This is a genomic window from Acetanaerobacterium sp. MSJ-12 (assembly GCF_018917875.1).
GTDB classification, from domain to species: Bacteria; Bacillota; Clostridia; order Oscillospirales; family Ruminococcaceae; genus Bittarella; species Bittarella massiliensis.
This window is the reverse complement of sequence record NZ_JAHLPK010000003.1, coordinates 170028-282728: the sequence shown is the minus strand read 5'-3', so window position 1 is coordinate 282728 and position 112701 is coordinate 170028. Positions and strand designations below refer to the sequence as shown.

Sequence of the window (112701 nt, the reverse complement as noted above, 5' to 3'; positions counted from 1 at the left end):
GGGATGATCTTCAACGTCCTCTCCATGGTCATCAACGCCGCCCAGCGGGGCTGTGGCAACACCAAGATCGCCATGCGCACCAACCTGGTCTCCAACGGGGTGAACATCGTCCTCAACTACCTCCTCATCGGGGGGAACCTGGGCTTCCCCAAGCTGGGGGTACAGGGGGCGGCCATCGCCACGGTGGCCGGCACCATCTGCGCCTGTGTCATGAGCTTTGTCTCGGTGATGCACCCCGGTCAGTTCCTCAGCATTCAGGACTTCTTCAGCCTCAAGTTCGATCGGCACAACCTCTCGGCCATCGTCAACATCGGCTCCAGCACCCTGGCCGAACAGGTGTTTCTGCGCATCGGCTTTCTGGTCTACGCGGTGCTGGTGGCCAAATTGGGCACCACCGCCTTTGCCGCCCACCAAATCGGGATGAACATCATGAACATCTCCTTCTCCTTTGGCGACGGGCTCTCGGTGGCGGCCATCGCCCTGGTGGGGCGCAGCCTGGGCGAAAACCGGCGGGACATGGCCAAGATCTACGGCGGGGTCTGCCAGCGGATGGGGGTCCTCTTTTCGGCCGCCATCTCGGTGGTCTGTATCGCCCTGGGCACCCCCATCTTCATGCTCTTTTCGCGGGAGGAGGAGATCCTCCGCTACGGCGAGATGATCATGGTCATCATGGCTGTCATCACCTTTATGCAGGTGGCCCAGGTGGTCTTTTCCGGCTGCCTGCGGGGGGCGGGGGACACCAAGTTCACCGCCGTGGTCTCCCTCATCAGCGTCACCTTCATCCGCCCGGGGCTGGGCTACCTCTTCTGCTACCCCCTGAACATGGGCCTCTTCGGCGCCTGGCTGGGGCTGGCGGTGGATCAGCTGGCCCGGTTCCTGCTGACCTACATGCGCTTTCACAGCGGCAAGTGGATGCACTTTAAAATCTGACCGGCTCTCCCTATAAAGTGAGAAAAGCGGCCCTCTCGGCGAGGGCCGCTTTTTTGGCGGGAGAAGGGGGGGCCCGGCAGGCAGGGGAGGGCCGCCTTTGCACAGGTGGGAAGCCGCCCCTCTGCCTTGGTGGGGGGAGGGACAAATAGTCTTTACCCGCTTTTTTCCAGCGGGCGCAGCAGCGGCAATGAGGGTTGCCCGCGCGTTGCCACCCTGTTTCTCCCCAAAAGAGCCCCCCGCCCATCCTTTGGGCGGGGGGCTCTCTCTTCTTTAGATGGGGCGGACCCTTACAGGGCCAGGCGGTAGATGGCGGCGATGTCCTCCTCGTTCAGGCGGGCAAAGTGGCCGGCATAGGGGCGGCCGTCCAGGGCGCGCCGGGCCATCTCGGGGATGCGGTCGGCGGGGATCTTCAAGTCGGCAAAGGAGGTGGGCATCCCCAGGGAGCGGAAGAAGGCCTCCAGCCGGCGAATGCCCTCCAGGGCGATCGCCTCGGGCTGGTCAAAGGCCAGATCCACGTCCATCACCCGCACGGCGAACTGCACGAAGCGGGGGAGGTTTTGCTTGTAGACGTACTTCATCCAGGCGGGGGTGATGACGGTGAGCCCCGCGCCGTGGGTCACGTCGTAGAGGGCCGAGAGCTCGTGCTCGATGTCGTGGCAGGCCCAGTCCTCCTCCCGGCCCATCCCCAGCAGGTCGTTGTGGGCCACGTTGCCCACGAACATCACCTCGGCCCGGTAGTCGTAGTTGTCCGGCTCGGCCAGGACGCGGGGGGCGGTCACCAGCATGGTGCGCAGGGCCCCCTCCAGCAGCCGGTCGGTGAAGTCCACGTGCTCGGTCTGGGTGAAGTAGCGCTCCATCAGGTGGGACATGATGTCGCAGCAGCCCGCCGCCGTCTGGTAGGCGGGGAGGGTGTAGGTGGTCTCGGGGTCGAGGATGGCGAATTTGGGGAGGATGTGGGGGGAGGAGCACATCCGCTTCTGGCTGCCCTCATCCTTGGTGATGATGCAGGCCTTGCTGGATTCCGAGCCGGAGGCGGGGATGGTCAGCACCACCCCGATGGGCAGGGCCTTTTGTACCTGGGCCTTGCCGGTGAAGCAGTCCCACACGTCGCCGTCCATGCAGGCGCCGGCGGCAATGGCCTTGGAGGAGTCGATGGCGCTGCCCCCGCCGATGGCCAGCACAAAGTCCAGCTGGTTCTCCCGGCAGAGGCGGATGCCCTCTTTCACGGTGGAGAGGCGGGGGTTGGGGACCACCCCGTCGTACTCGACAAACTCGATGCCGGCGGCGCTCAGAGAGGCCTCGATGCGCTCGAGAAGCCCGTTTTTGCGCAGGTAGTCGCCGCCGAAGTGGACCAGGGCGCGGCTGCCGTACTCTCTGGCGACGGCGCCGACCTCGTCCTCCCGGCCCTTGCCGAAGAGGATGCGGGTGGGGTTGTGAAATGTAAAGTTCTGCATGATTTGCGTCACCTGTTCTTTCTCGCTCTCGGGAGAGAGGCGTTTTGTCGCTGTTCTTTCCCTCCCATTATACGGCGGGGGGCGTGGTTCGTAAATGAACGCTTTGCATCAATTTCCCGGGAAAATGTCCATCCCCCTTTATGATTTGAGGGCAGTTGCAGGGTTTTGCAAGGCATTTTGGGCCGGTTTGACAGCTCCCCCTATTTTTCCGCCGAAGGGGGGACGAACCGCTGGGTCTTCTTGCGGCCGGGGCCCCGCACCGTGTAGCCAAAGCTGCCCAGCTTCTCCCCCTGGGCAAAGTACTCGCCGTGGGTGTAGTGGATGAGTTCGGCCCGGTCCAAACAGAGTTTCCCGCTCCCGTCCAGAAGGGACTCCTCCACGTCCACCGCCACGATTTCGGCCAGAAACATGTGGTGGCTGCCCAGCTCCAGCACCTGGGTGACCCGGCACTCCAGGTTCACCGGGCTCTCGGCCACCAGGGGGGCGGCGATCTTGCTGGCCGGGGCGCGGGTGAGCCCGGCGGCGGCAAATTTGTCCCCGTCCCTGCCGGAGCGGACGCCGCACCAGTCGCAGGCGCGCAGCAGGGGGCGGCTCACCAGGTTGATGGCGAACTCGCCCCTCTCGCGGATCAGGGGGTAGGAGTGGCGCTCCGGCCGCACCGAGATGTAGGTCATGGCCGGCTTGGTGCAGACGGTGCCGGTCCAGGCGACGGTGAGGAGGTTGGAGCGCTCCCCCTCGCCGCAGCTGACCAGCACCGCCGGCACCGGCGCCAGCAGCGCCCCCGGTTTCCAACACTGTTTTGCCATAAAAAATACCTCCTGTCTCTCTTCTCTTGCCCCACCAGGATAGCACAATTGGGGCAAAATTCCCAGCCCGGGGCGGGCATTCGGTTGCAAGGGGCGGGGGAAAGGGGTAAACTAAGGGCAGATGGGGCGGCGGCCCCGCTGTTTGAAAAAGAGGAGGGAGTGCCGATGGAAGAACAGGGTTTGGGCGAACAGATCTTGCAGGTCTGTGCAGAGGTGCGGCGGCTGGCGCGGCCGGAGAAGGTGATTCTCTTCAACCGCAAGCTGACGCTGTCGGGCAAGACCGCCAGCTTCAAGCTGGTGGTGGTGGCCGACACCGCGGACAAGCGGCGGCTGGAGAAGGAGCTCTACTTGGCCATCGACAGCCCGGTGCCCTTTGACGTGGTCCTCTACACCCCCGGGGAGTGGGCGCAGCTGGCCGGGGAACGGGGCTCTTTTGCCGCCAAGGTGCGGCGGCTGGGGAAGGTGCTCTATGAGGCGTAGACACAACACCGGGGACAGCCGCCGCTACTACGACTGGATGGACAGGGCCGAGGAGGACATGGAGACGGTGGAGCTGCTGCGGCGGGAGGACCGCTGCTATTTCAGCTGTGCCTTCCACTGCCAGCAGGCCATCGAAAAGGCCCTAAAGGCCTATATCCTGGTCAAGACCGGGAACCTGGTGGACGGGCACAACCTCTCCTGGCTCTGCAAACAGGCCGTCAAGCACGACGAAGAATTCACACAGTGGCTGGACGAGAGCGCGGCCCTCAACCACTGCTACATCGAGACCCGGTACCCCACCGACGTCCCCTACGAGATGGGGCGGGGCCAGGTGCGGCGGTTTGCCGACATGGCGCGGGAGATGTTCACCTTTATCTGCGAGCAGGTGGAGGAGGAGCTGGACGCCAGCGAGCCGCCCTCCGCCGAGCCGGAGGCAGCCGGGGAGTAGCCGTCTGAAAGGCGCGGGGCAGAGAGCGGGCCCCGCGCCCTTTTTGCGCCCGTTTGGGGGTGCAACCGGCGGGGAGATGTGCTATACTAAACAACAGTTCTTTTTTGAAAAGGGTGGAGGGATCGGTTTTGGAGATGGCGATTTTGCTGGTGTTGGCCGCGGTGTTGGCCCTGCAGGCGGCGGTGCTGATTTTGCTGCTGCGGCGCAGGGGGGATGCCGGCGGGGAGGAGCTGAAGGAGGCCCTGCGGCAGGAGGCCCAGGCCGCCCGGGCGGACACCCTGCAGACGGTGCAGGCCTCGGTCACCGGGCTGGGGGAGGTGCTGGCCCAGTCCCAGCGGCAGTTCACCGCCGTCCTCAACGAGCGGCTGGGGGACCTGAACACCCAGCTGACCCTGCGGCAGGAGAGCTTGCAGCAGTCGGTGGACCGCTCGGTGCGGGGCACCGACGCCCGGATGGCCGAGTTCACCCGCCAGAGCGCCGAGCAGATGGAGCAGATGCGCGCCACCCTGCAAAACCGGGTCAGCGCCATGCAGGAGGACAACGCCCGCCAGCTGGACCGGATCCGCCTGACGGTGGACGAAAAGCTGCAAAAGACCCTGGACGAGCGGCTGGGCCAGTCCTTCAAGGTGGTCAGCGAGCGGTTGGAGCAGGTCTACAAAGGCCTGGGGGAGATGCAGACCCTGGCCGTGGGGGTGGGGGATCTGAAAAAGGTCCTCTCCAACGTCAAGACCCGGGGCATCCTGGGCGAGATCCAGCTGGGGGCCATCCTGGAGCAGATCCTCGCCCCCGAGCAGTACGGCCAGAACGTCTGCACCAAACCGGGGAGCAAGAACGTGGTGGAGTTTGCCGTCAAGCTGCCGGGGGACGGGGAGGAGCCGGTCTGGCTGCCCGTTGACGCCAAATTCCCGGCCGACGCCTACGCCCAGCTGATGGACGCCTACGACCGGGGCGACCCCGCCGAGATCGAGCAGTTGGGCACCGCATTGGAGCGGCGGGTCAAGCAGTTTGCCAAGGACATCCGCGACAAGTACATCGCCCCGCCCCACACCACCGATTTCGGCATCCTCTTCCTGCCGGTGGAGGGGCTCTACGCCGAGGTGGTCCGCCGGGGGCTGGTGGAGACGCTGCAAAACGAGTACAAGATCAGCCTGGCCGGGCCCACCACCATGGCGGCCATGCTCAACAGCCTGCAGATGGGCTTTCGCACCCTGGCCATCCAAAAGCGCTCGGGCGAGGTGTGGCAGGTGCTGGGGGCGGTCAAGACCGAGTTCGGCAAGTTCGAAGGGGCCCTCTCGGCCGCCCAACAGCGGCTGGAACAGGCGGGCAGCGAGCTGGACCGGCTGGTGGGGGTGCGCACCCGCCAGATCCAGCGCCGCCTAAAAGAGGTGAGCCAGCTGCCCGAGGAAGAGGCGGGCGAGGTGCTGGGCCTGCCCGAGGCGTAGGGGCGCAGAGAGACACCCCCGGAGCATAGACTGGCTCCGGGGGTGTTTTGAAGATGGAATACAAGGGCTTTGCCGCGATGCTGGAGCTGTCGGCCGCGGCCTACGGCGACAACCTGCCGGTAAAAAAGGGGCGGGAAGTGCGCTTTATCGACAGCGGGAAGACGGGCATCCAGCTCTATATGGAGTGCGTGGGTAAAACCGTCTACATCGCCTTTCGGGGAACCGATTCGGCCAGGGACTGGGCCACCGATTTCCGCTTTTGCAAAAAGAAGATCCCCTACGACAACGCCGCTTCCAAAATTCGGGTGCACGGAGGCTTTATCGACATGTACAAAAACCCCGAAGTGCGCGACGCCATCCGCTATTTTCTCCCCAAAGAGGCGGAGAAGGTGCGGGTCACCGGCCACTCCTACGGGGCGGCTCTGGCGGTTTTGTGCGCGGTGGATCTACAGTACAACTTTCCCGAGAAGGACTTTGAGGTGGTGCTCTTCGGCTGCCCGCGGGTGGGCAACCGGGCCTTTGCCCAGTCCTTCAACCGGCGGGTGTTCAAGACCTTTCGGGTGGAAAACGGCAACGACATCGTCACCAAGGTGCCCTTTGCCTGGATGGGGTTTCGCCATGTGGGCATCCGGGTCGCCGTCGGCCCCCCGCGGCTGCCGGGCGCCATCTCCTTTGAGGCCCACCGGCCGCAAAACTACTACCGGGGGCTGCTCCGCTCCCAGGGGCTGTGACGGCCTGCTAGCGCAAAAACCCCTTCATGGTCTCGATGTTTTGCTGCTCGGTCTCCAGCAGTTTTTGGGCCAGGGCGCGCACCTCGTCGCTGGCGCAGGTGTACTCCTTGAGCCGCTTGGTCATGTCCACCACCCCCATGGTGCTGCCCTGAATGAGCATCTCGGCGATGTGGGAGGGGGAGTTGTCGGCCAGGGTCTTGAGCTCCAGCATCATATAGGCCGAGAATTTGGCCATGGCGCCGGTCTTTTCCAGCTCCACTCCGGCCAGCTGTTTGGCCTCGGCGAAGATTTTGTGGTACTCCTCCTTTTGGGTGAGGAGGGCGACCTTGAAGTGGTCGTCCTCGGCGATCCCCACCAGCCGGTCGAGGGTGGAGAGCCCCATTTCGGTGTTTTTGTAGATGAAGTCGAGCATTTCCGTGTTCTGGTCCATGATTCGTTTTCCCCCTATTTTGGTTTTGCAGATAGTGTGGGCACAAAGAGACAAATTATTTGCGAAAATGAAAAAAAGGGGGTTGATTTTTTGGAAACCCATGGGTATAATAAATGAGCGCCCTGCGATATGCGGAAAGATGGCTGAGCTGGTCGAAGGCGCACGACTGGAAATCGTGTAGGCGGTGATACCGTCTCGAGGGTTCGAATCCCTCTCTTTCCGCCACGAGAAGCAACCGATTTGGTTGCTTCTTTTTTTGTTTTGCGAGAACAGAAAATCCCCCCCGGCAAAGAGAGGGGGGGCCGGCGCTTTGCCACACCTGTACAGACGGGGGCGGCGGCAGGGGCACCTTCCCTTTTTCCCGACTTTAGGCGGGTTCGACCCCCGCGGGGGAGGGGCTTTGGGGAGATGGAAAGCCGCTTGCCGCTGCGAACACATATTACAAAAAGGCGGCTGTTTTTCCAGCCGCCTTTTGTCCGTCTATGAGGGTTTCTTTACCAAAAATTCCATCTCCATCTGCAAAGAGCTCTCGGGCTGCCCCATGTAAAAGCGACAGAGGACATCGGAGGTCTCGTCGTAGAAATAGATCCAGTCGCAGATGACCTCAAAGGAGTCGATCCCCTGCAATCGGGGGATCTCCTCCACCGTCTCCCAGCGCAGGCGGTAGACCCTTTTCTCCGAATTGGCGCCGTCCATAAAATAGATCCACTGGCTGTCGTAGGTGATGAAGATGGGAAAGGTCGCGCGGCTGACGGTGAGGTGCATCCGGCTTCCGCCAAAGGGGGCCCGGTAGATGCCGTTGTCCGCGTAGTAGACGCCCTCTGGGGTGACCAGGTGGGAGCCGTTGCGCTCGCTGGGCAGGGAGAGGGGGGATGCCAGCTCGCCCTTCTCGGTCGAGAGGAGGGCGACGTTCAGGGAGAGGAGGTCTTTCTCATCCACCCACTCCCGGTAGGCGACACCGGCGGAACCGCTGAGAACGCCGCTGTAAAAGTGGGGGTAGCTGGCCCCCTCGTCGGCGGGCACCTGCTCCTCCAGGGTCGGGGCGAGGGGATTTTGCAGCCGGTAGAGCAGCCGATCGCCGCCGTCGGGGGTGGTGACATAGAGGGCGTCTTTGAGGAGGGAGACGTCCCCCGCCTCGATCCCCAGGGGGTGGACGGCGCGGGTCTGCAGATCCAGGGCAAAGAGGGCGCTGTCTTGCAGGTAGTAGAGGTATTTCTGGTAGCGGATGAGGGACTGCGCCCGGGAGGACAGGGGGAGGATCAATTCGCCGCTGGCTGTTCCCCTGCCGATTTGGTAGATGCCCCGCCTGCCTGCGGCATAGATGTAGTTTTCGTCTCCGGCGGTGAGACGGCCCTGGTCCCTGCAGTCCATGTCGATCCCCAGATCGGCTGCGCTGACAGGAGAGGAGAGGGGGACGTCGTCTTGGGAGAAGGCGGCGCAGCCGCCCAACAAAAGGGAGGCGGCCGCCAGGCAGGCGACCAGGCGCAGGGTGGGAACGCGCTGTCTTTGCAAGGTGGTTTCGCCCCCTTTCCTGCTCAAATTTCTAAAAAAACAGGTTCATCAGAATGCCTTTTAAAGACAGTATACAAAAAAAGTGCCCTCCTGACAATCCCACCGCGGAGACGGATTGCCGGGGGCGCGCAAAAACACCCCCTCCAAAGAGGGGGTGTTGCCGGCTTTTGGAGGGGGCGGCTACTGGGGGAAGGCGAGGTCTTCCAGGGCCTGGGCGTCCAGGCGAAAGACCGTCCAGTCGTCCAGCGGGCGGGCGCCCATCTTTTTGTAAAAGGCGATGGAAGGGGCGTTCCAGTCCAGGCAGAACCACTCCATCCGGCCGCAGTCCTCCTCCCGCGCCAGGTTGGCCAGGTATTGCAGCAGGAGCTTGCCCAGCCCCAGCCCGCGGTGGGCTGGGCGGACGAACAGGTCCTCCAGATAGAGGCCGGGTTTGCCGACAAAGGTGGAGAAGTTGTAGAAGTAGAGGGCAAACCCCACCGGCTCCCCCTCCAGCTCGCCGATGACGCAGCGGGCGGCCCCCCGCTCAAAGAGGGAGTGGCGCAGGGTCTCGGCGGTGGCTTCCACCAAGTCGCCCATCTTCTCGTACTCGGCCAGCTCCTTGATAAAGGAGAGGATGAGCGGGCAGTCCTCTTCCCCTGTGGGGCGGATGACAAACTCGCCCCCTGGGGTGACAAAGCGGTTTTTCACAGAAGTTCTCCTTTCTCGATACGGTTCGATTTCCCTTCTTTTCAAACGCTCTCCATTATGCCCCATCCACCCTTTTTTTGCAACCTTCAAAAAAGAGGAGAAATAGGGTTGACAAATGATACTATGTACAATATAGTATTGTGTGTAAGGAGGGATGAGCCATCGACGTACAGATGAAAAAGGGATTGCTGGAGGCATGCGTCCTCACCGCCCTGAAAAAGGAAGACTCATACGGGTACAAAATCATAGGCGATCTCTCGGAATATGTAGAGATATCGGAGTCGACTCTCTATCCGATCCTCAAGCGCCTGGAGGGGAGCGGTTGTCTCACCACCTATTCGCAGGCGCACAACGGCCGCCTGCGCAAATACTACAAGATCACCGAAGAGGGGATCCGCCGCCTGGGCGAGTTCGCCGGGGACTGGCCGCAGCTGAAGAGGATCTACTGCTATATTTTGGGGGAGGATGCACTGTGAGACGGGACGAATTTATGAACGCCCTGCGCCAGAAGATCGCGCCGCTGTCAGAGGGTGAGCGGGACATGGCCATGGACTACTACAACGAGATGATCGCCGACAAGCTGGAGGCGGGGCTGGACGAGGAGGAGGTCATCGCCCAGTTTGGCCCGGTGGAGGAGATCGCCGACAAGCTGATTGCCGAGAGCGAGGGCGGCGCCAAGAAGGAGCCCGCCGCGCCCCCGCCGCAGACGCCTCCGACCGGCGACCCGCGGCCGCAGATGGGGGGACAAGCGCCTTTCACCGCCCCCCGTCCGCCCTACGGCGCCCCCCTGGTGGGAAACTACGGCGCACCGCCTTACGGGCAGCCCTACGCGCCCCCACCGCCCCGCCAGAGAGAGGACAGCCAGGTGCTGAAAATCGTGCTGCTGGCGGTGACCAGCCCCATCTGGGCGAGTTTGGCGCTGGCGGTCGGCATGGTCGCCCTGGCCCTGCTCCTCGTCGGGTGGATGCTGGTGCTCTCCCTGTTTGTCATGTCCTTTGCCTTTTTGGCGTCGGGATTCATCTACTTAGTGCCCTCCTTTGCGCTGCTGGCGCAAAACACCGTGATCGGGGCCTTTCAAATCGGGATCTGCCTGCTGTTTGCGGGGTTTGCCATCCTCTCCTTCCTGGGGGGATGGGGGCTGGCAAAGGTCATGATGAAGGGCTGCAGCGCCCTCTTTGGCTGGCTGGGCAGCATTGGGAAAAAGAGAAAGGGGGCTGCTGTCAATGAAGCACATTAGGGGTTGGCTGATCGCCGCCGCGGCGCTCTGTGTCGCCGGGGCCCTGCTGGCGGGCGGCGCCTTTGCCATGGTCGGCTTCGACGTCTGGCAGTTGGATGCCACCAGCGGCGAAATCGAGGAGAAGAGTTACAGTGCCCCGGCCGAGGGGGTGGAGGAGATCCGCCTGGAGCTGGGCAACCGGCGGGTGGAGATCCTCCCTGCCGAGGGGACGGAGATCGCCCTCGAGTACACCGAGACCAAGTACTGCAAGTTTGAAATATCCAACGAGAACGGGGTGCTGCGGGTGCGCAGCGTCAACACCGAGCGGCACTACAACTGGCTGCGTCGGGTCTGGTCGGGGATGTTCAGCGGCCTGAACGAGGCCCGCACCCGCTGTGTCCTGCGGGTGCCGCAGGACTACCAGAAACTGCTCTCGGTGCGCACCACCAACGGCAAGATCAGCTGTAACGGGATGGAGCGGTTGGAGGGCCTGTCGCTGGACACCTCCAATGCCGCCATCGAGGTGGAGAGCTGCACCCTGCCCCAGTTGAAGGCCAGCACCACCAACGCCCGCATCGAGTTGGAGGACCTGTCGGTGGCGGGGACGACCACCCTCTCGACCACCAACGGCTCGCTGCACCTCACCCAGGTCAAGGCAAACCGGCTGGAGATGAAGACCACCAACTCCTCCATCGACCTGGACAGTGTCTCCGCCAGCGGCGAACTGGAGGCAGAGACCAAAAACGGCACCATCAAAGGGCGGGCCCTGGACGTGGGAAACACCCTCTGGCTCAAGACCACCAACGGCGCCCTCACCCTGGAGGATTCCCAGGCGGGGGTGGCCACGGTGGAGACCACCAACGCCGCTGTGCGGCTCGAGCGCATCTCCTGCGTCAAGACCTTTGCCGCCACCTCCAAAAACGGCCGGGTCGAGTTTGAGCGGCTAGAGGCCATCACCGCCAACTTCAAGACCACCAATGCCTCCATCAAGGGCAGCTTTGTGGGCAGCCAGGGAGATTACAACTACCGCTGCACCACCACCAACGGCAAGTCCAACCTGGGCGAGAGCGGCGGGACGGGCGCACAGAAGCAGTTTTACTGCGCCACCACCAACGGCAACATCGACATCTCCTTCACCCAGTCTTAAACAGATTTCCACTGACTTTGAGAAAAGCGGCGCCACCCATTATGGGTGGCGCCGCTTTTTACCGGTGGGGGTCAGCGGATGTCCAGCTGTTTTTTCTTGAGGACCTCGTTTGTCTTTTTGGAGGTGAGGGTGTAGAGGACCGAGCAGGCGGGGACGCCGATGATGACCCCGGGGATGCCGGCGATGCCGCCGCCGACGATGAGGGCCGCCATCACCCAAAAGCCGGTGAGGCCGATGGAGGAGCCCACGATGCGGGGGTAGATGAGACTGCCCTCCAACTGCTGCAGGCAGACGATGAAGATGACGAACCACAGGGCCTTGATGGGGCTCTCGATGAGGATGAGGAAGGCGCTGGGGATGGCCCCCAGATAGGCGCCCAGGATGGGGATGAGGGCAGTGACCCCCACGATGACGCTGATGAGGGGGGCATAGGGGAAGCGGAAGATGCTCATCCCCAAAAAGCAGAGGCCGCCGAGGACAAAGGCCTCGGTGAGCTGGCCGGTGAAGTAGCCGTTGAAGGTGTTGTTGGTGAGGGCGGCCACGTCGTGCACCTTGCGGAAGATGTTCTCGGGGAGGAGGGCGGCGGCGAGCTTTTTCACCCCGCGCACCATCTTCTCCTTGTTAAAGAGCATGTAGAGGGCGAAGACGAAGCCCATGAACACGTTGATGAGGCTGGAGGCAAACCCCACCACCCCGCCGATGAGTTTGGGCACAAAGTCGGTGAGGAAGTTGAGCAGCCACTGCAGGGCGTCGTTAAAATAGGTGGTGAGTTTGGTGGCCACCTCGGCGGGCAGCTCGACGTTTTGCGAGATGTCGGTCACCCACTTCTGCACCTCGTTCATGTAGCCTGGCATCTGCCGGCCCAGCAGCATCACGCTGTCGGTGAGCTGGGGGCCCACGTAGCGGATGATGACGGTGAAGAGGAGGATCACCACCAGCAGCGTCAGCAGGATGGAGACGGTGCGGCGCAGGGAGGGCAGCTCCTTGCGGATGAGGAAGCGGTCGACTAGCCCCCGCTCGATGGCCCGCATGGGGATGTTGAGGATAAAGGCGATGAAAAAGCCGATGACAATGGGGGAGAGGAGCCCCATCATCCCGTCCGCCAGGTTAAAGAGGCGGCCGATGTTTTGCAGCAAAAAGAAGAGCAGAATGCCGTAGGTGATGGGCCAGACCCACCGCTTGAAGTTGAAGTCTTGTGTCGGTTTCAAAAAATCACATCCTTATAAATACCGATTATAGTATACCCGGAAAAAAGATGGAAGGTTTTCTGCGAATTTTCACAATCTTCACAACCGGAACTTGAAGCAAAGGGACAAAAATGGTATGATAAAACGCGAATGGACAAATTAGGAGGAACACCTTTGAAGAGCCAAACAAACCCGCCTTCCCCCCGCTTTTCCAGCGCGGGGATCGAGGCCGCCAGGCAGCAGTGCCTCGCCCTCTACGGGGCCCGGCGGCCCCTGGCCCACATCCACTCCTACGGCTGCCAGCAAAACGTCAGCGACGGGGAGAAGATCAAGGGGATGCTCGCCGAGATCGGCTACGACTTCACCGAGCGCCGGGAGGAGGCCGACCTGGTCATCTACAACACCTGCGCCGTGCGGGAGCACGCCGAGCAAAAGCTCTACGGCAACGTGGGGGCCCTCAAGGGCTACAAGGCCAAAAACCCCGGCATGGTCATCGGCCTGTGCGGCTGCATGATGCAGCAAAAGCCGGTACAGGAGCGCATCCGCCGCAGCTATCCCTTTGTGGATCTGGTCTTTGGCACCCACGCCCTGCAAAATTTCCCCCAAAACCTCTGCGAGGTGCTGCGGGGGCGGCAGGGCAGCCCCGCCCGGGTCTTTGATGCCGAGGAGGGGGAGAACGTGATCGTCGAGGGGATGCCGGTGCGCCGGGACGGCTCTGTCAAGGCCTGGGTCCCCATCATGTACGGCTGCGACAACTTCTGCTCCTACTGCGTGGTGCCCCTGGTGCGCGGCCGCGAGGTCAGCCGCCGCCCCGAGGACGTGGTGGCCGAGGTGCGCGGCCTGGTGGAGGCCGGGTACAAAGAGATCACCCTGCTGGGGCAAAATGTCAACAGCTACGGCAAGGGGCTGGACGAGCCCTGCGACTTTGCCGACCTGCTCGAGCGCATCTGCCGCATCCCCGGCGACTTCTGGGTGCGGTTCATGACCTCCCACCCCAAGGACATCACCCACAAGCTCCTGGACCTCATCGCCAGGGAGGAGAAGCTCTGCAGCCATATCCACCTGCCGGTGCAGTCGGGCAGCGACCGGGTGCTGCGGGAGATGAACCGCCACTACGACCGGGCCGGCTATCTGGAAAAGATCGCCTATGCCAAGGCGGTCATCCCCGGCGTCACCTTTACCAGCGACATCATTGTCGGCTTCCCCGGCGAGAGCGAAGAGGAGTTTTTGCAGACGGTGGACCTGGTGCGGGAGGTGGGCTACGCCAGCCTCTTCATCTTCATCTTCTCCCCCCGGCCGGGCACCCGCGCCGCGGGGATGGAAGACCCCGTCCCCGCGGCCGAGAAGAGCCGCTGGTTTGCCCAGCTGCAGGAGGTGCAGCGCGCCATCGGCAGCGCCCGCTTTGCCGGTCTGGTGGGCCAGACCCTGCGGGTGCTGGTGGACGGCCCCGGCAAACAGCCCGGGCAGATGACCGGGCGGGACGAGCACGGGACCGTGGTCGCCTTTGCCGGGGACGAGGGCCTTGGCGGGCAGTTTGTCCGGGTCAAGATCACCGAGGCGCAAAACTGGGCGGTGGCGGGCGAGCTGGTTTAAATTCTTGCCCCTTGCCCTTGCCCCCCAAAAAGAGAAATCAATAAATTTGTCCCCCCAAAGCCCGCCAAAGGGCGCGGGGGAGAGTGTGGAGGATTTGAGAATGGATATTATCGCACAGGCCAGAGAACTGGCCAAGGAGATCCAGAAGGACGAGCGCTACCTGGCCCTGCAGTTGGCCCAGCAGCAAAACGACGAGGACAAGGAGCTGGGGGCTGCCATCGGCAAGTTCAACCTGGTGCGGATGAACCTCAACGCCGAGATGAGCAAGAGCGAGAAGGACAAAGCCCGCATCGACCAGCTCAACGCCGAGATGCGCACCCTCTACGCAGAAATCATGAAAAACCCCCACATGCTGGCCTTTAGCGCCGCCAAGGACGAGGTGGACAAGCTGGCCAACCAGATCAACACCATCTTGATGATGGCCATCAACGGCGAGGACCCCGACGAGATCGACGTGAGCGCCGCCGGCTGTGGCGGCAACTGCTCCTCCTGCTCCGGCTGCGGGCAGTAAGTGGGGCGCGGCGGGCGGCCTCTCTCCGGCGGGAGAGGCCGCGCCGCCCCTTTTTCTTTCGCACACTTTGATTGGATGGAGAGGTAAAAAATGGCACCACTGTCACCGATGATGCAGCAGTACATGGACATCAAGGAGCAGCACAAGGACGAGATCCTCTTTTTTCGCCTGGGCGACTTCTACGAGATGTTCTTTGACGACGCCATCAAGGTCTCCAAAGAGCTGGAACTGACCCTCACCGGCCGCGACTGCGGCCAGGAGGAGCGCGCCCCCATGTGCGGCGTGCCCTACCACAGCTGCGAGGCCTACATTCAGCGGCTGCTGAAAAAGGGGTACAACGTGGCCGTCTGCGAGCAGATGAGCGAGCCCACCAAGGGCCCCAATCTGGTGGAGCGGGAGGTCATTCGCATCTACACCCCCGGCACCCTGCTGGAGGGCGGGATGCTGGAAGAGGGAAAGAACAACTACCTCTGCGCCGTGGCCACCGGGAAAAACCGCTGCGGGGTCTGCTTTGCCGACGTCTCCACCGGCGAGTGTCTGGTGACCGAACTGCGGGGGCGGGACGTCCGCCAGAAGCTGGTGGACCAGCTGGGGAAATTCTCCCCCAGCGAGATCCTCCTCTGCCAAAACTCCCTCCAGCTGAAATACCACCTGGAGGCCGTGAAGGAGGCCATCGGCTGCCGGGCGGTCAAGCTGGTGGGCGACCAGTTCGGCAGAGAGGAAAACGAGGCCCGCATCCTCGCCCAGTTTGACGCCATCGCCCTCTCCGACTTGCAGCTCGAGGGCAGGGAGGAGTGCGTCCTGGCCCTCTCCATCCTGCTGCACTACCTGGACCACACCCAGCAAAAAGGGGTCTCCCGCATCCGGGAGCTGGACTTTTACCGCTGTGAGCAGTACATGAACCTGGACATCAACACCCGCCGCAACCTGGAACTCACCGAGACCATGCGCCGGGGGGAGAAGAAGGGCAGCCTGCTCTGGGTGCTCGACCGCACCCACACCGCCATGGGCAAGCGCCTCATCCGCAGCTACCTGGAACAGCCGCTGCAAAACATCGTCCACATCGAGAAGCGGCTGGACGCGGTGGAGGAGCTGGTGGACCAGCCCTCGGCGCGCGCCGACATCGCCGAGCACCTCTCCCACATCGCCGATGTGGAGCGGCTGATGTCCCGCATCGTCTACGGAAGCGCCTCCCCCAAAGAGGTAAAGGCGCTCTCCTTTACAGCGCAGCAACTCCCCCCTGTCCGGGACCTGCTGGCCGAACTGCACAGCAGCGCCCTGGTGGAGTGCCACCTGCAAATCAGCGAACTGCCCGAAATCAAGGAGCTGGTGGACCGGGCCATCGAAGACGACCCGCCGGTGACCCTCAAGGACGGCCGGGTCATCAAGCGGGGCTACAACGCCGAGGTGGACGAGCTGCGGGACCTAATCGAAAACAGCAAGGACATCCTCATGCAGATGGAGGCCCGCCTGAAAGAGGAGACCGGCATCCGCAACCTGAAAATCGGCTTCAACAAGGTGTTTGGCTACTTCATCGAGGTCAGCAAGTCCCAGACCGAACTGGTGCCGGACGGCTTTATCCGCAAGCAGACCCTGGTCAACTGCGAGCGCTATATCACCCAGGAGCTCAAGGAGCTGGAAAACCGCATCCTGGGCGCAAACGACAGCATCATCGCCCTGGAGCGCACCCTCTACGACGGCGTCTGCAAGGAGATCGCCGCCCGCATCGAGGAGGTGGAGACCACCGCCAAGGCCCTGGCCCGGCTGGACGTCTTCTGCTCCTTTGCCGAGGTGTCCGCCCGCAACGGCTACTGCCGGCCCCAGATGACCGGCGGCAGCCGCATCCAAATCAAGGACGGCCGCCACCCGGTGGTGGAGCAGCTGCAAAAAGACGTGCCCTTTGTCCCCAACGACACCCTGCTCGACGGGCGGGAAAACCTGGTGGCCATCATCACCGGCCCCAACATGGCCGGCAAGTCCACCTACATGCGGCAGGTGGCCCTCATCACCCTCATGGCCCAGGTGGGCTGCTTTGTCCCCGCCTCGGCGGCGGAGATCGGCGTCGTGGACGCGGTCTTCACCCGGGTGGGCGCCTCCGACGACCTGTCGGCGGGCAAGTCCACCTTCATGGTGGAGATGAGCGAGGTGGCCTACATACTGGACAACGCCACCAAGCAGAGCCTCTTGATTTTGGACGAAATCGGCCGCGGCACCTCCACCTTTGACGGGATGAGCATTGCCCGGGCGGTGATCGAGTACATCGCCGACCCCAAAAAGCTGGGGGCCAAGACCCTCTTTGCCACCCACTACCACGAACTCACCGAGGTGGAGAAGGCCCTGCCCAACGTGAAAAACTACAACATCGCCGTGAAGAAGCGGGGGGACGACATCACCTTCCTGCGGCGGATCATCCCCGGCGGGGCCGACGAGAGCTACGGCATCGAAGTGGCCAAGCTGGCGGGGGTGACCGGCGCAGTGGTGGAGCGGGCCAAGGAGATCTTGGCCTCGCTGGAGGCACAGGCCCCCCAGGCCGCTGTACCGGCCGCCCCGCGGGAGGAGGCGGTGCCCGACCTCTTCTCCTCGGCGGTGGAGAGCGCCCTGGTGCAGAAGGTCCGGGAAATCGACCCCAACGCCTACACTCCCATCGAGGCCCTCAACTTCCTGTACGAGCTGGTCAAGATCGCCAGGGAGTAGGGGCCGCTGGGAAGAGGATTTTAAAGAGAAGAGGAGGGAGGGCCTGTGGGCCAGAAGATCAACCTGTTGCAGGGCCACGTGGCAGAGCTCATCGCCGCCGGGGAGGTGGTGGAGCGCCCGTCGTCCATTGTCAAAGAGCTCATCGAAAACGCCATTGACGCCGGGGCAAACGCCATCACGGTGGAAATCGGGGAGGGGGGCATCCGCCTCATCCGCATCACCGACAACGGCGGCGGCATCGGCAGGGAGGATGTGCCCACCGCCTTCCTCCGCCACGCCACCAGCAAAATCGCCTGCGAGGAGGACCTGAGCCACATCGGCACCCTGGGCTTCCGGGGCGAGGCGCTGGCCGCCATCGCCGCGGTCTGCCGGGTGGAGCTCTTGACCCGCACCCCCGACAGCCAACTGGGCACCCGCTACTGCATCGAGGGCGGGGAGGGGGGCGAGTGTGAAGACGCCGGCTGCCCCCAGGGCACCACCATCATCGCCCGGGACATCTTCTACAACACCCCGGCGCGGATGAAGTTTTTAAAGAGGAACGTCACCGAGGGCAACGCGGTGGAGTCGGTGGTGCAGAAGACCGCCCTCTCCCACCCGCAGATCTCCTTCCGCTTCATCCGCGACGGGGTGGACAAGCTGCACACCCCCGGCACCGGCCGGCTGAAGGACGCCGTCCGCGAACTCTTCGGCAGGTCGGTGGCGGACAACCTCATCGAGGTGAGCCACGAGGCCCCACCCTACCGGGTGAGCGGCTACATCTCCAAGCCCCAGTACGCCAAGTCCAACCGCACCCTGCAGCACTTCTACGTCAACGGCCGCTTTGTCAAGACCAAGACCGGGATGGCCGCCCTGGAGCAGGGCTATAAAAACGTGCTGATGGCGGGCAAGTTCCCCGCCTGCTTCCTCTTTATCGAGATGCCGAACGAGCTGGTGGACGTCAACGTCCACCCGGCCAAGATCGAGGTGCGCTTCGCCGCTGAAAACGACGTCTTCCGCGCCGTCTATACCGCCGCCAAGAGCGCCATCCTCAACTTTTCCGATCAGACGGCGGCCCTTTCGCCAGCCCAGGCCAAGGCCGCGGCGGAACAGCCGCTGCCGCTGGAAAAGGGGGCCGGCGGCTGGCGCCCTGCGACCCCTTCCACCGGGGGGAGCGCCGTGCGGGGCACGGGGGAGCTGCACAGCCCCACCGCCGCCCCCCGCACCCCGGACGGCCGCTACGGCATCGGGGTGAGCGGCGCTGCCGCCGACCTGCTGCGCCGCAGCGCCGCCCTGCGCGCCGAAGCGCAGAGTGCGCGCCCCACCCCGGCTGCGGAGAGGCCTGTGCCCAAAGCGGTCTCGCAGCAGCCCCCCCGCCCGAGCGGCGTTTTCTCTGCCGGTTCGGAGCGCCGCCCCGGACCCGCCCCCCATCGGACGGCGTCGCCCTGCCCCGCCGCCCCCGCCGAACCCGCGGCGGCGGAGGACGGACAGCTGCAGTGGGCGGCCCCCTCGGCGGGCGGGGTCGAGGGGGAGGTGCCCACCGTGGTGGGGGAGCTCTTTCACACCTACATCCTCGCCTGCACCGAGGACCGCTTCTTCCTCGTGGACAAGCACGCCGCCCACGAGCGCATCCTCTTTGAGCGGCTCAAGCGGGAGTACCGGCAGATCGCCCGCCAGATCCTCTTGGAGCCGGTGGCCGTGACTCTGGCGCCGGAGGAGATCAGCGCCGTGCTCGAGCACCGGGAGCTGCTGCAAAACGCCGGCTTCATCGCCGAGGAGTTGGGGGTCAGCGCCATGGTGGTGCGGGAGATCCCCTCCTTCCTCCAAAACTGCGACATCGCCGGCATCTTTGAGGAGGTGGCCTCCAACCTGGCCAAAGGCGAGCAGGAGGTCAGCGCCTCCCACATCGACTGGCTCTTCAACTCCATCGCCTGCCGGGCTGCCATCAAGGGGGGCAACCGCTCCACCCAGTATGAGCTGCAGCAGCTGATGGAGGACATCTACCGCTACGACATCGTCAAGTACTGCCCCCACGGCAGGCCGATCGTCATCGAGCAGACCAAGAAGGACATCGAGAAATTATTTGGAAGGCTGTGATTTGAGTTGGAGAAGCCGCTGAAGATTTTGGCCGTGGTGGGGCCGACGGCGTCGGGCAAATCGGCGCTGGCGGTCAAACTGGCCAAAGCCCTCGACGGGGAGATCGTCTCTGCTGATTCCATGCAGATATACACCGGGATGGACATCGCCACCGCCAAGCCCACCCCGGAGGAGATGGAGGGGGTGCCCCACCACCTCATCGACTTTGTTCCCCCCACCCGCCGCTACAGCGTGGCCGACTACGTGGTGGACGCCAAGCGGATCATCGCCGGCATCGCCGAGCGGGGCCGCCTGCCCATCGTGGCCGGGGGGACCGGCCTCTACGTGGACGCCCTGGTGGGCAACCTCTGCTTTGACGACGCGAAGGTGGACGAGGAGGTGCGGGCCCGGCTGCAAAAGGAACTGGCCTGTCAGGGGCCGGAGGAGATGTACCGCAAGCTGGCCGCCCTGGACCCGGAGCTGGCCGAAAAGCTCCACCAGAACAACACCGGCCGGGTGCTGAGGGCCCTGGAGACTATGGAGGTCACCGGCCAGAAGATGAGCGAACTGCAAAAGCGGGCCGCCGCCGCGCCCAAGCTCTACGACGCCTGCTACCTGGGTATCGAGTACAGCGACCGGGAGCTGCTCTACAACCGCATCAACCGGCGGGTGGACCGGATGGTGGAACAGGGCCTCATCTCCGAGGCGCTGGCCTTTTACACCGAGCGGCGAGAGTACCAGACGGCCCAGCAGGCCATTGGCTACAAGGAGCTGGCCGACTATTTCGAGGGCAACTGCACCCTGGAAGAGGGGCTGGAGAACCTGAAAAAGCGCACCCGCAACTACGCCAAACGGCAGCTGACCTGGTTTCGGCGAAACCGGTCCATTCACTGGATCGACGCGGGGGAGCAGACCACCGACGAAGAGATATTTCAGCGGGCGCTGGAGATCGCCCGCCGCCACCTGGAGGACTGACCGGGGGAGAAAGGGAGGGGCAATGCATTGAAAAGGGTACTCAAATGGCTGGGGGTCGCCGGCCTCTGTCTGCTGCTCATCCTCTACGTGGGGGTGCAGGCCTTTCAGATCTACTTCAACCGCAACAAGACCGAGGTGGCCGTCAGCTATGTGATGAGCTCGTCCGCCACCACCAAGGGGCTGGCCATCCGGGACGCGCAGGTCCTCCGCGCCAGCCAGGAGGGCTACTTCAACTACTCCCTCACCGACGGCTCCAAGGTCTCGGGGGGGGAGCTGATCTCCGAGGTCTACGCCAGCGAGAGCGATTCGGCCCTGGTGAGCAAGGCGCGCGCCCTGCAAAGGGAGCTGGACATGCTCAAGGAGTCCAGCGCCCTCTCCACCTCGGTGACCGACCCCTCGGCCCTGGGCACCCAGATCGGCAAGACCATCGCCCAGATGGAGGGGGAGTTTCAGAGCGGCAGCTACGCCAAGAGCGCCGACTACAAAAACCAGCTGCTGGCCCAAATCAGCCGCCGGCAGGCGGCCACCGGCCAGGCGGTGGACTACACCGCCCAGATGAGCGCCCTGCAGGGCCAGATCGACAGCCTCAACAGCCAGTTGGGGGGCAAGGTCTCCTACGAGTACGCCCCCGCCTCCGGCTATTTTTCCAGCGCGGTGGACGGGTACGAAGAGGTGCTCACCCCCCAGGCCCTGGAGGGGATGACCGCCGCCCAGGTACAGGACATCCTTGACGGCAAGAGCCAGCCGGCCGCCGTGGAGGGCAACCCCCTGGGCAAGCTGGTCAAGGACTTTGACTGGTACGTGGCCTGCATCCTCCCCGACGAAAAGCTGCGCTGGGTCAAGGAGGGGGCCACCCTCTACGTGGAGTTTCTGGGCGCCTACAACGAGGAGGTGCCGGTGGTGGTGGAGCGCATCACCTCCGGCGAGGGGGGAAAGAGCCTGGTGGTGCTGCGCTGCGACTACATCACCAAGGACTTGGTCAACCTGCGCATCCAGAACATCCGCTTAAGCAACAAGCAGCTTGGCGGCCTGCGGGTGCCCGCCCGGGCCCTGCGGGTGGAAAACGGGGTCAAGGGCGTCTACGTGAAGGACGGCGGCACCGTTCGCTTCAAACAGGTCAACGTGTTGGTGGAAGAGGGGGACTACCTGCTGGTAGAGCAGGTCGCCACCCCCGAGGAGACGGTCAAAAACGAGGAGACAGGGGAGGAGACCACCGTCCGCTACCTGGAACTCTACGACGAAGTGTTTGTGGAAGGGAAGGACCTTTACGATGGAAAATATCTCTGATGCCGGGCGCATCCTGCGGGACATTCGCGGCCGCATCGACCGGGCAGCCCAGGCTGCCGGGCGCAGCGGCCGCGAGGTGGCGCTGATGGCCGTCACCAAGACGGTGCCGGCCGAGCGGGTCAACCAGTTCATCGACAGCGGCGTCTCCCTCATCGGCGAAAACCGGGTGCAGGAGTTTTTGGACAAGTACGACAGCTACCACAAAGAGGGGCTGAAGATCGCCTTCATCGGCCACCTGCAGCGCAACAAGGTCAAGTACATCGCCGACAAGGTGGACCGCATCGAGAGCGTGGACTCCCTGGCCCTGGCCGAGGAGATCAGCCGCCGCTGCGCCGCCATCGGCCGGCGGATGGACATCCTGCTGGAGGTCAACATCGGCGGCGAGGCCAGCAAGTCCGGCTTTGCCAAAGAGGAGCTGGAAGGGGTCCTGCCCCAAATCGCCGCCCTGCCGGGGGTGCGCATCGCCGGGCTGATGGCCATCCCCCCCGCCGCTGAGGGAGAGGGCGCCGCCCCCTATTTTCGGGAGATGGAGAAACTATTTATTGACATAAAGCACAAAAAATTAGATAATGTCTTTATGGAAACTCTTTCGCTGGGCATGTCTGGCGATTTTGAAACGGCCGTCTCCTGCGGGAGCACCCAGGTGCGCCTGGGCAGCATCCTCTTCGGAGAGCGGAAATCGCAAGTTTAGGAGGAAACAGGACAATGGGTTTGGTCGACAAGTTTAAAGACTTCATGGGGATGGACTCCGATGAAGAGGGATATGAGGACGATTTTGAGGGCACCGGCGAGGTGGATTTCCTGAGCGGTACCCCCTCTGCCAAGAAACAGGAGGAGACGACGGTCGTGGGATACGATGAAGTGGCGTCCAAGCGCAACAAGGTAGTAAACATCAACACCACCGCCCAGCTGCAGGTGGTTTTGGTCAAGCCCGAGAAGTTTGAAGACGCCTCCGCCGTGGCCGACCACCTCAACGCCAAGCGGACGGTGGTCCTCAACCTGGAGGGGACCAACAAGGACATCTCCCGCCGGCTGGTGGACTTTCTCAGCGGGGTGGCCTACGCCAACAACGGCCAGATCCAGCGGGTCGCCAACAGCACCTTCATCATCACCCCCTACAATGTGGATCTGGTGGGCGATTTGATGGACGAGCTGGAAAACAACGGCATCTTCTTCTAAAAAGGTGCGCGCTGTTTTGCCCGCGGACGAGGGCGAACGCCTCTTTCTGCGGGGCATTGAAGAGATGATGGAGAGCTGCTACAGCCGCAGCGCCTGCAAGAGCACCTACTTTCTCGACGAGCGGCAGCGGCTGCTCTGTTCCCCTATGCTCGCCGCCCACACCGAGGTGGAGCACCGCTTTTTTGGCGGCCACCCGGAATGCCGCCGGGCGGTGCTGGCAATCAGCGGCGGCCCGCCCATCGGGGAGGGGTGCTTTCCCATCCGCCCCCTGCGCTTTCTCTACCGCAAACAGGATGTACTCACCCACCGGGACTTTTTGGGCGCCCTTCTCTCGCTGGAGATCGAGCGCCGGCTGGTGGGGGACATCTTTGTGGGCGAGGGCGAAGCGGTGGCTTTTTTGCACCAAAACGCCGCTCCCCTGGCCCTGGAAATCAAAAAGGTGGGGCGCGTCGGGGTGCGCGTGGAAGAGGGTGGCCTGGACCGGGTGCCCCCCCAGCGCTTTGAGGAGATCGGGGGGACGGTGGCCTCCCTGCGGCTGGACGGGGTGCTCGGCGTTCTGTTGCGCCAGAGCCGGGGCCGCTGCACCCAGCTGGTGCAGGCCGGCCAGGTGCAGCTCAACCACCGGGAGGTGCTCTCCCCCTCCGAACCGCTGGAAGAGGGGGATGTCCTCTCTGTCCGCGGGGCGGGGAGATTTGTATTGACCGCCGTGGGCGGGCTCACCAAAAAGGGCCGCCTCGGCATCACCGCACAGAAGTATTTGTAGGAGGATAGAGGATGCTGACACTGGAGCAAATCAAGAACGCGACCTTTGAGCGCTCGGGGATGAAGGGCTACAAGGCCGATTCGGTGGACGATTTCATCGACGAGGTCATTGCCACCGTCGAGAAGTTGGAGGCGGAAAAGGCGGATCTGGAGCAGAAGCTGGAACTGCTGGCCGACAAGTTGGAGGACTACCGCAAGGACGAGGACAGCCTGCGGGCGGCCCTGTTGGGCGCCCAGAAGCTGGGTGCCTCGGTGATTGCCGAGGCGCGCCAGAAGGCCGACATCATCATGCGCGACGCCACCATCAAGTCCGAGAGTATGCTCTCCAAGTCGGAAGACAAGATCCACTTCTACCAGGACGAGCTGGCGCGAATGAAGGCCGAGGTGTCCTCCTTCAAGGGGGCGCTGCTCTCCCTCTACCGCAACCACATCGAGGTCATCTCCCAGATCCCGGCGGAAGAGCCCGCCGAGGAAGAGCCGGCCCAGGAGGCCGAGCCCCAGGCGGAGACTGCCTCTGAGCAGCCCGTCGCCTCCGAGCCCACTGCCGCCCCGGCAGAGGAAGAGGGCTTTTCGGTCAAGGCGGGGGAAATCAACCCCGAACTCTTTGACACCGGTTTCGACCTGAATTTTGAGATGGGGGAGCGGGGCGTCTCTGAGAAGTAAGAGCGCCTGTCGCCCCCACTTGTAACGCGGACACTGTTTTTGGCAGAGGGGCAGCTGGGAGAGATCGCCTGCGGGCGCCCGTTCTTCCGGCGGCCCCTTTTGCCGGCCCAGACGATACACAGGAGGAGTAGACCCCATGGGAATGTTGACGATATTGGCCACCTGCCTGGCGCTGGTGGCGGCGGACCAACTGCTGAAGATGGCGGCGGTCATCTTTTTACAGCAGTCTGGCCCGATCGAGGTGATCCCCAATGTGCTGGGGCTCACCTATGTGGAAAACCGGGGCGCTGCCTTCGGGATGATGGAGGGGAGCACCACCCTCCTCATCGCCGTCACCACGGTGATTTTGGTCTTTGGCTGCTTTGTGCTCACCAAGAACATCCTGCAAAACAGGGTGCTCAACGGCTGCGTGCTGGTGGTGATGGCGGGCGGCCTGGGAAATTTGATCGACCGTATCTTCCGGGGCTGCGTTATCGACTACCTGCAGTTTCAATTCATCGACTTCCCGGTCTTTAACTTTGCCGATTGCCTAGTGGTCTGCGGCATTGTGGTGATGGTGGTGGACATCCTCTTCTTTGACAAGACCTTTTTCCCCCAGAAAAAGGAGAAAAAGGCCGCTGCGGTGACCGAAGTGCCGGCCCAAGAGGTGGCGACCGCCCCCGTTCGCCCGGCCGAACCCATTGACGCCGACGCCGAACTGGTGTTCCCCTTGGCTGTCGAGGCGCAAGGGGAAGGGGAGCCCACCGCCAGCGCCGAAGAAGCCGACTTGACGGCAGAGGAACCCACACCCGCGGCAGAAGAGGGGGGCCTTTCTTCGGAGGAGTCTGCCGCCGGGGAGGGAATCGCCGACGCCGAAGTGGTGACTGCCGAAGAAGGGGACGTTCGGACGGAAGAGACCGCTGTTGAGGAGGACATCCCCCAACCGGAGGGGGCTGTTTCCGAAGAGGGGGCGGCCGCCCCACAGGAAAAAGAGAGTGCCTCCGGGGCAGAAAAGCCCGCTGGGGCAGAAGGGGAGACCGCCGCGCCCACCGGGGCCGACCAAGGGCCCTCTGCCAGTCCGGCAGGGGCCCCGCAGGAAGAGGCCGCTCCGTCCGATAAAGGGGAGACGGGCGATGGCGAGACACCGCCCAAAGAGGAGCGCGTCTGAGGGAGAACGGCATGGAGTTTTTCTACACGGTACAGGCGGCGGATCTGGGGGAACGGGTGGACCTGCTCCTCAGCCGCCGGTCTGGGCTCTCCCGCTCCCAGGTGAAACGGGCCCTGGAAACGGGGCAGGTCGATTGCAACGGCAGGCCTCTCTCCAAAAAGCAGAAGCTGCAGGAGGGAGACCTGCTTGTTTTGCGCCGGCAGGAGGAAGCGCCCTTTGCCCTTCGCCCCAACCCCATTCCGCTGGAAATCCTCTATGAGGACGACTGTCTGGCGGTGGTCAACAAACCCAAGGGGATGGTGGTCCACCCCGGCGCCGGTCAGGAGGAGGACAGTTTGGCGTCCGCCCTGCTGGCCCGCTATGGGTGGGAGGGGCTCTCCGACATGGGAGACCCCCTTCGCCCCGGCATCCTCCACCGGCTGGACCGAGACACCAGCGGTCTGCTGCTGGTGGCAAAGACCAACAGGGCCCACCAAATACTGGCCGAGCAGATTCGGGCGCACAGTTTTCTGCGCCGCTATGAGGCGGTGCTGCACGGGGGGATCAAAGGACCCCATCTGGTGCTGGAAAACCAGCTGGGCCGCCACCCCGTCGAGCGCAAGAAGATGGCGGTGGTGGCCCAGGGCGGGCGGATAGCCCGAACCGAGCTCTGGGTGCTGGGGCGATATGGGCCCTACACACATGTAAAGCTAGAACTCTTTACAGGTAGGACCCACCAGATCCGGGTGCAGACAGCCCAGATCGGCCACCCGGTCTGCGGCGACCCCCTCTACGGTCCCAAGCACCCGGAAAAGGGGCTGCAGGGCCAGTGTCTGCACGCCCGCACCATCGGCTTTCTCCACCCGGAGAGCGGCCGCTACCTGGAATTTACCAGCGACCTGCCCCCCTATTTCACCGCCTTTTTGCAGGCCCTGACAACCCGCTACGGAGGTATTTATGAGTAAGCAGATCAGCGATTTTTTGGTGGTTTCCGACATGGATGGGACCCTGCTGCGGGCGGGCATCGGCCTGCCCCAGCAAAATGTCGATGCAGTCCGCGCCTTTTCCGAGGCGGGGGGCCACTTTACCGTCGCCACCGGCCGGCACAAGGACTCGGCCCGGCGCTACCTCGACCGCATCCAGCTCTCGGCCCCGGCCATCCTCTGCAACGGGGCCCTCATCTACGACTACCAGAGCGGCCGCGCCATCCGCGAGCGCTGTCTGCCCCACGCCCTGGGGGTGGAGCTGGTGCGGGCCGCCTGCGCCGCCTTCCCCGATTTAGGAGCGGAGATCATGTGCCCGGATGCAATTTATGTCGCGAAAAATAACCACTTTGCCCATAGACATACCAGCACAGATAGATTAGAATATATAGTGACGGATGTGGACAGCGTCCCCCAAGCGTGGTATAAAGTCCTCTTTTGTATCGACCCGGCTGAGATGGCGCGGTTGGAGGCCTTTCTCCGATCCCAGCATCACCCGGGCGTCTACTTTGTCAAGACGGCCCCCCAGTTTTTAGAGGTGATGGCCGACGGGGTCAACAAGGGGGAGGCGCTCCACTTTCTGGCCGACTACCTGGGTTTGCCCCAGGACGCAACCGCCGCCATCGGCGACTACTACAACGACCTCGAGCTGCTGCGGGCCGCGCACTTCTCCGCCACCCTGGCAGACGCGCCGCAGGACATCAAGGTGCACGCCGACATGGTCTGCGCCAGCTGCCTAGAGGGGGGCGTCGCCGAGTTTTTGGGCTACCTGCGGCAAAATTGCGGCCGCCTGTAGACCCGCTTTCTCTCAAATGCCATCGCCGCGTCAAACCGGCGTTTGCAGCTGGGCCCGGCTGGGCCCAGAATACGGGGAGAACTCTCCCCAGTGATAAAATACTTAGGAGGTACCGTTATGGACCAGGCAACAAAAAAGCAACTTGCCGCGCAGGCTTGCAAAGTTCGCATGGGCGCTGTTGAGGCCGTTTACAACGCAAAATCGGGTCATCCGGGTGGCTCTCTCTCCATCGCCGACACGATGACTTATCTGTATTTCAAGGAGATGAACATCGACCCGAAAGACCCGAAGAAGGCCGATCGGGACCGCCTGGTGCTGTCCAAGGGCCATACCGCCCCGGCGCTGTACGCCACGTTGTCTGAGCGCGGGTACTTCCCCCACGAAGAGCTGCTGAAGCTGCGCAAGCCCCACGCCATGCTGCAGGGCCACCCCGACATGAAGGGGACCCCCGGCGTGGACATGTCCTCCGGCTCCCTGGGCCAGGGGCTCTCGGTCGCCTGCGGCATGGCCCTGTCGGCCAAGCTCTCCGGCGAGAGCTACCGGGTGTACGCCATCTGCGGCGACGGCGAGATCCAGGAGGGCCAGATCTGGGAGGCCGCTATGTTTGCCGGCGCCAAAGGGCTGACCAACCTCACCGTGGTGGTGGACAACAACAACCTGCAGATCGACGGCACCGTGGAAGAGGTCTGCTCCCCCTATCCCATCGGCGCGAAGTTCGCCGCCTTCAACTGGCATGTCATCGAGATCGACGGCCACGACTTTGACCAGATCGAGGCGGCCTTCAAAGAGGCCAGAGAGGTGACCGACAAACCGGTCGCCATCATCCAGAAGAGCGTAAAGGGCAAAGGCGTCTCCTTCATGGAGAACAACGTGTCTTGGCACGGCGCCGCCCCCAACGCAGAGCAGTTTGAGATTGCAATGAACGAGCTGAAGGCGACTTTGGCGGAAGTGGAGGCGTAGGAAGATGGCAGATGTAGTGAAAAAGGCAACTCGTGAGAGCTACGGCGAGGCGCTGCGCGACCTGGCCGAGAAATACCCCGAGGTAGTGGTCCTGGACGCCGACCTGGCGGCCGCGACCAAGACCGGCACCTTTAAAAAGGCCTACCCCGAGCGCTTTATCGACTGTGGCATCGCCGAGGCCAACATGGTGGGCATCGCCGCCGGCCTGGCCACCACCGGCAAGATCCCCTTTGCCAGCACCTTTGCCATGTTCGCCGCCGGCCGGGCCTACGAGCAGGTCCGCAACGCCGTTGGCTACCCCCACCTGAACGTGAAGATCGGCGCCACCCACGCCGGCATCACCGTAGGCGAAGACGGCGCCACCCACCAGTGCAACGAGGACATCGCCCTGATGCGCACCATCCCCGGCATGGTGGTCATCAACCCTGCCGACGACGTGGAGGCCAAGGCCGCTGTGGAGGCCGCCATCAACTACTACGGCCCGGTCTACCTGCGCTTTGGGCGCCTGGCCGTGCCGGTGGTCAACACCGACCCCAACTACAAGTTTGAGCTGGGCAAGGGCGTACAGTTGAGAGACGGCAGCGATTTGACCATCGTCGCCACCGGCCTGGAAGTGTCCGAGGCCCTGCAGGCTGCCGAGATGCTGGCCGCCGAGGGGATCAGCGCCCGGGTCATCAACATCCACACCATCAAGCCCATCGACCGCGACATCATCGTCAAGGCCGCCTGCGAGACCGGCTGCATCGTCACCGCCGAGGAGCACAGCGTCATCGGCGGCCTGGGCTCCGCCGTGGCCGAGGTGGTCACCGAGGAGTGCCCGGTGCCGGTGGTGAAACTGGGCATCTACGACCGCTTTGGCATGTCCGGCCCCGCCGCCGAGCTGCTCGACATCTTCGAGCTGCGCGCCAAAGACATCGTCGTCAAGGCCAAAGAGGCCCTTGCCAAAAAGAAATAGGGACATCCCCATTCGGCCGAGAGGGCTGGGCGTGCTGCGCGCCCAGCCCTCTTTTTTGTGTAGAGAACACCCCCGGCAGGGGGCAGGTACACCGGCGGGAAGAGAAGGGGTGTCCGTTCCCAGAGGTCGCCGGCGTGGGAGAGGAAGAGCAGGGCGTCACCGCAGACGCCATGTCATCAGCGGCGGCCGACTGTCCAAGTGGCAGCGCCGGGTGAACCTCTCCCGACATGTGGGGAAGGGCAATCGGTGAAATGGTCCCGGTTGCCGGGTGCGATGCCCCTGTACAAGGCCTGTAAAAACGGCTGTACAAGATTCTTGTGCGGGACTTTGGCCGCTGGAAATCTGGCCGCCAGTGGCGAAGTGTGCTATAATGGCCCCAGAAGAACAGGGCGGGAGTGCGCCCAAAGGGAGAGAGCCGATGGAAGACAGCAAATTCATCCCCTCCGGCGGGTTTGTGCCGGGAAAGAAGCCCCGCAGAGGGGCCCAGGACGAGCTGGACATGCTCTCCTATTACAGCCAGGAGGGCTGGATTCTGGAGCAGTTTACCAGCATGGGCTTCCTCCTCAAGAAAAAAGAGCCACAGACCACCGCCTACCTCTACGACTGCGCCGAACACACCCGGGCGGAGATGCCCGCCTATATCGCGCGCTTTGCCGGTCAGGGGTGGGAGTACATCACCTCCTGCGGAGAGGGCTGCCACTTTTTTAAGGCCCCCGCGGGCACCCCTCGGCCGGAGACGGCCGGGGAGGAGGGGGAGTCTCCCATCACTCCGCTGCCGGGCCAACCCGCCCCGCCGCCGCCCACCCCGGTGACCCGGCAGAGCGTGCAGAGCTGCCTGCGGATGAGCGTCCTCTTCTGGCTGCTGGGGGTGGCGGCGCTTGTCCTCTCCGCCGTGGGCAGGGTCGGCGGCATCGCGGTGTTGCAGATGGCGGCCTTGGCCCTGGCGGTGCTCTTTTTGTTTGTGGGGAGCACCTACTTCCTCAACTTCCTCTTCACCCGCAGCCAGTTGAAGTCGGCGGGCGGGGGAGAGGACGACCCAAAATGACCATTGTGTAGAGTCGACCGAGCGGATGATCGGCTGTTCCGGCGACAATCTTCACGATATCGACCACTTTTTAAGGTCTATGCCCTCACCGAGACCATTGGCGAGCGGGAGGGGCTGGACGGGGAGCCGCAGACGGCGTTGGAGGCGGCTGCCGTCCTTCACGACATCGCCTGTCCCCTCTGCCGGGAGCGGTACGGAAACACAGACAGCAAGCGCCAGGAGCGGGAGGGCGTCCCGCTGGCGGCTGCCTTTTTAGAGGGCAGCCGCTGGTCCCAAGCACGCATCGACTGGGTGGTCTACCTCACCACACCTCCAAAGGGGTGGTGGGACTTGACCACCAGATTTTGCTGGAGGCGGATCACCTGGTCAACGCCGGGGAGAGCGGCGATTCGGAAGAGGCGATTTACAGGATGCGGGAGGTCCTCTTTCGCACCCCCACCGGCACCGCCCTGCTCGACCAAATCGATCTGGCGCGCTGATTGCGGCCCCTGTATGGCGGGGGCGGAAGGAGCGCATCCTTTTATCCGAAAAGATTTTTCCCCGGGAGGGGGAGGTGAGCCGCCCCGAGCGAGGCGGCCTGTGCAAAAAAGAAGGAGGGCTTTTTCATGCCGAAACCGGTCAAGATGATGATTTTAGAGGACTGTCCATACTGCCGTCAGGCCTTTGCCATGGAGAAGGAGCTGATTGCCGCCCACCCCGAGTACGGCCGGGTGAACATCGAGGTGATCGAGGAAAACCGCGAGCCGGAAAAGACCGAGGGCTATGACTACTGGTATGTGCCCACCTATTTTGTCGGCGACAAAAAGGTCCACGAAGGGGTCCCCACCTTGGAAAAGGTGGAACAGGTGTTCAGGGAAGCCCTGCAGGGCGAGTGAGAGCAGAGAAAAGAGGGCGGGCCTTTTGGCCCGCCCTCTTTTGTCGCCGTCAGCCCTCGATCACCTTGACGTAGAAGGTGCGGCGGCGGGGGCCGTCGAATTCGCAGAAGTAGATGTCCTGCCAGGTGCCGAGGATGGGTCTCCCCTCGCTGATGATGAGGGAGAGGGAGGGGGCCATCAGGCTGGATTTCATGTGCGCGTCGGAATTGCCCTCAAAGTGGCAGTATTCCCGCAGAGGGGGGAAGGTCTTGTCCAGCCCCGCCGAGAGGTCGCGCAGCACGTCGGGGTCGGCGTTTTCGTTGATGGTGATGGCGGCGGTGGTGTGGGGGGTAAAGACGACGGCGATCCCGTCGCGCACCCCGGTCTCGCGGATGTACTCGCGCACCTGGCTGGTGATGTCGTGAAAGCTGTGCTCGCCGGTGGAGAGCTGAAAACTCTTGCAGTGGGCCATAAAAGTGACGCTCCTTTTTGCCGAATTTGCCCCGCTGGGCCCCGCGCTGTGCTACAATACAGAAAAGGGGGCGGAAAATGGTGAGCGAGGGCAGGCAGATTCGCATTTTTTTGTCTCTGTTTCTCATTATAGTGGCGGGACTGCTGTTCTGGCAAGGGGGCAAGGTGGGAAAAGACCTGGGCCCCCTCTACGACGGGCAAAACCGAGTCAATGTCAACCTGGCCGACCGAGAGACCCTGGCCGCCGCCGAGTACGTGGACAGCCAACTCGCCGGCGACATTGTGCGCGTCCGGGAGGAGCGGGGCGCCTTTGCCAGCGACGAAGATCTGATGCGGGTGCCGGGGATCGACGAGTACAGCCTGCCGGTGCTCAAAGAGGTGCTCTTTTACTAGGGGCATCTCCCTGCGCCTTTTCTCCTTAAAAAAATTGGAGGAATTGCTAAAATACAGCAGAAAACGCGCGGCATAAACCAGCGACCTTCCAAATTGGCCGGGTGGTATTGACAGCTCCCGGGCGGGGAGACTATAATGGCTGCAATGACAAAGACGGAGAGAGTCCGATGCAATGCGCCTTTCCAGAGAGCCGGCGGATGGTGGAAGTCCGGCAGAGGTTGCGCAGCGGCTAGTCACTCCTGAGTTGAAGGGCAGAAAACCGCCAGGGCGGCCAGTAAGTTCTTCCGCATGGGCTGCGTTAACCGGTCCGGGGTTTGTTGGAACCCTGCAAAGCGGCACAGATCGTGCAATCTGGGTGGTACCGCGGGCTACTTGTACACACAAGGCTCGTCCCTTTTATGGGGACGGGTCTTTTTTATTTGAGTTTTGAAACGGAGGACTGAAAAATGGACAGCAAAATTGCAGAGATCGCAGTGAGGATCGGCGTCATGCGGGAGATTTTGGGGATCAGTGCGGAGGAAATGGCTGCCCAGGTAAACGTCCCTCTGGAGGAATATATCCGCCTGGAGGGGGGCGAGAGCGACTTCCCCATCACCTTTTTGCAAAAGTGTGCCGCCGTCTTTGGGGTGGACATGATCGAGCTGCTCACCGGCGAGCGGCCCAAGCTGAACATCTACACCGTGGTGAGAAAGGGCAAGGGGCTGCCGGTGGAGCGCCGCCAGGGGCTGGCCTACCTGCACAAGGCCCACCTCTTTCGCAACAAGATGTGCGAGCCCCTCTACGTGACCGCCCCCTACCTGGAGGGCAACGAGGACCGGCCGATGATGATGAACAACCACAGGGGGCAGGAGTTTGACTACATCCTCGAGGGGAGCCTGCGCATGGAGGTGGACGGCCACACCGTGACCCTGGAGGCGGGGGACAGCATCTACTACGACTCCACCTACCCCCACGGGATGGCGGCTGTCGGCGGCAAGGACTGCACCTTTTTGGCCATCGTCATCCACGGCGGAGACGAGGGAAAGGGGGAATAGGCGATGTTGGAACTCTACAAGGACTACCTGCAGGAGGAGTGGGCCGCGGACGGCTCGCTGAAATCGGTGCAGCTGCGCGCACCGGACGACTTCAACTTCGGCTACGACATCATCGACCGCATCGCCCTGGCGGAGCCCGAGCGGCGGGCCATGGTCTGGTGTGACGACTACGGTTGGGAGGAGACCTTCACCTTTGCCGACATGATGCGCCGCAGCAACCAGACGGCCAACCTGCTGCTCTCCCTGGGGATCAAAAAGGGGGACGCGGTCCTCCTTCTCCTCCGCCGGCACTACGAGTACTGGTTTTGCATCCTGGCCCTGCACAAGATCGGGGCCATCGCCATCCCGGCCACCGACCAGCTCACGGCCAAGGACATCGCCTACCGCATCGACGCGGCGGGGGTGAGCGCGGTCATCTGCACCGCCGAGGGGGAGGCGGCCGCCTCGGTGGACGCCGCGGCCGAGAAGTGCCCGACCCTGCGCACCAAGATCTTGGCCCGGGGCGAGCGGGAGGGCTGGCTCTCCTACCACCGGGAGCTGGAGCGGCAGAGCGACCAGCTGGAGCGCATCCCCAACCGCGCGAGCGACCCCATGCTGCTGTTCTTCACCTCCGGCACCACCGGGATGCCCAAGATGGTGCTCCACGACTACCTCTACCCCCTGGGGCATATCGTCACCGCCAAGGAGTGGCACCAGGTGGTGCCCGACGGGCTGCACCTCTCGGTGGCGGACACCGGCTGGGCCAAGGCCTCTTGGGGCAAAATCTACGGCCAGTGGATCATGGAGGCGGGCATCTTCGTCTACGACTACATCCGCTTTGCCCCGAAAGACCTGCTCCACCTGATTGAAAAGTACAAAATCACCACTTTCTGCGCGCCCCCCACCATCTTTCGCTTCTTTATTAAAGAGGGGATCGAAAACTACGACCTCTCCTCCCTGCGGCACGTGACCACGGCGGGGGAGGCCCTCAACCCCGAGGTGTTCGACCGGTTCAAGGAGTACACCGGCCTCAACCTCACCGAGGGCTTTGGCCAGAGCGAGACCAGCCTGCTCATCGCCAACCTGCCGGGGACGGAGATCCGCCTGGGCTCCATGGGCAAAATCAACCCCCAGTACCAAATTGCCCTGCTGGGGGAGGACGGTGAGATCGTCGACCCCGGCGAGGAGGGGGAAATCTGCATCCGCACCGAGGAGGGCAAGCCCTGCGGCCTCTTCTGCGGCTACTACTTGGACGAGGAGAAGACCGCCGAGATCTGGCACGACGGGTACTACCACACCCGGGACATCGCCTGGCAGGACGAGGACGGCTACCTCTGGTACGTGGGGCGGACCGACGACGTCATCAAGGCCTCGGGCTACCGCATCGGCCCCTTTGAGATCGAGAGCGTGCTGATGGAGCACCCGGCGGTGCTGGAGTGTGCGGTCACCGGCGCCCCCGACCCCATCCGCGGCCAGGTAGTCAAGGCTACCATCACCCTCACCCGCGGCTACGCCCCCAGCGAGGAGCTGGTCAAGGAGATCCAGACCTTTGTCAAGCACCAGACCGCCCCCTACAAGTACCCGCGGATCGTGGAGTTCGTGGACGAACTGCCCAAGACCATCAGCGGCAAAATCAAGCGAAACGAGTTGAGGAACCGGTAAATCCCCCTTCGAGAACCACTGTAATGGCAAGTGCCTTTATAGCGGTTCTCGAAATTTTTTTGCCGCTTTTTCCCCTGGAAGAGGAAAATCACAAGAGAAGGGGCAAATTCGGCCAATTCGTCAAAAAAGGGGGAAACAGCGCCGATTTTGACTATAAAGGGAGATGCCATTACACTTCTTTGTGGACAGGGCAAAAGGGCCTACAAATGGCTTTGCAAAGCCGTTTCTGCACTGACTGCCCTTGCCATTCGCCGCCCTTTTATTGTATGATGACTCTGGATATACCCGCTGCTGCCAGTGTGGAGGCAACGGGAGAGACGCGAGACAGCGAAGCGCAGGTATCGGCCCCGCCACTTGGCGCCGGGGCGTTTGCATAGAGGAGAGACGAGATGGGAAAGAAACTTTTGGGAGCTGCCATGGCGCTGGCCATCTTTTCGGCGGCGCTGCTTCTGCCCGGCTGGGAGTGGGTCCGGGGGAAAGAGAAGGGCGACCAGCCCCTGGACGGCACCTCCCTGACGGCAACTGATCAGGAGGGGACAGCGGAGGAGCCGTCCGACGGCGAGCAGATTTTTTCCCGCCCGGACGAGATGAAGGCGGTCACCCTCACCCCCGGCGTCGACTATGCCGCAGGGGAAGAGCTGGACGCCGACGGGGTTGCTGACGAGATCGACAGCCTGTTGGACAGCGCCCAGGAGATGGGGATGAACACGGTGCTCCTCCCCCTGCTGCGGGGGGAGAGGTCCATCCACCCCTCCCTCTACTTCGACGCCCTCCTGCCGGACACCGACCTGCTGGCCTATCTGCTGCAGGGCTGTGCCGAGCGGGGCCTTTATGCTTACCCGGTGGTGGACCTGGGGGTGCGGGCGGAGGGGGCCTCGGCCCTCCCTACCAGCGCCGAGGAGATCGCCTACATGGCCGGTCGGGCGGGGGAGATCGCCCGGGGCTACCAGTTTGCCGGGCTGCTTCTCTCGGGCTACGAGAATGCCGCCAGTGCCGCCAGCTACCAGGCCTACCGCCAGTCCGGCGGGGGCGAGGGGTTGGAGGACTGGTTGCGCCAGGGCTCGTCCTCGGCGGTGCAGGCGGCGGCCCGGCGGGTCAAGACCGACAGCCCGCAGGTGCAGTTGGGGCTGCTGGTAGGGCCAGTCTGGGCCCATGCCTCCCAGTTGGAGGGGGGCTCGGAGACGGGCCGGGTGCCCACCGCCTATTTCGACAGCTGCGCGGACACCCGGCAGATGGCGACCAGCGGGCTCTTTGACTTTTTGGCGGTGGACATGCCCTATGCCACCACCGATCCGGACGCCCCCTTCGGGGTGCTGGCCGCCTGGTGGAAGGGGGCCCTGACCGCCGACGAGGGGGCCGTCAACCCGCCCATCTACGCCCTGCTGCACAACGAGAAGGTGCTGGGGAAGGAGAGCGGCTGGGGCGCCCCCGACCAGTTGATCCGCCAGGTGATGGCCGCGCGGGAGAACCAGTTGGCGGGCTGCGCCTTCGGCTCCCTTCAGACCCTGCGGGAAAATCCCGGCAAAACCACCGACAAGCTGCTGCAGTACTACCGGGACGAACTCAACCCCAACACCATTCTCAAGGAGCTGTCGGTGGACAACCCCCGCTCCGCCGATTCGGTCACCTATGAGCCGGTACTCACCCTCTACGGCGGGGGCGACCCCAATTTCGATTTGACCATCAACGGCGAGACCGTCCCCCTCAACGACAAGGGACTTTTCTCGGTGGAGCGGGAGCTGAAGGTGGGGGCCAACACCTTCACCTTTGAGCACAAGGGAAAGACCGCCACCTATACCGTCACTCGCAAGGTGAAGGTGTTGCAGTCGGTCTCCCCCTCGGGCAGTGTGCGGGTGCCCGGCGGCACCTCCATCAAGGTGACGGCGGTGGCCTACGCCGGCTCTACCGTGACGGCCAGCCTGGGCGGCAGCTCGGTGCGACTTAAGGAGGTGGAGGCGATCGACGACAGCGGGGAGGGAACGGTGGACTCCTACAAGACCTTTGAGGGGGTCCTCCCCACCTCCGCCTCCGCCGGCGATCAGAAGCTGGGGAACATCTCGGTGAGTGCCAGCTGGAGCGGCTATTCAGAAAAGATGAGCGGCGGCTCGGTGACGGTCACCGGGGCGGGAGAGGCCCCGCCGGCGGTGGTGCCCGGGGGCGGCGACTCGTCCTCCTCTTCCTCGGGGGGCAGCTCTTCGAGCGGCGGTTCTTCCAGCTCGGGGGACGCCTCCTCGCCCCCCTCGGAAAACCTGCCCAAAATCAGCGGCAATCTGGCGGTCATCACCGCCTCCGGCGGCGAGGCGGAGGGGTACTCCCCCTCGGTCAACTCCAACTACTCCGACCCCAGCTGTTTCCCCCTGGCCAAAGGGGCGCAGGTCTTTGTCAAGGGCGAAAAGGTCACCTGTTCGGACGCGGGCTACACCGACAGCTACTACAATCTGGGCTCCGGCACCCGGGTGGAGGCGCGGGACATCCAAATCAAGGGGCAGGCCACCGTCGACGCCAACGTGGTGCGGGGGGTCAGCTTTGCCAATACCGGCGGCGTCTTTCGGATGACCGTCTCCCAGGACTGGGCGGCCCCCACCCGCATCACCCTGGAGGGCAATACCCTCACCGTCCGCCTCTACTACAAGACCGGCTATCGGCCCCGCCTCGACCTGCCTGCCAACTCCGTCTTCTCCGCCGCCCAGTGGGTCACAGCCGAAGACGGGGCGGACGCCATCCGCTTCACCCTCAAGAGCGGGCAGTTCCGGGGACTGCGCCAGAGTTACCAGGCAAACGGCGACCTGGTGGTCGACTTCAACAACGTCCTCACCTCCCTGTCGGGGATGCGGGTCTACGTGGACCCCGGCCACGGCGGCAGCGGGGACCCGGGCGCGGTCAACGGCCCCCTGCAGGAGGCGGCCATCAACAAGGCCATCGCCGACAAGCTGGTGGCCGAACTGCAGGGCCGGGGAGCGGTGGTCAAACTGGGCAGCCGCGCCAAGGACTTGAGTGCCCGGGTGCGGGAGGCGAACAGCTTTGGCGCAGACCTCCTGGTGAGCATCCACCAGAACTCCACCACCGGCGCCAGCGCCCGGGGGGCGGAAGTCTGGTACTTTAACCCCTACTCCAAGACCATCGCCTCCACCATTTCCAGCAGGGTGGCGACGGCCAACCTCTCGGGCATCGACCGGGGGGCCAAGTTCGGGTATATGGCCGTCACCCGGCAGATGCGCTACCCGGCGGTACTGGTGGAGTGCGGCTTCCTCTCCGACGCCACCGAGGGGCAAAACCTGGCCAACGCCGCGGTGCAGGAAAAGATCGCCAAGGCCATTGCCGACGGCATCGCCGCGGGCATTTAGCAAAACAGAGATGGAAGAGGGCCCGGCAGCACCGTCTGCTGGGCCCTCTTGGCGTCAGGGGCCGGTTCTGCCCCCACCCCCGCCCGCATAGGGTTACAGTGAACGAAACCCGCGGGGAGGTAAGGAAAATGGAGGATTTTCGCAATCGCAGCTACGCCTTTCGGGAGGGCCGCTCCCGCCGGGACGAGCGGGGAGAGGGGCCGGGGGGCGGATTTGTCACCCTGGTGCAGATCGTGCTGGCCGCCCTGCTGGTGGGCAGCGCCTTTTTGCTGAAGACGGCCAACCCCGAATGGTACGAGCGGCTGCGGCAGGACTACGCCGCCGCCATCACCCGGGAGGAGAGTTTGGAGGAGGCCAAGGACGTGCTCTTTCAAATATACGGCGGCATCACCGGCAAGGGGGCGGGCGAGAGCGGATCTTCTTCCGCTCCCGACGGGGGCTCGTCCGCCACCCCGCTGCCCGGCAGCTCGTCCGCCGCGCCGGGTGAGGCGGTGGAGACCATGGGCGGCCAGGGCGGCATGCAGGAGGTGCCCTACGACGACTACGACAAGACCATGACGCCGCCGGAGAACGCCTCTTACGAGCCCTATACCCTGACGGTGACCCCGCAGCTGCCGGTGTCGGGTCGGGTCACCTCGCCCTTTGGCTACCGCTGGCACCCCATCACCAAGAAGCTGGACTTTCACACCGGGGTGGACATTGCGGCGGCCAAGGGCACCAAGATCGCCGCCGCCCTGAGCGGCACGGTGGCGGAGGCCGGGCAGAGCCGGATTTATGGCAACTACATCCTCCTGCGCCACAGCGACGACCTCTACACCTTCTACGGCCACTGCGACAGCCTGCAGGTGGAGGCGGGGACGGTGGTGCGCCAGGGCGAGACCATCGGCTATGTGGGGAGCACCGGCCTCTCCACCGGCCCCCACCTCCACCTGGAAATCCGGCTGCGCGGCAAACAGGTGGACCCCCGCTGGGTATTCCCCCAGCTGTAAGGGGTGCGCTTCTCCCTGGGGAAAGCGGCGGTGCGCGTCTCGCCCCTCTACCTTTTTTTGCTGCTGTGCATCTCGGTGTTCGACTACACCGGCATCCTGCTGCAGGCCTTTGTCGCCAGCTTGCTCCACGAGATGGGGCATCTGCTCTGCCTGCTGTTGCAGCGCCGCCCCGTCTGCGCGCTGGACTTTACGGTGGCGGGCATCCGCCTGGACCGGGGGACCGACTACTGCCCCTCGCCGGCCGACATCCCGGTCTACCTGGCGGGTCCGGCGGTCAACCTGGCCATCGGCCTGGGAGCCCTCTGGCTGCTGCAGCGCCGCTTTGCCCTACACCTGGCCACCCTGGCGCTGATCCACCTGCTGCTGGGGGCTTTTAACCTGCTGCCCATCTCCCTTCTGGACGGGGGACAGGTGCTGCTGATTTTTCTGCGGGAAAAGCTGCCGCCCCGGCGGGCCGAGCGGCTCTACTGGGCCTTTTCCTTCTGGACCTCCCTCGCCCTGCTGGGGGCGGGGCTCCTCCTCTTCGCGGCCACCCGCCAAAACGGCACCCTGGCCCTTTGCGGCGGGTACCTCTTTTACTCGGTGGTGCGGGGCCGTCAGAGGGAGGAGGGGCGGCGCCGTTAGCCGCCTTCTGCCAACCTGTCCGGCGGTTGCGGCGCGGCCGGATTTAGTGTATGATAAGTAGGCGCAAAGGGATTCTTTGCGCCTACTTTTGACGTTTGAAGAGGAATGACATGTTAAGAGATACCATTGAACAGGTGCTGCTCAAAGTGCAAAAGCCCGCCCAGTACATCGGCGGAGAGCTGGGCAGCATCGTCAAAGACAGAGACGGGGTGGACCTTCGCTTTGCCTTTTGCTTCCCCGACACCTACGACGTGGGGATGTCCCACCTGGGGATGAAGATCCTCTACGGCCTGCTCAACGAGCGGCCCGACATCTGGTGCGAGCGGGTCTTTGCCCCCTGGGTGGACATGGAGGAGCAGATGCGGGAAAACCACATCCCCCTCTACGCCCTCGAGAGCCTGGACCCGGTGGCCGATTTTGACATCGTCGGCTTCACCCTCCAGTACGAACTCAGCTTCACCAACATCCTGAATATGCTCGATCTGGCGGGCATCCCCGTGCTGGCCGCACAGCGGGGGGACAGCCTGGCCCCCCTCATCGTGGCGGGGGGTCCCTGCGCCTGCAACCCTGAGCCGCTGGCCGATTTCATCGACCTGTTTTTGCTGGGTGAGGGGGAAGAGCTGAACCTGGAGCTCTGCGACCTCTACCTGGCGTGCAAGAAAGAGGGGGTGGGGAAGGGGGAGTTCCTCCGCCGGGCCGCCCAGATTGAGGGGGTCTATGTCCCCTCCCTCTACGATGTGCAGTACAAAGAGGACGGGACCATCGAGCGGGTCACCCCCCGCGAAGGCGCCCCCGCCACCGTGCGCAAGCGGATCGTCAGGGAGATGAGTAGCGCCTATTTCCCCGAAAACTTCGTGGTGCCCTTCACCGACATCGTCCACGACCGGGCCATGGTCGAGGTGCTGCGGGGCTGCATCCGGGGCTGCCGGTTCTGCCAGGCAGGGTTCATCTACCGCCCCCTGCGGGAGAAGGACCCCGGGGTCATCGACGCCCAGGCGAAGGCCCTGTGCAAAAACACCGGCTACGACGAGGTGTCCCTCACCTCGCTGAGCACCAGCGACCTGACCACCCTGGAGGGGCTTCTCGACGAGATGCTCACCTGGACCGAGGACGAGAAGGTCAGCCTCTCGCTGCCCTCTCTGCGGGTGGACAACTTCTCCAAAGAGCTGGTGGACCGCATCACCTCGGTGCGAAAGAGCGGCCTCACCTTCGCCCCGGAGGCCGGCACCCAGCGGCTGCGGGACGCCATCAACAAAAACGTCACCCAGGGGGAGATCGACCGCACCTGCGCCCTGGCCTTTGAAAACGGCTACACCGGCGTCAAGCTCTACTTCATGATCGGCCTGCCCACCGAGACGATGGAGGACGTGGAGGGGATCGTCGAGACCGCCCAGGGGGTGGTGGAGCTCTACTACAAGACCAAGGAGCACGCCAAGGGCAAGGGGGTGCAGGTCTCGGTGAGCACCGCCTGCTTTGTGCCCAAGCCCTTTACCCCCTTTCAGTTCGAGCCCCAGGACACCATGGAGCAGCTGGCGCAGAAGCAGGAGCGGATGCGCGCGGTGCTGCGCAGCAAGAAGATCAAGCTCAGCTGCCACGACACCCAGGTCAGCTTTATTGAAGGGGTGTTTGCCCGGGGCGACCGGCGGCTGGGGAAGGCCATCCTCTGCGCCTGGGAGAGCGGCTGCACCTTTGACGGGTGGAGCGAGCGCTTCTCCTACGAGCGGTGGATGGCGGCCTTTGCCGAGGCGGGGCTCGACCCGGCCTTTTACGCCAACCGCCGCCGCCCCTACGACGAGGTGCTCCCCTGGGATCACCTGGACTACGGGGTGAGCAAGGCCTTCTTGGTGCGGGAGAACCAGCTCGCCCACCAGTCGGTCGCCACCCCCCACTGCCGACAGCACTGCAGCGGCTGCGGCGCCAACAAGCTACTGGGAGGACCCTGCTTTGGAAACGATGCAAACAATACGCCTGTGGTTTAAAAAGGAGGGGCTGGCCAAGTACATCTCCCACCTGGATCTGGTGCGGTGTATGGCCCGGGCCCTCAAGCGCTCGGGGCTGCCGGTCTGGTACACCCAGGGCTTTAACCCCCACATCTACCTCACCTTCGCCCTGCCCCTCTCTCTGGGGCAGGAGAGCGAGTGCGAGATCATGCAGTTTCGCCTGGTGGAGGAGCTGCCCCTGAACGAGGTGAAGGACCGGTTGAACGCCGCCCTGCCCGCCGGGCTGCAGGTACTCGCCGCCGCCCTGCCCCAGCAGGACCTGCAGGCGATCGCCGCCGCCGACTATCGGGTGTCCCTCGAGGGGGCGCCGGGTTTGGCCGAGCGCTTTTTGGCGTTTGCCCAGCAGCCCCAGATCAAGACCCTCAAGCGCAGCAAGAAGGGCCCCAAAGAGGTGGATATCCGCCCCCTGGTCCTGGCCTGTGACGGCGAAGAGGGGGAGGGGGGCCGGGCGCTCCTCTCTCTGCGGCTGGCCGCGGGGGGGCAGCAAAACCTCAACCCCGCCCTCCTCATCGACGCCTACTGCGCCCAGAGCGGCGAGTCGGTCAAGACCGCCTCCATCCGCCGCACCGCCCTCTACGACGGGGCGGACGCGCCCTTTTGCTAAAATTGCCGCGCCCTGCCAAACATTTTGCCTTTTCTGGCCGTTTTCCCCTTGCACAGGGGGGAAGTGTGTGGTAAAATACAGCAGTATGTTCCGCTGTAGGGCCTTTGGGCCCGGCGGCGGGGTTTCTGTCAATATCTGAAACCAGGCAGTCCTCTGCTCACCGCAAGGTATGAAAAAGAAGCAAGAATGTCGGAAAACCAAGGAGGATTTATCATGGATGCAATGAAACTGATGACCGACTCGATGCTCAAATCCGAGCTCCCCGAGATCAACATCGGCGACACCGTTCGGGTGCACGTGCTGATCAAAGAGGGCCAGAGAGAGCGTATCCAGGTGTTTGAGGGCACTGTTATCGCCCGCAAACACGGCGGGATCAACGAGACCTTCACTGTGCGCCGGGTTTCCTACGGCGTCGGCGTGGAGCGGGTTTTCCCGGTCCACTCCCCCAAGGTCGAAAAGGTCGAGATCGTTCGCCGCGGCAAGGTGCGCAGAAGCAAACTCTACTACCTGCGCGACCGCGTCGGCAAGGCCGCCAAGGTCAAAGAGCAGCTCCGATAAACCGCGAAGGGCGGCCGGGTCAAACCGGCCGCCCTTTTCTCTGCTCTTTTGGCGGCTGAATTTCCCAATCTTGTCGGAGGAGAGGGAGAGGGGTCTTTGGGGGATTGGGGACACAGAGGGCTGTCCTGGACTGCCAGTTTGCCAGTGGCAGCGGGTAGGATGCAAATCTAAACTGCTGGTGTCCCTTGCGGGGCGAAGCCCCGATGCCGCCCTTTGGGGCCGGTGCATCCCGCCTCTTTCACCGGCGGTTTTGATTTTGCCGGTATCTGGGCGGCGGGCGGGGGCGAGGAGGAGATTTGAAATTTCTGTGAATCCCTTTTTTTGCGGCGCAGAAAATGGTACAATAACAGCGAGAAACATGGGGCCGCCTGTCCCCAGGGCCGAGGGCGAGGGGAGAGGCGGCCTTTACTTTCGTCGAGAAAGGTCGGTGCCTTTTATGGAACACGCCGTTGCGCAGCGGGGAAAATCGCGCCCGCAGATGCCCAAGCGGGCCCCGGCGGGGGCGCTCTACCGCGAATTTTTCAGCTGGGTCGAGACCATCGTCCTCTCTTTGGTGGCGGTGTCGCTGGTGTTCACCTTTGTGGTGCGCATCATCCGGGTGGACGGGGACTCCATGCTCCCCACCCTCCAAAACAACAACGTGCTGCTGATTTCCCCCTTCCTCTACGAGGTGGAGCAGGGGGACATCGTCGTCCTCAACAGCCACGAGGACGAAAAGCTCTACATCAAGCGGGTCATCGCCACCGAGGGGCAGGTGGTCAACATCGACTTCGACTCCGGCACCGTCTTTGTGGACGGGGTCCCTCTGGACGAGCCCTACATCAACGAGGCCACCGCCCTGCGGGGGGACGAGCCCTTCCCCCAGACAGTGCAGCCCGGCCACTACTTCGTGATGGGGGACAACCGCAACCACTCGGAGGACAGCCGCTTCTCCTCGCTGGGCCAGGTGGCCAAGCAGGACATTGTCGGCGAGGCCTATTTTAGACTGCTGCCCTTTGGCGGCTTTGGAAAGGTAGGGTGAGCGAGATGGCAAACGACCTGCACACCATTCAGTGGTTCCCCGGCCACATGGCCAAGACCCGCCGGCTCATCGCCGAAAATCTCCGCCACGTCAACCTGGTGGCCGAGATCGTGGACGCCCGCATCCCCGCCTCCAGCCGCAACCCGGAAATCGACGCCCTGGTGGGGGAGAAGCCGCGGCTGCTGCTGCTCAACAAGTCGGATCTGGCCGACGAGGCGGCCACCCGCCGCTGGATCGAGTGGTACCGCGGCCAGGGGATCCCCGCCATCGCCATCGACGCCAAGAACGGCAGGGGATTGGGGCAGTTCAAACCCGCCGTCCTCGCTGCACTGGAGGGGTATTTGCAGCGCCGACGCGAAAAGGGGATGACCGGCCACCAGATCCGGGTGATGGTGGTGGGGGTGCCCAACGTGGGCAAATCCTCCTTCATCAACCGCATCGCCGGGGGCAAGCGCGCCAAGGTGGAGGACCGCCCCGGCGTCACCCGCGGCAAGCAGTGGATCAAGATCGACGAGGACTTGGAGCTGCTCGACATGCCCGGCATCCTCTGGCCCAAATTCGACGACCCCGCCGTGGGGGAGAAACTGGCCTTCACCGGCGCCATCAAGGACGATGTGATGGACATGGAGTTCATCGCCATGAAGCTTTTGGACATCCTCTCCGCCCAGTACCCCGGGGCGCTGGCATCCCGCTACAAGCTGGACCCCGAGGCCCTGGCCGCCTGTGCTGACGGCTTTGAAGTGCTGCAGCTCATCGGCCGCAAGCGGGGGATGCTCATCTCCGGCGGGGAGATCGACACCGAGCGGGCCGCCATCATGCTGGTGGACGAGTACCGGGGCCAGAAGATCGGCCGCTTCACCCTGGAGACGCCGCCCCGGGCGGAGGGGGCGCAGTGAGCGCCCCGGCCCTGCACCCCGAGCTGTTGGCCTTTGACCAAGACCTACGCCAGCGCTTCGGCACCCTCTGCGGGGTGGACGAGGCGGGGCGGGGCCCCCTGGCCGGCCCGGTCTGCGCCGCAGCCGTGGTGCTGCCCGAGGGGTATCTGCCGGCGGGACTCAACGACTCGAAAAAACTCACCGAAAAGCGGCGGGAACTGCTCTTTGACGAGATACGGGAGAACGCGGTGGCCTACAGCGTCCAGCTGGTGGATAACGAGATCATCGACGACATAAACATATTAAACGCCACCATGCAGGCCATGGCCCAGGCCATTGCCGGGCTGGGGGTGCCAGTGGAACTGGCCCTCATCGACGGCAACCGCTGTCCCCCCGCCGACCTGCCCTGTCAGGCCGTCGTCCAGGGGGACGCCCGCTCGGCCAGCATCGCCGCCGCCTCCATCCTCGCCAAGGTCACCCGGGACCGGCTGATGCTGGAGTACGACCAGCTCTTTCCCGGCTACGGGTTTGCCCGCCACAAGGGCTACCCCACCAAGGCCCACTATCAGGCCCTCACCGAGCTGGGGGTCACCCCCATCCACCGGCTGACCTTCCTCAAAAAGTGGAAGGGGCGCTCCCAGTGAGGGAGCGGGGGCGGGGGATGAAGTCCACCTCCGGCATTTTGGGGGAGGTGGAGGCCGCCCGCCTGGCCCGGCGCAAGGGGTATCAGATCCTGCGCTCCAACTTCACCTGCCGCTACGGGGAGCTGGACTTGGTTGTCGCAGACGGGGACACCCTGGTGATCATGGAGGTCAAGACCCGGCTGCAAAACGCCCTCTACACCCCGGCTGAGGCGGTGACCCGCCAGAAGCAGGAGCGGATCAAGCTGGCCACCAACGTCTTTTTGGCCGCCCAGCAGCTCGACGACGTGCAGGTGCGCTTTGACGTGGTGGAAGTGATCATGGATGAGGCCTTTGAGGTGGTGTCGGTCAACCACCTGGAAGATGCCTTTCGCTGAACGCGAGAGAGGAGAGAGCGCCCATGGATTTGTTTGACCTGCACTGCGACACCCTGACTTCCTGCTGCAACAAGGGGTTGTCCCTGGCGGAGAACGAACTGGAGATCTCCCTGCAAAAGGGGGCCTATTTGGAGCGGTGGGCCCAGTGCTTTGCCGTCTTTGTCCCCGACGAGTTGCGGGGGGAGGCGGCCTATGACTACTACCGCCGGGCGGTGGACTACTATCGCGCCCAGGCCGCCCCGCCGCTGCTGCGCGAGGGGGCACAACTGGCCGCCCTGCGACGGGGGGAGAGGCGGCTCTGCCCCATCCTCACGGTGGAGGGCGGCGCTGTCCTGGCCGGCCGGCTGGAGCGGATACAGGCCCTGGCCGAGGACGGGGTGCAGATGCTGACCATCACCTGGAACGGCGAGAACGAACTGGGCTGGGGGATCAGCGAGAACCGGGGCCTCAAGCCGCTGGGCAGGGAGGCGGTGCGAGAGATGGAGCGCTGGGGCATCCTCCCCGACGTCTCCCACCTCTCCCAGTGGGGTTTTTACGATTTGGCGGCGGTGGCGGAAGGGCCGATCGTGGCCTCCCACTCCAACGCCAAAGCCCTCTGCAACCACCCCCGCAACCTGACTGACGAGCAGTTTGCCGTCATCCGCGACCGGGGCGGACTGGTGGGCCTCAACTACAACCAGGGCTTTTTGCGAGAGGACGGTCCCGCCACCCCCGACGACATCGCCGAGCACGCCCTTCACTTTTTGGCTCTGGGGGGCGAAAAGACCCTGGCCCTGGGCTCTGATTTTGACGGGGCCGAGATGCCGCAGCAGCTGCCGGACATCGCCGCCCTGCCCGCCCTGGCCGACGCCATGGCCCGGCGGGGGATCGGCCCGCAGCAGATACAGGCCATCTTCTTTGACAACGCCGCCGACTTTTTTGAGAGAAGGCTGTCCTCTTTTTGAGGGGGGCGGAATAGGATTTGGCGGGAAGGATTTTCCAGCCCAAAAAATTGGCGACTTCTCATAGCCTGTGGTTTATGGTATAATGGCGAAAAATCGGCTGTGGGCGGGGGAGGGCTCTGCACCCTCCTCCCGCCGCCTGCAAAGGGCGGACAGCAGCCGGTTTGCCCCCCCTGTTCTCTGCCTGTGGGAGGAAGGGGACGGGGGAAGAAAAAGAGGGCGGCCCCGTGCCGCCGGACCTGGAAAATTGAAGAGGTGAGCAGATTGCGTTACAGCAGTACAAGGGATTCTTCGCTGCAGGTGTCGTCCTCCGAGGCGATTTTGCAGGGCATCTCAAAAGACGGCGGCCTGTTTGTCCCTGAGACAATTCCCGCCTTCGCGCCGGGTGAACTGGCCCAGCTGCAGGGCAGCAGCTACCAGGAGGTAGTCTCTGCCGTTCTGTCCCGCTACCTGACCGATTTTTCGCAGGAGGAGATCGACGCCTGCGTGAAAAAGGCCTATGGCAGCAAGTTCCCCGAGGGGGAGGCCCCCCTGGCCGAACTGAAAGACGGCCTTCAGGTGCTGGAACTCTGGCACGGCCCCACCTGCGCCTTTAAGGACATGGCCCTGCAGATGCTGCCCCAGCTGCTGACGGTGGCCAACAAAAAGGCGGGCGACGGCAAGACCATCCTCATTTTGGTGGCCACCTCCGGCGACACCGGTAAGGCCGCCCTCGAGGGGTTTTGCGACGTGCCGGGCACCGAGATCGCCGTGTTCTATCCCCAGGACGGGGTCAGCCACATGCAAAAGCGCCAGATGGTGACCCAGGCGGGGGAGAACGTGCACGTCTGCGGGGTGGACGGCAACTTTGACGACTGCCAGACCGGGGTGAAGCGGATCTTCACCGACGGTCGCGCCGCGGCGGAACTGGCGGCCAAGGGGATGCGCTTTTCCAGCGCCAACTCCATCAACTGGGGGCGGCTGGCGCCCCAGATCGTCTACTATGTATACGCCTATCTGGAGATGTGCCGCGCCGGCAAGGTCGCCATGGGGGAGCCGGTGAACTTTGCCGTCCCCACCGGGAACTTCGGCAACATCCTCGCCGCCTACTTTGCCAAGGAGATGGGCGTCCCCATCGGCAAACTCATCTGCGCCTCCAACCGCAACAACGTGCTCACCGACTTTTTGAGCGAGGGTCGCTACGACCGCAACCGCCCCTTCTACACCACCCTCTCCCCGTCGATGGACATCCTGGTCTCCTCCAACCTGGAGCGGCTCCTCTACCTCCTCTCTGGGCGGGACGACGGGCTGATCGGCCGCCTCTACCGCGACCTGTCCGATTCCGGCCGCTTTGCGGTGAAAGAGGAGATGCTCGGCCGCCTCCAAGAGAGCTTTGCCGCCGGCTGCGCCGACGACGCCGAGACCTCGGCTGCCATCAGAGAGGTCTACGACCGCTCGGGCTACCTCTGTGACCCCCACACCGCCGTGGCCTTCAAGGTCTACGGCGAGTACCGGGCGGCCACCGGAGATGAGACCCCCACGGTGGTGGTCTCCACCGCCAGCCCCTACAAATTCCCGGCCAGTGTGCTGGAGGCGCTGGGCGGCGAGCTGCCGGGGAAAAACGACTTCTCCATCCTCTCCTCGCTGGAGGAGCGCAGCGGTGTCGCGGCTCCGGCGGCCCTCAAGGCCCTGCGGGACAAACCCATTCGCTTTGGCGACTGCTGCATGCCCGGCGAGATGTTCGGCTGGGTCAAGGCGGTCCTCAACATCTAGCGGGCACCGGACAGGAAAAAAGGGCGGCTGGGCCGCCCTTTTTTGAGGGGTATCGCAGATGTTCAGACCCTCTGCCGCCTATTCCCCCTCTTTGGGGTGAAAGGTGGAGCAGATGGTGTCGCAGCAGGAGCAGGCAAAGTGTGGCCCCACCTGAATATCTGCCGCTGTACAGCGCCGGTCGCGATTGTAAATGCAGTTTTCCACGTCGCAGACGACCTGTGGAATGGGTCCGGGCTTGCTCTTTTTCACGCGCAACCACACCCTTTGGCAAATTTCTGTGAACCCGTGTACATCAGCCCTCTCTAAAAGTGTGTCTGCTTGGGAGCGCTTTTATGGCAGGGAAAAGGAGGAGGGAAAATTTGAGTATTTTTGCGCTGGGCGACACCCATCTGTCGCTGGCCAGCGACAAGCCGATGGACGTCTTTCCCGGCTGGTCGGGCTATCTGCCCAAACTCGAAAAAAATTGGCGCGACACCGTTTCGGACGGCGACACGGTGGTGATCCCCGGGGATGTGTCCTGGGCCATGTCGCTGGAGGAGGCGGCCACCGATTTTGCCTTTCTCGACAGCCTGCCGGGCCGCAAGATCTTGCTGAAGGGGAATCACGACTACTGGTGGTCCACCAAAAACAAGATGGACGGCTTTCTCGCTGAGCGGGGGTTCACCACCCTCTCCATCCTCTCCAACGAGAGCTACCAGGTGGAGGGGGTCAACATCTGCGGCAGCAGGAGCTGGTTTTTTGAGGACACCGACCCCCACGACGCCAAGATCCGCGCCCGGGAGCTGGGGCGGATCCGGATGTCGCTGGAAAAGGCCGACCCCGCCCTGCCCATCCTCCTCTTTCTCCACTACCCGCCCGTCTACCGGGACTTTCTCTCCCAGGAGACCATCGACCTGATGGGGGAGTGGGGGATCACCCAGTGCTACTACGGCCACCTCCACGGCAAGGCCATCCAGTGGGCCTTTGAGGGGGACTACGGGGGGATCGCCTTCCGCCTGGTCTCCGCCGACGCCCTGAACTTCTGCCCGCTGCGCATCAAGGAGTGACGGGCAGCGCCCTGCAAACTGCCATTTTGCCGCCAAAGCGGCGAAAAAGGTGAGAATCAGCCGCTCGGCCGGTTGCAATTGGCCGAATTGGTGTGATATAATTACAAAGATAATTGTCTGTGACAAAATTAGGAGGAAGTATAATTATGAGCCTTAACAGTTCTACTAAAGTTGAGACCAACAAATACGAATTGGAGGTCTCGGTCGCTCCCGACGTGTTTGGCAGCGCGGTAGACAAGGTGTACCATAAGAACGCCAAGAAGATCAGCGTTCCCGGCTTCCGCAAGGGCAAGGCCCCCCGCCACCTCATCGAGAAGATGTACGGCGAGGGTATCTTCTTTGACGAGGCCATCAACGACGTGATGCCCGAGGCCTTTGTCGAGGCCGCCAAAGAGGCCGGCGTCGAGCCCGTCTCCACCCCCGAGGTCAGCGTCGAGTCGGTCAGCAAGGCGGACGGCCTGGTCTTCAAGGCCACCGTCATCGTCAAGCCCGAGGTCGAGGTCAAGGACTACAAGGGCATAAAGGCCCAGAAAACCGTCAACACTGTCACTGCCGCGCAGGTCAAGGCCGAGCTGGAGAAGATGCAGGACAGGAATGCCCGCATCATCACCGTGGAGGACGCGCCCGCCAAGTCCGGCGACACCGCCATTATCGACTTTGAGGGCTTTGTCGACGGCGTCGCCTTCGAGGGCGGCAAGGGCGAGGGCCACCCCCTGGTGCTGGGCAGCGGCCAGTTCATCCCCGGCTTTGAGGACCAGGTCATCGGTCACAAGCCCGGCGAGGAGTTCGACGTGAACGTCACCTTCCCCGAGCAGTACCAGGCCGAGGAGCTGGCCGGCAAAGCGGCCACCTTTAAGGTGAAGGTGAACGAGCTCAAATCCAAAGAGCTGCCCGAGCTCGACGACGAGTTCGCCAAGGACGTCAGCGAGTTCGACACCCTGGACGAGCTGAAAAAGGACATCAAGAAGAAGCTGCAGGAGCAGGCCAACGCCCAGAGCGAGACCGAGCTGGAGAACAGCCTGGTGGACGCGGTCATCGAGAAGCTGGAGGGCGAGATCCCCGAGGTGATGTTTGAAAACCGCATCGACGAGATGGTGCAGGACTTCGACTACCGCCTGCAGTCCCAGGGGATGAACCTGCAGCTCTACCTGCAGTACACCGGCATGGAGATGGCCGATTTCCGCAAGACCTTCCGCGAGCAGGCCGAGAAGCAGGTCAAGATCCGCCTGGCCCTGGAGAAGATCGCCAAACTGGAAAAGATCGAGATCAGCGACGAGGCCGTCGAGGAGGAGATCGCCAAGATGGCGGAGAACTACCAGATGGAGCCCGAGAAGATCAAGAGTCTGGTCTCCCTGGACAACATCCGTGAGGACCTGGCTGTCAACAAGGCCATCGACCTGATCCGCGAGAGCGCCGAGGTCGAGGAGGTCAAACCCGCCAAGAAGACCGCGGCCAAGAAACCCGCTGCCAAAAAGGCCGCCAAGAAGGCTGAAGAGGGCAGCGAGGAAAAGTAAGCGGCATACATACCTCGCCTGAGGGGACTTTTGCAGCTAGGTGGGTAGAATCACTTTTGTTTGGAGGCGCATTGTAAATGAGTTTAGTACCTATGGTAGTGGAGCAGACCAGCCGGGGAGAGCGCTCTTACGACATCTACTCCCGCCTGCTCAACGACCGCATCATCATGCTCTGTGACGAGGTCAACGACCAGACCGCCAGCCTGGTGGTGGCCCAGCTGCTGTACCTGGAGGGGCAGGACCCCGACAAGGACATCATGCTCTACATCAACAGCCCGGGCGGCTCGGTGACCGCCGGCCTCGCCATCTACGACACCATGAACTACATCAAGTGCGATGTCTCCACCACCTGCATCGGGATGGCGGCGTCCATGGGGGCCTTCCTGCTCTCCAGCGGCGCCAAGGGCAAGCGCTTTGCCCTGCCCAACAGCGAGATCATGATCCACCAGCCCTCCGGCGGCAGCCAGGGGCAGGCGACCGACATCAAGATCCAGGCCGATCACATCCTCCGCACCAAAAAGCGGCTCAATGAGATCCTCGCCAAAAACACCGGGCAACCCCTGGAAGTGATCGAGCAGGACACCGAGCGGGACAACTTCAAGAGCGCGCAGGAGGCCGTGGAGTACGGCCTGGTGGACAAAGTCATAGAGAAACGGTAGGGATTTTATTCAATGCCAAATCAAGATAACGGCAACAGCGGAAACATGCTGTTTTGCTCCTTCTGCGGCAAGTCGGCCGACGAGGTCTCCAAGCTCATCACCGGGCCGGGGGTCTACATCTGCGACGAGTGCGTCTCCCTCTGCCAGTCCTTTCTGGACGACGACGATTTCGCCCCCCAGAAGGGCGGCAAGGGGAAGGACACCAGCATCCACGTGCTCACCCCCAAGGAGATCAAGGCCATCCTCGACGAGTATGTGATCGGGCAGGACAGCGCCAAAAAGACCTTGGCGGTGGCGGTCTACAACCACTATAAGCGGCTGTTGGCCGGCCCCCAGGAAAACGGGGTGGAGCTGCAAAAGAGCAACATCCTGCTGCTGGGCCCCACCGGGGTGGGCAAGACCCTGCTGGCCCAGACCCTGGCGCACATCCTCAACGTCCCCTTCGCCATTGCCGACGCCACCACCCTGACCGAGGCGGGCTACGTGGGCGAGGACGTGGAGAACATCCTCCTCAAGCTCATCCAGGCGGCGGACTTCGACGTGGAGCGGGCCGAGCACGGCATCATCTACCTCGACGAGATCGACAAGATCACCCGCAAGTCGGAAAACCCCTCCATCACCCGGGACGTGTCCGGCGAGGGGGTACAGCAGGCCCTGCTGAAGATGGTGGAGGGCACCGTTGCCAACGTCCCGCCCCAGGGCGGGCGCAAACACCCCCAGCAGGAGTTCATCCAGATCGACACCTCCAACATCCTCTTCATCTGCGGCGGCGCCTTCGAGGGCATCGAGAAGATCATCGAAAAGAGGATCTCCTCCTCCGCCATGGGCTTTGGCGCCAACGTGGTGAGCAAAAAGGAGATGGCCGAGAGAAACCTGCTGGAGGAGATCGTCCCCCACGACCTGGTGAAGTTCGGCATCATCCCCGAGCTGGTGGGCCGTCTGCCCATCATCAGCTCCCTGCGGGCGCTGGACGAGGACTCCCTGGTGAAGATCCTCTGCGAGCCCAAAAATGCGGTGCTCAAGCAGTATCAGGCCATGTTGGAGATGGACGGGGTCGACTTGGAGTTCACCCCGGAGGCCCTGCGGGCCGTGGCCCGCAAGAGCATCGAGCGCAAGACCGGCGCCCGGGGGCTGCGCTCCATCATGGAGGAGCTGCTCCAGGACGTGATGTACGAAATCCCCTCCCAGGAAAAGGTCAGCAAGGTCCAAATCGGGGAGAAGTGCGTCGAGGGCAAGGCGGAGCCCGTCCTCACCTACGACGAGAAAAAGCGGCCGGTCCGCTTTTCCGGAAAGCTGACGGGCAAGCAAAAAGCCATTTAAACGCAAGTTGCAAAGGGGCGGCGAGGCCGTCCCTTTTTGCTGTCCTGTAAGGGAAAAGGACCCGCCCCAGAGGGCGGCGGAACAAATGAGAGTTATTTAGTGTATTTTGCTTGAAAAAAGGGGCAAAAGCAGCTATAATGAAGCGTAAATCCTTTCTGGCGCCGCCCCGTTTGAGCGGCCCCTTTCGACGAGAAATACGAGGTGATCTTTTGAATATAGAAAAACGCGGCGGATCGGAGAGCATGCCCGCCATGGCCCTGCGGGGAATGGTCCTCTTCCCGGGCAACATCATGCACTTTGACGTGGGGCGGGACCAGTCCATCCGCGCGGTGGAGAGCGCCCTGGAGAGCGGCAGCAACCTCTTTGTGGTGGCTCAAAAGGACGTGCGGGTGGACGACCCCACCCCCGACGACCTGTATGAGTACGGCACCGTGGCCCGGGTCAAACAGCTTCTGAAGATGCCCGACGACGGTGTAAAGGTGCTGGCCAGAGGGCTTTACCGGGCCCGCGCGGTGGAGCTGCAGGCCGGGGGAGAGATGCTGCAGGCCACCGTTGAGCGCAGCGACCTGCCCCAGCCCCGGCGGATCACCCCGACCCTGATCGCCAACGTGCGGGCGGCCAAACAGCTTTTTGAGGAGTACGTGAGCGCCGGCAACAAGGGGGCGCCCAAAGAGGTGCTCCTGGGGGTGCTGGGAGAGCAGGACCCGGGCCGCCTGGTGGAGCAGATCTGCCAGAGCGCCAACCTCCCCTATGAGTCCAAACAGGAGATTTTGGAGCAGCGCACCGTCTCCCGCCAGGTGGAGAAGCTGGTGATCGCCCTGGAGCGGGAAATCAACGTCCTCCTCATCGAGAAGGACATCTACGACAAGGTGCGGGTGCAGCTGGACCAGAACCAGCGGGAGTACGTCCTGCGCGAGCAGATGCACATCATCTCCGAGGAGCTGGGGGAGGACGGCGACGACAGTGAGCTGGAAGAGCTGCAAAAGAAGATCCAGGCGCTGGAACTGCCCCAGGAGACCCGGGAGCACTTTGAGAAAAACCTGAACCGGCTGGCCAAAATGCCCCAGGGCTCGCAGGAGGGCAGCGTCATCCAGACCTATTTGGAGACCTGCCTGGAACTGCCCTGGAACACCTATTCCAAGGTGAGTGCCAACCTGCAGGCGGCGTCCAAGATCCTTGAACGGGACCACTACGGCCTGAAAAAGGTCAAGGAGCGGATCCTCGAGTTCATCGCCGTCTCCAAGCTGGCCCCCAAAAACAGCGGCCAGATCCTCTGCCTGGTGGGCCCTCCGGGGGTGGGCAAGACCTCGATCGTCAAGTCCATCGCCGAGAGCATGGGCAGAAAGTACGTCCGCATCTCCCTGGGCGGGGTGCGGGACGAATCGGAGATCCGCGGCCACCGCAAGACCTATATCGGCTCGATGCCCGGGCGGATCATCAAGGCCATGGCCCAGGCCAAGACCCAAAACCCCCTCATCCTCCTCGACGAGGTGGACAAACTGGGCAACGACTACAAGGGCGACCCCTCGTCGGCCCTGTTGGAGGTGCTGGACAAGGAGCAGAACCAGGCCTTCCGGGACCACTACATAGAGGTGCCCTACGACCTCAGCGACGTCCTCTTCATCACCTCGGCAAACGACGCCGCGGCCATCCCCGCCCCCCTCTACGACCGGATGGAGGTCATCGAGCTGGGCAGCTACACCGACGTGGAGAAGTACAATATCGCCAAGCGCCACCTCATCCCCAAGCAGATGAAGGCCCACGGGCTGGAGGCGGGGCAGCTCAAAATCTCCCGCGACGCCGTCTTTGAACTCATCGACGGCTACACCCGGGAGGCGGGCGTCCGCAGCTTGGAGCGGGAGATCGCCGGCCTCTGCCGCAAGGCGGCCAAAGAGGTGGTGGCGGGCGAAAAGGGGCTCTCGGTCACCAAGGCAAACCTCTCCCGGCTGATCGGCCACCGCCGCTTTGACCGGGAGGACGCCTCCCTCGAAAACAAGGTGGGCACCGTCACCGGCCTGGCCTGGACCGCGGTGGGCGGCACCACCCTGCCGATGGAGGCGGTGGTGCTGGAGGGCAGCGGCAAAATCGAGATCACCGGCTCTCTGGGCGACGTGATGCAGGAGTCGGCCAAGATCGCCGTCAGCTATGTGCGCAGCATCGCCGACCTCTACGACATCCCCCACAACTTCTACAAAAACCGGGACATCCACATCCACGCTCCCCAGGGCGCGATCCCCAAAGACGGTCCCTCGGCGGGGGTCACCATGGTGACCGCCCTGGTCTCGGCCCTGACCGAGCGGCCGGTGCGGGGAGAAGTGGCCATGACCGGCGAAATCGACCTGCACGGCAACGTGCTGCCCATCGGCGGCCTGAAAGAAAAGAGCATGGCCGCCTACAAAAACGGCTGCACCACCGTCTTGATCCCCAAGCGAAACCTCCCCGACTTGGAGGAGGTGGACCAGGAGGTCAAGGACCACCTGCACTTTGTGCCGGTGGAGACCATCTCCCAGGTGCTGGAGACCGCCCTGGTCAAACCGGCCGCACCGCCGCCCGAAGAGGTGGAGGAACTGCCCTCCGCCCCCCCGAGGAAGAAGGCGGGACCCGCCCGCCCGCGGGACACCCACATCCAACAGTAGGGAGGACGCCATGAACTTTAACGCCATTGAATTTTACGCCTCGTACGGGGTGTCGTCCCAGCTGCCCCCCAGCGACCGGGCCGAGATCGTCTTCTCCGGCCGCTCCAACGTGGGCAAGTCCTCCCTCATCAACAAGGTGGCCAACCGCAAGCGGCTGGCGCGGGTGTCGGCCTCGCCGGGCAAGACGGTCACCATCAACTTCTTTACCGCCGGCCCCGGCTACATCGTCGACCTGCCCGGCTACGGCTACGCCAAGGTCTCCCGCTCCGAGAAGGAGCGCTGGGCCAAGTTGATGGAGGACTACTTTCACAGCGACCGGGACATCCGCCTGGTGGTGCAGCTGGTGGACATCCGCCACCAGCCCACCGCCGATGATTTGCAGATGATCGACTTCCTCATCGACAGCGAGATCCCCTTTCTCATCGCCCTGACCAAGGCCGACAAGCTGACGGCCAAGCAGAAGGAGAAGCGGTTGGAAGAGCTGCGAGAGGAGATCCCCTGCGGCGACCAGCTGCACCTGGTCGCCACCTCCGCCCAGACCTTTGAGGGCATCCCCGAGCTGCGGGGCATTTTGGAGGCCCTCTTGGAAGAGGACGACGGGGAGGACACAGAGGAAGAGTGCGAAGGGGAGGAGTGAGGAGATGTTCGTTTCCAAAAGTTTGGACGTCAACAACTTGGGCCACCTGACCGTCGGCGGGCTGGATGCCGTCGCCCTGGCCGAGCGCTACGGCACCCCGCTCTACGTGATGGACGAGGACCTGATCCGGGAGAACTGCCGGGCCTTCAAGCAGTCCATCGACCGCTACTACGACGGCAGGGGGCTCTGCACCTATGCCAGCAAGGCCTTTTGCTGCAAGGCGGTCTGCCGCATTGCCCAGGAGGAGGGGCTGGGATTGGACGTGGTGTCCAGTGGGGAGCTCTACACCGCCCTGCAGGCGGGCTTTCCCATGGAGCGGGTCTACTTTCACGGCAACAACAAGACCCCGGCCGAGCTGACCATGGCCCTGGAGAGCGGGGTCGGCCAAATCGTGGTGGACAATCTGGAAGAGCTGCAGCTCGTCGGCAGCCTGTCGCGGGCTGCTGGGCGGGTGACCGACATCCTCTTTCGCATCAAGCCCGGCATCGACGCCCACACCCACGACTTTATCCGCACTGGGCAGATCGACTCCAAGTTCGGCCTGGCCCTGGAAAATGGCGAGGCCATGGAGGCCGTCGACGAGGCCATGGCCATGAAGGGGGTGCGGCTGAAGGGGCTGCACTGCCACATCGGCTCACAGATTTTTGACATCGCCCCCTTCGAGTTGGCGGCCGAGGTGATGATCCGCTTTATGGGCGAGATCCAGCGCAGGTACGGCAGAGTGCTGGAGATCCTCGACCTGGGGGGCGGCTTTGGCATCAAGTACGTCGACTCCGACAACCCCTCCAGCTACGACGAGTACATGCAGCGGGTCTCCAAGGTCATCCACCGCTGCTGTGGCGAGGAGGGGCTGCCCATCCCCTATGTGGTCATCGAGCCGGGTCGCTCTATTGTGGGGCCCGCCGGCACCACCCTCTACACCGTGGGCTCGGTGAAGGAAATCAAAAATGTCCGCACCTATGTGGCCATCGACGGGGGGATGACCGACAACCCCCGCTACGCCCTCTACCAGGCGGCCTACGACGTGCTGGTGGCCAACCGGGCGGCCGAGCCCAAGACCCAGACGGTCACGGTGGCGGGCAAGTGCTGCGAGAGCGGCGACTTGATCCAGGAAAACACCCGCATCCAGGAGGTGGGGCCCGGCGACATCCTGGCGGTGCTGGCCACCGGGGCCTATAACTACTCCATGGCCTCCAACTACAACCGCATCCCCCGCCCGCCGGTGGTGATGGTCTCCCAGGGGGAGAGCCGCCTGGTCGTCCGCCGGGAGAGTTTAGAGGACCTGCTGCGAAACGACCTCTGACAGGGAGGGGTGTCCCGGACCCCTTGAGACAGCTTGTGAAAGCGCGCGGAAACCGGTGTTTCGGCGCGCTTTTTCTTGGGCGAACTGCCGGATTTCTCCATCTCCGCCACAAAAGTGGTGGGGAAGCCTTTACTTTCACAATTTAAGGTGTTAAACTTTAAATCAAGATGATTTGGAAAGGCGGGTTTTTCATTGAACAGCAATCTGTCAAGAGATACCTTTGACGACCTGTTTTCGGCGATCGTGTCCATCGACAACCTGGACGACTGCTATGACTTTTTTGACGACCTCTGCACCATTCAGGAGCTCAAGGCCATTGCCCAGCGCTTTCACGTGGCGCGGATGCTGCGGCAGAAAAAGGTCTACAGCGACATCGTCAAGGAGACCGGCGCCTCGACGGCGACCATCAGCCGGGTCAACCGCTCCCTTCTCTACGGGTGCGGCGGCTACGACAAACTGCTGGACTCGATGGCGGGAGAGACCGACCTTGAAGGGTAGACAGCAGAATTTCTACGGCAATTTTGCCGGCTTTTACGACGCCCTCACCGAAAACGTGGACAGGGCGCGTATGGCCGGCTTTATTGTGGAAAAGCTGGCAGAGCAGGGGATCGACGGCGGCATCGTGCTGGATGCCGGCTGCGGGACGGGGGAACTCTGCCTGCGCCTGGCGCGGGCCGGGTACGACCTCATCGGCGCCGACCCCTCGGAGGAGATGCTGGAGATCGCCCGGGAGCGGGTGATGGAGAGCGGGGAGGACATCCTGTTGTTGGGCCAGGGGATGGAGGAGCTCGATTTGTACGGGACCATCCGCGCCGCCGTCTCCACCCTGGACACCGTCAACCACCTGCCCGACCGGGAGGCGGTCCGCCGCGCCTTCTCCCGCGTCTCCCTGTTCATGGAGGAGGGCGGCGTCTTCCTCTTTGACGTCAACACCCGCTACAAGCACGCCCAGGTGCTGGGGAACAACGCCTACCTCTACGACCTGGGCGACCTCTACTGCGGCTGGCAGAACGAGTGGCGGGAGGAGGAAGGGGTGACCGACATCTCCCTCACCTTTTTTGAAGAGGGGGAGGACGGCCGGTTTGCCCGCTGTGACGAGTGTTTTTCAGAGACCTGGTATGCCCCTGAATTTTTGCAGGCGGCCTTGGAAGAGGCTGGATTTGCGCTGCTGCAGCGCTTTGACGGGTATCGTGACCGCCCGGTGACAGAGAAGAGTCAGCGGGTGGTATACCTGGCCAAGAAGGAGGGAAAATAGATGGGACGTGTACTGCGCGCCATCAGTGAAAATGGGGGAGTGGTGATGACCGCCATCGACTCCACCGACGTTGTCGCCCGGGCCGAGCAGATCCACGAGAGTTCTGCCGTGGTCACTGCCGCTCTGGGCAGGTTGCTCACCGCTGCCTCCATCATGGGCTGCGGCCTGAAGGGGAAGGAACAGAGCGTCACCCTGCGCCTCAGCGGCGGGGGGCCGGCGGGGAATGTCATCGCCGTCTCCGACGCCTGGGGCAATGTGCGGGGCACCGTCAGCCAGCCGGTGGTGGAACTGCCCCTCAACCCCTACGGAAAGCTGGATGTGGGCGGCGCGGTGGGGCGGGATGGCACCCTGACGGTCATCCGCGACACCGGCATGAAAGACCCCTATGTGGGTAGTGTGCCCCTGGTGAGCGGCGAGGTGGCCGAGGACGTGACCGCCTATTATGCCGCCAGCGAGCAGGTCCCCACCGTCTGCGCCCTGGGGGTGCTGGTCAATCCCGACTTGACGGTGCGGGCGGCCGGCGGCTTTTTGGTGCAGCTCCTCCCCGGCGCGCTGGAGGAGGAGATCGAGCAGCTGGAGGGCAACCTCAAAGAGCTGCCCTCCGTCACCCGGATGCTCGAGGGCGGGATGTCTCTGGAGCAGATCATCGAGCGGGTGCTCGACGGCTTTGCCCCCAATATCCTGGACGAGTTCCCGGTGGAGTACCGCTGCAACTGCTCCCGCCAGCGGGTGGAGAAGGCGCTGCTCAGCCTGGGGAACGAGGAGCTGCAGGAAATGATCGACGAGGGGGAGCCGGTGGAGGTCTGCTGCCACTTCTGTGAAAGAAAATACAACTTCACCCAAGAAGAGCTAAAAAATTTGAAAAATCCTATTGACAGATAAACACATCTCCTGTATACTAATAAACGTTGTCGGACAAGAAACGGCAACCCTGAAAGAGGTCAAAAAGTTCCGCTTTTCTCTTTCAGTTGGTATACATGGCCCGGTAGTTCAGTTGGTTAGAACGCTAGCCTGTCACGCTAGAGGTCGAGGGTTCGAGCCCCTTCCGGGTCGCCAATGTGTGCCTCTGTAGCTCAGTCGGTAGAGCAGAGGACTGAAAATCCTCGTGTCATTGGTTCGATTCCGATCGGAGGCACCATTTCCGCGGGTTTAGCTCATCTGGTAGAGCGCCACCTTGCCAAGGTGGAGGTAGCGAGTTCGAGCCTCGTAACCCGCTCCACGAAAAAGGCGCTAAGAAATTAGCGCCTTCCGTTTTACAGAGCCGGTTATGCAGATATTTTGCATAACCGTGAATATGGCGCCATAGCCAAGCGGTAAGGCAGAGGTCTGCAAAACCTTTATCCCCAGTTCAATTCTGGGTGGCGCCTCCATATAAAAGAAAGCCCTGGATCTTTGGTTCAGGGCTTTCTTTTTGTTACCGCGGAAGGGGAGAAAAGGACGAGACATAACCCCTGCCAAAACTGCATACGTTTACCGAGAGGTGAAAAATATGCTGTTTGTCACAAAAAGGTGCAAGCCCCCCTATCTCCTACTGGGGATCTCGGTCCTGTTGGCCCTGGTCATCACCCTCTGCAACTTCACGACTTTTGCCATTGCCAGCGACGCCGACCTCAAAAAGAGCCCGGTCATCATCCTGGACGCGGGCCATGGCGGCTTTGATTCCGGTGCGACGTCGGGCTCGGTGGTGGAGAAGGACATCAACCTGCAAATTGCCCTCAAGCTGCGGGACACCCTTGCCTTTCAGGGATACACCGTCATCATGACCCGGGAGCAGGACACCTCCACCGAGAGCGAGGGGAAAAACCTCTCACAGCGCAAGAAGTCAGACATGCGAAATCGCCTCAAATTGATCAATGACCACCCCAACGCCATCTTCCTCTCCATCCATCAAAACTCCTACCAGAGCGCCAACAAGGGCTCCCAGGTATTTTACAACAAGAAAAACGCCGAGGGCGAGCTGTTGGCCAAGTGTATCCAACAGACCATTCGCGCCAACTTGCAGCCCGAGAGCCACCGGGAACACAAGCCCTCCGGCAAGGAGTACTTTCTGCTGGAAAACAGTACCACACCGGGGGTCCTCATCGAGTGCGGCTTCATCTCCAATTCAGAGGAGCTGGCAAAGCTCAAAGACAGCAGCTACCAGCAGCAGTTGGCCCTCTGCATTTATCAGGGACTCTGTGCCTACCTGGAGCAGTCCTCCCAGTGGCAGGAGTCCCGTTAAGAGACAGAAAACCGTGCCCTCGCACCCAATGGGGAGCGAGGGCACTTTTTGTGCGAAAGAGGGAGCGGGCAGGGGAGATGCTCAAACAAAAATAAGCATTATAATTTCTGCCTGAAAAGGCTTTTCTTATGCAATATGACAGGGTATAATAGGGGAGAAGTGAGATGGCAAATCAACGATTTTCTGTCGGAAAAGGGGGAAGGCCATCAATTTGATGATAAAATCTGCTCAAACAGAAAAAGAATTGTTGGGGAAATAGAAAGTGGTGGACATCGTTAAAAAATTATCAATTACCACTTGAAAAAAGCTCGTCATGCTATATACTTGGATATAGTAAGCAGAGCCACCCAACAACCGCATTGGAGGAAAATCAGTATGGCGAAGAAAAACGAAACCGCACCTGTCCTCATTGACAGCGTCGAGGCGCTGATCGCAAAGATGAAGGCAATGAGAGAGGCGCAGAAGGAATTTGCGACCTTTACTCAGGAACAAGTCGACAAGATTTTCTATGAAGCAGCTATGGCGGCCAACAAGCAGCGCATCCCGCTGGCCAAAATGGCGGTCGAAGAGACCGGCATGGGCGTTGTGGAAGACAAGGTCATCAAAAACCACTACGCCGCCGAATACATCTACAATGCCTACAAGGACACCAAGACCTGCGGCGTTGTCGAGGAAGACCCCGCCTTTGGCATTCAGAAGGTGGCCGAGCCCATCGGCCTGGTGGCTGCGGTCATCCCCACCACCAACCCCACCTCGACTGCCATCTTCAAGACCCTGATTTCCCTGAAGACCCGCAATGCCATCATCATCAGCCCCCACCCCCGCGCCAAGAACTGCACCATCGCCGCCGCCAAGGTGGTTCTGGAGGCAGCGGTCAAGGCCGGCGCCCCCGAGGGCATCATCGGCTGGATCGACGTCCCCTCGCTGGAGTTGACCAATGAGGTCATGCGCAGCGCCGACATCATCCTCGCCACCGGCGGCCCCGGCATGGTGAAGGCGGCCTACTCCTCCGGCAAACCCGCCCTGGGCGTGGGCGCCGGCAACACCCCCGTCATCATCGACGACACCGCCGATGTGCGGATGGCCGTCAACTCCATCATCCACTCCAAGACCTTTGACAACGGCATGATCTGCGCCTCCGAGCAGTCGGTCACCGTGCTGGACAAAGTCTACCAGCAGGCCAAGGACGAGTTCGCCTACCGCGGCTGCTACTTCCTGAAAAAAGACGAGATCGAGAAGGTCCGCAAGACCATCCTCATCAACGGCTCTCTCAACGCCAAGATCGTCGGTCAGTCGGCCTACACCATCGCCAAGCTGGCTGGGGTCAACGTGCCGGAGAGCACCAAGATCCTCATCGGCGAGGTCGAGTCGGTGGACATCTCCGAGGAGTTTGCCCACGAAAAACTCTCCCCGGTGCTGGCCATGTACCGCGCCAAGAGCTTTGACGAGGCCCTGCAGAAGGCCGCTCAGCTGGTCGCCGACGGCGGCTACGGCCACACTGCCTCCCTCTACGTGCACCCCGCCCAGAAGGAGAAGATCGCCAAGCACGCGGCTGCCATGAAGACCTGCCGCGTCCTCATCAACACCCCCTCCTCCCACGGCGGCATCGGCGACCTCTACAACTTCAAGCTGGCTCCCTCCCTGACCCTGGGCTGCGGCTCCTGGGGCGGCAACTCGGTTTCTGAAAACGTGGGCGTGAAACACCTGCTGAACATCAAAACCGTGGCCGAGAGGAGAGAGAATATGCTCTGGTTCAGAACCCCTGAAAAGGTCTACTTCAAGAAGGGCTGCATGCCGGTCGCTCTGGACGAGCTGGGCAAGGTCATGCACAAGAAGAAGGCCTTCATCGTCACCGATACCTTCCTGTACAAAAACGGCTATGTCCACCCCATCGAGGCCAAACTCGACGAAATGGGCATTCAGCACACCTGCTTCTTCGACGTGGCCCCCGATCCGACCCTGGGCTGCGCCAAGGCCGGCGCCAAGGCCATGGCCGATTTTGAGCCCGACACCATCATCGCCTTGGGCGGCGGTTCCGCCATGGATGCCGCCAAGATCATGTGGGTGATGTACGAGCATCCCGACGTGAACTTTGAGGATATGGCCATGGACTTCATGGACATCCGCAAGCGCGTTTACACCTTCCCGAAGATGGGGGAGAAGGCCTACTTTGTCGCCATCCCGACTTCTTCCGGCACCGGTTCCGAGGTGACCCCCTTCGCCATCATCACGGACGAGAACAGCGGCGTGAAATACCCCCTGGCCGACTACGAGCTGCTGCCGAACATGGCCATCGTCGACGTGGACAACATGATGACCCAGCCCAAGGGCCTGACCAGTGCCTCCGGCATCGACGTCATGACCCACGCCCTGGAAGCCTATGTCTCCATCATGGCCTCCGACTACACCGACGGTCTGGCCCTCAAAGCCATCAAGAGCGTCTTTGAGTACCTGCCCTCCGCCTACGAGAACGGCGCCAACGACCCCAAGGCCAGAGAGATGATGGCCAACGCCTCCTGCCTGGCCGGTATGGCCTTCGCCAACGCCTTCCTGGGCCTCAACCACTCCATGGCGCACAAACTGGGCGCCTTCCACCACCTGCCCCACGGCGTGGCCAACGCAGTCATCCTCACCGAGGTCATGCGCTTCAACGCCGTCGAAGTCCCCACCAAGATGGGCACCTTCTCCCAGTACGAGTACCCCCATGCCCTGGCCCGCTACGCCGAGATTGGCCGTTTTGTCGGCCTGAGTGGCAAAAACGACCAGGAGGTCTTCGACAAGCTCTGTGCCAAGCTGGAAGAGCTCAAAGAGGCCATCGGCATCAAGAAGACCATCAAGGACTACGGGGTCGACGAGAAGTACTTCCTGGACACCCTGGACGACATGGTGGAGCAGGCCTTTGACGACCAGTGCACCGGCGCCAACCCCCGCTATCCGCTCATGAAGGAGATCAAAGAGATCTACCTGAAGTGCTACTACGGCAAGTAAGCAAACGCGCCGTCTATTCGCCAATCCCCACCTGGAAGGAGTAAGTGAATCATGAAATTGGAAGAAAAGGATCTCATCGTAGCGCGCCCTTACAAAAAAGTCTATCTCTCCGGCGACAGCGTGGTCAAGGTCTTTGAGGAGTCCCATCCCAAGAAATACGTCTTCAACGAGGCGCTGAACCAGGCCATCGTCGAGGAGACCGGCCTGAACACTGCCAAGGTGCAGGAAGTTTCCCAGATCGACGGGAAATGGGCCCTGGTGTTGGAGCGCAAGCGCGGCAAGACCATGGAAGAGGTCATGGATGAGGACCCGGCCAACCTGGAAAAATACATGGATCAGTTTGTCTCCCTGCAGCTTGAGATGCACAGCAAACAGGCCCCCATGCTCAACAAGCTCAAAGACAAACTCAACCGCCAGATTAGCAGCCTGACCGCTATCAGCGCCACCACCCGGTACGAGCTGCACACCCGGCTGGACAGCATGCCCAAGCACGTGAAGGTCTGCCACGGCGACTTTATCCCCAGCAACGTCATCGTCGGCGAGGACGGCAGTCTGACCATCATCGACTGGGCCCATGCGACCCAGGGCAACGCCAGTGCCGACGCGGCCATGACCTACCTTCTGTTTGCCCTGAAAGACCAGAAGAAGGCCGACATGTACCTGCGCCTGTTCTGCGAGAAGAGCGATACTGCCCTGCAGTACGTGCAGCGCTGGCTGCCCATTGTGGCCGCTGCCCAGCTGACCAAGCACAACGACCTGGAGCAGGACTTCCTGATGCGCTGGATCGACGTGGTGGAGTACGAATAAGAATTCCTACTTCCCTAAATGAGAAAAGAGACCGCCTCGGCGGTCTCTTTTTGTATTTGCAGAAAGGGGAGAGAGCCCTTATAATAGGAACAGAGAGAAGGGGAGAGAGCCCCGTCCGATCTGGGAGGGTACAGATGAAATCGAGTGAGAAGATAGCCTTTACCTGCAGCGAATGCGGGGCGAGTTTCCCCCGGTGGAGCGGCCAGTGCCCCAGCTGCGGCAGCTGGAACACCTTGGAGGAGCACCTGGTGCGCGCCCCCGCCGCCGCAAAAGGGGGCGCTGTTGCCCCCAAGGCAGGCGCTCGCCAGTCCGACAGGGTGCCCACCGCCCTCAACCGCGTCAGCGAAGAGAGCGAAGCCCGCTTTTTGACCGGCATCGGCGAACTCGACCGGGTGCTGGGCGGGGGGATCGTCAAGGGGGCCCTGGTCTTGCTGGGGGGAGAGCCGGGGGCCGGGAAATCCACTTTGATGCTCCAGATCTGCGGCTATTTGGCGAGGCAGCTGCAGGTGCTCTACGTCTCGGGCGAAGAGTCTATCCGCCAAATCAAGCTGCGGGCCAACCGCCTGGGCGTCGACGGCGAAAACCTGAAGGTGTTGGCCGAGACCGACATCTACGCCATCTGCGACCTAATCGCCTCGTCCCGTCCCGATTTGGTGGTGATCGACTCCATTCAGACCATGAACTTGAGCGAGCTCTCGTCTTCACCGGGCAGCGTCGCCCAGGTGCGGGAGTGCACCTCTCTGTTGATGAAGACTGCCAAGGGGGAGGAGATCCCCGTGCTCATCATCGGCCATGTCAACAAGGACGGGGCGATTGCCGGCCCCAAGGTGTTGGAGCACATTGTGGACACGGTCTTGTACTTTGAGGGGGACAAGCACTTTTCCCACCGCATTCTCCGCTCGGTCAAAAACCGGTATGGCTCCACCAATGAAATCGGCGTCTTTGACATGACGGCGGAGGGCCTTAAAGAGGTGCTCAACCCCTCGATGATGCTCCTCGACGGCCGGCCGGCAGGGGTCTCCGGCACCTGCGTGGCCTGCAATATGGAGGGCAGCCGCCCCTTGCTGGCCGAGGTACAGGCCCTCATCACCAAGTCGGGCTTTGCCGCGCCCCGCCGCGTCTCCACCGGCTTTGATTACAACCGGGCCAACCTCCTCATCGCCGTGATGGAGAAAAAAGGCGGTTTTTTCTTTGGAAACCTGGACGTCTACATCAACGTGGTGGGCGGCATTCGCCTGGATGAACCGGCTGCCGACCTGGCGGTGATCCTCGCCATGTATTCCAGCGTCAAAGACCAACCCATTGCCAGCGATGTGCTGGCGGTGGGGGAGGTGGGGCTGACAGGGGAGATCCGCTCCGTCTCTCAGCTGCAAGCCCGCATCAGCGAGGCGCAGCGCCTGGGCTTTCGGCGGGTGATCGTACCCAAACAGAATCTCCGCCACGCCCAGCTGCAGCCAATCAAAGGAATTGAGATTGTCGGGGTAAGCTCCATACAAGAGGCGTTTAAAGCGGCTTTTTGATTTCCTCCAAAGGGGTGAAGTGAACACAGCCTTCTCCCAAACTGTTTCCCATCTGTGACAGATTGGGCAGATTGCAGTAGCCGTCTTTTTGGAATTTGCATTTTTTTCCGCAAATCACCAGATTCATGGATTTGATCGCCTCCCATTTACAAAGTATCCTGCCCAGTTGATTGGGAGAATATCCTCAAAGCCGAGGCGGTGGAGAGCCGCTTTGGCTTGACAGGTGTTGTGCGACTTCATTTTGTTTCGAAGCACACCAAATCTCTCAATTGATTTCTGCAGAGGGAAGTGCTATATTAGAAACAGTTAATTGCACTAAATAAAAATTTAGTGTAATTCAGGGGATGCGGTTTTTCCCTTCTTCTTTTAAGGCCGTTTCTGCGGTCTTGACGCCCTAGGTTCGTTCACATAGGTTTAGCACATCAAACCTATAGTCAAGGAGGTGTTTTCTTGCCGCTGGACAAATCTATTCTCGAGCAGACGCCCACAGTGATGCGAGACTTTCTCTTTTATATGGAGACCATCAAGGGCCGCTCGCCCCGCACGGTCGACAGCTACTTTATCGACCTGCGCACCTTCTTTCGCTTTCTCAAGCTACACAGAGATTTGGTCGCCGCCGATGTCCCCTTTGACGACATCTCCATTGGCGATGTAGACATCGACTTTATTCGCAGTGTCACCCTGTCGGACGTGTATGAGTTCATGTACTTTATCACCAAAGAGCGCGGCAACAGCGCGACGACGCGGGCGCGAAAAGTCTCTTGCTTAAAGTCCTTTTTTAAGTACCTGACAGTCAACGCCAATCTGCTGGAGCAAAACCCCATCAAAGACCTGGAAATCCCGGCCATCAAAAAGAGTATGCCCAAGTATCTCACCCTTGAAGAGAGTTTGGAGCTGCTCAACCACGTGGTGGACGACGGCTACTACGAGCGGGATTTTTGCATGCTGACCCTTTTTCTCAACTGTGGCATGCGCTTAAGTGAGCTGGTGGGAATCGATCTGGGCGATCTCTCCGACAACACTGTCCGCATCACTGGCAAGGGCAACAAAGAGCGGCTCGTCTATCTCAACCAGGCGTGTTTGGACGCAATTGAGAACTACAAACCGGTCAGAAGCCGCAATTTGACCGATATAAAGGACAGAGACGCATTGTTCCTGTCCCGTTTGGGCACCCGGATCAGCCGTCGGCGGGTACAGCAGATCGTGGAGCGAACGCTGCAAAACGCAGGCCTTTCAAACCAAGGGCTCTCCACCCACAAGTTGCGACACACGGCGGCCACGCTGATGTACCAATATGGCGGCGTGGACATACGAGTGTTGAGTGAGATTTTGGGGCACGAACACGTTTCGACTACCGAAATCTACACCCATGTCTCCAACAAACAGATGGAGGAGGCCTCTGCCAAGTCCCCCCTCTCGGGCGTAAAGCCGCCCAAGCGAAAGACCACACCGAAAGTAAAGCCCCAAAAAAACGACAATAAAGAGCAAAAATAGAAGCGCCCTCCTTCCAGTGCAGATACCTCTGGAAGGAGGGCGCTTTTTGAGAAATCGTTGTCCGACAATGTGAAAAAGGCCCCTCAAGGGCGCGCGGCGATTTGCCGGGCAATTTCCTCGGCGGCTTCGCGAGCACTGACCCGGCTGACATCGACCTTTTCGCTCTCCATCTGCTCGTAGAGGGGCAGCCGCTGGAGGCTGCGGGGAATGACGTCAGCTGTGCGAAGTCCCTGCTCCACGTCCCTTTGCAGGCGGGCCTGCAGGACTTCTGGGGTGCAGACAAGGGTGAACACCCGGCAGTCAAAAGGGAGATCGGCGAATCGGTTCAACAGGTCGTCGAGAATCTCCCAGAGGAGAAAGGCGATGTTTTCCATCACCATCGCCTTGTTTTCGTCGCTGACGACAAAGGGCTCCATATCCCAGCACCAGTCCCCGTCGAGAAAGACGCTGGGCGTCAGTATCTTTTTGAGGGATCGACAGGTGGCGGTCTTCCCCACCCCCATGGTGCCGTTGATGACGATCAACTGCTTTTTCACGGCTTCTTCCCTCCCCCGGACTTGGCTTTTGGGTGGTGCTTTTTGTAGGAGGTGCGGGCCGCATGCCGGACGGCGTTGTGGTAGAAAGCGGTGGACTGGGGGGTGAGGTGCCCCACCAGCGCCTGCACGCTTTGAATGGGAGCGCCGCTTTGCAGGAGATGGGCGGCAAAGGACTGCCGCAGGGCCTTGGCCGTGGCCCCTTCCCCCAGCCCGGCTTTGGCCGCGTACTTGCGCACCTGTTTGCAAAACCCCTGCCGGGAGAGGGGGCCGCCTTCCAGATTGCGAAAGAGCAGGTCTTGTGAGGCGCCCTCTCCGTCAGACGGAAGGGCGGGCAAGACCTCCCGGCAGTAGCGCTGTAACAGCTGTAGACACTGGGGGTAGAGGGGGACACTCCGCTGCGCGCCATCCTTCCCCTCCACCACAAGGCGGCTCTTTTTAAAGTTGATCTGCCAGGGGTGCAGGGCCAGCAGCTCTTTGACCTGAATGCCGGAGGCATAGATCAGCTCCATCATGGCGCGGTCCCGCAGCCCGGTGGGGGTGGAGAGGTCGGGGACCTGCAGAAGGCGGTCCACATCATCTGGGGAGAGGAATTCGGGAAAGGGGCGCAGGTAATTTTGCACGGCCAACGCCTGGGTCTGTACCTGGCTGTACTCCACCAATTCCGCCTGTTTGAGGTATTTGACAAAGGCGTTGATGGAGGAGACCTTGCGGTTTAATGTGGCCGGCTTGAGCCCCTGTTCGCGCAGTGCGCCCAAATAGGCCTCGACAGCGCCGTCGGTGATGGCGTCGGTGTTGCCGGCAAAGGAGATGGCCTGCAAAAAGCCGTTGACATCGGACAGGTAGGCCCGCGAGGTGCCGGTGGAGACCCTGCCGCAGAGATGGGCGGCAAATTGTTCAGCGATGGAATACATTGCGCTCCTCCCCTCCCCTTTTCATCTTGTTTTTAAGCAGCGGCCGCCAGCCGCCGAAAGTCTTTCCTCACACCTGTATGTACGAGGAGAAGGCCCAAAAGCTGAGCTGCTTGAGAACCGCAGAGGCCACGATCAAAGCGGTGGCGACCCCCAGGCTGTGGGTGAGACGGTGAAAGGGCTGCCCCAACTCCTCCTTCTCGCCCCAGAAGAGATCCTTGCAGACGAGGTAGGAGACCCCTGCGCAGTTTCGAGCAAAGAGGAGGAGGGCGCCGGCGCACAGAACGGCGGGCATCAGCAGAATGAGGAGGTTAAAAACTGCTCCCGACACCCCGTGATAAAAATAGAGATAGCCCCCGGTGAGCCCGGTAGAGACCCCCTGTACTGCCAAAAAGAGGTAGCAAAAGGGCACGCCAATGCCGCTGAACGAACAGCCGTAGAGCCCCAAAAGGATGGCCATCGGCGCCAAAACTCCCTGGGAGAGCACGTCCTGCCAGCGGCTGCTGATGGCGCACCGAACCCATGAACAAGCCGTAGCGCCGCCGCTCGCCTCTGTCCAGGGCAGGCCGGGCACCAATAGAGAACCCGCGACACAGCCCAACACAAAGGTGATCGCCAGGCTCAGCAGCAGTGGGTTGACGGCGCTTCCCCGCCTGTTTCGGCGAGGCCGCCGAGCCGGATGTCTTGTACGTCTCATCTTCTTTTCCCTCCTGTTCGATACAGTCTATGAGGGAGAGGGGGAGATTAGTACAAGCTCTCCCCTCCCTTGTCTCCTGCTGAACAGGAAGGGGCATCCGCCCTTTGGCAGGTGTGGGAGGGGGGAAACTGCGAGATTATGGAAACTACTATACCCCTTAAGTGCCGAAATTACAAGGACAAAATGCTCCCAGCGGTGGATACGCGCTTCCTTCCCCTGCCCTTCTCTTTTCAAATCGGATCAACACAAAATCCCGGACGCACGGCCCCTGTTCTGGAGCAGCGCATCCGGGAATGGGTTTCAAATAAAACGCTTTGTGTCAGCGGTGTTTTTTGCGGTAGTTGACCCCCCACACGCCGCCCAAACAGGCGGGGATGACGCAGATGGCCAGTTTGGTGATGGCCATGGGGCCAAAGGCAAGCCCAAAGGTGAGCAGGGAGAGCCCGAGATAGAGCAGATACAGCAGCATCCCCGACAGGGCGCCGATGGCCATTCCGTTTTGCTGGCGGATGCGGGCGGCGACAAAGCCCGCCAAAAAGCCGCCCAACGCCAAGATGGCAGTGGTGCCGGCGATAAAAAAGGCGCCGCCAAAATCGTGTAAGGTCATGGTGAAGGCGAAAATCGCCAGAGTGAGAGCCGTACCCAAAAGCCCAGCGCCGACGCCGATGAGCCAGTGTTTGATGAAACTGCCACCCTCTGTTTTGACCGGCCCCTTTGCCGCGGTTCTCTCCCCTGTGCGCATTGTCTGTTCCCTCCGTCTATTTAGACTTTGGTACAGTCTATGTGTCCGGGCAGCCCTTTATACCGGCGCCTGGGGCGGACAGGACCTGCGTTCCTCTTTCCCTGAAACGTTGCGGCAAAAAAAGCGGCCGGCCCTGCTTTTTGTGCAGGGGCCGGCCGGAAGGAGCGGAAACACTACTTCTTCTCTTTTTCCTTGGGATCGGTGTTGTCAATGGGGTCGGCGAGCTTCTCCACTTCCTGCACGGCCCATTTCTTGACCCGCAGTTTGGTGCGGTCGCTGCCCGTCTCAAAGAGAACAGTGTCCTCTTTGATGGAGAGGACGCGGCCGACGATGCCGCCGATGGTGGTGATCTCGTCTGCAACCTGCAGTTCGTCGCGCATCTTCTTCAGGGCCTTGTCCTTCTTGCTCTGGGGACGGATGAGCATGAAGTAGAAGATGATCAGGATGAGGATCATGGGCAGGAAGGTCATCAGCATATTGGTACCGCCGGCGGCCTCCAGCAAAAACAAATTCGACATTGATAGTTTCCCTCCAAAAAAATTACAGTATTTTTATTATACTATCTGTTTGCCGGTTTTTCAACCGGTTTGCAAATCTTCACGCGCCGTTCACATCTTCCGCTCAGATGCGGGTGTCCAGCAAATCGACATATTGGGCGCGAAACGCCTCAAAGGTCCCCTCTTCCAGGGCGGCGCGGATCTTCTCCATCAGGGTGTTGTAGAAGTAGAGGTTGTGCATCACCGCCAGCCGCTGGCCCAGCTTTTCGCCGGCGCGGAAGAGGTGGCGGATGTAGGCGCGGGAGTGGCGGCGGCAGGTGGGGCAGTCGCACTGGGGGTCGATGGGCAGGGTGTCCCGCTCGTACTTCTGGTTGTTGATGTTGCGAATGCCCTCCCAGGTGAAGAGGTGGCCGTGGCGGGCATTGCGGCTGGGCATGACGCAGTCGAAGAGATCGATCCCCCGCCAGACCCCCTCGATGATGTTGCCGGGGGTGCCCACCCCCATGAGATAGCGGGGCTTGTCCTGCGGCAGGTACTCGTCCACCACCGAGAGGATGTAATACATCTCCTCCTTGGGCTCCCCCACCGCCAGGCCGCCCACGGCGTAGCCGTCCAGGTCGAGGGCGGCGATTTTCTTGGCGTGTTCGATCCGCAGGTCCTCGTAGGTGCCCCCCTGGTTGATGCCAAAGAGCATCTGGTGGGGGTTGTTGCGGTCGGGCAGGGCGTTGAGCCGGGCCATCTCGGCCTTGCAGCGCACCAGCCAGCGGTAGGTGCGGTCGCAGGAGGGCTTGACATAGCTGTACTCGGCCGGCAGCTTGATGCACTCGTCAAAGGCCATGGCGATGGTGGAGGCCAGATTGGACTGGATCTGCATGCTCTCCTCCGGGCCCATGAAGATTTTTCGCCCATCGATGTGGGAGGCGAAGGTGACCCCCTCCTCCCGGATTTTGCGCAGCCCCGCCAGGGAGAACACCTGAAAGCCGCCGCTGTCGGTGAGGATGGGGCGCTCCCACCCCATAAATTTGTGGAGGCCGCCCAGTTCGTGGATCAGCTTGTCCCCCGGGCGCAGGTGGAGGTGGTAGGTGTTGCACAGCTCCACCTGGGTGCGCAGGTCCACCAGGTCGTAGGAGCTGACTGCCCCCTTGATGGCCGCCACCGTGCCCACATTCATAAAGGCAGGGGTCTGCACGGTGCCGTGCACCGTTTTGAATTCGCCCCGGCGGGCATGGCCGGACTGTTTGAGCAGGGTGTACATAGTTCACTTCCTTGTCTGGGTGCGCCCCGGTGGACGCGCCGGTTCATACAGGCCATTATTATAGACATTTGGCGGCGAAAAGTCAATTTGCCGCCTGTTCATCCCCCTTTCCCGCCTCCCCTCTCGGGCGGCGGTTCGACAAGGAGGGGCGGATTTGCTATAATAAAACGCAACAGCGTCCCGCCAAATGGATGTTACAGGGCGGGCAGTCGAGAGGAGTGACGGAGATTGGGTCTGAACGAGATCATCAAGGCGGTCAACGACTTTGTCTGGGGGCCGGTGATGTTGGTGCTCCTGGTGGGGACCGGCGTCTTTTTGACCCTGCGACTGGGCTTTCTCCCCTGGCGAAACCTGGGGCACGCCCTGAAATCGGTCTTTTCGCGGGAGAAAAAAGCCGCCGGAGGAGAGGGGGACATCTCCGCCTTTCAGTCGCTGATGACCGCCCTGGCGGCCACCATCGGCACCGGCAACATCGTCGGGGTGGCCACGGCCATGGTGTTGGGCGGCCCGGGGGCCCTGGTCTGGATGTGGGTCAGCGCCCTTTTCGGCCTCTCTACCAAGTACGCCGAGAGCGTGCTGGCGGTAAAATACCGGGTCAAGACAAAGAGCGGCGAGATGGCGGGCGGTCCGATGTACGCCCTGCGCGACGGCTTCCCCATCCGCTGGGTCGGCGCGGTGCTCGCCTTTCTCTTTGCGCTGTTTGCCGTTCTGGCCTCCTTCGGCATCGGCAATCTGACCCAGGCGAACTCCATCTCCGACGCGGTGGGCTCGACCTTTGGGGTGCCCACCTGGGCGACCGGTCTGGTTCTGGCCCTACTGGTCGGCGTGGTGCTGGTGGGGGGCATTCAGTCCATCGGCAAGGTCTGCGGGGTCATTGTGCCGGTGATGGCGGTCTTTTACTTTGTGGCCGGCATCGCGGTCATCGCCCTCAACGCCGGCAACCTGCCCCAGGGGCTGGTTGAAATTGTGCGGATGGCCTTCTCCCCCACCGCTGTGGCCGGCGGGGTGGGCGGCACCATCACCGCCACCGTCCTCTCCTCCATGCGCTGGGGGGTGGCGCGCGGGGTCTTTTCCAACGAGGCGGGGCTGGGGTCGGCTCCCATTGCGGCCGCTGCCGCCAAGACCGACCACCCCTCCCGCCAGGGCTACATCAACATGACCGGCACCTTTTTTGACACCCTGGTGGTCTGTTCGGTGACCGGGCTGGCCATCGCCTCTTCGGGGGTGCTGGGGACGGCGGGGGCCGACGGCAAGTTGCTCGACGGGGTCAACCTGACCATTGCCGCCTTTCGCACCGCCCTCGGGTCTGCCGGGGGGATGATCGTCACGGTGGGCATCGCCCTCTTTGCCTTCTCCACCATTCTCGGGTGGGAGTACTACGGGGAGAAGTCGCTGGAATACCTGGTGCACTCCCGCGCGGCCAACTACCTCTACCGGGTCCTCTTTTCCCTGGTGACCTTCGTGGGGGCCACCACCTCGCTGGAGGTGGTCTGGAACTTTTCAGACACCATGAACGGGCTGATGTCCATCCCCAACCTGATCTGTCTGCTCGCCCTCAGCGGAGTGGTGGCCCGGGAGTGCCGGGACTACCAAGAGCGCGTCTTGATTCCCCAGAGGGCTGAAAAACGGGCGTTGAGGGCCCAAAAGCGCTCGGCGGGAAAAGTCTAGAAAAGCGGACAAAAGGCGCTGGAAAGGGCGTTTTCCGGGGAGTGTGCTGCCCCTGTAAAAACAGTTGGCGGACGCCGTGGCATTTTTTGCTCCGGCGCCCGCCATTTTTTGCCGTTTTGAAAAAAGCCCCCTGTTTTGTTGTCCTCGCGGAGAAAGGGGCTCTTCCCTTTAGCACCCTCCTTTTTCCGGCCCGCCTTCTTCCAAAGGGGTGCAGAGGGAAAAGCGATTTTTGCAGTAGTGGATGACCCCCTCCCGCCGCAGGCGATTGAGGGCGACGGAGAGGCCGCTGCGCTCGACACAGAGGTAGTCGGCCAGCTGCTGCTGGTCAAAGGGGATCAAAAAGTGCTCACTCCCCTGGAGGGCAGCCTGTTCGGAGAGGTAGGAGAGGAGTTTTTCGCGGGTGGTGCGCTTGGAGAGATGGCCAATTTTGCGGTTGAGGAGGATGTTCTTCTCCGCAAGGATGCCCATCATGTTCCCCACCAACTGGGGGTGAAAGGAGCAGGGCGAATCGACGGAGAAGAGTCGCGCCGCATCGAAGCGGAGGACAGCCCCCTCCCCACAGGCCAGCACGGCGACAGGCGAGAGCTGGGCGGGTCCCGGCGCACAGGCAAATGCCTCGCCGAAGAGGTCGCCGGGGCCCAATTCCGCCAGGATGGTGCGCTCGCCGCTGTACTCCTCCCGCAGGACCTGGGCCCGTCCGGCGACGAGGACGGCGACTTGGCTGACCGGCTCCCCAGCGTCGAGAAGGACGGCCCCCTTGGAGAATTTGTTCCAGCGCGCGCCGAGACAGGACAAGAGCTGTGGCAGCTCCCCCGCCTCGATCCCCGAAAAGAGCGGCGAAGGAGGCAGTTTTGGCAGATGGTGCACGGGTAGATCCCCCTCTCTTCCCGCTTGGCGCCCACGCACAGCAGGAAAATATTTGCTTTTATCTATTTGTTGAATTTTCAACAGAACAAACAGCTGTATTGTACTATACTGGACCCAGGAAAGCAAGGAAATACAGTGTATCAGACCAATTGGGAGGAATTGCGATATGAAGCGTAAAATCATCAAGATCGACCGGGAGGCCTGCGTGGGCTGCGGCCTCTGTGCAGAGGCCTGCCACGAGGGAGCCATTGGCATGGTGGACGGAAAGGCCGAGCTGTTGCGGGAGGACTACTGCGACGGCCTGGGCGACTGTCTGCCGGCCTGCCCAGTGGGGGCCATCACCTTTGAGGAGAGGGAGGCGCCGGCCTATGATGCGGCGGCGGTCAAGGCCGCCCAGTCGGCCAAACAGGCGGGGACAGCCCCCCTCCCCTGTGGTTGCCCCGGCAGCCAGTCGCGGGCCATCACCCCCAAGGAGCCGGCGCGCGAGAGGGCAGTTGCCTGCGGCAGCGAGCTCTCCCAGTGGCCGGTGCAGATCAAACTGGCCCCGGTGGGCGCCCCCTACTTTGACGGGGCGGACCTGCTGATTGCGGCCGACTGCACCGCCTATGCCTACGGCGATTTTCACCAACGCTTTATCCGGGGAAAAATCACCCTCATCGGCTGCCCCAAGCTGGACGAGGGGGACTACGCGGAAAAGCTCACCGAGATCCTGGTTCGAAACGACATCCACAGCGTTCAGGTGGTGCGGATGGAGGTCCCCTGCTGCGGCGGGATAGAACAGGCGGTCAGACGGGCGCTGGAGCGCTGCGGCAAAGAGATCCCCTGCCGGGTGACGGTGATCTCCACCGAGGGCGAGGTGCTGGCTGAGCACCGCTGCTGATGCCTTTTCCCAATAAAAAAGTGCGGCTCCCCACAGGTGGGGGGCCGTACTTTTTGCGTTGATGCGAGAGGGTCAGAGGATGAACATGGCGTCGCCAAAACTGTAAAAGCGGTATTCTTCCTCCACCGCCACCCGGTAGGCGTGCAGCACATTCTCCCGCCCGGCGAGGGCGCTCACCAGCATGATGAGGGTGCTTTCGGGCAGGTGGAAGTTGGTGATGAGCCCGTCGATGACCCCAAACTTATAGCCGGGGTAGATGAAGATGTCGGTGTCGTCAGAAAAGGCCATCAGTTTGCCGTTTTTCTGGTAGCAGGACTCGAGGGTGCGGGTGCTGGTGGTCCCCACCGAAATGACCCGGTGCCCCTCCGCCTTGCAGCGCTCGATGATGTCGACGGTCTCCTGGGGGATGACGTAGTGCTCGGTGTGCATCTTGTGCTCGAGCACATTCTCCTCCTTCACTGGGCGAAAGGTGCCCAGTCCCACGTGGAGGGTGACCGAGGCGATGATGACCCCCTTGTCGCGGAGGGTCTGCAGCAGCTCGTCGGTGAAGTGGAGGCCGGCGGTGGGGGCGGCGGCAGAGCCCCGCTCCCTGGCGTAGACGGTCTGGTAGCGCTCGCTGTCCTCGAGCTCCTCGTGGATGTAGTGGGGCAGTGGCATCTGGCCGATTTGGTCGAGGAGGTTGTAGAAGTCCTCGTCCTTGCAGTCAAAGGAGATGACCCGGTTGCCGTCGTCCCGCACCTCGGTGATCTCGCCGGTGAGCAGCCCCTCGCCAAAGGTGAGGCGGACGCCGGTCTTCAGCTTGCGGCCGGGTTTGACCAGGCACTCCCAGCGGGTGACGGGGCCCAGCTGTTTGAGCAGCAGCACCTCGCCCTTGGCCCCGGTGTCGGACTTTTGGCCGTAGAGGCGGGCGGGCAGGACCCGGGAGTCGTTGACCACCAGCACGTCGCCGGGCTCGAGCAGGTCGACGATGTCGTAAAAGTGGCGGTGGGTGATCGCGCCGGTGCGGCGGTCAAGCTGCATGAGCCGGGAGTGGTCCCGGGGATAGATGGGGGTTTGGGCAATGCGCTCTTCGGGCAGGTCGTAATAAAAATCGCTTTTTCGCAGCATGGCAAGTACAGTCCTTTGCTTTTCAAATTGACAGATACGGGTGGGGGTGTTATGATAAGGGCAACTGAATATAGATAAAGATAGAGGTGCGGTTTTGATCAGTACCGCCGGCCAGGCGCCAAGCTGCAGAAGCCGGTGGGAAAGGCAACGCCGCCGAAGGGGACGCCTTTGGCATAGGGGCCCCTGGGCGCAGGCCTGAACAAGGCTGCGACTGTCATCATGTGACATGGTGGAGAGCTATCGGATTTGGCTCTGTGTGCCCGCAAAGACGCGGCCGCAGAAGCTCCATACCTTTCTATTATATTGCATGCTATGCCGGTTTTCAACCGGTTTTTTCTTTTTCTGTAGGAAGGGATCAAGAAGGCACGAGGAGAAGGAGGAAATTGTGATGAGAGAGTTTCAAGTGGGGGTTGTCGGCGCGACGGGGATGGTCGGCCAGCGCTTTATCACCCTGTTGGAGGGGCACCCCTGGTTTCACCTAAAGGTGCTGGCGGCCTCCGCCCGCTCGGCGGGAAAGACCTATGAGGAGGCGGTGGGCAGCCGCTGGGCCATGGGCGCCCCCATGCCCGAGTCGGTCAAGTCGATGCGGGTGCTCGACGCCGAAAAGGACATCGACGAGATCACCGGGCAGGTGGACTTCGTCTTCTGCGCCGTCAACATGAAAAAAGACGAGATCAAGGCCTTGGAAGAGGCCTATGCCAAGCGGGAGTGCCCGGTCATCTCCAACAACTCGGCCCACCGCGGGGTGGCCGACGTGCCGATGATCGTGCCGGAAATCAACCCCGAGCACGCCGCCGTCATCGAGGCGCAGCGGGCCCGCCTGGGCACCAAGCGGGGCTTTGTGGCGGTCAAGTCCAACTGCTCGCTGCAGAGCTATGTGCCCGCCATCCATCCCCTGATGGACTTTGGGGTCACCAAGGTGCTGGCCTGCACCTACCAGGCCATCTCCGGTGCGGGCAAGACCTTTGAGACCTTCCCCGACATTGTGGATAACGTGATCCCCTTTATCGGCGGCGAGGAGGAGAAGAGCGAGCAGGAGCCCCTGAAGATTTGGGGCAAGGTCGAGGGCGGCGAGATCGTCAATGCCGAGGGGCCCTCCATCACCACCCAGTGCCTGCGGGTGCCGGTGTCCGACGGACACACCGCGGCGGTCTTTGTCTCCTTTGCCAAAAAGCCCACCGTCGAGGAGATCAAGGCGCGCTGGGCGGTCTTTGCCGGGGAGCCGCAGGAGCTGGATCTCCCCTCTGCCCCCAAGCAGTTCCTCCACTATTTTGAAGAGAGCGACCGCCCCCAGGCCAAGCTGGACCGCAACCTGGAAAACGGGATGGCGGTCTCCATCGGCCGCCTGCGGGAGGACACCCAGTACGACTACAAGTTTGTCTGCCTCTCCCACAACACCCTGCGTGGGGCAGCCGGCGGCGCGGTGCTGATGGCGGAGCTGTTGGCCGCCAAGGGCTATTTGGACTGATTGGCAAAGCCGCAGAGGCGCGGCCTTTGCGCTTTTTGACTGGGAGGAGTGTCACCGATGAAGAAAACTGTATTTACCGGCGCCGGCGTGGCCATTGTGACCCCGTTTTTGGAGGACGGCCAGGTCAACTACCCCAAGCTGGGGGAGCTCATTGACTGGCAGATCGAGAGCGGCACCGACTGCATCGTCACCTGCGGGACCACCGGCGAATCCGCCGCCATGAGCCACGAGGAGCACATGGACGTGGTGCGCTACACCGTAAAAAAGGTGGCCGGCCGGGTGCCGGTGGTGGCCGGTGCGGGCAGCAACGACACCGCTGTGGCGGTGGAGCTGTCCAAACTCAGCAAAGAGGCGGGGGCCGACGCCCTGCTGCACGTCACCCCCTACTACAACAAGACCTCACAGCGGGGGCTGGTCAAGCACTTTACCGCCATTGCCGACGCCACCGACCTGCCGGTGATCCTCTACAACGTCCCCTCCCGCACCGGGGTGGGCATTCAAATCGACACCTACCGGGAACTGGGGAAACACCCCAACATTGTGGCGGTGAAGGAGGCAAACGGCAACATCTCCGAGATCGCCAAGCTGTTTGCCGCCTGCGGCGACTGTCTGGACGTCTATTCGGGCAACGACGACCAGATCGTTCCCATCCTCTCCCTCGGGGGCAAGGGGGTCATCTCGGTGCTCTCCAACGTGATGCCCAGGGAGGCCCACGAGATCTGCCAGCTCTACTTTGACGGCAAGACTGCCGAGAGCGCCGCCCTGCAGCTGAAACTGCTGCCCCTGATCAACGCCCTCTTTATGGACGTCAACCCCATCCCGGTGAAGGACGCCATGAACCTGATGGGGCTGGGCGTGGGCGAATGCCGCCTTCCCCTCTGCTCCATGGCGGAGGGTCAGTTGGCCGCCCTGCGGGAGATTTTGGCCCAAAACGGCCTGGTGGAGGGCAGATAGATGGTCGATATTTTGCTCGCAGGCGCCCTCGGAAAGATGGGCCGGGTGGTCGGCCAGTGCGTGTCCGAGCGGGAGGACTGCCGAATCGCAGCGGGAATCGACATCGCCAAGTCGGCGGAGGGTCTCCCCTTCCCCCTCTATCGCTCCATCGGGGAGTGCCCTCTGGAAGGGGATGTGATCGTCGATTTCTCCCACCCCTCCCTGCTGGGAGAAATTTTGCGCTTCGCCCGGGAGAAAAAGGTGCCGGCGGTGATCTGTACCACCGGCCTCTCGCCCGAGCAGGTGTCCGAAATCAGGGAGAGCGCCAAAGAAGTGCCCATCTTCTTCAGCGCCAACATGTCCCTGGGCATCAACCTCCTCTCCGCCCTGGCAAAAAAGGCAGTGCAGGTGCTGGGGGGACAGTTTGACATTGAAATCGTAGAAAAGCACCACAACCAGAAGGTGGACGCCCCCAGCGGCACCGCCCTGATGCTTGCTGACGCCATCAACGAGGTGGCAGACGGACGTTACGAGTACGTCTATGACCGCCACAGCGTTCGTCAGAAGCGCGGCAAAGAGGAGCTGGGCATCCACTCGGTGCGGGGCGGTACCATCGTCGGCGAGCACGAGGTGATTTTTGCCGGGCGCGACGAGGTGCTCACCTTGCGTCACAGCGCTGCCTCCAAAGAGGTATTTGCCGTGGGGGCGGTCAACGCAGCGGTCTTTTTGGCGGGACAGAAACCCGGCCTGTACGACATGGCCTCCCTCCTGTAAAGGGAGATGCCTTGCAAGAGAAAGGATGGGCAAAGATGATTGGTGTAACCAGTATTGCGGCGGTTGAGGACCAGATGGTGGTCACCTTCCGCAACATCGACGGTCAGTCGCAGTTTTTGGAAGAGGTCTTTTTGGAGATTGCCAAGGTGGACGTCAACCTGGACATGATCTCCCTTACCACCTCTGAGGATGCCACCTGCAGCTTTTCCTTCACCACCTCCAACCGGTACTACGTCAAGGTGGTCGAGGTGCTGGGGGCCATCCGCAGGGACTTCCCCGAAATCAAGTTCTCCATCTCCGACGGGTACGCCAAGCTGGTGGCCGAGGGGGAGGAGATGCAGTTTTGTCCCGGCGTGGCGGCGGCAGTGATCGCCGCGGTCAAGCAAAGCGGCGCCTCCATCGCCATGATCACCACATCAGAGACCGACATCTCCCTGCTGCTGCCCGCTGGAAATCTGAGCGCGGCCAAAGCGGCGCTGGAGGGATAGTGCCTTCTTTTCTCTGCTTTGTACCAAAGAAGGCGGTTTGCTTGTCTAAAAGACGGCACAACAGAACAGTCTGACGGGAGAGCGGTGGCAATGACATCCCTTCCCGGCCGAAGTTGATGCTAAAGGGCGAAATCGCGTGATAGAAACGGGCCTCCAACTTGGAGGCCCGTTTTGTTGTGCAAAATTTGCATAAATATTTGTGCAGAATATATAAAAAATTTGAAAAAAGATTGGCCTCAAAAATAGCGTGGAATTTGGTTAAATAGCCCTTAAATCGGCTGTCATGTGTTTGCTTTTTGTAAAAGAATATTGTATCATTATTAACGATGTCGAGTTTTAAAAGAGGAGGGCCATATTTGAATCAGAGAAACGATATGACGCGTGGGGACCACATCATGAAGCAGCTCTTCTTCTTCATGCTCCCCATGTTGCTGGGAAACATCTTCCAGCAGTTTTACAACATCGCCGACACGATCATTGTCGGCAACTGGGTCGGCGCGGATGCGCTGGCGGCCGTTGGGGCAAGCAGCCCCATTTTCTTTTTGTTTGTCGCGGCTGCCAACGGCATGTCCGCCGGCGGCGGAGTGGTCATCGGCCAGTACTTCGGCGCAGGCGATCACAAGCGCTGCCGTAAGTCCATCACCACCTTTTTGATTTTTGAAGGGGTGGTCGCCACCGCTCTGGGGATCGTGGGTATTTTCATCTGCAAGCCCATCCTGCGGATGATCAACACCCCGGCCAACATCATCGATGGGGCCAATATCTACCTGTGCATCTACATGGGCGGCCTGGCCTTCAACTTCCTCTACTTCGCCCTCTCCGCGGTCTACCGCGCCCTGGGCGACAGCAAGCCCCCGCTCTACTTCCTGATCATCTGCACCATCTTGAATATCGTCTTGGATTTGGTCTTTGTCATCAACTTCGGCTGGGGGGTTGCCGGCGTGGCTATCGCCACCATCCTCAGTCAGACCGTCTGCTGCGTCATCTCCTGGATCGTGCTCTACAAGAAGATCGCCTTCCTGGAACAGCCAGACGAGACCGGATGGGCCCGCTACTACAACAACGAAATGGCCATGAAGATGTTCAAGCTGGCCATCCCCTCCACCATTCAGATGAGCTCGGTCTCCCTGGTGGGCATCATGATGCAGGGGATCATCAACAACTACGGCACCGCCTATATCGCGGCCTACACTGCAGCCAACAAGGTGGACAACATTACCTTTATGCCGGCCATGAGCATCGGCGTGGCCATGAGCGCTTTTACGGCCCAGAACATCGGCGCCGGGAAGATCAAGCGGGTGCGGGAAGGCGTCAAGATGGGCAACCTGCTCTCCCTCATCTTCTGTGTCTCGGTGTCGGCGGTGGTCTTTTTACTGGGACCCACCATCGTCTCGTGGTTCATCAGCGGCGAGGGTTCGCAGCAAATTATCGACATCGGCTCGGTGATGGTGCGCTTTATCGTGACATTCACCTTCTTGAGCGGGCTGCGAAATGTCTATGAAAACACCCTCAAAGGGGTGGGCGACATGAATATGGTGATGTTCATCACCATTGCAGGGATGGTGGTCCGCTATCTGGCCGCCCTGGTGATGATGAAGCCCTTTGGCTTTGCCGCCGTCTACTACTCGATCCCCATTGCCGCCCTCTTTGAGGTGCTCGCCTCTTTCTGGCGCTGGAAGACCGACAAGTGGAAGCGGACCATCGTGGTGCGCGAAGCGGAATTTGACGAGTCCCTAGAGGTCTAAAAAAGAAAACCTTTCAAAAAGAGCCCCCGGTGTTTCTGAACAAACACCGGGGGCTCTTCTCTATTTTGCTGTGCGGGCTTTAAAGGCTCTCTTCGTTTTCGATTCCCCGCAACCAGCTCTTGACCGTCTCACAGAAGAGGTTGTGGTGCTCGATCTCCAGGTTGTGACCGGCATTCTCCCACAGCAGCAGTGAGTGGCGGGTGTAGTGGTCCCTCACCAAATCGACACACTGGGTGTAGCCCACCACGTTGTCCTGTTTGCCCAGGAAAAAGAGGGTGGGCACGTCGCAGAGGCCGTTTTCCTCGGGCAGTTCGCTGAAGGCGTACCCCGGGGAGTGGCTGATGCTGCGCAGGTAGGGTTCGTCGATGGCAGCTGCTGAGGCAAGTTCATCCAAGAAGCGGTCGTAGGTGTACTGGTCCTGAATGACAAAGAGGTTGGTAAAGAGCACCCGGTGCGAGGCGGGCAGCTGCTTGATGAGTTCCTCGTTGCGGTAGACCACCTTGAAGTTGGGGAGGATGCGCTTTTGGCGGACGGGCTCGACCAGCGGGCAGATGAAGATGCCGCCCATGATGCGCTCGGGCATGGCCGCCAGCAGGCCCCGGAGGATGTAACCGCCGTAGGAGCGGCTGATGGCCAAAAACCGCCCGTCGGGAATGACCTGCTCGATAAAAGTTTTGACAAACTGCAGCATGTCGTCGCTGTTTTTGACCTGGTCGCAGCGGGGGGTCTTGCCCATGCCGGGCAGGTCAAAGTAGATCCGCTTGTAGCTGATGAAGGGGGCAAACACCGGTTCGATGCTGTGCTCCATCTGCACCATGCTCTCGGTCCAGCCGTGGATACAGAGAACGGGAGTCCCCTCCCCCACGATCTTGTACTCGACCGGTACGCCAAACACTTCTGTCGTCATCTGCGCACACCTCTCTTTTTTGTCACAGGGTGATTTTGTGGAAGGTCTTTTTCCCCTTTTTAATGATGATAAAGCCGTCTTTGAACGCGTCCAGGGAGACGCGGTGCTGGGCGTCGGCGATCTTCTCCTCGCCGACGCTGACGCCGCCCTGCTGCACCAGCCGCCGGGCCTCCCCTTTGGAGGGGGTCAGACCGGCCATCACCATCAGATCCAGCAGACCGACGGAGCCGTCCTGCACCAGGGACTGGTCGAGGGGGGTGGTGGGCATGTGCTCAGAGGCGGAACCGGCGGCGAAAAGGGCCTTGGACGCCTCGAGGGCTTTCTGTGCCTCCTCCTCGCTGTGAACCAGCTTGGTCAGCTCAAAGGCCAGTTTCTCCTTGGCGCGGTTGATCTCCCGGTCCTGCAGCGCCTCGTACTGGGCAATCTCCTCCAGGGGCATAAAGGTGAGCATCTTCATGCAGTTGATGACGTCGGCGTCGTCGATGTTGCGCCAGTACTGGAAGAACTCGTAGGGGCTGGTCTTCTCGGGGTCGAGCCAGACGGCGCCGCTCTCGGTCTTGCCCATCTTCTTGCCCTCTTTGGTGGTCAACAGGGTGAAGGTCATGCCGTAGGCCTCTTCCCTCTTGACGCGGCGGATCAAGTCCACCCCGCCGAGGATGTTGGCCCACTGGTCGTCGCCCCCCAGCTCCATGGTGCAGCCGACGGCGTCGTACATGTGCAGGAAGTCGTAGCTCTGCATGATCATGTAATTGAACTCGATAAAGGAGAGGCCCTTCTCCATGCGGGATTTAAAGCACTCGGCGGTGAGCATCTTGTTCACTGTAAAGTATACACCAACATCCCGCAGAAAGTCCAGATAATTTAGCTTACAGAGCCAGTCGGCGTTGTTGAGCACCAGGGCGCGCCCGTCGGTGAAGTCGACGAACTTGGACATCTGCTGCTGGAACCGCTCCACGTTGTGGGCGATCTCCTCCTTGGTGAGCATCTTGCGCATGTCGGTCTTGCCGGTGGGGTCGCCCACCAGGGTGGTGCCGCCGCCCAGCAGGGCGATGGGGCGGTGACCGGCCTGTTGCAGCCGCCGCATCACCGTCAGCTGCAGAAAGTGCCCCACGTGAAGGCTGTCGGCGGTGGCGTCAAAGCCGATGTAGAAGGTGACCGGCTTGTCGCCGTTGAGCAGTTCCTCCACCCTCTCCATGTTGGTCGACTGGGCGATGAGCCCCCGGGCCTGCAGTTCATTAAAGATTCCCACGATACATTCTCCTTTTTCATTTGATAAAAAAAGCCCTCTGTGCATATTTTGTGCACAGAGGGCGAGTTTTCACGCGCGGTACCACCTCAGTTTGCCGTCTCCCGACCCATGTTGGAGGGGCGACGGCCTCGTTGGGGCGCAGTAACGGGCGCCGGACGGCCCTCCCTACTGCCGGCCAAAAATCGGCCGGGTTCAAAAGGGCGGCTCAGGGGTGTATTCCCGCCGGAAAAGCCGCTTTCTCTCAGCAAACGAAAGCTCTCTTGGGACTTTGGGCCGGCGGTACTGGTCCCCTTCTCTGCCTGTAAGCAATTTTTGCATTACCTGTATCTTACCCGTTTGCCGGGCGGTTGTCAACACCGCCCTGGGCGCGGGCGAGCATTTCCCGCGCATTTTGCAGCGACACCCCGCTGACCGCGTCGCCGGAGATGATGCGGGCCAACTCCCGCACCCGGTCCTCCTCCCCCAGCGGGCGGATGTCGGTAAAGGTGGACACCCCGTCGGAGTGCTTGGAGATCAGCAGGTGGTTGCCCCCATAGGCGGCCAGGCTGGCCGAGTGGGTGACACAGATGATTTGGTGGGAGGCGGCGGTCTCTTTGAGTTTTTGGCCGATTTTTTGGGCGGCGCTGCCGCTGACCCCGGTGTCGATCTCATCAAAAATCAGGGTGTCGATTTGGTCCTTCTCAGCGAGGATGTTTTTGATGGCCAACATGATGCGGGAGAGCTCGCCCCCGGAGGCGATTTTGGAGATGGATTTGGGCGCCTCCCCCACATTGGCCGAGATGAGGAAGCGGACGGCGTCCATCCCGTCCCGGTGGAGCTTGGGCTCGGAGACCACCTCGGTGACAAAGGTGACCCCGCTCATGTTGAGGAAGGCCAGCTCCCGGCAGATGGCGGCGGAGAACCGCTCCCCCGCCTTTTTGCGCTTGGCCGAGAGCTGCTGGGCCAGGTCGGTGGCAGTGCGCAGCTCGTCGCGCATCTGCTCTTTGAGGGAGAAGATCTCCTCGTCGCTGCCGGCAAGGGCCTCGAGCTGGCGCTGGCAGTCGTCCCGGTAGGCGAGCACCTCGTCGAGGGTGGCGCCGTATTTTTTCTCCAGTTGCTGCAGGGTGGCCAGGCGGTTTTCCAAAAAGTCGATGTCCACATAGGCGTCCGCATCCGGCCCGCCCGAAAGGGCCGAGAGGTCGGCGGCGTGCTCCTGCAGCTCGTAGAGGAGGGCGGTCAGCTTGTCCCCCACCGCGCCGGTGGCGGGCAGGTATTCGCGGATGTTTTGCAGGGACTGGGCTGCCGTCTGCAGCAGGCCGATGGCGCCGCTCCCCTCCTCCCCGCCGTTCAAACAGTCCTGTGCGGCCTGCAGGTTCTGGGCGATGAGTTCGGCGTATTTGGCCTTGTTGATCTGCTCTTCCAGCACCAGGTCTTCGCCGGGGGCCGGGTCGGCCTCGGTGATCTCGCCGATCTGGTAGGAGAGCAGGTCGATCTGTCGCTCCCGCTCGCTGCGGCGGGCCTCCAAGTCGGCGATGGTGCGCTTGAGGTCCCGCACCTTGACATACTGAGCCTGGTAGCGCTCGAGCAGGGGTTCCAACTGGCCGTAGGTGTCCAGCACCCGGATGTGGCTCTTCTCGTCCAGCAGCTGCTGACTGTCGTGCTGGCCGTGGACGTTGATGAGCAGCTGCCCCAACTCCTTGAGGATGGACACGTTGGCCGGACGGCCGCCGATCTTGCAGGTGTTTCTGCCGTCGCGCCCGATTTCCCGCACGATCAGCAGGCTGCCGTCGGGACAGTCGTACCCCATCTCCTCCGCCCGGGCGGCCACCGCCGGGGAGAGCTCCTCAAACAGGGCGCTGATCAGGGCCCTGTCGGCCCCCTGGCGCACCATGTCCTTGGAGGTGCGGTTGCCCAAGATGGCGTTGACCGCGCCAATGAGGATGGATTTTCCCGCGCCGGTCTCGCCGGTGAGGACGTTGAGCCCCGCCTCCAGCGGCAGGGTTGCCCGCTGGATGACGGCGACATTTTCAATGTAGAGTGTTCGCAACATGGCGCTCTTCCTACCTGTTCTGGGGGATGTAGGTCCGCAGCTCCTCGCAGAGCTCCCGGGCGTACTCCTCGCTCTTCATCAAGATAAAAAAGGTGTCGTCCCCCGCCAGGGAGCCCACAAAGCCGTTCCACTGCATCTCGTCAAAGGCGGCGCAGGCTGCAGAGGCCAGCCCCTTGTAGCAGAAGGCGCAGACGATGTTCTGGGCGTAGTCGACCTGGCGCAGGGCCTCGGCAATGATGATCGAGTAGTTGAAGTTGACGCCGCCCGCACTGCCCGGGCGCTGGGGGGTGGTGTAGCGGTAGACGCCCTCGCGCGAAAGGCTCTTCACCAGGCGCAGCTCTTTGATGTCCCGAGAGATGGTGGCCTGGGTGACGGCGAACCCCTCTTCCTGTAGCTTTTTGAGGAGTTCTTCTTGGGTGGTGATGTCGTATCGGGAGATGAGGTCGATGATTTTGGCCTGGCGCTTTGCTTTCACGTTTCAATCCCCTCTTTCAATGAATTTGGCCTTGATGACTTTAAAGAACCCACTGCGGTCCAGCAGGACGAACTTGACCTTTTTGTCCGCCCGGCGGATAAGGATCTGGTCCCCCCCGCCGATTTTGACTGAGTGCTCGCCGTCAATGGTGACGTAGACGTCGTTTTGGTTGCGAGCGCCCTGGCGGATGGCGAGGGTGCTCTCCGGAGAGAAGAGGATGGGGCGGGAGAAGAGCGAGTGGGGGCAGATGGGGGTCATCTCCAAGGTGTCGATGGCCGGGTCGATGACCGGCCCCCCCGCCGAGAGGGCGTAGGCCGTGGACCCGGTGGGGGTGGAGACGATGACCCCGTCGGCCCGGTAGTTGATGACCTGCTCCTCGCCGCACCAGATGTCCAGGTCCAGCAGGCGGGAGACGGTGCCGCCGGTGACCACCACGTCGTTGATGGCGGTGTAGCAGCGCTCGCTCCCCCCCTGTGTAATCACGGCGTCCAGCGCCATCCGCTCCTGGATCGCGTAGTCGTCGGCCACCAGCTGCTTGAGGAGGTCGAGCCGGTGGCAGTCGATACAGGCGAGAAAGCCCAGCCGCCCGGTGTTGATGCCGATGATGGGCTTGTCGTGATGAATGGCGTGTTTGGCCTGGTGGACCAGGGTGCCGTCCCCCCCCACGCAGAGGATGCAGTCGCACCAGTCATAGCCGACGGCCGATTCGACAAAGCGAACGCCGGGGAGATGGACCTTCTCCCGCAGGTAGGCGGGCATCCAGACCTCGGCCCCGCAGTCGACGAGGATCTGGCAGGCCTCCGGGGTGTATTTGAGGGTGCGCGGCTTGTCCAGGTTGGGGATGACGAAAAAAGAGTGCAAATGCCCTTCCTCCTTCTCTCTAAATCAGACGGAAAGCGCCCGGTGGGAGGCGGTCACCGTCTCGGCGACCTGTTCGCTGCCAATGGTCGGCAGCCCCTCCCCCGCTCCCTTTTCCAGGAAAATCAGGTATTCAATATTCCCTTCAGGGCCTTTGACAGGCGAAAAGTCAAGTCCCTTTACAGCGAATTGGTTCTCCCCAGCCAAGGAGATGACCTTTTCGATGACCTCGCGGTGGGTGTCCGGGTCGCGGACGACCCCCTTTTTGCCCACCTTTTCCCGCCCGGCTTCAAACTGGGGTTTGATGAGGCAGACGGCCTGGCCGCCGGGGGCGAGAAAGCGCCAGATGACCGGCAGCACGTGAGAGAGGGAGATGAAGGAGACGTCAACGCTGACAAAGTCCAGCGCGTCGGGGACCTGCTCTTCGGTGAGGTAGCGGATATTCTGCCGCTCCAGGTTGACCACCCGTTCGTCCGAGCGCAGTTTCCAGGCCAGCTGCCCGTATCCCACGTCCACAGCATAGACCTTCTGCGCGCCGTTTTGCAGCATGCAGTCGGTAAAGCCCCCGGTGGAGGCCCCCACGTCCATGCAGATCTTGTCCTTCAGGGAGATGGGAAAGGCGGACATGGCCTTTTCCAGCTTGAGGCCGCCCCGGCTGACATAGGGCAGCTTGGCGCCCCGCAGCTCGACGGCGTCCCCCTCTTTGACGGTGTCGCCGGCCTTGTCGGCCTTTTGGCCGTTGATGTAGACATCGCCGGCCATGATGTAGGCCTGGGCCTTTTGGCGGGTCTCCGCCAGTCCCTGTTCGGTCAGATAGACGTCCAGTCTTGTCTTCATGCAATCACTCCTGCTCTAAAAAGCGGGCTATGCCGGCCTCGTCCATTCCCAGGTGGGCGAGGGTCGACTCCACCGAGGCCTGGGGGATGATGCCGTCTTCAATGGCGCGGATGTGGATGCGCCCCCAGTAGCCGCTCTCGGCCAGCCGGGAGGCCAGCCGCTCGCTGACGCCGCCGCTGCGGATCCCCTCCTCCACAAAGTAGACGGCTTTGTAGGAGCAGAGCAGCTCGCAGACATCTTCCCCCAGGGGGAAGAGCTTGGTCAGTTTGAGGACGGCGGCCCCCGCCTTCTGAGCGGCGGGATAGACCTCGGCAAAGAGGCGGCCGTAGGTGAGCACCACCTTGCCGCCCTTCTTTTTGCCCGGGAAGAGATGGTAGTCCTCGCAGGGCAGGTCGTCCAAAAAGGCGAGGCGCTCATCCTCCTTTCCGCGGGGATAGCGGAGGGCGCAGGGCCCCTCTTCCCCGTAGAGGCAGGCGTTCAGACAGTGGCGCAGTTCCCGGTAGGTGGCGGGGGAGTAGAGGGCCATGGTGGGGACGGATTGGAGCATCGACACGTCGTAGATGCCCTGGTGGGTCTCCCCGTCCTGCCCCACCAGACCGGCCCTGTCGATGGCCAGCACCAGGTGGGCGTGTTGCAGGGCCACATCGTGGATGATCTGGTCGTAGCAGCGCTGCAAAAAGGTGGAGTAGACGGCAAACACCGGCCGCAGCCCGCCGGTGGCCAGCCCGGAGGCAAAGGTCACGGCGTGCTCCTCGGCGATGCCCACGTCGTAAAAGCGGTTGGGGTACTTGTGTTTGAAAAACTGCAATCCGGTGCCGTATTTCATGGCCGCAGTGATGCCGCAGATGGAGGGGTCTTTGATGGCCTGTCCCACCAGGGCGCGGCCGAAGGCGGTGGAGAAGGAGTCCTCGTTGGAGATGTCGGGGTTCCCCTTTTCGATGTCGAAGCTGGAGACCCCGTGGTAGGCGCCGGGGTTTTCCTCCGCCTTCTGGTACCCCTTCCCCTTTTGGGTGGCAATGTGGATGAGAACGGGCCGGCTGATGCGCTTGGCCCGCATCAGGGCGCCGCAGAGCATGTCGATGTCGTGCCCGTCGATGGGCCCCAGGTAGTCAAACCCCAGGTCCTCAAAGAAGGTGTTGTGGTAGATGGCGGTCTTGAGCTTTGACTTGGAGGAGACCAGGGCGTCCTTGATCTGCCGGCCCACCACCGGGGTGCGCTCGAGGAGGTGGGAGACCGAGTCCTTAAAGCGGAAATAGGCCGGTTTGGTGCGGATCTCCGAGAGGTAGTTGGCCACCGACCCCACGCTTTTGGAGATGGACATGTCGTTGTCGTTGAGGATGATGATCAGGTTGCCCCGGGCCTTGCCGGCGTTGTTGAGCCCCTCGTAGGCCATGCCGCCGGTAAAGGCGCCGTCGCCGATGACAGCGATGACATAGCCGTCGTCCCCCCGCTGGCGCTTGGCCTCGGCCAGCCCCATGGCGGCGGAGATGGAGGTGCTGGCGTGCCCGGCCACAAAGGCGTCGTGCTCGCTCTCATACGGCTTGGGAAAGCCGGAAAGCCCCCCCTCGGTGCGGATGGTGTCGATCCGGTCCCTGCGCCCGGTGAGCATTTTGTGGGTGTAGGACTGGTGCCCCACGTCCCAGACAATGGCGTCTTTGGGGGTGGTGAAGATGCGGTGCAGGGCGATGGTGAGTTCCACCACCCCCAGGTTGGAGGCCAGGTGGCCCCCGTTTTGGGAGACCACCTCGATGAGCCGCTCCCGGATCTCCTCCGCCAGGGTGTTGAGTTCGGCGGTGGAGAGCATCTTCAAATCACCGGGTCCGTTGATGCGCTGTAAAATGGACAATCCGTTCACCTTCTACGTCAAAGATACCAGCATGGCCACCAAAATGCCCAGCAGGGCGCCGCCGAGCACTTCCAGCGGGGTGTGGCCGAGGGACTCCTTCAAGTCCTTTTTGAACATATCGTCCTCGTCTTCGTCGGGGGCGTCCTGGCTCTTCTCCCAGGTGAAGATGATCTTGTTGAGGACTTTGGCCTGTTCTCCTGCGCTCCTGCGTACCCCCATGGCGTCGTACATGACCACGCAGGCCACCAGGAAGGCCAGGGCGAACTCCGGGGAGGAGACGCCCACCGTGCGGGCGATGGCCACAGTGAGGGAACAGACCAGGGCCGAGTGGGCGCTGGGCATCCCCCCCGCCCCCACCATCCGCTCCAAGTTGAGCTTTTTGGTGGCGATGAAGGTAAAAATCGTCTTGAGGAGCTGCGCGCTCAACCAGGAGATCAGGGCAACATTTAAACAGTAGTTGCCGAACATCTGTCGTAAGATATCCATATCAACCGCCCTTTAGCTTTCTCTGTCCACCAGCGACTGGCAGAGGTGGGCCAGGCACTCGCCCTGCCCGCCGGGGACCGCCCTTTGCAGCTTGCAGAGGGCCCGGTCGGTGCAGGCGCGCACCTGCTCGCGGGAGGCCTCTACCCCGTAAAGGGTGACAAAGGTGGTCTTTCCCTGCTGGGCGTCGCTGCCGATGGGCTTGCCCAATTTGGCCTCGTCCCCCACGGCATCCAGTATATCATCTGCAATTTGAAAAGCCAACCCGACGTCCTCGGCAAAATCGCCCAGAGCGCGCTGGCTGTCCTCCCCCGCGCCGGCGGCAATGGCCCCCAGCTGGGCGCTCACCGAGAGGAGGGCGCCGGTCTTGAGACGGTGCAGGGTGGCCAGCACCTCCGGCTCCATGGGTCTGTTCTCATAGGCCAGGTCGATGACCTGCCCGCCGATCATCCCCCGGTAGCCGGCGGCGCGGGCCAGGGCTGCCACCGCCCGCAGTCGCAGCCCCTCGGGGAGGGGGGCGCCAGCCGCGGTCTCAAAGGCAAAGGTCAGCAGGGCGTCCCCCGCCAGCAGGGCGGTGGCCTCGCCGTAGACCTTGTGGCAGGAGGGCTTGCCCCGGCGCAGGTCGTCGTCGTCCATGCAGGGCAGGTCGTCGTGGATGAGGGAGTAGGCGTGCACCATCTCAATGGCGGCGGCCAGGGGGAGCGCCTCCTCCCGCCGGCCGCCCAGGGCGGCGCAGCACTCGAGGACAAAGAGGGCGCGGATGCGCTTGCCGCCGGCCAGCAGGCTATAGCGCATGGCCTCGGCCACCTCCCGGTAGAGGGGGTCTCCGTCGGGGACGGCGGTCTGCAAAAAGGCCTCGATGGCGGCCAGGTCGCGCTCGAGCTGTTCTCTACAGTTCATCGTCCATTCCCTCCAGTTTGATCTCCTCCACCGTCTGGCGGGCGGCCTTGAGCTGGCCGTAACAGTCGGACAGCAGGGCCGCCGCCTTGGCGTAGGTGGACAGGGCCTCCTCGAGGGGGAGATCGGCCCCCTCCAACGAGGCGATGGCCTGTTCCAGGGCGCGGTAGTTCTCTTCAAAGCTCGCTTTCTTTTTGGTCGGCATGGCTGGGCTCCTCCCCTATCTGTTCGACAGTGCAATCGGCCTCGCCGTCGCAAAAGCGAAGGGAGAGCCGGTCGCCCGGTTGTATCTGCATAATGGAGTGGACGGCGGCGCCGCCCTTCTGTGCAATGGCGTACCCCCGGGAGAGCACCTTGGCGGGGTTTAGGCTCTCGCAGAGGTCGGCGGCGCTGCGCCAATCGGCTTCCAGCTTGTCCAGCCGCTTGGCGCAGGCCGCCTGCAGCCGGTGGCGGAGGGCTGCTAGCCCCTCGCCCCGCTCCCCCAGCAACTGGGCGGGCGAACAGGCGCGATGGCGCAGCTGCAACTGGTAGAGGGCCTCCTTCTTTCGGGTGTAGAGGCGGTGAAGGGCCGTCTCCATCCGCAGGGAGGCGCCGTTTAGCTGGCGGGCGATCTCCCCGCTGTCGGGGGCCACCAGTTCGGCCGCAGCCGAAGGGGTGGGCGCCCGCAAATCGGCTGCCAGGTCGGCGACGGTGAAGTCGATTTCATGCCCCACCGCCGAGATGACCGGCACCGGGCAGTCGGCGATGGCGCGGGCGATCTCCTCCCGGTTGAAGACCCAGAGGTCCTCCTGGCTGCCGCCCCCTCGGGTGAGGATACAGGCGTCGTACCGCCCGGCGATGGAGATGTAGCGCAGCGCCCGCACAATGGAGGGGCAGGCTGTCTCCCCCTGCACCGACACCGGGATGAGGGAAACGGTGCAGAGGTTGTACCGCCGCGCCAGGACCCCCAGCACGTCCTTGACCGCCGCCCCCGACTTGGAGGTGATGAGGGCGATGTGCTGGGGAAAGGGCGGCAGGGGCTTTTTGCGCTCGGCGTCGAAGAGCCCCTCGGCGGCCAGCTTGCGCTTGAGCTGTTCCAGAGCCAGCTGCCGGGCGCCGACCCCTTCGGGAAGGATGTCCTTGGCGTAGAGCTGGTAGACCCCGTCGCGCTCAAAGACCGAGACGGTGCCGCGGACGATCACCGACATCCCGTCCTCCGGGGAGAAGGCCAGCCGGTTGGCATAGGACTGAAACATCACCACCTTGATGGAGGCGCCGGCGTCCTTGAGGCTGAAGAAGAGGTGGCCGGTGCGAAAGTGGCGGTGGAAGCTGGAGATCTCCCCTCGGATCAGCAGGTCTTTGAGCTTGCCGTCGGACTCGACGATGGACTTGACATAGGCGTTGAGCTGGGTGACGGTGAGGGCGGCGCCGGTCATCTCCCCCACCTCTCTCTGCACAAGAGGGCAATGCCGGCGGCGTTGTCGCTGGAGAAGTTGGCCGGGGCGCAGACCCCGCCGTATTTTCGGGACAGGGCCGCCGAGAGGATGGAGTTGGACATCACCCCGCCCGAGTAGAGGACGGGCAGCGGCCCCAGCTTCTCCAGCAGCCGGGCGGTCATCCCATCCAGGGCGGCCAGCAGGTAGTCGAGGCAGTAGCGGGCCACGTCGGCCGGGGCCTCGCCCTGCGACAGCATCTTTCGGCACTGGTTTTCGACCCCGGAGAGGCAGCAATCGCAGCCCTTGAAGGTGGGGTGGGCCCGGTAGCGCTTTTCGCTCTGGCAGGCCAGCTTGTCCAGCGCCGGGCCGGCGGGAAAGGGCAGCCCCAGCAGCCCCCCCACCCGGTCGACTGCTTGTCCGGCCTTCAGGTCGAGGGAGCCGGCCAGGTAGGTGGTCTTGCAGATGCGCTCCCCGTCGGGCTCCACCAGCACCGCTTCGGTGGTGCCGCCGGAGACGTGAAAGGCCAGAAAGGGCCCCTGCAGGTAAGAGAGGGCCCCGCCCCCGTAGAGGGCGGCGGCAATGTGCCCCTGCTGGTGGGAAAAGCGGTAGAGGGGCAGCCCCAGCAAGTTGGCGATGAGGGTGGCGCTGGAGAGCCCCACCAGGAAGCAGGGCATGTAGGAGCCCTCTATATCCCGGGGGCGGTCGGACACGCCAACAGCCAGAACATCCCCGACGGGGATTCCGCCGAGGATAGAGGTGGTGAGTTCACTGAAATTTTTGACGTGCAGAAAACAGGCGTCGCTCTGGCGAAGCCCCATCTGTCCCTCTTTGACCGGGAGGGGCAGTCGGATATTCTGCACCACCTCTCCCTCGGCCGAGCAGACGGCGAGGGAGGAGGTGTAGTTGCTGGTGTCGAGGCCGAGAAAGTACTTCATTGTTCCTGCGGCTGCACCGGCAGCTCCTCGTCCTCGGTCGCTTCGGGCAGCGCCTCGGCCTGCAGGGCCTCTTCGGGCGTCCCCAGCTCCTTTGCCACCGCGCCCAAAAGCCCGTTGACAAAGGCGTAGTCGTCGTCGGTGCCGTACTTTTTGGCCAGCTCCACGGCCTCGTTGATGGCGACCCCCACCGGGCAGAAGTCGGCGGCGATCTCGGCCAGGGCCACCCGCAGGATGGAGCGGCAGACCGGGGAGATGCGCTCGAGCGTCCAGCCCTTCAGGTGGCGGGCGATCTGCTCGTCCAGCGCGGGGGCGCGCTCGCACACCTGGCGAAAGACGTTCAGGGCGTACTGGCTCATCCGCAGTGTGCCGCACTCGCTCGCGCCGGCAATGATGTCCTCGGCGCTCTCGTCGGACAGGAAAAACTGTTCAAAGGTCAGCACAAAGGCCGCCTCTCTCGATTCACTTCTGGTCATATTTGTCTCCTCGCTGTGTTGGAATATAGGGCGTGGGGCGGCCCCACAAAAATACCCTCCTGTGACGGTACACGGGAGGGTATGGGGCGAATGTCAGTGCTCTTCCCCGCTCTCACTCTCAAAGGCGATCCCCTGCACGACGATATTCACCTTGGAGACGGTGATGCCCGTCATGCTCTGGATGGCGGATTTCACGCTGTTTTGCACAGCCAAGGAGACGTCCGGGATGCTGACCCCCTGGTAGAGGTCCAGGCAGATATTCACCGTGGCGATGTCGCCGTTTAGCTCGATGCCCACCGGGTTGCGGCGGATCGCCTTGGCCCACAGCCCCTTGATGTTGGAGTTCTCACAGGTGACCTGGGCCACCCCCTTGACCTCCCCCGCCGCCATCTTGGCGATGGTGGCCAGCACCTCTTCAGAGACCTTCAGGTTGCCGATGGTGTCCTTCAAATTGGGTTCGCCCATCAATGCGCCCTCCTTTATAGCAATGCATCATTCTGTATAACATACACCCTGTATGCTGTATATTATACCACAAAAAAGGAGAGAGACAACTATTTTACCTCGGTTATTGTGATATTTTCCGCCTTGACGCCGGCTTCGCGGATGATGATCTCCTTGATTTGGTTGGCGGTGTCCTCGTTGAGGCCGTCGGTCTTGACCACCGCGTCGGCCTTTTCGTTGTTGATATATACCAGGCAGTCGGAATAGCCCTTGGCCTTGATGAGGCTCTCGATTTTTCCCTCGGTCTCCACCGCCTTGACCATGTAGGAGAGGGAGTTGGTCAGGGACTTCTTCTCCTCCTCTGAAATGGTGGTGTCCTTGAGGGATTTTTGCAGTTTGTCCAGGGCCTCATCCCGGCTCTTCTGGCGGTTGGTGCGGGACTCGGCGAAGTACTCCTCCCCCTTTTCCACCGGGGCGGAGGTCTCCTCTTTCTCCCCCAGCTCCTCGTCGCTCTTGGAGCTGCCGTCGCTCGAACCGTTGACGTACTCGGCGTCGCCGTAGTTGCCCGACGCCGAGAGGGAGTCGGTGGTGGTGAAGTCGCTGCCCGATTTGGCGAACTGCCAGTTGAGATAGACCGCCACGCTCAGCGCCAGCACCAGCGCCCCCAAGATGACCTGCTTCTTTCCTGCTTTCATGATTTGTTTACCCCTTTCTTTGCCTTTTCTGGGCACCCCGTGCCAAAGGGCGGTCTACCCGCCTTTTTTCGCTATGTAAACGCGGTTGGAGGGGACGTCCAGCAGGGTCGTCACCGCCTCCAAAACCCGCCCTTCCACAGTGGGGTCGCCCCCTCCGTCGCAGACGATGAGCACCCCCTTGATGACCGGCTCCAACGTGCTCTGCACCACCGCCTGTTTCTTGCCGTTTTGGTCCTCCACCAAGAGGTAGCTCCTCTCGGTGCTCTCCCGGCTCTTGCCGCCCTGGCCCGCCATGGCGTCTACACTCTTTTTCTCCTCGTAGAGGTACTGGCTCTCGGAGGAGCGCTCCAGGGTGACCATCACCTCCACCCGACCGACCCCCTGCACCTTTTGCAGGATGTCCGTCAGGTTTTTCTGGGTCTGCGATACGTACGCCTCCTGGCTGACAGGGGCCGAAGGGGCGCCTGTACTCTGGGAGGACTCCTTTTTGGACTTGCCGTTGCCCCCCAGACTGCTGAGAAAGATGAGCAGCACCCCGACGGCCCCCAGGATGACGATGAGTTTTGTTTTGTCCACTTTTGTGAGAAGTTCCTTGCACCTATCCAGCATCTTCTGTGTCCTCCGCACTCGAGGTGGGCAGGCCGAACGCCTCGCTGACCTGGCGCTCCAGGGCCTCGTCCCGCCCTTTTCCCGTTTGGATTTTGATTTCTCTAATATCTATGCGCCCCCCCTCGTCCACATGAGTGCGCACCTCTATTTTTTCATAGTCCTTCCCCTGCCCGTCCAGGTAGGCGCCGATCTGGGTGCGCAGGTTCTCGGCCGCCAGGGCCGCCACCTGTTTTGTGATCTGTTCCTGTGCCTGGCCCACCTGGGGCAGCTCCCCCGCCGAGGGGAGGGTGACCGAAACCCCGCCCAGCCCCGACAGGGGGGCGACGATACAGGCCAGGAAAAAGACGTTGACCGCCACCTTGAACACCGACTCCATGCTGCGGGAGGGGGCCACCATCTTGAAGATCCCGCCGCAGATGCAGCTGAGACAGAGGGCGAACCCCCACTGCTGAATTGCCTGCACGACCCGTTCCCCCTTTTTAGCCGACGCCCATCATGACGATGACCGTGGTGATGATGACCAGCAGCGCATAGGTGAAGAGGAGCGCCACCGCAATGGTGAGACAGTTGCCGATGGATTTGAGGGTGTCCCGCACCGACGAGACCCCCAGCATGTCGCAGAAGAACGCCCCGGCCCAGAGGGTGGCTTTGTAGAGCAGGCAGCGCAGCAGCAGCGGCACAAAGGAGACGACCACCGCGGCGATCCCAAAGACCCCGACCCCGTTTTTGACCACCTTGAGACAGCCGTAGACCGAGGAGAGGGCATCGGAGACCGCGCCCCCCACGATCGGCACCATGTTGCCGATGAGGAGTTTGCCGGTCTTCATGGCCAGGTTGTCCGAGGCGGAGGTGACAAAGCTCTGCATCGAGAGGACGCCGCAGAAGATGGTCAACAATAGGGTCAGCAGCAGCACCACCGCGTTTTTCAGCCCTCCGCTGATGGCCGAGACCCGCAGGTCGCTCTGCACCGCGCCGGTGACTGAAAAGGCCAGCATCAGCCCCAGCAGGGGGACGATGGTGGAGGAGCAGATGGCCGAGACCCCCTGCACCACCAACATCAGCACCCCGGAGTAGGCCGTGGCCGTCAGCGGCTGGCCGGAGGTGGCCGCCACCGTGGAGTAGATGGGGGCGAAGGTGGCGATGAACTGGTTGGTGGAGAGAAGGGTCTGGTTGAGGTCTTGGATCAGCCGGTAGACCGGCGCGACTACCGCCACCGCAATGCAGAGGGCGGCCACCACCGACACCACCGGAGAGAGGCTTTCGGAGAAGAAGGTGCTCTTCATGCTCTCGGCCATGGCGCAGACCAAAATGGTGACCACGATGAGGGCCAGTATGCGGATGGGCTCTTTGGCGGTGGTCTTGACCGACTCCCAGAGGCTGCCCAGCAGTTTGGGCAGGTCGAGAAAGGAGAGGGCGCTCTCCCCCGTCAAATCGCCGTCGAGAAGGCCGCTGTCCTCTAGGGTATCCCTAGCCCCTTCGGGAAGGGCGTCCTCTAACTGGGAGGCGCCGCTCAAATCGTACTGTTCCTGCAAGATCTGCTGGGTGTCGGTGGTCGGACTCTCCTCCTCCCCCTCTTCGGCAAAGGCGGTCCAGGGCGAAAAAAAGAGGAGGGCCAGGGCCAGCAGCAGGGTGGCCAAGATCCTTGGATGTCTCACAGCGCCGCCCCCTTTACAGGAAAATCAGGTCGTCTAAAAAGGAGACCACCGTTTTCAGCATCGGCAGGGCCAGGGCCAACACCGTGACCTTGCCCGCCAGTTCCACCTTGGAGGCGATGGCCTGCTGCCCGGCGTCCCGGCAACTGTCGGCCGCCAGCTGCACCACGTAGCAGACCCCCAGGCACTTGAAGAGGGTGCCGATGTTTTCGGCCACTCCCTCTGAGAGCAGCGAAATGGAGAGGACCTCCTGCAGCACCGGCAGCAGGGAGGCGGCGATGTAGCCGAAGAGCAGCACCCCCGCCCCCACCGACACCACCACGGCGATTTGGGGGCTGTACTGCTTGAGGGTGAGGGCCAAAATCGCCGCGACGATGGCAAAGACCGCCACGCCCAGCACGTTCATTTCCCCCACCGCCTCACAGGTCGAAGATGGCCTTGACGGTGTCAAACAGGGTGCTGATCTCCCCGATGATCATCATCAGGACCACGATGAGCCCCGCCAGGGTGGTGAGCATGGCCTGCTCCTCCCGCCCGGAGCGGATGAGCACCTGGTTGAGCACCGCCACGATGATGCCGATGGCGGCAATTTTGAAGATGAGATCTACGTCCATTTTCGCGTCCTCCTTTTGGGGCTACCAGAGGATGATGGAGAGGCCCAGCCCCGCCAGCACCCCCAGGGTGTTGTACATCTTTCCGTTTTTTCGGTAGGCCTCTCGGGTCTCCTCCAGCTGTTCCTCCAACTTCTGCACCAGCAGGGCCAGGCGGGAGAGCTCCACCGGGGAGGGGCGGGTGCCGAACTCCCGCCCAAAGTCCAACATCAACTGGCGGAGGGCAGGCGGACTCTTTTGCAGGCAGCGGCACCCCTCCACCGCGCTGCAGAAACTGGCGGAGAAGTCGCCGGTCTCCATCCCCCTGCAGCAGAGGGGGAGAAAGTCGAGCCCGGCAAAGCGGGGGTCTTGGGCGGCTTGTTGCAGCAGTTCCCCCACCGGCGCGCCGCCGTAGGTCAGCTCCCCTTCGATCCCGCGGAAGAATTTGAGCAGGGTCTGCACCAACCGCTCCTCTTCTCGGATGCGGCCAGAGAGGTAGAGTCCCCCCAACGAACAGGCCGAGAGGAGGAAGAGGCAGCCGATTGCCTTAACCACGGGCAGCCCCCCTCTCACAGCGGGCCCTGACCGAGAAATCGTGCGGTGAGACCTGCAGAAAGTGGGTGAAAAAGCCCTGTTTGAGCAGCGGGGCCAGGGCGGGGTTTCGCCGCAGGTCCTCCACCGTGTCTCCGTGGGCGGTGGCGATGACCCACACCCCCGAGACGGCACAGCGCCGCAGGGCGGTCACGTCCTCCTCGTTGCCGATCTCGTCGCAGGCCACCAAGTCGGGGGACATGGTGCGCACGCAGCGAAAGATGCCCTCGGCCTTGGAGAAGTAGCTCTGCACGAAGGCGCCCGGGCCCAAATCGGTCTGGCACTGGCCCCCCAGGCAGTTGGCCAACTCCCCCCGCTCGTCCACCACCCCCACCTTTAAATAGCGCTCCCATCCGCCGCCGGAGAAGGCGCGGATGAGGCCCCGCAGAAGGGTGGTCTTGCCGCTGCCCGGCGGGCCGACGATGAGGGTGTTCCCCAGCCCGTGCAGCCGGTAAAAGCGGAGGACGGCCGGGTCGGCAGGCAGCGCCCCCCGGGCGATGCGCAGGTTGACGGCCTCAAATTCGTGCACTGTCTCCCCCGTCTCGGGGGAGTAAAACCGCTTGCCGCACAGCCCCACCCGATGCCCGCCGCGGATGGTGAGAAAGCCCTGGGCGATCTGGTCCTGATGGGAGTAGAGGGAGTACTCGCAGCAGGCCTGCACACAGGAGCGCACCTGGGCGGCGGTGGCGCAGAGGGCCCCCTGGGGCTCGTCCAGCAGCGCCCCCTCCCCCAGAAAGCGCAGCCGCCCCTCCCCGTAGAGGGAGACAGGCTGCCCAGAGGTGAGGCGGATTTCCTGACAGCGCTCCCAAACGGGCTGGGGCAGGGCCAGACAGCCGCTGCGAATAGGTTCTGGCAGGACGGCTGTCACCTGCTCAAAAGGGGTTTCTCGACTCATGGTTCATCCCTCCCACAACTTGTACACTAACACTATATGGGTTGTCCCACCGGGATAGAACCTGTCCCAAAACGCAAAAAAGGGCCCGCAGCGCATCCGCTGCGGGCCCTTTTGCCAAGTGGGGCTCAGGGTGTTTTTTCTCGGATGGAAAAGAGGAGGTCCACCGAGGGGCGCCTGCCCAAACTCTTTTCCGTGTGGCGCTCAAACTCCAGGCCGCAGGCCCGGTAGGGGCTGTCGGGGAGCCACTGGGTGTAGAAATACCGCTTGGCCGCCCCGACCGCCGCCCCCCAGAGAAAGGCCCAGCGGGGGCGAACGACCATTTTGCCGTAGAGACCGGTCGGCAGGGTCAGTTCCCGAAGGGCCGGATGGGGCTGCTCGTTCCCCACAAAGAGGGAGAAGCGGCCGCTGGCCTCGTCGTAGTCCCGGGAGAGGACGTAAAAGGGCAGCACCTGCTCTCCCTGCCGCTGGATCGCCGCCCGATACCGGCGCGAGAGGGCGGGGATGTCTCTGGCGACCGTCTGGTCGCTGGAGGGCTGCCAGAGTCCGTAGAGGGTGAGTTCCTCCAATCGCAGGCGCTCCACCGTCTGTCTTCTCATCCGTTTGACACCGCCTTTCAAATTGGTCATTGCCAGCCCATGGATTGGCAGAAGTGCAGCAGGTTGTCGGCCGTCTGTCGGAGATTGTCGGCACTGCGGTGGCGGGCGGTGACAAAGGCCTCGGCCCGGGGGTTGATGGAGAAGATGCCCGAGACCCCCTCTGCATAGGCGGCCTCGGCGCCCTCGCCGATTTCCCCCACCAGGGCGATCACCGGCACCCCCTGTGCCCGGGCCCGGCGGGCGACCCCGACCACCACCTTGCCGCGCAGGCTCTGGCTGTCGATTCGCCCCTCCCCGGTAAAGACCAGGTCGGTCTCCCGCAGCAGGTCGTCAAAGTGCACCGCGTCGAGCAGGGCGTCGATCCCCATCTGCAGCCGAAACCCCAGCAGGGCACAGACGCCGCCCCCCATCCCGCCGGCAGCCCCCGCCCCTGGCAGCAGCTGCAGATCCCGACCCGTCTCGGCCAAGACCACCTCCGCCAACCGCCGCAATCCCCCATCCAGCTGCATCACCTGTTCGGGGGTCGCCCCCTTCTGGGGGGCAAAGACGGCAGCCGCGCCGCTGGGGCCGTAAAAGGGGTTGTCGATGTCGCAGATGGCGACCTTTTCGGCGGCGGCCAGCCGTGGGTCGAGCCCGGAACAGTCGATGGCGGCAATCCGCCCCAGAGTGCCGCCAACAGGGGTAAAGGGGACCCCCTTGTCATCCAAAAAGCGGACCCCCAAGGCGGCGGCCGCACCGGCCCCGCCGTCGTTGGTACAGCTGCCCCCCAGGCCCAGCAGGATCTTCTCGCACCCCCGCGCCAGGGCGTCGGCAATCAGCTGTCCCACCCCGTAGGTGGTGGTGCGCAGAGGGTCTTCCCGCCCCTCCACCAGGGGGAGTCCGGCGCAGGCCGCCATCTCGATGACGGCGGTGCGGGGGCTGCCCTCCAAGATGCCGTAGAAGGCGGTGCACTCCTCAAAATAGGGGCCCGCCACCGGCAGGGTGATCTTCTCCCCCCCGAGGGCGGCGAGGAAGGCGTCCACCGTCCCCTCGCCGCCGTCCGCCACCGGGATGGCCCGCAGCCGGGCCGAGGGGTCGCAGCGGCGGACGCAGTCGGCCAAAATGTCGCATATCTGCCCAGAGGTGAGGGTGCCCTTAAAGGAGTCGGGCACCGCGAGGTAGTGCTTCATCGACAGAGTCTCCCCTCTCTTTTGCCTTGACAGGCGAGGGGGAAAGCCCGCAGACTCTCCCCCTCTCGCTCAAAGCGGATATTTTTAGATTTTTTCTTCCAGCAGCTGGCGCATCAGGCCGGGGTTCCCCTGCCCCTTGGAGCGCTTCATGCACTGGCCCACGAGGAAGCCCAGCACATTGGTCTTACCGCTGTGGTAGTCCTCCACCGCCTTGGCGTTTTCGGCCAGCACCTCGGTGACGATGGCCTCCAACACGGCGGTGTCGCTGACCTGGGCGAGCCCCTTGTCCTTGACGATCTGGTCGATGGCGATCTCCCCGTCGTCGAGGATGCACTCCAGCACCGTCTTGGCGGAGGTGGTGGAGATGGTTTTCTGGTCGATCAGGGAAATCAGCTCCACCAGCCGCTCGGGGGTGAGGGCGAGATCGCCCAGTTCGCAGCCGCGCTCATTGAGGACCTTGGCGATGTCGCCCAGCAGCCAGTTGCAGACCGACTTGGGCGCCACCTTCCCCCCCTCGAGGCACTGCTCAAAGAAGCGGGAGCGGCTCACGTCCTCGGCGATGAGGGTGGCCTCTTTCTGGGGCAGGCCGTAGGAGGTCATATACCGCTCGATCTTCTGGTTGGGCAGTTCGGGGATGGTGGCCTTGAGCTCCTCCACATGCACTTCGGGGATGTAGATGGTCCGCAGGTCGGGCTCGGGGAAATAGCGGTAGTCCTGGGCGTCCTCCTTGCTGCGCAGCAGCTCGGTGACCCCCTTGGCGTCGTTCCAGCGGCGGGTCTCCTGCTCGATGACGCCGCCGGCGTCCAAAATCTCCTTTTGGCGGGCCATCTCGTACTCGATGGCGCGGACGGCGCCGCTAAAGGTGTTGACGTTCTTCATCTCGCAGCGGGTGCCGAAGGTGTCCGACCCCTTGGGCATCAGGGAGACGTTGACGTCGCAGCGCAGCGAACCCTCCTGCATCTTGCAGTCGGAGATGTCCAGGTAGAGGAGGATGGAGCGGATGGTCTCCAGGTAGGCGTGGGCCTCTTCCGGGCTGCGGATGTCGGGCTCGGACACGATCTCGATGAGGGGGACGCCGCAGCGGTTGAAGTCCACCAGGGAGCCCTCGAAGGACTCGGCGTGGATGAGCTTGCCGGCGTCCTCCTCGATGTGGATGCGAGTGATCCCCACCCGTTTCTTCTCGCCGGCGACCATGAAGTCCAGGTAGCCGTTTTCGCACAGGGGGATGTCGTACTGGGAAATCTGGTAGGCCTTGGGCAGGTCGGGGTAGATGTAGTTCTTCCGGTCCTGCTTGGTGACGTTGTTGATGGTGCAGTGGGTGGCGTGCCCCATGCGGATGGCGTACTCCACCACCTCCTTGTTGAGGGTGGGCAGGGTGCCGGGCATTCCCAGGCAGATGGGGCAGCACTGGGAATTGACCTCGGAGCCAAAGGAGTTTTTGCAGCCACAGTAGATCTTGGTTTTGGTGGAGAGTTCCGCATGGATCTCCAACCCGATGACAACTTCGTATTCCACGGTAAACCCTCCTTATTTCGACGCGATGGCGGGGACGGTGAACTGATAGCCCGTCGCCTGTTCGTAGTGGTGCCCGGCACTGAGCAGCACGTCCTCCCCGAAGTGGGGTCCGATGAGCTGCATGCCGATGGGCAGCCCCTGTCTGTCCCTGCCACAGGGCATGGCCAGGGCGGGCAGCCCGGCGATGTTCACCGGCACGGTGCAGATGTCGGACTTGTACATCTTCACCGGGTCGTCGATGTTTTCGCCCAGCTTGAAGGCCGTCTGGGGGACGGTGGGGGTCAGCAGGAAATCGCAGTCGGCAAAACAGGCGTCGAACTCGGCGCAGAGGGCGCTCTGAAAGGCCTTCCCCTTTTTGTAATAGGCGTCAAAATAGCCGGAGGAGAGGACGTAGGTGCCCAGCATGATGCGGCGCTTGACCTCGGCGCCAAAGCCCTCGGTGCGGGTGTTGACATACATCTCCCGCAGGTTCTGGTAGTGCTCGCTGCGGTAGCCGTATTTGACCCCGTCAAAGCGCGCCAGATTGGAGGATGCCTCCGCCGAGGAGATGATGTAGTAGGCCGACAGGGCGTGGGGGGAGGAGGGCAGCGAGACCTCTTTCACCTGGGCGCCCAGGGAGCGAAAGACCTCGGCGGCCTGCATGACGGCGGCGGAGACCTCCTCGTCGATGCCCTCGCCGAAGTACTCTTTGGGGATGCCGATGGTCATCCCCTTCACGTCGCGGGCCAGGTAGTCGCGGTAGTCCGCCCGGTGGCCCCGGTCGCAGGAGGTGGCGTCCATCTCGTCCGCGCCGGAGATGGCCGAAAAGAGCATGGCGGTGTCCTCGCAGCTGCGGGCCATGGGGCCCACCTGGTCCAAAGAGGAGGCAAAGGCCACCAGCCCGTACCGGGAAACGGCCCCGTATGTAGGCTTGAGGCCCACAATGCCGCAGAAGGAGGCGGGCTGGCGGATGGAGCCGCCGGTGTCGGAACCCAGGGCCAAAACCGCCTCGCCGGCCGCCACCGAAGCGGCGCTACCGCCCGAGGAGCCGCCGGGGACCCGGCTCAAATCGTGGGGGTTGTGGGTCTTTTGGAAGTGGGAGTTCTCGCAGGAGGAGCCCATGGCGAACTCGTCCAGGTTCACCTTGCCGGTGATGGGGAGGAGGTTTTCCTCCACCTTTTTGACCACGGTGGCGCTGTATGGGGGGACGAAGTTGTAGAGCATCTTCGAGGCGCAGGTGGTGGTGACCCCCTCGGTGCAGAGGTTGTCTTTGATGGCGATGGGGATGCCTGCCAGCGGGGGCAGCTCCTCCCCTGCGGCGAGTTTCTCGTCCACCAGGGCGGCGGTCTTGCGGGCCGACTCCTCGGTGAGAGCCAGATAGCTTTGCACCTGGGGCTCACAGGCGGCGATCTGCGCAAACACCGCATCGGTGATCTCGGCGGCGGTGATCTCTCTGTCGCGCAGCAGCCGGTGCAGCTGGGCGGCGGTCTTCTGAATCAGTTCCATTTCCCTGCTCCTCCTATTCCAGCGTTTTGGGGACGACGACGCAGCCCGCCTCTACCTGGGGGGCGTTTTGCAACAGCTTGTCCCGCGGGGTGGAGGGGCGGACCTCGTCCTCCCGCAGCTGCATGGCGTCTTCCACCTTGGGTTTGGCGTCAAAATCGGCCTGGTCGGGCAGGGCCTCCACCATCTGGATGATGTCGCTCATCTGCTTTTGATAGGTCTCGATCTCATTGTCCTCGATCTTCAAATAGGACAGCTTGGCAATGTGCCGCACGTCGATTTCCATATCCATTCCTCCATCTGTATAACGGTTTATGCCGCCCCTGCAGAGCGGCGGTCTCTGGCCAAAATACCCCTACTGGATCAGCTCTAAAAACGCCTCTTCCGTGAGGACGGGGACATCCAGGCTCTCGGCCTTTTCCAGCTTGCTGCCGGCGTCCTCCCCCGCCACCAGGTAGCTGGTGGCCTTGGAGACGCTGGAGGCGACCTTGCCCCCGTTTTGCTTGATGAGCTCTTCGATCTCCTTGCGGGTGAAGCGGGTGAGCTTGCCGGTGACCACGAACTTCTTGCCGGTCAGCTTGTCGCCCACCGCCTGCTTGTGGGCGGTGGTGTTGACCCCCCGGGCCACCAACTTGTCGATCACCCGGCGATTTTCCTCCTGGGCAAAGAAGCGGACCACGTTCTGCGCCATCACCCCGCCGATGCCGTCGACGGCGCTGATCTCCTCCTCGCTGGCGGCCATGATGGCCTCCAGGGTGGGAAAGCGCTCGCAGATCAGTTCCGAGGCGCGCTTGCCCACATTCTTGATCCCCAGCCCGAAGAGCAGCCGGGGCAGGTCGTTTTTCTTGGACGCCTCGATGGCGGAGATGAGGTTTTGGGCCGCCTTTTCCTGAAAGCCCTCCAGCTCCACCACCTGCTCAAAGGTGAGGGCATAGAGGTCGCCAAAATCCTCTATCAGGCCGGCTTTTTGCAGCGCCTCGATGATGGCGGGGCCCAGGCCGTCGATGTCCATGGCGTCGCGGGAGCAAAAGTGCCACAGCCGGCGGAAGTTTTTGGCCGGGCAGTGGGGGTTGGGGCAGCGGGTGGCCGCCTCGTCCTCCGCCTGGACGGTCTTGGTGCCGCAGGAGGGGCAGTAGGCGGGGATCTGAAAGACCTGGGAGCCCTCGCAGTGGCGCTTGACGGCCACCACCTCGGGGATGATCTCCCCCGCTTTGCGCACCACGATCACGTCGCCAATGCCCACCTGCTTTTCGTTGATGAAGTCCTGGTTGTGCAGCACAGCGCGGCCCACGGTGGTGCCCGCCAAGGTGATGGGGTCAAAGAGGGCGGTGGGGATGAGGGCGCCGGTGCGCCCGACGCTGATCTCCACCTCCCGCAGGATGGTCTCCTTCTCCTCCGGCGGGTACTTGTAGGCGATGGCCCACTTGGGGTATTTGGAGGTGCTGCCCAGCTCCTCCCTCTCGTGCAGGTCGTCCACCTTGACCACCGCGCCGTCGATGTCGAAGGAGAGCTTTCCCCGCAGGCCGTCAATTTCGCGGATGCGCTCCACCGCCTCCGCGGCGCTCTGGCAGAGGACAAAGTCGGGCGAGACGGGAAAGCCCTGCTGGGCCATCCAGCGCAGCGTCTCGCTGTGGGCGGTGAAGGCCTTGCCCTCGACCTGTTGCAGGTTGAAGACGAAGATGGAGAGCCCCCGCTCCCCGGTGATGGACGCATCCTTCTGGCGCAGGGAACCGGCGGCGGCGTTGCGGGGGTTTTTGAAGGGCTTCTCCCCCTCCTCTACCTGGCGCTCCACCAGTTTTTCAAAGCTGGCGCGGGGCATGTACACCTCGCCCCGCACCTCCAGAAAGCCCTGAAAGGGGATGGTTTTGGGGATGTCTTTTATGGTGCGCAGATTGACGGTGATGTCCTCCCCCACCAGGCCGTCGCCCCGGGTGGAGCCCCGCACCAACCGGCCGCCCCGGTACTCCAGCGAGACCGAGAGGCCGTCGATCTTCATCTCCACCACGCAGGGCATGATCCCGCCCTCGGGGGTGATCTTCTGCAAAAACTCCTCCACCTCTTCCAGCGAGAAGACGTCCTGCAAACTCTCCATCTTCACCTGGTGGGCGACCTTTTCAAACTGGTTGGAGGAGACGCCCCCCACCCGGTCAGAGGGGGAGTGCTCGCTCTTATACTGGGGGTGCTCGGCCTCCAGCGCCCGCAGCTCTTGGGTGAGCTGGTCATAGTCGTAGTCGCTGATTTCGGGGTCGTCCTGGTTGTAGTAGCGGTCGTTGTGGTACTCGATCTGCCTCTCCAACTCCCGCATCCGCTCAAAAACGGCGTCTGGCATAGCTGTTTCTTCCTCCGTTCATACACTCGTCTAGTATAGCATATCTTTTCCCCCTTTTACAGGGGCTGCCCTCAAAATTATGGGGCAAATTTCCACCCCCTATACCCTTTTGCAACGGCTTCCAGAAAGCCGGGCGACCCTGTTTGCAGGGCCGCCCGGCAAGCGCTTGGCTATTTGGTGTAGTCGTTGATCTTTCCGATGAGGGAGGAGTCGTCCCCGTTCACATGGGTGAACTGATCCGGCGTCGCCCCGACGATGACGGTCTCTGCCAGGGTGTAGCCGACGTTGAGCTCGGTCTGGGTCACATATCCCGGAATGATGGCCGAGAGCATGACCGAGACCTTCAGCACCACCCGGTGCCTAGTCTGGTTGATGCCCGCCGAGTCGAATTGGCTGTCCACCGAGCAGGTGGCATAGGACGAGGGCTGCACCCGCAGGGTGATGTCAGGCCCCACGCCCTGCAAAATCTGGGTGCCCAGCAGGGAGCCCACCGGGATTTTGATGCTCTGCAACCCGATTTGGGACATCTCGCTGTTGATGCGGTCGGTGATCCCCGCCTTGAAGAGGTTGACGTTGACGGTGTTGAGCGAGATGCCGGTGACCTGGGAATTGGCGTCCCGGGTGACGGTGGAGAAGGTCTCGTAGTCCACCCCCTCCTTCCCCAGGTAGTCGAGGATGGCCGCGTCGATCACCTCGGTGGCGAAGCTCTTGATTTGGTAGGTGGCAAAGGACTGCACCATCGGCCGCAGTTGGTGGTCGATCGCCGCCACCGCCCCCAACAGGACAAGCAGCAATACCCCCACCCGCAGCAGCCATTCCCGCCGGTGCCGCTTTTTACGGTGCCGCATCTGCATCCCCTCCCCTGCTCAAAATCTCTGCTCCATTCTATGAGGGGACGAAAAAAAGGTGATAATCAGCCCCAAAGAGCGCTGTTTTCCCCTTTGAAATGCAAAAAAGCGCCCTCTGCCTGTATTGGCAGAGGGCGCTGAAAAGCCAAACTTTGCTAGATGGAGATGGCGTGGCCGATGTTGAGCAGCCGCTCGTCGATGGTTTTGTGCATGGCCAGGGCTTCGTTGATCTCAAAGTCGACCAGTTCGCCCTTCTGAATGGCCACCACCCGGTTGCCGATGTTCTGGGAGAGCAGCTCCACGGCGCGATAGCCCATCTTGGTGGCCATCACCCGGTCGCGCAGGGTCGGGCTGCCGCCGCGCTGCACGTGGCCGAGCACGGTGGTGCGCGAGTCGATGCCCAGGGTGTTCTGGATCAGCCCGGCGATGTCTCCAGCGCTGCCCACCCCTTCGGCCACCACCACGATGAAGTGGCGCTTGCCCACGCTCTGGGAATAGCGGATGCGGTCGAGCAGGTCCTTTTGGGGGTCAAAGGGCTTTTCGGGGACCAGGATGACGCAGGCCCCGCAGGCGATGCCGGTGTTCAGGGCGATGTGCCCGGCCCGGCGGCCCATCACCTCGACCACGCTGCAGCGCTCGTGGGAGTGGGCGGTGTCTCGCAGCTTGTCGACCATCTCCATGGCGGTGTTCATGGCGGTGTCGTAGCCAATGGTGTACTCGCTGCAGGCGATGTCGTTGTCGATGGTGCCGGGGACGCCGATGCAGGGGACCCCGACGTTGGAGAGGTCCTGCGCGCCGCGGAAAGAGCCGTCGCCGCCGATGACCACCAGGCCGTCGATGCCGTGCTTCTCGCACATCTCCTTGCCCTTCATGACGCCGGACATCTCTTTGAACTCCAGGCAGCGGGCAGTGTAGAGAATGGTGCCGCCCCGCTGAATGATCTCGGACACCGAGCGGATGCTCATGTCCATGATCTCCTCGTTGAGAAGACCGGAATAGCCGCGCATGATCCCTTTGACCTTGATGCCCATGGAGATGGCGGTGCGGACGACTGCGCGAATGGCGGCGTTCATGCCCGGGGCATCCCCGCCGCTGGTCAAGACGCCGATCGTCTTGATCTCTTTATCGGTGTGCATGGTGCGAACCTCCTATATGTCAACTACCTTTTTCACATACGAATTTATTGTACACGGCAGCCCAATCGATTGCAAGGACAAAAATGGGAAATCAGGAAATGATAACGTTTTTATCTCCGAAAATATTCTTTAAAGTCCGCATCAGATCCTCTGTCGGGCCCACCCGCAGACTCTTGCTCTTGAGCTTTTTGCGGGTGTCGGCAAAGCAGATGTAGACCGGGTAGTCGCCGGGGTATCCCCCCACCAGCGAGGGGATCTTGGCCATCAGCGCCTCGTTGCGGTTGGGCAGAAGGATGTAGAGGGCCTGGCCGTCGGCCCGCTCAGGCGGCGGGGTGGCCGGCATCTGCGGCGCAAGGGGGGTGGCTGCGGCCGCCGGTGCGGACGGGCGCTCCCTCCCTCCCCTCCCCCCTCTGGGGGGCGGCGGGGATCCGGCCTCGGCGGGGGACTGCACGTACTCGCAGATGAGCTTGGGCGCCTCCTCCTCGCGGATGGAGAGGTGCCCGCCGATGACGACAATGGCGTTTTCCCGCAGCAGGGGCCTGTACTGCTGGAGGGTGGAGGGAAAGACCAGCATCTCCATGGTGCCGGTGCGATCCTCCACGTCGGCAAACATCATGGTGGTCTGGCTCTTGGTGATTTTGGTGCGGGCGGCGGTGACCACCACCAAGAAGCGGACGTTGAGGCCGTCCTTGCTGTCGTCCAGTTGGAGCATGGAGGCGATCTGCGGGAACTTGCCCCGCTCGATGACCTCCCGGTACTCGTCCAGGGGGTGGGCGGACATGTAGCAGCCGATGATCTCCTTTTCCATCTGCAGCTTTTCCCGCAGGGGGTAGTCCTCCACCGCGGGGAGGGTGAAGGGCTCCTCCTCCCCCTCCTCCCCGCCGCCGAAGAGGTTGAGCTGGCCCTCCACGTTGCGCCGGTCCCGCTCCTCGATGTAGTCGAAGAGGCCGTCGATGGCCTCCACCTGGGCGCGGCGGTTGGGGTTGAGCTTGTCCAGACAGCCGCAGCGCACCATGTTTTCAATGGCCTTTTTGTTCAGCTGCCGGGTCAAGATCTTCTTCATCCGGTCGACAAAATTGTAGAGGGAGGTGAAGGGCCCGCCCTTCTCCCGCTCCGCCACGATCTCGGCGATGACCCCCTCCCCCAGCCCCTTGATGCCCAGGAGGCTGTACTGAATGGCATCCCCCGACACGGTGAAGCGCTGGTAGCTCTCGTTGATGTAGGGCGGCAGCACCGGGATCTTCATCTGGTCGCACTCGGCAATGTACTCGGCCACCTTGTCGGTGTTGCCCAGCACGCTGGTGAGGAGGGCGGCCATGAACTCCTTGGGGTAGTGGCATTTTAAGTAGGCCGTCTGGTAGGCCACATAGGCGTAGGCCGCCGCGTGGGACTTGTTGAAGGCGTAGGAGGCGAAGGAGGACATCTCGTCGAAGATGTCGTTGGCCGTCTTCTCGTCGATGCCGTTTTTGATGCAGCCCACGCACTGGCTGTCAGGGTCCTCGTCGCCGTAGAGGAAGCGCTGGCGCTCCCTCTGCATCACGTCGGCCTTCTTCTTGCTCATGGCCCGGCGCACCATGTCGGCCTGGCCGTAGGTGAATCCCGCCAGCTTGCGGCAGATCTGCATCACCTGTTCCTGGTAGACGATGCAGCCGTAGGTCACGTCGAGGATCTCCTCCAGCCAGGGGTGCTTGTAGGTGATGAAGGCGGCGTTCTTGCTGGCCTTTAAGTAGCGGGGGATCGAGTCCATCGGCCCCGGGCGGTAGAGGGAGATGACGGCGATCAAGTCCTCGATGCGGGTGGGGCCCAGGTCGGTGAGCACCCGCTTCATCCCCTCCGATTCAAACTGGAACACCCCCCGGGCGTCGCCCGAAGCCAGCATCTCAAAGGTGGCCCGGTCCTGCTTGTCGATGGCCCCGATGTCAAAACCGGGCTCCCGGCGGCGAACCATCCGCTCGGCGTCGCTGATGACCGTCAGGGTGCGCAGGCCGAGAAAGTCCATCTTCAAGAGGCCCAGTTCCTCCAGGGTGGTCATGGTGAACTGGGTGACGATCTGCCCGTCGGTGCTCTGCAACGGCACGTACTCGTAGACCGGCAGCCGGCTGATGACCACCCCGGCGGCGTGGGTGGAGGCGTGGCGGGGCATCCCCTCCAGCTTCATGGCCATCTCCAGCACCTCGTGAGCGGTCTGGTCGCTGTCGTAGAGTTGCTTGAGGTCAGAGGAGATCTTCAGCGCCTCGGCGATGGTGATGTGTAGCTGCATGGGGATGAGCTTGGCGATCTGGTCGCAGGTGGAGTAGGCGATGCCCAGGGCCCGCCCCACGTCCCGCACGGCGGCCCGGGCCGCCATGGTGCCGAAGGTGATGATCTGGGCCACGTGGTCGGCGCCGTACTTTTCAATGACGTAGTCGATGACCAGCTGCCGCTTTTCATAGCAGAAGTCGATGTCGAAATCGGGCATCGAGACCCGCTCCGGGTTTAAAAACCGCTCGAAAATCAGGTTGTACTCGATGGGGTCGATCCCGGTGATGCCGATGCAGTAGGCCGCCAGGCTACCCGCGCCCGATCCGCGCCCCGGCCCCACTGGGATGTCGTGGCTCTTGGCGTAGTTGACAAAGTCCTGCACGATGAGGAAGTAGTCCACATACCCCATCTGGGTGATGACCCCCAGCTCGTAGGAGAGCCGGTCCTGGATCTCCTGCGGGCAGTCCTTCCCGTAGTGGTTCCAGAGCCCCTGCCAGCAGAGATCCTCGAAGTAGGACTGGTTGTCCCCGGTGGGCGAGGTGAAGTAGGGCAGCTTCGTGACCCCGAACTCAAAGTCCAGCTGGCACATGTCGGCAATTTTGCGGGTGTTGGCAATGGCCTCGGGCAGGTGGCCGAAAAGGGCCTCCATCTCCTCCCTGCCCTTGACGTAGAACTCCTCGGTGGAGAACTCGATGCCGGTGTCCTCGTCCACCGTCTTTCCCAGCTGGATGCAGGTGAGCAGGTGCTGCATCTTGCTGTCCTCCCGGCTCAGGTAGTGGCAGTCGTTGGTGCAGACCAATCCGATATCCAACTTTTTGGCCAGGGCCACCAGCTTGGGGTTGACCTCCGCCTGCAGATCCAGGCCGTGGTTTTGCAGCTCGATGTAGTAGCGATCCTTGCCAAAGAGGTCGCGGTAGAAGCGGGCGGTCTCCTCCGCCCCCTTGTCGTCCCCCTGCAAGAGCAGGCTGGGCACCTCTCCAGCAATGCAGGCCGAGAGGGCGATGAGCCCCTCGCTGTGCTCCTGCAGCAGCTGGTGGTCGATGCGGGGCTTTTTGTAGAAGCCGTCGATAAAGGCCTGGCTGACCATGTAGATGAGGTTTTGGTAGCCGGTGTAATTTTCGCAGAGGAGGACCAGGTGGTGGTTTTGCGAGTCGAGCCCGTGCACCTTGTCGGTGCGGGCGCGGCTGGCCACATAGACCTCGCAGCCGATGATGGGCTTGACCCCTTTGGCCTTGGCGGCCTTATAGAAGTCGATGACCCCGTACATCACCCCGTGGTCGGTGATGGCCACCGCGTCCTGCCCCAGGGAGAGGACCTTGTCCATCAACTGGTTGATGCGGCAGGCCCCGTCGAGCAGGCTGTACTCGGTG

At 62.5% G+C, this 112701-nt stretch carries 111 protein-coding genes, 5 tRNA genes, 1 riboswitch and 1 other annotated feature (2 of these 118 running past the window's edge); of the genes, 68 read left to right on the top strand and 48 right to left on the bottom strand.

Features of this window, described 5'->3' with window-relative positions; all coding sequences use genetic code 11:
* Positions 1-930, top strand: partial view of an MATE family efflux transporter gene (locus KQI11_RS05070; protein WP_353653917.1) — the 3' portion only. 462 nt of this gene lie to the left of the window's left edge; 930 of the gene's 1392 nt are visible here — the last part of the coding sequence; its start codon lies off the left edge, out of view; the stop codon is at positions 928-930.
* 287 nt (positions 931-1217) lie between these two features.
* Here the strand turns inward: KQI11_RS05070 and KQI11_RS05065 are convergent, their stop codons facing one another.
* Together KQI11_RS05065 and KQI11_RS05060 are read right to left on the bottom strand one after the other, a co-directional pair.
* Positions 1218-2384 carry an iron-containing alcohol dehydrogenase gene (locus KQI11_RS05065; RefSeq protein WP_216401296.1) on the bottom strand — a complete coding sequence of 389 codons (1167 nt, stop codon included), beginning with the start codon at positions 2382-2384 and terminating at the stop codon, positions 1218-1220.
* 200 nt (positions 2385-2584) lie between these two features.
* The gene (locus tag KQI11_RS05060) at positions 2585-3190 is read right to left on the bottom strand and encodes a flavin reductase family protein (protein ID WP_216401295.1); all 606 of its coding nucleotides are present in this window, start codon (positions 3188-3190) and stop codon (positions 2585-2587) included.
* A gap of 165 nt (positions 3191-3355) precedes the next feature.
* Between KQI11_RS05060 and KQI11_RS05055 the strand changes: the two genes are divergently transcribed.
* The 4 genes from KQI11_RS05055 (at position 3356) to KQI11_RS05040 (ending at position 6291) form a co-directional block, all read left to right on the top strand.
* Positions 3356-3670: a hypothetical protein gene (locus KQI11_RS05055; RefSeq protein WP_216401294.1), complete on the top strand. Its 315-nt coding sequence runs from the start codon at positions 3356-3358 to the stop codon at positions 3668-3670.
* Positions 3660-4118, top strand: coding sequence for a HEPN domain-containing protein (locus tag KQI11_RS05050; RefSeq protein ID WP_216401293.1), 459 nt, complete (start codon positions 3660-3662; stop codon positions 4116-4118). Before KQI11_RS05055 ends, KQI11_RS05050 begins: the two co-directional genes overlap by 11 nt.
* A gap of 134 nt (positions 4119-4252) precedes the next feature.
* On the top strand, positions 4253-5560 hold the full coding sequence (locus KQI11_RS05045) for a DNA recombination protein RmuC (protein ID WP_185915318.1): 1308 nt from the start codon (positions 4253-4255) through the stop codon (positions 5558-5560).
* A 53-nt stretch (positions 5561-5613) separates the two neighbouring features.
* The gene (locus tag KQI11_RS05040; protein WP_216401292.1) at positions 5614-6291 is read left to right on the top strand and encodes a lipase family protein; all 678 of its coding nucleotides are present in this window, start codon (positions 5614-5616) and stop codon (positions 6289-6291) included.
* Between the two features lie 7 nt (positions 6292-6298).
* Here the strand turns inward: KQI11_RS05040 and KQI11_RS05035 are convergent, their stop codons facing one another.
* Complete coding sequence (locus tag KQI11_RS05035; protein ID WP_185915091.1) at positions 6299-6721, bottom strand: hypothetical protein; 423 nt, start codon at positions 6719-6721, stop codon at positions 6299-6301.
* Between the two features lie 133 nt (positions 6722-6854).
* Here KQI11_RS05035 and KQI11_RS05030 point away from each other — a divergent pair.
* Positions 6855-6946, top strand: a tRNA-Ser gene (locus KQI11_RS05030).
* A 255-nt stretch (positions 6947-7201) separates the two neighbouring features.
* Here the strand turns inward: KQI11_RS05030 and KQI11_RS05025 are convergent.
* Positions 7202-8233, bottom strand: a complete 1032-nt coding sequence (locus KQI11_RS05025; RefSeq protein WP_216401291.1) for a hypothetical protein — start codon at positions 8231-8233, stop codon at positions 7202-7204.
* Positions 8234-8413: 180 nt separating this feature from the next.
* Entirely contained in the window at positions 8414-8920 is a 507-nt protein-coding gene (locus KQI11_RS05020) for a GNAT family N-acetyltransferase (protein WP_256135736.1), read from the bottom strand.
* 161 nt (positions 8921-9081) lie between these two features.
* On the opposite strand from KQI11_RS05020, the gene KQI11_RS05015 reads away from it, so the two are divergent.
* Genes KQI11_RS05015 through KQI11_RS05005 form a run of 3 tightly spaced genes read left to right on the top strand, consistent with a single transcriptional unit; the run spans position 9082 to position 11283 of the window.
* The gene (locus KQI11_RS05015) at positions 9082-9396 is read left to right on the top strand and encodes a PadR family transcriptional regulator (protein ID WP_185915319.1); all 315 of its coding nucleotides are present in this window, start codon (positions 9082-9084) and stop codon (positions 9394-9396) included.
* On the top strand, positions 9393-10157 hold the full coding sequence (locus tag KQI11_RS05010) for a DUF1700 domain-containing protein (RefSeq protein WP_216401289.1): 765 nt from the start codon (positions 9393-9395) through the stop codon (positions 10155-10157). The genes KQI11_RS05015 and KQI11_RS05010 overlap by 4 nt, the downstream gene beginning before the upstream one ends.
* Positions 10144-11283: a DUF4097 family beta strand repeat-containing protein gene (locus KQI11_RS05005; RefSeq protein WP_216401288.1), complete on the top strand. Its 1140-nt coding sequence runs from the start codon at positions 10144-10146 to the stop codon at positions 11281-11283. Before KQI11_RS05010 ends, KQI11_RS05005 begins: the two co-directional genes overlap by 14 nt.
* 71 nt (positions 11284-11354) lie before the next feature.
* Here the strand turns inward: KQI11_RS05005 and KQI11_RS05000 are convergent, their stop codons facing one another.
* Positions 11355-12491: an AI-2E family transporter gene (locus tag KQI11_RS05000; protein WP_185915096.1), complete on the bottom strand. Its 1137-nt coding sequence runs from the start codon at positions 12489-12491 to the stop codon at positions 11355-11357.
* 153 nt (positions 12492-12644) lie between these two features.
* Here KQI11_RS05000 and miaB point away from each other — a divergent pair, with 153 nt between their 5' ends.
* The 18 genes from miaB to KQI11_RS04910 all read left to right on the top strand — a co-directional run bounded on the left by miaB (position 12645) and on the right by KQI11_RS04910 (position 30926).
* On the top strand, positions 12645-14063 hold the full coding sequence (gene miaB, locus KQI11_RS04995) for a tRNA (N6-isopentenyl adenosine(37)-C2)-methylthiotransferase MiaB (RefSeq protein WP_286172549.1): 1419 nt from the start codon (positions 12645-12647) through the stop codon (positions 14061-14063).
* A 100-nt stretch (positions 14064-14163) separates the two neighbouring features.
* Positions 14164-14574, top strand: a complete 411-nt coding sequence (locus tag KQI11_RS04990) for a YlbF/YmcA family competence regulator (protein ID WP_185915098.1) — start codon at positions 14164-14166, stop codon at positions 14572-14574.
* 90 nt (positions 14575-14664) lie between these two features.
* Positions 14665-17268 (top strand): DNA mismatch repair protein MutS, encoded by a 2604-nt coding sequence (gene mutS, locus KQI11_RS04985; RefSeq protein WP_185915099.1) that lies wholly within the window; start codon positions 14665-14667, stop codon positions 17266-17268.
* A gap of 45 nt (positions 17269-17313) precedes the next feature.
* Positions 17314-19341, top strand: coding sequence for a DNA mismatch repair endonuclease MutL (gene mutL, locus KQI11_RS04980; RefSeq protein WP_216401286.1), 2028 nt, complete (start codon positions 17314-17316; stop codon positions 19339-19341).
* A gap of 6 nt (positions 19342-19347) precedes the next feature.
* On the top strand, positions 19348-20295 hold the full coding sequence (gene miaA, locus KQI11_RS04975) for a tRNA (adenosine(37)-N6)-dimethylallyltransferase MiaA (RefSeq protein WP_216401285.1): 948 nt from the start codon (positions 19348-19350) through the stop codon (positions 20293-20295).
* 27 nt (positions 20296-20322) lie between these two features.
* Positions 20323-21582, top strand: a complete 1260-nt coding sequence (locus KQI11_RS04970; protein WP_185915102.1) for a biotin/lipoyl attachment domain-containing protein — start codon at positions 20323-20325, stop codon at positions 21580-21582.
* Positions 21566-22273, top strand: coding sequence for a YggS family pyridoxal phosphate-dependent enzyme (locus KQI11_RS04965; protein ID WP_216401284.1), 708 nt, complete (start codon positions 21566-21568; stop codon positions 22271-22273). Before KQI11_RS04970 ends, KQI11_RS04965 begins: the two co-directional genes overlap by 17 nt.
* A 14-nt stretch (positions 22274-22287) precedes the next feature.
* The gene (locus KQI11_RS04960; protein ID WP_185915104.1) at positions 22288-22761 is read left to right on the top strand and encodes a cell division protein SepF; all 474 of its coding nucleotides are present in this window, start codon (positions 22288-22290) and stop codon (positions 22759-22761) included.
* A 16-nt stretch (positions 22762-22777) separates the two neighbouring features.
* On the top strand, positions 22778-23524 hold the full coding sequence (locus tag KQI11_RS04955) for a YlmH family RNA-binding protein (RefSeq protein ID WP_216401283.1): 747 nt from the start codon (positions 22778-22780) through the stop codon (positions 23522-23524).
* A gap of 11 nt (positions 23525-23535) precedes the next feature.
* A complete protein-coding gene (locus tag KQI11_RS04950) occupies positions 23536-24186 on the top strand; it encodes a DivIVA domain-containing protein (RefSeq protein ID WP_216401282.1) in 651 nt (216 codons plus the stop codon).
* A 136-nt stretch (positions 24187-24322) separates the two neighbouring features.
* Entirely contained in the window at positions 24323-25333 is a 1011-nt protein-coding gene (gene lspA / locus KQI11_RS04945) for a signal peptidase II (protein ID WP_216401281.1), read from the top strand.
* Between the two features lie 11 nt (positions 25334-25344).
* Positions 25345-26277 (top strand): RluA family pseudouridine synthase, encoded by a 933-nt coding sequence (locus tag KQI11_RS04940; protein WP_216401280.1) that lies wholly within the window; start codon positions 25345-25347, stop codon positions 26275-26277.
* Positions 26270-27091, top strand: coding sequence for a Cof-type HAD-IIB family hydrolase (locus KQI11_RS04935; RefSeq protein ID WP_216401279.1), 822 nt, complete (start codon positions 26270-26272; stop codon positions 27089-27091). Before KQI11_RS04940 ends, KQI11_RS04935 begins: the two co-directional genes overlap by 8 nt.
* A gap of 117 nt (positions 27092-27208) precedes the next feature.
* A complete protein-coding gene (locus KQI11_RS04930; RefSeq protein WP_021659268.1) occupies positions 27209-28051 on the top strand; it encodes a transketolase in 843 nt (280 codons plus the stop codon).
* Between the two features lie 4 nt (positions 28052-28055).
* Positions 28056-29006 carry a transketolase family protein gene (locus KQI11_RS04925; RefSeq protein ID WP_216401278.1) on the top strand — a complete coding sequence of 317 codons (951 nt, stop codon included), beginning with the start codon at positions 28056-28058 and terminating at the stop codon, positions 29004-29006.
* Between the two features lie 418 nt (positions 29007-29424).
* Positions 29425-30051 (top strand): DUF2812 domain-containing protein, encoded by a 627-nt coding sequence (locus KQI11_RS04920; RefSeq protein WP_216401277.1) that lies wholly within the window; start codon positions 29425-29427, stop codon positions 30049-30051.
* Between the two features lie 323 nt (positions 30052-30374).
* Positions 30375-30530 (top strand): hypothetical protein, encoded by a 156-nt coding sequence (locus KQI11_RS13205; RefSeq protein ID WP_286172548.1) that lies wholly within the window; start codon positions 30375-30377, stop codon positions 30528-30530.
* A 126-nt stretch (positions 30531-30656) separates the two neighbouring features.
* On the top strand, positions 30657-30926 hold the full coding sequence (locus KQI11_RS04910) for a thioredoxin family protein (protein WP_059005148.1): 270 nt from the start codon (positions 30657-30659) through the stop codon (positions 30924-30926).
* A gap of 49 nt (positions 30927-30975) precedes the next feature.
* Here KQI11_RS04910 and KQI11_RS04905 read toward each other — a convergent pair whose 3' ends face one another.
* Positions 30976-31377, bottom strand: a complete 402-nt coding sequence (locus KQI11_RS04905; RefSeq protein WP_216401276.1) for a secondary thiamine-phosphate synthase enzyme YjbQ — start codon at positions 31375-31377, stop codon at positions 30976-30978.
* A 164-nt stretch (positions 31378-31541) separates the two neighbouring features.
* Here KQI11_RS04905 and KQI11_RS04900 point away from each other — a divergent pair, with 164 nt between their 5' ends.
* The 15 genes from KQI11_RS04900 to thrC all read left to right on the top strand — a co-directional run bounded on the left by KQI11_RS04900 (position 31542) and on the right by thrC (position 48170).
* Positions 31542-31769, top strand: a complete 228-nt coding sequence (locus KQI11_RS04900; RefSeq protein ID WP_161213405.1) for a ComEA family DNA-binding protein — start codon at positions 31542-31544, stop codon at positions 31767-31769.
* A 446-nt stretch (positions 31770-32215) separates the two neighbouring features.
* Complete coding sequence (locus KQI11_RS13200; protein WP_286172547.1) at positions 32216-32803, top strand: helix-turn-helix domain-containing protein; 588 nt, start codon at positions 32216-32218, stop codon at positions 32801-32803.
* A gap of 3 nt (positions 32804-32806) precedes the next feature.
* Complete coding sequence (locus KQI11_RS04895; protein ID WP_185915118.1) at positions 32807-34444, top strand: AMP-binding protein; 1638 nt, start codon at positions 32807-32809, stop codon at positions 34442-34444.
* A 389-nt stretch (positions 34445-34833) separates the two neighbouring features.
* Positions 34834-37788 carry an N-acetylmuramoyl-L-alanine amidase gene (locus KQI11_RS04890; protein WP_216401275.1) on the top strand — a complete coding sequence of 985 codons (2955 nt, stop codon included), beginning with the start codon at positions 34834-34836 and terminating at the stop codon, positions 37786-37788.
* Between the two features lie 128 nt (positions 37789-37916).
* Positions 37917-38777 (top strand): M23 family metallopeptidase, encoded by an 861-nt coding sequence (locus KQI11_RS04885; protein ID WP_216401274.1) that lies wholly within the window; start codon positions 37917-37919, stop codon positions 38775-38777.
* Between the two features lie 30 nt (positions 38778-38807).
* The gene (locus tag KQI11_RS04880; RefSeq protein WP_154669065.1) at positions 38808-39401 is read left to right on the top strand and encodes a site-2 protease family protein; all 594 of its coding nucleotides are present in this window, start codon (positions 38808-38810) and stop codon (positions 39399-39401) included.
* 110 nt (positions 39402-39511) lie between these two features.
* Positions 39512-41380 (top strand): TIGR03960 family B12-binding radical SAM protein, encoded by a 1869-nt coding sequence (locus KQI11_RS04875; RefSeq protein ID WP_216401273.1) that lies wholly within the window; start codon positions 39512-39514, stop codon positions 41378-41380.
* Positions 41355-42005 carry a TIGR03936 family radical SAM-associated protein gene (locus tag KQI11_RS04870; protein ID WP_286172572.1) on the top strand — a complete coding sequence of 217 codons (651 nt, stop codon included), beginning with the start codon at positions 41355-41357 and terminating at the stop codon, positions 42003-42005. The genes KQI11_RS04875 and KQI11_RS04870 overlap by 26 nt, the downstream gene beginning before the upstream one ends.
* Before the next feature lie 213 nt (positions 42006-42218).
* Positions 42219-42563 (top strand): 50S ribosomal protein L19, encoded by a 345-nt coding sequence (rplS, locus tag KQI11_RS04865; protein WP_044992397.1) that lies wholly within the window; start codon positions 42219-42221, stop codon positions 42561-42563.
* Positions 42564-42999: 436 nt separating this feature from the next.
* Positions 43000-43584: a signal peptidase I gene (lepB, locus tag KQI11_RS04860; RefSeq protein WP_243164279.1), complete on the top strand. Its 585-nt coding sequence runs from the start codon at positions 43000-43002 to the stop codon at positions 43582-43584.
* A gap of 5 nt (positions 43585-43589) precedes the next feature.
* A complete protein-coding gene (ylqF, locus tag KQI11_RS04855) occupies positions 43590-44480 on the top strand; it encodes a ribosome biogenesis GTPase YlqF (protein WP_216401271.1) in 891 nt (296 codons plus the stop codon).
* The gene (rnhB, locus tag KQI11_RS04850; RefSeq protein WP_256135704.1) at positions 44477-45103 is read left to right on the top strand and encodes a ribonuclease HII; all 627 of its coding nucleotides are present in this window, start codon (positions 44477-44479) and stop codon (positions 45101-45103) included. The genes ylqF and rnhB overlap by 4 nt, the downstream gene beginning before the upstream one ends.
* The gene (locus KQI11_RS04845; protein ID WP_052537630.1) at positions 45100-45477 is read left to right on the top strand and encodes a YraN family protein; all 378 of its coding nucleotides are present in this window, start codon (positions 45100-45102) and stop codon (positions 45475-45477) included. The genes rnhB and KQI11_RS04845 overlap by 4 nt, the downstream gene beginning before the upstream one ends.
* A 23-nt stretch (positions 45478-45500) precedes the next feature.
* A complete protein-coding gene (locus KQI11_RS04840; RefSeq protein ID WP_216401270.1) occupies positions 45501-46421 on the top strand; it encodes a dipeptidase in 921 nt (306 codons plus the stop codon).
* A gap of 261 nt (positions 46422-46682) precedes the next feature.
* The gene (thrC, locus tag KQI11_RS04835; RefSeq protein ID WP_216401269.1) at positions 46683-48170 is read left to right on the top strand and encodes a threonine synthase; all 1488 of its coding nucleotides are present in this window, start codon (positions 46683-46685) and stop codon (positions 48168-48170) included.
* Positions 48171-48248: 78 nt separating this feature from the next.
* Here thrC and KQI11_RS04830 read toward each other — a convergent pair whose 3' ends face one another.
* Positions 48249-48419, bottom strand: a complete 171-nt coding sequence (locus KQI11_RS04830; RefSeq protein WP_021659173.1) for a DUF1540 domain-containing protein — start codon at positions 48417-48419, stop codon at positions 48249-48251.
* 110 nt (positions 48420-48529) lie between these two features.
* On the opposite strand from KQI11_RS04830, the gene KQI11_RS04825 reads away from it, so the two are divergent.
* From KQI11_RS04825 to radA, 18 genes are all read left to right on the top strand, one after another.
* Complete coding sequence (locus KQI11_RS04825; RefSeq protein ID WP_216401268.1) at positions 48530-49216, top strand: metallophosphoesterase; 687 nt, start codon at positions 48530-48532, stop codon at positions 49214-49216.
* 146 nt (positions 49217-49362) lie between these two features.
* Complete coding sequence (gene tig / locus KQI11_RS04820; protein WP_185915129.1) at positions 49363-50730, top strand: trigger factor; 1368 nt, start codon at positions 49363-49365, stop codon at positions 50728-50730.
* A gap of 77 nt (positions 50731-50807) precedes the next feature.
* Positions 50808-51389: an ATP-dependent Clp endopeptidase proteolytic subunit ClpP gene (clpP, locus tag KQI11_RS04815; RefSeq protein WP_044992346.1), complete on the top strand. Its 582-nt coding sequence runs from the start codon at positions 50808-50810 to the stop codon at positions 51387-51389.
* A 12-nt stretch (positions 51390-51401) separates the two neighbouring features.
* Positions 51402-52709, top strand: coding sequence for an ATP-dependent Clp protease ATP-binding subunit ClpX (clpX, locus tag KQI11_RS04810; protein WP_216401267.1), 1308 nt, complete (start codon positions 51402-51404; stop codon positions 52707-52709).
* Between the two features lie 242 nt (positions 52710-52951).
* Positions 52952-55345 carry an endopeptidase La gene (gene lon / locus KQI11_RS04805; RefSeq protein WP_216401337.1) on the top strand — a complete coding sequence of 798 codons (2394 nt, stop codon included), beginning with the start codon at positions 52952-52954 and terminating at the stop codon, positions 55343-55345.
* 10 nt (positions 55346-55355) lie between these two features.
* On the top strand, positions 55356-55982 hold the full coding sequence (gene yihA / locus KQI11_RS04800; RefSeq protein WP_185915131.1) for a ribosome biogenesis GTP-binding protein YihA/YsxC: 627 nt from the start codon (positions 55356-55358) through the stop codon (positions 55980-55982).
* 4 nt (positions 55983-55986) lie between these two features.
* Complete coding sequence (gene lysA, locus KQI11_RS04795) at positions 55987-57285, top strand: diaminopimelate decarboxylase (RefSeq protein WP_216401266.1); 1299 nt, start codon at positions 55987-55989, stop codon at positions 57283-57285.
* Positions 57286-57477: 192 nt separating this feature from the next.
* Positions 57478-57783: a YerC/YecD family TrpR-related protein gene (locus tag KQI11_RS04790; RefSeq protein WP_021659164.1), complete on the top strand. Its 306-nt coding sequence runs from the start codon at positions 57478-57480 to the stop codon at positions 57781-57783.
* Entirely contained in the window at positions 57773-58540 is a 768-nt protein-coding gene (locus tag KQI11_RS04785; RefSeq protein ID WP_216401265.1) for a class I SAM-dependent DNA methyltransferase, read from the top strand. The genes KQI11_RS04790 and KQI11_RS04785 overlap by 11 nt, the downstream gene beginning before the upstream one ends.
* The gene (gene hslO, locus KQI11_RS04780) at positions 58541-59422 is read left to right on the top strand and encodes an Hsp33 family molecular chaperone HslO (protein WP_216401264.1); all 882 of its coding nucleotides are present in this window, start codon (positions 58541-58543) and stop codon (positions 59420-59422) included.
* A gap of 97 nt (positions 59423-59519) precedes the next feature.
* A tRNA-Asp gene (locus KQI11_RS04775) sits at positions 59520-59596 on the top strand.
* Between the two features lie 6 nt (positions 59597-59602).
* Positions 59603-59678 (top strand) — tRNA-Phe (locus tag KQI11_RS04770).
* 5 nt (positions 59679-59683) lie between these two features.
* Positions 59684-59759: transfer RNA gene (locus tag KQI11_RS04765), tRNA-Gly, on the top strand.
* Between the two features lie 77 nt (positions 59760-59836).
* Positions 59837-59910: transfer RNA gene (locus tag KQI11_RS04760), tRNA-Cys, on the top strand.
* Positions 59911-60029: 119 nt separating this feature from the next.
* Positions 60030-60761 carry an N-acetylmuramoyl-L-alanine amidase gene (locus KQI11_RS04755; protein ID WP_216401263.1) on the top strand — a complete coding sequence of 244 codons (732 nt, stop codon included), beginning with the start codon at positions 60030-60032 and terminating at the stop codon, positions 60759-60761.
* Positions 60762-61136: 375 nt separating this feature from the next.
* Positions 61137-63749: a bifunctional acetaldehyde-CoA/alcohol dehydrogenase gene (gene adhE / locus KQI11_RS04750; protein ID WP_185915138.1), complete on the top strand. Its 2613-nt coding sequence runs from the start codon at positions 61137-61139 to the stop codon at positions 63747-63749.
* A gap of 51 nt (positions 63750-63800) precedes the next feature.
* Positions 63801-64556 (top strand): phosphotransferase family protein, encoded by a 756-nt coding sequence (locus KQI11_RS04745; protein WP_185915139.1) that lies wholly within the window; start codon positions 63801-63803, stop codon positions 64554-64556.
* 134 nt (positions 64557-64690) lie between these two features.
* The gene (radA, locus tag KQI11_RS04740) at positions 64691-66076 is read left to right on the top strand and encodes a DNA repair protein RadA (protein WP_216401262.1); all 1386 of its coding nucleotides are present in this window, start codon (positions 64691-64693) and stop codon (positions 66074-66076) included.
* Here the strand turns inward: radA and KQI11_RS04735 are convergent.
* Positions 66060-66203 carry a hypothetical protein gene (locus tag KQI11_RS04735; RefSeq protein WP_185915141.1) on the bottom strand — a complete coding sequence of 48 codons (144 nt, stop codon included), beginning with the start codon at positions 66201-66203 and terminating at the stop codon, positions 66060-66062. The two genes, radA and KQI11_RS04735, sit on opposite strands and share 17 nt — an antisense overlap.
* 365 nt (positions 66204-66568) lie before the next feature.
* Here KQI11_RS04735 and KQI11_RS04730 point away from each other — a divergent pair, with 365 nt between their 5' ends.
* Positions 66569-67570 carry a tyrosine recombinase XerC gene (locus KQI11_RS04730; protein WP_286172570.1) on the top strand — a complete coding sequence of 334 codons (1002 nt, stop codon included), beginning with the start codon at positions 66569-66571 and terminating at the stop codon, positions 67568-67570.
* 83 nt (positions 67571-67653) lie between these two features.
* On the opposite strand, the gene KQI11_RS04725 is transcribed toward KQI11_RS04730, so the two are convergent.
* From KQI11_RS04725 to tgt, 6 genes are all read right to left on the bottom strand, one after another.
* A complete protein-coding gene (locus tag KQI11_RS04725; RefSeq protein ID WP_216401261.1) occupies positions 67654-68106 on the bottom strand; it encodes an AAA family ATPase in 453 nt (150 codons plus the stop codon).
* Positions 68103-69017, bottom strand: a complete 915-nt coding sequence (locus tag KQI11_RS04720) for a tyrosine-type recombinase/integrase (RefSeq protein WP_216401260.1) — start codon at positions 69015-69017, stop codon at positions 68103-68105. Before KQI11_RS04720 ends, KQI11_RS04725 begins: the two co-directional genes overlap by 4 nt.
* A 67-nt stretch (positions 69018-69084) precedes the next feature.
* Complete coding sequence (locus tag KQI11_RS04715; RefSeq protein ID WP_216401259.1) at positions 69085-69474, bottom strand: hypothetical protein; 390 nt, start codon at positions 69472-69474, stop codon at positions 69085-69087.
* A 556-nt stretch (positions 69475-70030) separates the two neighbouring features.
* The gene (locus tag KQI11_RS04710; RefSeq protein WP_216401258.1) at positions 70031-70453 is read right to left on the bottom strand and encodes a TIGR04086 family membrane protein; all 423 of its coding nucleotides are present in this window, start codon (positions 70451-70453) and stop codon (positions 70031-70033) included.
* A gap of 173 nt (positions 70454-70626) precedes the next feature.
* A complete protein-coding gene (gene yajC, locus KQI11_RS04705; RefSeq protein ID WP_185915146.1) occupies positions 70627-70971 on the bottom strand; it encodes a preprotein translocase subunit YajC in 345 nt (114 codons plus the stop codon).
* A 103-nt stretch (positions 70972-71074) separates the two neighbouring features.
* Positions 71075-72205: a tRNA guanosine(34) transglycosylase Tgt gene (gene tgt, locus KQI11_RS04700; protein WP_185915147.1), complete on the bottom strand. Its 1131-nt coding sequence runs from the start codon at positions 72203-72205 to the stop codon at positions 71075-71077.
* 228 nt (positions 72206-72433) lie between these two features.
* Between tgt and KQI11_RS04695 the strand changes: the two genes are divergently transcribed.
* Entirely contained in the window at positions 72434-73873 is a 1440-nt protein-coding gene (locus KQI11_RS04695) for an alanine/glycine:cation symporter family protein (protein ID WP_286172544.1), read from the top strand.
* A 168-nt stretch (positions 73874-74041) separates the two neighbouring features.
* Here the strand turns inward: KQI11_RS04695 and KQI11_RS04690 are convergent, their stop codons facing one another.
* The gene (locus tag KQI11_RS04690; protein WP_353653913.1) at positions 74042-74740 is read right to left on the bottom strand and encodes a Crp/Fnr family transcriptional regulator; all 699 of its coding nucleotides are present in this window, start codon (positions 74738-74740) and stop codon (positions 74042-74044) included.
* Positions 74741-74906: 166 nt separating this feature from the next.
* Here KQI11_RS04690 and KQI11_RS04685 point away from each other — a divergent pair, with 166 nt between their 5' ends.
* Positions 74907-75620: an ATP-binding protein gene (locus KQI11_RS04685; RefSeq protein ID WP_216401256.1), complete on the top strand. Its 714-nt coding sequence runs from the start codon at positions 74907-74909 to the stop codon at positions 75618-75620.
* A 72-nt stretch (positions 75621-75692) separates the two neighbouring features.
* Here KQI11_RS04685 and queA read toward each other — a convergent pair whose 3' ends face one another.
* The gene (queA, locus tag KQI11_RS04680) at positions 75693-76724 is read right to left on the bottom strand and encodes a tRNA preQ1(34) S-adenosylmethionine ribosyltransferase-isomerase QueA (RefSeq protein ID WP_216401334.1); all 1032 of its coding nucleotides are present in this window, start codon (positions 76722-76724) and stop codon (positions 75693-75695) included.
* A 76-nt stretch (positions 76725-76800) separates the two neighbouring features.
* A riboswitch (Lysine riboswitch) is annotated at positions 76801-76975 on the top strand.
* Between the two features lie 140 nt (positions 76976-77115).
* On the opposite strand from queA, the gene asd reads away from it, so the two are divergent.
* The 5 genes from asd (at position 77116) to KQI11_RS04655 (ending at position 82135) form a co-directional block, all read left to right on the top strand.
* Positions 77116-78195, top strand: a complete 1080-nt coding sequence (gene asd / locus KQI11_RS04675; protein ID WP_216401255.1) for an aspartate-semialdehyde dehydrogenase — start codon at positions 77116-77118, stop codon at positions 78193-78195.
* Between the two features lie 57 nt (positions 78196-78252).
* Positions 78253-79149: a 4-hydroxy-tetrahydrodipicolinate synthase gene (gene dapA / locus KQI11_RS04670; protein WP_059005114.1), complete on the top strand. Its 897-nt coding sequence runs from the start codon at positions 78253-78255 to the stop codon at positions 79147-79149.
* On the top strand, positions 79150-79902 hold the full coding sequence (gene dapB / locus KQI11_RS04665) for a 4-hydroxy-tetrahydrodipicolinate reductase (protein WP_216401254.1): 753 nt from the start codon (positions 79150-79152) through the stop codon (positions 79900-79902).
* Positions 79903-79937: 35 nt separating this feature from the next.
* A complete protein-coding gene (locus tag KQI11_RS04660; RefSeq protein ID WP_185915153.1) occupies positions 79938-80390 on the top strand; it encodes an ACT domain-containing protein in 453 nt (150 codons plus the stop codon).
* Between the two features lie 356 nt (positions 80391-80746).
* Entirely contained in the window at positions 80747-82135 is a 1389-nt protein-coding gene (locus KQI11_RS04655) for an MATE family efflux transporter (protein WP_185915154.1), read from the top strand.
* Positions 82136-82214: 79 nt separating this feature from the next.
* Here KQI11_RS04655 and KQI11_RS04650 read toward each other — a convergent pair whose 3' ends face one another.
* From KQI11_RS04650 to KQI11_RS04500, 31 genes are all read right to left on the bottom strand, one after another.
* Entirely contained in the window at positions 82215-83042 is an 828-nt protein-coding gene (locus KQI11_RS04650; RefSeq protein ID WP_216401253.1) for an alpha/beta fold hydrolase, read from the bottom strand.
* Between the two features lie 22 nt (positions 83043-83064).
* On the bottom strand, positions 83065-84291 hold the full coding sequence (gene tyrS, locus KQI11_RS04645; RefSeq protein WP_502757126.1) for a tyrosine--tRNA ligase: 1227 nt from the start codon (positions 84289-84291) through the stop codon (positions 83065-83067).
* A gap of 54 nt (positions 84292-84345) precedes the next feature.
* Positions 84346-84596, bottom strand: a binding site (T-box leader).
* A gap of 23 nt (positions 84597-84619) precedes the next feature.
* Positions 84620-86320 (bottom strand): DNA repair protein RecN, encoded by a 1701-nt coding sequence (gene recN, locus KQI11_RS04640; protein ID WP_216401252.1) that lies wholly within the window; start codon positions 86318-86320, stop codon positions 84620-84622.
* A gap of 10 nt (positions 86321-86330) precedes the next feature.
* Entirely contained in the window at positions 86331-86795 is a 465-nt protein-coding gene (locus KQI11_RS13440; protein ID WP_021659129.1) for an arginine repressor, read from the bottom strand.
* A 3-nt stretch (positions 86796-86798) separates the two neighbouring features.
* On the bottom strand, positions 86799-87656 hold the full coding sequence (locus KQI11_RS04630) for an NAD(+)/NADH kinase (protein WP_216401251.1): 858 nt from the start codon (positions 87654-87656) through the stop codon (positions 86799-86801).
* 24 nt (positions 87657-87680) lie between these two features.
* The gene (locus KQI11_RS04625; protein WP_216401250.1) at positions 87681-88490 is read right to left on the bottom strand and encodes a TlyA family RNA methyltransferase; all 810 of its coding nucleotides are present in this window, start codon (positions 88488-88490) and stop codon (positions 87681-87683) included.
* Between the two features lie 4 nt (positions 88491-88494).
* The gene (gene dxs, locus KQI11_RS04620) at positions 88495-90345 is read right to left on the bottom strand and encodes a 1-deoxy-D-xylulose-5-phosphate synthase (RefSeq protein WP_216401249.1); all 1851 of its coding nucleotides are present in this window, start codon (positions 90343-90345) and stop codon (positions 88495-88497) included.
* 3 nt (positions 90346-90348) lie between these two features.
* Positions 90349-90822, bottom strand: a complete 474-nt coding sequence (locus tag KQI11_RS04615) for a divergent PAP2 family protein (RefSeq protein WP_216401248.1) — start codon at positions 90820-90822, stop codon at positions 90349-90351.
* A gap of 12 nt (positions 90823-90834) precedes the next feature.
* Entirely contained in the window at positions 90835-91719 is an 885-nt protein-coding gene (locus KQI11_RS04610) for a polyprenyl synthetase family protein (RefSeq protein ID WP_216401247.1), read from the bottom strand.
* Complete coding sequence (gene xseB, locus KQI11_RS04605) at positions 91709-91921, bottom strand: exodeoxyribonuclease VII small subunit (RefSeq protein ID WP_021659123.1); 213 nt, start codon at positions 91919-91921, stop codon at positions 91709-91711. The genes KQI11_RS04610 and xseB overlap by 11 nt, the downstream gene beginning before the upstream one ends.
* Positions 91893-93131: an exodeoxyribonuclease VII large subunit gene (xseA, locus tag KQI11_RS04600; protein WP_216401246.1), complete on the bottom strand. Its 1239-nt coding sequence runs from the start codon at positions 93129-93131 to the stop codon at positions 91893-91895. Before xseA ends, xseB begins: the two co-directional genes overlap by 29 nt.
* A complete protein-coding gene (locus KQI11_RS04595) occupies positions 93128-94066 on the bottom strand; it encodes a tRNA (adenosine(37)-N6)-threonylcarbamoyltransferase complex transferase subunit TsaD (protein WP_216401245.1) in 939 nt (312 codons plus the stop codon). Before KQI11_RS04595 ends, xseA begins: the two co-directional genes overlap by 4 nt.
* The gene (gene nusB / locus KQI11_RS04590; protein ID WP_216401244.1) at positions 94063-94539 is read right to left on the bottom strand and encodes a transcription antitermination factor NusB; all 477 of its coding nucleotides are present in this window, start codon (positions 94537-94539) and stop codon (positions 94063-94065) included. The genes KQI11_RS04595 and nusB overlap by 4 nt, the downstream gene beginning before the upstream one ends.
* A 93-nt stretch (positions 94540-94632) precedes the next feature.
* Positions 94633-95004, bottom strand: coding sequence for an Asp23/Gls24 family envelope stress response protein (locus KQI11_RS04585; protein ID WP_059005103.1), 372 nt, complete (start codon positions 95002-95004; stop codon positions 94633-94635).
* Positions 95005-95093: 89 nt separating this feature from the next.
* The gene (locus KQI11_RS04580; RefSeq protein WP_216401243.1) at positions 95094-95678 is read right to left on the bottom strand and encodes a SpoIIIAH-like family protein; all 585 of its coding nucleotides are present in this window, start codon (positions 95676-95678) and stop codon (positions 95094-95096) included.
* 54 nt (positions 95679-95732) lie between these two features.
* Complete coding sequence (locus KQI11_RS04575) at positions 95733-96254, bottom strand: SpoIIIAG-related protein (protein ID WP_216401242.1); 522 nt, start codon at positions 96252-96254, stop codon at positions 95733-95735.
* Between the two features lie 22 nt (positions 96255-96276).
* Positions 96277-96750, bottom strand: coding sequence for a stage III sporulation protein AF (locus KQI11_RS04570; protein ID WP_216401241.1), 474 nt, complete (start codon positions 96748-96750; stop codon positions 96277-96279).
* A 16-nt stretch (positions 96751-96766) separates the two neighbouring features.
* On the bottom strand, positions 96767-97942 hold the full coding sequence (locus KQI11_RS04565; protein ID WP_216401240.1) for a stage III sporulation protein AE: 1176 nt from the start codon (positions 97940-97942) through the stop codon (positions 96767-96769).
* A gap of 13 nt (positions 97943-97955) precedes the next feature.
* A complete protein-coding gene (locus tag KQI11_RS04560; protein WP_021659114.1) occupies positions 97956-98345 on the bottom strand; it encodes a stage III sporulation AC/AD family protein in 390 nt (129 codons plus the stop codon).
* Positions 98346-98358: 13 nt separating this feature from the next.
* Positions 98359-98553, bottom strand: coding sequence for a stage III sporulation protein AC (gene spoIIIAC, locus KQI11_RS04555; protein ID WP_021659113.1), 195 nt, complete (start codon positions 98551-98553; stop codon positions 98359-98361).
* A 21-nt stretch (positions 98554-98574) separates the two neighbouring features.
* Positions 98575-99084 (bottom strand): stage III sporulation protein AB, encoded by a 510-nt coding sequence (locus tag KQI11_RS04550; RefSeq protein ID WP_021659112.1) that lies wholly within the window; start codon positions 99082-99084, stop codon positions 98575-98577.
* Entirely contained in the window at positions 99077-100015 is a 939-nt protein-coding gene (locus KQI11_RS04545; protein WP_216401239.1) for an AAA ATPase domain-containing protein, read from the bottom strand. The genes KQI11_RS04550 and KQI11_RS04545 overlap by 8 nt, the downstream gene beginning before the upstream one ends.
* Positions 100016-100140: 125 nt before the next feature.
* The gene (locus tag KQI11_RS04540; protein WP_216401238.1) at positions 100141-100611 is read right to left on the bottom strand and encodes a GyrI-like domain-containing protein; all 471 of its coding nucleotides are present in this window, start codon (positions 100609-100611) and stop codon (positions 100141-100143) included.
* Positions 100612-100637: 26 nt separating this feature from the next.
* Positions 100638-101780 carry a glycerate kinase family protein gene (locus tag KQI11_RS04535; RefSeq protein ID WP_216401237.1) on the bottom strand — a complete coding sequence of 381 codons (1143 nt, stop codon included), beginning with the start codon at positions 101778-101780 and terminating at the stop codon, positions 100638-100640.
* Positions 101781-101864: 84 nt separating this feature from the next.
* Complete coding sequence (gene gatB, locus KQI11_RS04530; protein ID WP_216401236.1) at positions 101865-103295, bottom strand: Asp-tRNA(Asn)/Glu-tRNA(Gln) amidotransferase subunit GatB; 1431 nt, start codon at positions 103293-103295, stop codon at positions 101865-101867.
* Between the two features lie 12 nt (positions 103296-103307).
* A complete protein-coding gene (gatA, locus tag KQI11_RS04525; RefSeq protein ID WP_216401235.1) occupies positions 103308-104780 on the bottom strand; it encodes an Asp-tRNA(Asn)/Glu-tRNA(Gln) amidotransferase subunit GatA in 1473 nt (490 codons plus the stop codon).
* Between the two features lie 13 nt (positions 104781-104793).
* Positions 104794-105063: an Asp-tRNA(Asn)/Glu-tRNA(Gln) amidotransferase subunit GatC gene (gene gatC / locus KQI11_RS04520; protein WP_059005095.1), complete on the bottom strand. Its 270-nt coding sequence runs from the start codon at positions 105061-105063 to the stop codon at positions 104794-104796.
* Between the two features lie 69 nt (positions 105064-105132).
* Positions 105133-107106, bottom strand: a complete 1974-nt coding sequence (gene ligA, locus KQI11_RS04515) for an NAD-dependent DNA ligase LigA (RefSeq protein ID WP_216401234.1) — start codon at positions 107104-107106, stop codon at positions 105133-105135.
* A gap of 170 nt (positions 107107-107276) precedes the next feature.
* Complete coding sequence (yunB, locus tag KQI11_RS04510; RefSeq protein WP_216401233.1) at positions 107277-107954, bottom strand: sporulation protein YunB; 678 nt, start codon at positions 107952-107954, stop codon at positions 107277-107279.
* A gap of 155 nt (positions 107955-108109) precedes the next feature.
* Complete coding sequence (pfkA, locus tag KQI11_RS04505) at positions 108110-109090, bottom strand: 6-phosphofructokinase (RefSeq protein ID WP_185915174.1); 981 nt, start codon at positions 109088-109090, stop codon at positions 108110-108112.
* Positions 109091-109181: 91 nt separating this feature from the next.
* Positions 109182-112701: the 3' portion of a DNA polymerase III subunit alpha gene (locus KQI11_RS04500; protein WP_216401232.1), read on the bottom strand. Its footprint extends 38 nt past the window's final position; the window shows 3520 of its 3558 coding nt (coding positions 39-3558); its start codon lies beyond the right edge, outside the window; its stop codon occupies positions 109182-109184.

Excerpts from the sequence above, each read along its gene's own strand:
- KQI11_RS05065 (WP_216401296.1), bottom strand. The coding sequence starts at position 2,384 with ATGCAGAACTTTACATTTCACAACCCCACCCGCATCCTCTTCGGCAAG.
- KQI11_RS05060 (WP_216401295.1), bottom strand. The coding sequence starts at position 3,190 with ATGGCAAAACAGTGTTGGAAACCGGGGGCGCTGCTGGCGCCGGTGCCG.
- KQI11_RS05055 (WP_216401294.1), top strand. The coding sequence starts at position 3,356 with ATGGAAGAACAGGGTTTGGGCGAACAGATCTTGCAGGTCTGTGCAGAG.
- KQI11_RS05050 (WP_216401293.1), top strand. The coding sequence starts at position 3,660 with ATGAGGCGTAGACACAACACCGGGGACAGCCGCCGCTACTACGACTGG.
- KQI11_RS05045 (WP_185915318.1), top strand. The coding sequence starts at position 4,253 with ATGGCGATTTTGCTGGTGTTGGCCGCGGTGTTGGCCCTGCAGGCGGCG.
- KQI11_RS05040 (WP_216401292.1), top strand. The coding sequence starts at position 5,614 with ATGGAATACAAGGGCTTTGCCGCGATGCTGGAGCTGTCGGCCGCGGCC.
- KQI11_RS05035 (WP_185915091.1), bottom strand. The coding sequence starts at position 6,721 with ATGGACCAGAACACGGAAATGCTCGACTTCATCTACAAAAACACCGAA.
- KQI11_RS05005 (WP_216401288.1), top strand. The coding sequence starts at position 10,144 with ATGAAGCACATTAGGGGTTGGCTGATCGCCGCCGCGGCGCTCTGTGTC.
- KQI11_RS04990 (WP_185915098.1), top strand. The coding sequence starts at position 14,164 with ATGGATATTATCGCACAGGCCAGAGAACTGGCCAAGGAGATCCAGAAG.
- mutS (WP_185915099.1), top strand. The coding sequence starts at position 14,665 with ATGGCACCACTGTCACCGATGATGCAGCAGTACATGGACATCAAGGAG.
- KQI11_RS04965 (WP_216401284.1), top strand. The coding sequence starts at position 21,566 with ATGGAAAATATCTCTGATGCCGGGCGCATCCTGCGGGACATTCGCGGC.
- KQI11_RS04960 (WP_185915104.1), top strand. The coding sequence starts at position 22,288 with ATGGGTTTGGTCGACAAGTTTAAAGACTTCATGGGGATGGACTCCGAT.
- KQI11_RS04950 (WP_216401282.1), top strand. The coding sequence starts at position 23,536 with ATGCTGACACTGGAGCAAATCAAGAACGCGACCTTTGAGCGCTCGGGG.
- lspA (WP_216401281.1), top strand. The coding sequence starts at position 24,323 with ATGGGAATGTTGACGATATTGGCCACCTGCCTGGCGCTGGTGGCGGCG.
- KQI11_RS04940 (WP_216401280.1), top strand. The coding sequence starts at position 25,345 with ATGGAGTTTTTCTACACGGTACAGGCGGCGGATCTGGGGGAACGGGTG.
- KQI11_RS04935 (WP_216401279.1), top strand. The coding sequence starts at position 26,270 with ATGAGTAAGCAGATCAGCGATTTTTTGGTGGTTTCCGACATGGATGGG.
- KQI11_RS04930 (WP_021659268.1), top strand. The coding sequence starts at position 27,209 with ATGGACCAGGCAACAAAAAAGCAACTTGCCGCGCAGGCTTGCAAAGTT.
- KQI11_RS04925 (WP_216401278.1), top strand. The coding sequence starts at position 28,056 with ATGGCAGATGTAGTGAAAAAGGCAACTCGTGAGAGCTACGGCGAGGCG.
- KQI11_RS04920 (WP_216401277.1), top strand. The coding sequence starts at position 29,425 with ATGGAAGACAGCAAATTCATCCCCTCCGGCGGGTTTGTGCCGGGAAAG.
- KQI11_RS04910 (WP_059005148.1), top strand. The coding sequence starts at position 30,657 with ATGCCGAAACCGGTCAAGATGATGATTTTAGAGGACTGTCCATACTGC.
- KQI11_RS04905 (WP_216401276.1), bottom strand. The coding sequence starts at position 31,377 with ATGGCCCACTGCAAGAGTTTTCAGCTCTCCACCGGCGAGCACAGCTTT.
- KQI11_RS13200 (WP_286172547.1), top strand. The coding sequence starts at position 32,216 with ATGGACAGCAAAATTGCAGAGATCGCAGTGAGGATCGGCGTCATGCGG.
- KQI11_RS04895 (WP_185915118.1), top strand. The coding sequence starts at position 32,807 with ATGTTGGAACTCTACAAGGACTACCTGCAGGAGGAGTGGGCCGCGGAC.
- KQI11_RS04890 (WP_216401275.1), top strand. The coding sequence starts at position 34,834 with ATGGGAAAGAAACTTTTGGGAGCTGCCATGGCGCTGGCCATCTTTTCG.
- KQI11_RS04885 (WP_216401274.1), top strand. The coding sequence starts at position 37,917 with ATGGAGGATTTTCGCAATCGCAGCTACGCCTTTCGGGAGGGCCGCTCC.
- KQI11_RS04875 (WP_216401273.1), top strand. The coding sequence starts at position 39,512 with ATGTTAAGAGATACCATTGAACAGGTGCTGCTCAAAGTGCAAAAGCCC.
- KQI11_RS04870 (WP_286172572.1), top strand. The coding sequence starts at position 41,355 with ATGCAAACAATACGCCTGTGGTTTAAAAAGGAGGGGCTGGCCAAGTAC.
- rplS (WP_044992397.1), top strand. The coding sequence starts at position 42,219 with ATGGATGCAATGAAACTGATGACCGACTCGATGCTCAAATCCGAGCTC.
- lepB (WP_243164279.1), top strand. The coding sequence starts at position 43,000 with ATGGAACACGCCGTTGCGCAGCGGGGAAAATCGCGCCCGCAGATGCCC.
- ylqF (WP_216401271.1), top strand. The coding sequence starts at position 43,590 with ATGGCAAACGACCTGCACACCATTCAGTGGTTCCCCGGCCACATGGCC.
- KQI11_RS04840 (WP_216401270.1), top strand. The coding sequence starts at position 45,501 with ATGGATTTGTTTGACCTGCACTGCGACACCCTGACTTCCTGCTGCAAC.
- tig (WP_185915129.1), top strand. The coding sequence starts at position 49,363 with ATGAGCCTTAACAGTTCTACTAAAGTTGAGACCAACAAATACGAATTG.
- clpP (WP_044992346.1), top strand. The coding sequence starts at position 50,808 with ATGAGTTTAGTACCTATGGTAGTGGAGCAGACCAGCCGGGGAGAGCGC.
- clpX (WP_216401267.1), top strand. The coding sequence starts at position 51,402 with ATGCCAAATCAAGATAACGGCAACAGCGGAAACATGCTGTTTTGCTCC.
- lon (WP_216401337.1), top strand. The coding sequence starts at position 52,952 with ATGCCCGCCATGGCCCTGCGGGGAATGGTCCTCTTCCCGGGCAACATC.
- yihA (WP_185915131.1), top strand. The coding sequence starts at position 55,356 with ATGAACTTTAACGCCATTGAATTTTACGCCTCGTACGGGGTGTCGTCC.
- lysA (WP_216401266.1), top strand. The coding sequence starts at position 55,987 with ATGTTCGTTTCCAAAAGTTTGGACGTCAACAACTTGGGCCACCTGACC.
- hslO (WP_216401264.1), top strand. The coding sequence starts at position 58,541 with ATGGGACGTGTACTGCGCGCCATCAGTGAAAATGGGGGAGTGGTGATG.
- KQI11_RS04755 (WP_216401263.1), top strand. The coding sequence starts at position 60,030 with ATGCTGTTTGTCACAAAAAGGTGCAAGCCCCCCTATCTCCTACTGGGG.
- adhE (WP_185915138.1), top strand. The coding sequence starts at position 61,137 with ATGGCGAAGAAAAACGAAACCGCACCTGTCCTCATTGACAGCGTCGAG.
- KQI11_RS04745 (WP_185915139.1), top strand. The coding sequence starts at position 63,801 with ATGAAATTGGAAGAAAAGGATCTCATCGTAGCGCGCCCTTACAAAAAA.
- radA (WP_216401262.1), top strand. The coding sequence starts at position 64,691 with ATGAAATCGAGTGAGAAGATAGCCTTTACCTGCAGCGAATGCGGGGCG.
- KQI11_RS04735 (WP_185915141.1), bottom strand. The coding sequence starts at position 66,203 with ATGAATCTGGTGATTTGCGGAAAAAAATGCAAATTCCAAAAAGACGGC.
- KQI11_RS04730 (WP_286172570.1), top strand. The coding sequence starts at position 66,569 with ATGCGAGACTTTCTCTTTTATATGGAGACCATCAAGGGCCGCTCGCCC.
- KQI11_RS04720 (WP_216401260.1), bottom strand. The coding sequence starts at position 69,017 with ATGTATTCCATCGCTGAACAATTTGCCGCCCATCTCTGCGGCAGGGTC.
- KQI11_RS04715 (WP_216401259.1), bottom strand. The coding sequence starts at position 69,474 with ATGGCCATCCTTTTGGGGCTCTACGGCTGTTCGTTCAGCGGCATTGGC.
- KQI11_RS04710 (WP_216401258.1), bottom strand. The coding sequence starts at position 70,453 with ATGCGCACAGGGGAGAGAACCGCGGCAAAGGGGCCGGTCAAAACAGAG.
- yajC (WP_185915146.1), bottom strand. The coding sequence starts at position 70,971 with ATGTCGAATTTGTTTTTGCTGGAGGCCGCCGGCGGTACCAATATGCTG.
- tgt (WP_185915147.1), bottom strand. The coding sequence starts at position 72,205 with ATGTACACCCTGCTCAAACAGTCCGGCCATGCCCGCCGGGGCGAATTC.
- KQI11_RS04685 (WP_216401256.1), top strand. The coding sequence starts at position 74,907 with ATGAAGCGTAAAATCATCAAGATCGACCGGGAGGCCTGCGTGGGCTGC.
- asd (WP_216401255.1), top strand. The coding sequence starts at position 77,116 with ATGAGAGAGTTTCAAGTGGGGGTTGTCGGCGCGACGGGGATGGTCGGC.
- dapA (WP_059005114.1), top strand. The coding sequence starts at position 78,253 with ATGAAGAAAACTGTATTTACCGGCGCCGGCGTGGCCATTGTGACCCCG.
- dapB (WP_216401254.1), top strand. The coding sequence starts at position 79,150 with ATGGTCGATATTTTGCTCGCAGGCGCCCTCGGAAAGATGGGCCGGGTG.
- KQI11_RS04660 (WP_185915153.1), top strand. The coding sequence starts at position 79,938 with ATGATTGGTGTAACCAGTATTGCGGCGGTTGAGGACCAGATGGTGGTC.
- KQI11_RS04650 (WP_216401253.1), bottom strand. The coding sequence starts at position 83,042 with ATGACGACAGAAGTGTTTGGCGTACCGGTCGAGTACAAGATCGTGGGG.
- recN (WP_216401252.1), bottom strand. The coding sequence starts at position 86,320 with ATGTTGCGAACACTCTACATTGAAAATGTCGCCGTCATCCAGCGGGCA.
- KQI11_RS04625 (WP_216401250.1), bottom strand. The coding sequence starts at position 88,490 with ATGAAGACAAGACTGGACGTCTATCTGACCGAACAGGGACTGGCGGAG.
- KQI11_RS04615 (WP_216401248.1), bottom strand. The coding sequence starts at position 90,822 with ATGGATATCTTACGACAGATGTTCGGCAACTACTGTTTAAATGTTGCC.
- KQI11_RS04610 (WP_216401247.1), bottom strand. The coding sequence starts at position 91,719 with ATGAACTGTAGAGAACAGCTCGAGCGCGACCTGGCCGCCATCGAGGCC.
- xseB (WP_021659123.1), bottom strand. The coding sequence starts at position 91,921 with ATGCCGACCAAAAAGAAAGCGAGCTTTGAAGAGAACTACCGCGCCCTG.
- xseA (WP_216401246.1), bottom strand. The coding sequence starts at position 93,131 with ATGACCGGCGCCGCCCTCACCGTCACCCAGCTCAACGCCTATGTCAAG.
- KQI11_RS04595 (WP_216401245.1), bottom strand. The coding sequence starts at position 94,066 with ATGAAGTACTTTCTCGGCCTCGACACCAGCAACTACACCTCCTCCCTC.
- nusB (WP_216401244.1), bottom strand. The coding sequence starts at position 94,539 with ATGACCAGAAGTGAATCGAGAGAGGCGGCCTTTGTGCTGACCTTTGAA.
- KQI11_RS04585 (WP_059005103.1), bottom strand. The coding sequence starts at position 95,004 with ATGGGCGAACCCAATTTGAAGGACACCATCGGCAACCTGAAGGTCTCT.
- KQI11_RS04580 (WP_216401243.1), bottom strand. The coding sequence starts at position 95,678 with ATGAAAGCAGGAAAGAAGCAGGTCATCTTGGGGGCGCTGGTGCTGGCG.
- KQI11_RS04560 (WP_021659114.1), bottom strand. The coding sequence starts at position 98,345 with ATGAACGTGCTGGGCGTGGCGGTCTTTGCCATCGTCGCGGCGATTTTG.
- spoIIIAC (WP_021659113.1), bottom strand. The coding sequence starts at position 98,553 with ATGGACGTAGATCTCATCTTCAAAATTGCCGCCATCGGCATCATCGTG.
- KQI11_RS04545 (WP_216401239.1), bottom strand. The coding sequence starts at position 100,015 with ATGAGTCGAGAAACCCCTTTTGAGCAGGTGACAGCCGTCCTGCCAGAA.
- KQI11_RS04540 (WP_216401238.1), bottom strand. The coding sequence starts at position 100,611 with ATGAGAAGACAGACGGTGGAGCGCCTGCGATTGGAGGAACTCACCCTC.
- KQI11_RS04535 (WP_216401237.1), bottom strand. The coding sequence starts at position 101,780 with ATGAAGCACTACCTCGCGGTGCCCGACTCCTTTAAGGGCACCCTCACC.
- gatA (WP_216401235.1), bottom strand. The coding sequence starts at position 104,780 with ATGGAACTGATTCAGAAGACCGCCGCCCAGCTGCACCGGCTGCTGCGC.
- gatC (WP_059005095.1), bottom strand. The coding sequence starts at position 105,063 with ATGGAAATCGACGTGCGGCACATTGCCAAGCTGTCCTATTTGAAGATC.
- ligA (WP_216401234.1), bottom strand. The coding sequence starts at position 107,106 with ATGCCAGACGCCGTTTTTGAGCGGATGCGGGAGTTGGAGAGGCAGATC.
- yunB (WP_216401233.1), bottom strand. The coding sequence starts at position 107,954 with ATGCGGCACCGTAAAAAGCGGCACCGGCGGGAATGGCTGCTGCGGGTG.
- pfkA (WP_185915174.1), bottom strand. The coding sequence starts at position 109,090 with ATGCACACCGATAAAGAGATCAAGACGATCGGCGTCTTGACCAGCGGC.